Annotated in this window: 108 protein-coding genes and 7 tRNA genes (1 of these 115 only partly in view); 90 read left to right on the forward strand and 25 right to left on the reverse strand. The window is 71.3% G+C overall.

The window, feature by feature from the left end:
• From ACWEQO_RS15225 to ACWEQO_RS15235, 3 genes are all read left to right on the forward strand, one after another.
• Positions 1-496 (forward strand): DUF5753 domain-containing protein (locus ACWEQO_RS15225; protein WP_452983057.1); only part of this gene is annotated, 496 nt, incomplete at its 5' end.
• Positions 493-693 carry a DUF397 domain-containing protein gene (locus tag ACWEQO_RS15230; RefSeq protein WP_361459350.1) on the forward strand — a complete coding sequence of 67 codons (201 nt, stop codon included), beginning with the start codon at positions 493-495 and terminating at the stop codon, positions 691-693. The genes ACWEQO_RS15225 and ACWEQO_RS15230, both read left to right, overlap by 4 nt.
• Before the next feature lie 69 nt (positions 694-762).
• Positions 763-2,277: a hypothetical protein gene (locus ACWEQO_RS15235; RefSeq protein WP_452983061.1), complete on the forward strand. Its 1,515-nt coding sequence runs from the start codon at positions 763-765 to the stop codon at positions 2,275-2,277.
• A gap of 398 nt (positions 2,278-2,675) precedes the next feature.
• Here the strand turns inward: ACWEQO_RS15235 and ACWEQO_RS15240 are convergent, their stop codons facing one another.
• The gene (locus ACWEQO_RS15240; protein WP_452983064.1) at positions 2,676-3,542 is read right to left on the reverse strand and encodes an AraC family transcriptional regulator; all 867 of its coding nucleotides are present in this window, start codon (positions 3,540-3,542) and stop codon (positions 2,676-2,678) included.
• A gap of 158 nt (positions 3,543-3,700) precedes the next feature.
• On the opposite strand from ACWEQO_RS15240, the gene argC reads away from it, so the two are divergent.
• The 5 genes from argC to ACWEQO_RS15265 all read left to right on the forward strand — a co-directional run bounded on the left by argC (position 3,701) and on the right by ACWEQO_RS15265 (position 8,809).
• Entirely contained in the window at positions 3,701-4,729 is a 1,029-nt protein-coding gene (gene argC, locus ACWEQO_RS15245) for an N-acetyl-gamma-glutamyl-phosphate reductase (RefSeq protein ID WP_452983067.1), read from the forward strand.
• A gap of 112 nt (positions 4,730-4,841) precedes the next feature.
• Positions 4,842-5,993, forward strand: a complete 1,152-nt coding sequence (gene argJ, locus ACWEQO_RS15250) for a bifunctional glutamate N-acetyltransferase/amino-acid acetyltransferase ArgJ (RefSeq protein WP_361459358.1) — start codon at positions 4,842-4,844, stop codon at positions 5,991-5,993.
• Complete coding sequence (gene argB, locus ACWEQO_RS15255) at positions 5,990-6,964, forward strand: acetylglutamate kinase (protein WP_361459360.1); 975 nt, start codon at positions 5,990-5,992, stop codon at positions 6,962-6,964. Before argJ ends, argB begins: the two co-directional genes overlap by 4 nt.
• Complete coding sequence (locus tag ACWEQO_RS15260; RefSeq protein WP_452983071.1) at positions 6,961-8,169, forward strand: acetylornithine transaminase; 1,209 nt, start codon at positions 6,961-6,963, stop codon at positions 8,167-8,169. The genes argB and ACWEQO_RS15260 overlap by 4 nt, the downstream gene beginning before the upstream one ends.
• Before the next feature lie 100 nt (positions 8,170-8,269).
• The gene (locus tag ACWEQO_RS15265) at positions 8,270-8,809 is read left to right on the forward strand and encodes an arginine repressor (RefSeq protein WP_109379526.1); all 540 of its coding nucleotides are present in this window, start codon (positions 8,270-8,272) and stop codon (positions 8,807-8,809) included.
• Between the two features lie 57 nt (positions 8,810-8,866).
• On the opposite strand, the gene ACWEQO_RS15270 is transcribed toward ACWEQO_RS15265, so the two are convergent.
• The 5 genes from ACWEQO_RS15270 to ACWEQO_RS15290 all read right to left on the reverse strand — a co-directional run bounded on the left by ACWEQO_RS15270 (position 8,867) and on the right by ACWEQO_RS15290 (position 13,933).
• Positions 8,867-9,604, reverse strand: a complete 738-nt coding sequence (locus tag ACWEQO_RS15270; protein ID WP_361459428.1) for an FAD:protein FMN transferase — start codon at positions 9,602-9,604, stop codon at positions 8,867-8,869.
• Positions 9,605-9,659: 55 nt separating this feature from the next.
• Positions 9,660-10,820 (reverse strand): FMN-binding protein, encoded by a 1,161-nt coding sequence (locus tag ACWEQO_RS15275; protein ID WP_452983074.1) that lies wholly within the window; start codon positions 10,818-10,820, stop codon positions 9,660-9,662.
• Positions 10,821-10,859: 39 nt separating this feature from the next.
• Complete coding sequence (locus ACWEQO_RS15280; protein ID WP_361459366.1) at positions 10,860-12,242, reverse strand: ferredoxin reductase family protein; 1,383 nt, start codon at positions 12,240-12,242, stop codon at positions 10,860-10,862.
• Positions 12,243-12,378: 136 nt separating this feature from the next.
• Positions 12,379-12,966, reverse strand: coding sequence for a pyridoxamine 5'-phosphate oxidase family protein (locus ACWEQO_RS15285; protein ID WP_452983078.1), 588 nt, complete (start codon positions 12,964-12,966; stop codon positions 12,379-12,381).
• A 100-nt stretch (positions 12,967-13,066) separates the two neighbouring features.
• On the reverse strand, positions 13,067-13,933 hold the full coding sequence (locus ACWEQO_RS15290; protein WP_452983081.1) for a hypothetical protein: 867 nt from the start codon (positions 13,931-13,933) through the stop codon (positions 13,067-13,069).
• 284 nt (positions 13,934-14,217) lie between these two features.
• Here ACWEQO_RS15290 and ACWEQO_RS15295 point away from each other — a divergent pair, with 284 nt between their 5' ends.
• The 3 genes from ACWEQO_RS15295 to ACWEQO_RS15305 all read left to right on the forward strand — a co-directional run bounded on the left by ACWEQO_RS15295 (position 14,218) and on the right by ACWEQO_RS15305 (position 18,089).
• Complete coding sequence (locus ACWEQO_RS15295) at positions 14,218-15,411, forward strand: argininosuccinate synthase (RefSeq protein ID WP_361459372.1); 1,194 nt, start codon at positions 14,218-14,220, stop codon at positions 15,409-15,411.
• 154 nt (positions 15,412-15,565) lie between these two features.
• Positions 15,566-17,002, forward strand: a complete 1,437-nt coding sequence (gene argH / locus ACWEQO_RS15300; RefSeq protein WP_361459374.1) for an argininosuccinate lyase — start codon at positions 15,566-15,568, stop codon at positions 17,000-17,002.
• Between the two features lie 76 nt (positions 17,003-17,078).
• The gene (locus tag ACWEQO_RS15305; protein ID WP_452983085.1) at positions 17,079-18,089 is read left to right on the forward strand and encodes an aldo/keto reductase; all 1,011 of its coding nucleotides are present in this window, start codon (positions 17,079-17,081) and stop codon (positions 18,087-18,089) included.
• 69 nt (positions 18,090-18,158) lie between these two features.
• Here ACWEQO_RS15305 and ACWEQO_RS15310 read toward each other — a convergent pair whose 3' ends face one another.
• Entirely contained in the window at positions 18,159-18,830 is a 672-nt protein-coding gene (locus tag ACWEQO_RS15310; protein ID WP_361459378.1) for a lysophospholipid acyltransferase family protein, read from the reverse strand.
• A 484-nt stretch (positions 18,831-19,314) separates the two neighbouring features.
• Here ACWEQO_RS15310 and ACWEQO_RS15315 point away from each other — a divergent pair, with 484 nt between their 5' ends.
• From ACWEQO_RS15315 to ACWEQO_RS15325, 3 genes are all read left to right on the forward strand, one after another.
• A complete protein-coding gene (locus ACWEQO_RS15315; protein WP_452983088.1) occupies positions 19,315-20,529 on the forward strand; it encodes a glycerophosphodiester phosphodiesterase in 1,215 nt (404 codons plus the stop codon).
• A 76-nt stretch (positions 20,530-20,605) separates the two neighbouring features.
• Positions 20,606-21,109, forward strand: coding sequence for a sigma-70 RNA polymerase sigma factor region 4 domain-containing protein (locus ACWEQO_RS15320; RefSeq protein WP_361459382.1), 504 nt, complete (start codon positions 20,606-20,608; stop codon positions 21,107-21,109).
• Positions 21,110-21,166: 57 nt separating this feature from the next.
• The gene (locus tag ACWEQO_RS15325; RefSeq protein WP_361459384.1) at positions 21,167-21,664 is read left to right on the forward strand and encodes a GNAT family N-acetyltransferase; all 498 of its coding nucleotides are present in this window, start codon (positions 21,167-21,169) and stop codon (positions 21,662-21,664) included.
• A 36-nt stretch (positions 21,665-21,700) separates the two neighbouring features.
• Here ACWEQO_RS15325 and ACWEQO_RS15330 read toward each other — a convergent pair whose 3' ends face one another.
• Both ACWEQO_RS15330 and ACWEQO_RS15335 read right to left on the reverse strand, forming a co-directional pair.
• Positions 21,701-22,138 carry a hypothetical protein gene (locus ACWEQO_RS15330; protein ID WP_452983093.1) on the reverse strand — a complete coding sequence of 146 codons (438 nt, stop codon included), beginning with the start codon at positions 22,136-22,138 and terminating at the stop codon, positions 21,701-21,703.
• Positions 22,119-22,478: a hypothetical protein gene (locus ACWEQO_RS15335; RefSeq protein WP_452983096.1), complete on the reverse strand. Its 360-nt coding sequence runs from the start codon at positions 22,476-22,478 to the stop codon at positions 22,119-22,121. Before ACWEQO_RS15335 ends, ACWEQO_RS15330 begins: the two co-directional genes overlap by 20 nt.
• A gap of 69 nt (positions 22,479-22,547) precedes the next feature.
• Here ACWEQO_RS15335 and ACWEQO_RS15340 point away from each other — a divergent pair, with 69 nt between their 5' ends.
• From ACWEQO_RS15340 to ACWEQO_RS15380, 9 genes are all read left to right on the forward strand, one after another.
• On the forward strand, positions 22,548-23,198 hold the full coding sequence (locus tag ACWEQO_RS15340; protein WP_361459390.1) for an HAD-IA family hydrolase: 651 nt from the start codon (positions 22,548-22,550) through the stop codon (positions 23,196-23,198).
• A gap of 408 nt (positions 23,199-23,606) precedes the next feature.
• Positions 23,607-24,653, forward strand: coding sequence for a methionine ABC transporter ATP-binding protein (locus ACWEQO_RS15345; RefSeq protein ID WP_361459392.1), 1,047 nt, complete (start codon positions 23,607-23,609; stop codon positions 24,651-24,653).
• Positions 24,650-25,387, forward strand: coding sequence for a methionine ABC transporter permease (locus ACWEQO_RS15350; protein ID WP_452983100.1), 738 nt, complete (start codon positions 24,650-24,652; stop codon positions 25,385-25,387). The genes ACWEQO_RS15345 and ACWEQO_RS15350 overlap by 4 nt, the downstream gene beginning before the upstream one ends.
• Before the next feature lie 102 nt (positions 25,388-25,489).
• Complete coding sequence (locus tag ACWEQO_RS15355) at positions 25,490-26,320, forward strand: MetQ/NlpA family ABC transporter substrate-binding protein (RefSeq protein ID WP_452983103.1); 831 nt, start codon at positions 25,490-25,492, stop codon at positions 26,318-26,320.
• A gap of 182 nt (positions 26,321-26,502) precedes the next feature.
• The gene (locus ACWEQO_RS15360; RefSeq protein ID WP_361459398.1) at positions 26,503-27,144 is read left to right on the forward strand and encodes a GNAT family N-acetyltransferase; all 642 of its coding nucleotides are present in this window, start codon (positions 26,503-26,505) and stop codon (positions 27,142-27,144) included.
• 155 nt (positions 27,145-27,299) lie between these two features.
• Positions 27,300-28,511, forward strand: a complete 1,212-nt coding sequence (gene cbiE, locus ACWEQO_RS15365) for a precorrin-6y C5,15-methyltransferase (decarboxylating) subunit CbiE (protein ID WP_452983107.1) — start codon at positions 27,300-27,302, stop codon at positions 28,509-28,511.
• A 381-nt stretch (positions 28,512-28,892) separates the two neighbouring features.
• Complete coding sequence (gene cobT / locus ACWEQO_RS15370) at positions 28,893-32,669, forward strand: nicotinate-nucleotide--dimethylbenzimidazole phosphoribosyltransferase (RefSeq protein ID WP_452983110.1); 3,777 nt, start codon at positions 28,893-28,895, stop codon at positions 32,667-32,669.
• Between the two features lie 152 nt (positions 32,670-32,821).
• Positions 32,822-34,060, forward strand: a complete 1,239-nt coding sequence (gene cobA / locus ACWEQO_RS15375; RefSeq protein ID WP_452983113.1) for a uroporphyrinogen-III C-methyltransferase — start codon at positions 32,822-32,824, stop codon at positions 34,058-34,060.
• A gap of 53 nt (positions 34,061-34,113) precedes the next feature.
• Positions 34,114-34,932 (forward strand): TrmH family RNA methyltransferase, encoded by an 819-nt coding sequence (locus tag ACWEQO_RS15380; RefSeq protein ID WP_452983116.1) that lies wholly within the window; start codon positions 34,114-34,116, stop codon positions 34,930-34,932.
• Between the two features lie 63 nt (positions 34,933-34,995).
• Here ACWEQO_RS15380 and ACWEQO_RS15385 read toward each other — a convergent pair whose 3' ends face one another.
• On the reverse strand, positions 34,996-36,450 hold the full coding sequence (locus ACWEQO_RS15385) for a protein kinase domain-containing protein (protein ID WP_452983119.1): 1,455 nt from the start codon (positions 36,448-36,450) through the stop codon (positions 34,996-34,998).
• Between the two features lie 196 nt (positions 36,451-36,646).
• Here ACWEQO_RS15385 and ACWEQO_RS15390 point away from each other — a divergent pair, with 196 nt between their 5' ends.
• The 4 genes from ACWEQO_RS15390 (at position 36,647) to ACWEQO_RS15405 (ending at position 38,858) form a co-directional block, all read left to right on the forward strand.
• Positions 36,647-36,877 (forward strand): hypothetical protein, encoded by a 231-nt coding sequence (locus tag ACWEQO_RS15390; RefSeq protein ID WP_361459410.1) that lies wholly within the window; start codon positions 36,647-36,649, stop codon positions 36,875-36,877.
• A gap of 284 nt (positions 36,878-37,161) precedes the next feature.
• Positions 37,162-37,371: a hypothetical protein gene (locus ACWEQO_RS15395; protein ID WP_361459412.1), complete on the forward strand. Its 210-nt coding sequence runs from the start codon at positions 37,162-37,164 to the stop codon at positions 37,369-37,371.
• 190 nt (positions 37,372-37,561) lie between these two features.
• Entirely contained in the window at positions 37,562-38,494 is a 933-nt protein-coding gene (locus ACWEQO_RS15400) for a phosphotransferase enzyme family protein (protein WP_452983123.1), read from the forward strand.
• Between the two features lie 79 nt (positions 38,495-38,573).
• Positions 38,574-38,858 carry a TFIIB-type zinc ribbon-containing protein gene (locus ACWEQO_RS15405; protein WP_361459416.1) on the forward strand — a complete coding sequence of 95 codons (285 nt, stop codon included), beginning with the start codon at positions 38,574-38,576 and terminating at the stop codon, positions 38,856-38,858.
• Positions 38,859-38,916: 58 nt separating this feature from the next.
• Here ACWEQO_RS15405 and ACWEQO_RS15410 read toward each other — a convergent pair.
• The 5 genes from ACWEQO_RS15410 to ACWEQO_RS15430 form a co-directional block, all read right to left on the reverse strand.
• A tRNA-Val gene (locus ACWEQO_RS15410) sits at positions 38,917-38,988 on the reverse strand.
• A gap of 43 nt (positions 38,989-39,031) precedes the next feature.
• Positions 39,032-39,103: transfer RNA gene (locus ACWEQO_RS15415), tRNA-Val, on the reverse strand.
• A gap of 19 nt (positions 39,104-39,122) precedes the next feature.
• Positions 39,123-39,194: transfer RNA gene (locus ACWEQO_RS15420), tRNA-Val, on the reverse strand.
• Between the two features lies 1 nt (position 39,195).
• Positions 39,196-39,269 (reverse strand) — tRNA-Cys (locus ACWEQO_RS15425).
• Between the two features lie 36 nt (positions 39,270-39,305).
• Positions 39,306-39,378 (reverse strand) — tRNA-Gly (locus ACWEQO_RS15430).
• 155 nt (positions 39,379-39,533) lie between these two features.
• Between ACWEQO_RS15430 and ACWEQO_RS15435 the strand changes: the two genes are divergently transcribed.
• Genes ACWEQO_RS15435 through ACWEQO_RS15445 form a run of 3 tightly spaced genes read left to right on the forward strand, consistent with a single transcriptional unit; the run spans position 39,534 to position 42,287 of the window.
• Positions 39,534-40,586 carry a chorismate-binding protein gene (locus tag ACWEQO_RS15435; RefSeq protein WP_452983127.1) on the forward strand — a complete coding sequence of 351 codons (1,053 nt, stop codon included), beginning with the start codon at positions 39,534-39,536 and terminating at the stop codon, positions 40,584-40,586.
• Complete coding sequence (locus ACWEQO_RS15440; RefSeq protein WP_452983130.1) at positions 40,583-41,404, forward strand: aminotransferase class IV; 822 nt, start codon at positions 40,583-40,585, stop codon at positions 41,402-41,404. The genes ACWEQO_RS15435 and ACWEQO_RS15440 overlap by 4 nt, the downstream gene beginning before the upstream one ends.
• A 52-nt stretch (positions 41,405-41,456) precedes the next feature.
• Positions 41,457-42,287 (forward strand): GNAT family N-acetyltransferase, encoded by an 831-nt coding sequence (locus ACWEQO_RS15445; protein ID WP_452983133.1) that lies wholly within the window; start codon positions 41,457-41,459, stop codon positions 42,285-42,287.
• Positions 42,288-42,344: 57 nt separating this feature from the next.
• Here ACWEQO_RS15445 and ACWEQO_RS15450 read toward each other — a convergent pair whose 3' ends face one another.
• On the reverse strand, positions 42,345-42,863 hold the full coding sequence (locus ACWEQO_RS15450; protein WP_361461747.1) for a DsbA family protein: 519 nt from the start codon (positions 42,861-42,863) through the stop codon (positions 42,345-42,347).
• A gap of 267 nt (positions 42,864-43,130) precedes the next feature.
• On the opposite strand from ACWEQO_RS15450, the gene ACWEQO_RS15455 reads away from it, so the two are divergent.
• Together ACWEQO_RS15455 and ACWEQO_RS15460 are read left to right on the forward strand one after the other, a co-directional pair.
• Positions 43,131-43,580 carry a hypothetical protein gene (locus ACWEQO_RS15455; protein WP_452983137.1) on the forward strand — a complete coding sequence of 150 codons (450 nt, stop codon included), beginning with the start codon at positions 43,131-43,133 and terminating at the stop codon, positions 43,578-43,580.
• A gap of 191 nt (positions 43,581-43,771) precedes the next feature.
• The gene (locus ACWEQO_RS15460) at positions 43,772-43,924 is read left to right on the forward strand and encodes a hypothetical protein (RefSeq protein WP_361461751.1); all 153 of its coding nucleotides are present in this window, start codon (positions 43,772-43,774) and stop codon (positions 43,922-43,924) included.
• A 148-nt stretch (positions 43,925-44,072) separates the two neighbouring features.
• Here the strand turns inward: ACWEQO_RS15460 and ACWEQO_RS15465 are convergent, their stop codons facing one another.
• Positions 44,073-44,633 (reverse strand): CGNR zinc finger domain-containing protein, encoded by a 561-nt coding sequence (locus tag ACWEQO_RS15465; protein WP_361461754.1) that lies wholly within the window; start codon positions 44,631-44,633, stop codon positions 44,073-44,075.
• Between the two features lie 285 nt (positions 44,634-44,918).
• Entirely contained in the window at positions 44,919-45,332 is a 414-nt protein-coding gene (locus ACWEQO_RS15470; RefSeq protein WP_004002642.1) for an SsgA family sporulation/cell division regulator, read from the reverse strand.
• Between the two features lie 191 nt (positions 45,333-45,523).
• Between ACWEQO_RS15470 and ACWEQO_RS15475 the strand changes: the two genes are divergently transcribed.
• Complete coding sequence (locus ACWEQO_RS15475) at positions 45,524-45,985, forward strand: TIGR02611 family protein (protein WP_361461756.1); 462 nt, start codon at positions 45,524-45,526, stop codon at positions 45,983-45,985.
• A gap of 79 nt (positions 45,986-46,064) precedes the next feature.
• A tRNA-Val gene (locus tag ACWEQO_RS15480) sits at positions 46,065-46,136 on the forward strand.
• Here the strand turns inward: ACWEQO_RS15480 and ACWEQO_RS15485 are convergent.
• Positions 46,110-46,262: a hypothetical protein gene (locus ACWEQO_RS15485; protein ID WP_452983141.1), complete on the reverse strand. Its 153-nt coding sequence runs from the start codon at positions 46,260-46,262 to the stop codon at positions 46,110-46,112. The genes ACWEQO_RS15480 and ACWEQO_RS15485 overlap by 27 nt on opposite strands.
• A 257-nt stretch (positions 46,263-46,519) precedes the next feature.
• On the opposite strand from ACWEQO_RS15485, the gene ACWEQO_RS15490 reads away from it, so the two are divergent.
• The 7 genes from ACWEQO_RS15490 (at position 46,520) to ACWEQO_RS15520 (ending at position 53,879) form a co-directional block, all read left to right on the forward strand.
• Positions 46,520-47,842, forward strand: coding sequence for an ABC transporter substrate-binding protein (locus ACWEQO_RS15490; RefSeq protein WP_361461761.1), 1,323 nt, complete (start codon positions 46,520-46,522; stop codon positions 47,840-47,842).
• Positions 47,842-48,843 (forward strand): carbohydrate ABC transporter permease, encoded by a 1,002-nt coding sequence (locus ACWEQO_RS15495; protein ID WP_452983144.1) that lies wholly within the window; start codon positions 47,842-47,844, stop codon positions 48,841-48,843. The genes ACWEQO_RS15490 and ACWEQO_RS15495 overlap by 1 nt, the downstream gene beginning before the upstream one ends.
• Positions 48,840-49,772, forward strand: a complete 933-nt coding sequence (locus ACWEQO_RS15500) for a carbohydrate ABC transporter permease (RefSeq protein WP_452983147.1) — start codon at positions 48,840-48,842, stop codon at positions 49,770-49,772. Before ACWEQO_RS15495 ends, ACWEQO_RS15500 begins: the two co-directional genes overlap by 4 nt.
• 42 nt (positions 49,773-49,814) lie before the next feature.
• Entirely contained in the window at positions 49,815-50,429 is a 615-nt protein-coding gene (locus ACWEQO_RS15505; RefSeq protein ID WP_452983337.1) for a hypothetical protein, read from the forward strand.
• 101 nt (positions 50,430-50,530) lie between these two features.
• Positions 50,531-53,266 carry an exo-rhamnogalacturonan lyase family protein gene (locus ACWEQO_RS15510; protein ID WP_452983150.1) on the forward strand — a complete coding sequence of 912 codons (2,736 nt, stop codon included), beginning with the start codon at positions 50,531-50,533 and terminating at the stop codon, positions 53,264-53,266.
• A gap of 40 nt (positions 53,267-53,306) precedes the next feature.
• Entirely contained in the window at positions 53,307-53,768 is a 462-nt protein-coding gene (locus ACWEQO_RS15515; RefSeq protein ID WP_361461772.1) for an SRPBCC family protein, read from the forward strand.
• A gap of 39 nt (positions 53,769-53,807) precedes the next feature.
• Positions 53,808-53,879: transfer RNA gene (locus tag ACWEQO_RS15520), tRNA-Val, on the forward strand.
• Positions 53,880-53,955: 76 nt separating this feature from the next.
• Here ACWEQO_RS15520 and ACWEQO_RS15525 read toward each other — a convergent pair.
• Positions 53,956-54,681: an exonuclease domain-containing protein gene (locus ACWEQO_RS15525; RefSeq protein WP_452983153.1), complete on the reverse strand. Its 726-nt coding sequence runs from the start codon at positions 54,679-54,681 to the stop codon at positions 53,956-53,958.
• 283 nt (positions 54,682-54,964) lie between these two features.
• On the opposite strand from ACWEQO_RS15525, the gene thrS reads away from it, so the two are divergent.
• Both thrS and ACWEQO_RS15535 read left to right on the forward strand, forming a co-directional pair.
• The gene (gene thrS / locus ACWEQO_RS15530) at positions 54,965-56,941 is read left to right on the forward strand and encodes a threonine--tRNA ligase (protein WP_452983156.1); all 1,977 of its coding nucleotides are present in this window, start codon (positions 54,965-54,967) and stop codon (positions 56,939-56,941) included.
• A 148-nt stretch (positions 56,942-57,089) separates the two neighbouring features.
• Positions 57,090-57,638: an HIT family protein gene (locus tag ACWEQO_RS15535; protein ID WP_452983159.1), complete on the forward strand. Its 549-nt coding sequence runs from the start codon at positions 57,090-57,092 to the stop codon at positions 57,636-57,638.
• 1 nt (position 57,639) lies between these two features.
• Here ACWEQO_RS15535 and ACWEQO_RS15540 read toward each other — a convergent pair whose 3' ends face one another.
• Entirely contained in the window at positions 57,640-59,295 is a 1,656-nt protein-coding gene (locus ACWEQO_RS15540; RefSeq protein ID WP_361461783.1) for a hypothetical protein, read from the reverse strand.
• A 187-nt stretch (positions 59,296-59,482) separates the two neighbouring features.
• Complete coding sequence (locus tag ACWEQO_RS15545) at positions 59,483-61,678, reverse strand: elongation factor G-like protein EF-G2 (RefSeq protein ID WP_361461786.1); 2,196 nt, start codon at positions 61,676-61,678, stop codon at positions 59,483-59,485.
• Between the two features lie 308 nt (positions 61,679-61,986).
• Between ACWEQO_RS15545 and pgsA the strand changes: the two genes are divergently transcribed.
• The 15 genes from pgsA to ACWEQO_RS15620 all read left to right on the forward strand — a co-directional run bounded on the left by pgsA (position 61,987) and on the right by ACWEQO_RS15620 (position 77,407).
• The gene (gene pgsA / locus ACWEQO_RS15550; RefSeq protein WP_452983163.1) at positions 61,987-62,688 is read left to right on the forward strand and encodes a phosphatidylinositol phosphate synthase; all 702 of its coding nucleotides are present in this window, start codon (positions 61,987-61,989) and stop codon (positions 62,686-62,688) included.
• Entirely contained in the window at positions 62,685-63,596 is a 912-nt protein-coding gene (locus ACWEQO_RS15555; RefSeq protein WP_452983166.1) for a phosphatidylinositol mannoside acyltransferase, read from the forward strand. Before pgsA ends, ACWEQO_RS15555 begins: the two co-directional genes overlap by 4 nt.
• Positions 63,593-64,756, forward strand: coding sequence for a glycosyltransferase family 4 protein (locus ACWEQO_RS15560; RefSeq protein ID WP_452983169.1), 1,164 nt, complete (start codon positions 63,593-63,595; stop codon positions 64,754-64,756). The genes ACWEQO_RS15555 and ACWEQO_RS15560 overlap by 4 nt, the downstream gene beginning before the upstream one ends.
• 88 nt (positions 64,757-64,844) lie before the next feature.
• Positions 64,845-65,387, forward strand: a complete 543-nt coding sequence (locus tag ACWEQO_RS15565; RefSeq protein WP_109379486.1) for a LemA family protein — start codon at positions 64,845-64,847, stop codon at positions 65,385-65,387.
• A 137-nt stretch (positions 65,388-65,524) separates the two neighbouring features.
• The gene (gene pdxS / locus ACWEQO_RS15570) at positions 65,525-66,436 is read left to right on the forward strand and encodes a pyridoxal 5'-phosphate synthase lyase subunit PdxS (RefSeq protein WP_452983172.1); all 912 of its coding nucleotides are present in this window, start codon (positions 65,525-65,527) and stop codon (positions 66,434-66,436) included.
• Positions 66,437-66,438: 2 nt separating this feature from the next.
• Positions 66,439-67,044: a pyridoxal 5'-phosphate synthase glutaminase subunit PdxT gene (pdxT, locus tag ACWEQO_RS15575; protein WP_452983175.1), complete on the forward strand. Its 606-nt coding sequence runs from the start codon at positions 66,439-66,441 to the stop codon at positions 67,042-67,044.
• Between the two features lie 78 nt (positions 67,045-67,122).
• Entirely contained in the window at positions 67,123-67,875 is a 753-nt protein-coding gene (locus ACWEQO_RS15580) for a YebC/PmpR family DNA-binding transcriptional regulator (protein ID WP_361461805.1), read from the forward strand.
• A 204-nt stretch (positions 67,876-68,079) separates the two neighbouring features.
• The gene (gene ruvC / locus ACWEQO_RS15585) at positions 68,080-68,637 is read left to right on the forward strand and encodes a crossover junction endodeoxyribonuclease RuvC (RefSeq protein ID WP_452983340.1); all 558 of its coding nucleotides are present in this window, start codon (positions 68,080-68,082) and stop codon (positions 68,635-68,637) included.
• Positions 68,634-69,242, forward strand: coding sequence for a Holliday junction branch migration protein RuvA (gene ruvA / locus ACWEQO_RS15590; protein WP_452983178.1), 609 nt, complete (start codon positions 68,634-68,636; stop codon positions 69,240-69,242). The genes ruvC and ruvA overlap by 4 nt, the downstream gene beginning before the upstream one ends.
• Positions 69,243-69,312: 70 nt before the next feature.
• A complete protein-coding gene (ruvB, locus tag ACWEQO_RS15595) occupies positions 69,313-70,383 on the forward strand; it encodes a Holliday junction branch migration DNA helicase RuvB (protein WP_452983181.1) in 1,071 nt (356 codons plus the stop codon).
• A 164-nt stretch (positions 70,384-70,547) separates the two neighbouring features.
• Positions 70,548-71,063 (forward strand): preprotein translocase subunit YajC, encoded by a 516-nt coding sequence (gene yajC / locus ACWEQO_RS15600; protein ID WP_361461864.1) that lies wholly within the window; start codon positions 70,548-70,550, stop codon positions 71,061-71,063.
• A gap of 129 nt (positions 71,064-71,192) precedes the next feature.
• Positions 71,193-72,974, forward strand: coding sequence for a protein translocase subunit SecD (secD, locus tag ACWEQO_RS15605; RefSeq protein ID WP_452983184.1), 1,782 nt, complete (start codon positions 71,193-71,195; stop codon positions 72,972-72,974).
• A gap of 3 nt (positions 72,975-72,977) precedes the next feature.
• Complete coding sequence (gene secF, locus ACWEQO_RS15610; protein WP_361461869.1) at positions 72,978-74,093, forward strand: protein translocase subunit SecF; 1,116 nt, start codon at positions 72,978-72,980, stop codon at positions 74,091-74,093.
• The gene (locus ACWEQO_RS15615; RefSeq protein ID WP_361461872.1) at positions 74,090-74,641 is read left to right on the forward strand and encodes an adenine phosphoribosyltransferase; all 552 of its coding nucleotides are present in this window, start codon (positions 74,090-74,092) and stop codon (positions 74,639-74,641) included. The genes secF and ACWEQO_RS15615 overlap by 4 nt, the downstream gene beginning before the upstream one ends.
• 195 nt (positions 74,642-74,836) lie before the next feature.
• On the forward strand, positions 74,837-77,407 hold the full coding sequence (locus ACWEQO_RS15620; RefSeq protein ID WP_361461874.1) for a RelA/SpoT family protein: 2,571 nt from the start codon (positions 74,837-74,839) through the stop codon (positions 77,405-77,407).
• A 108-nt stretch (positions 77,408-77,515) separates the two neighbouring features.
• Here the strand turns inward: ACWEQO_RS15620 and ACWEQO_RS15625 are convergent, their stop codons facing one another.
• Positions 77,516-78,745: a DUF349 domain-containing protein gene (locus tag ACWEQO_RS15625; RefSeq protein ID WP_361461876.1), complete on the reverse strand. Its 1,230-nt coding sequence runs from the start codon at positions 78,743-78,745 to the stop codon at positions 77,516-77,518.
• Between the two features lie 137 nt (positions 78,746-78,882).
• Positions 78,883-79,704: a peptidylprolyl isomerase gene (locus ACWEQO_RS15630; RefSeq protein ID WP_361461879.1), complete on the reverse strand. Its 822-nt coding sequence runs from the start codon at positions 79,702-79,704 to the stop codon at positions 78,883-78,885.
• A 203-nt stretch (positions 79,705-79,907) separates the two neighbouring features.
• Between ACWEQO_RS15630 and ACWEQO_RS15635 the strand changes: the two genes are divergently transcribed.
• From ACWEQO_RS15635 to nusB, 18 genes are all read left to right on the forward strand, one after another.
• On the forward strand, positions 79,908-80,618 hold the full coding sequence (locus tag ACWEQO_RS15635) for an MBL fold metallo-hydrolase (RefSeq protein WP_361461881.1): 711 nt from the start codon (positions 79,908-79,910) through the stop codon (positions 80,616-80,618).
• An 11-nt stretch (positions 80,619-80,629) separates the two neighbouring features.
• Positions 80,630-81,892, forward strand: coding sequence for a histidine--tRNA ligase (hisS, locus tag ACWEQO_RS15640; protein ID WP_361461883.1), 1,263 nt, complete (start codon positions 80,630-80,632; stop codon positions 81,890-81,892).
• A 283-nt stretch (positions 81,893-82,175) separates the two neighbouring features.
• The gene (locus ACWEQO_RS15645; protein WP_452983191.1) at positions 82,176-82,835 is read left to right on the forward strand and encodes a vitamin K epoxide reductase family protein; all 660 of its coding nucleotides are present in this window, start codon (positions 82,176-82,178) and stop codon (positions 82,833-82,835) included.
• Positions 82,836-82,878: 43 nt separating this feature from the next.
• Positions 82,879-84,234: a replication-associated recombination protein A gene (locus ACWEQO_RS15650; protein ID WP_452983194.1), complete on the forward strand. Its 1,356-nt coding sequence runs from the start codon at positions 82,879-82,881 to the stop codon at positions 84,232-84,234.
• 329 nt (positions 84,235-84,563) lie between these two features.
• The gene (rpsD, locus tag ACWEQO_RS15655) at positions 84,564-85,178 is read left to right on the forward strand and encodes a 30S ribosomal protein S4 (protein ID WP_361461892.1); all 615 of its coding nucleotides are present in this window, start codon (positions 84,564-84,566) and stop codon (positions 85,176-85,178) included.
• A gap of 278 nt (positions 85,179-85,456) precedes the next feature.
• Positions 85,457-85,900 (forward strand): DUF948 domain-containing protein, encoded by a 444-nt coding sequence (locus tag ACWEQO_RS15660; protein WP_361461899.1) that lies wholly within the window; start codon positions 85,457-85,459, stop codon positions 85,898-85,900.
• A 7-nt stretch (positions 85,901-85,907) separates the two neighbouring features.
• Positions 85,908-86,279 (forward strand): hypothetical protein, encoded by a 372-nt coding sequence (locus ACWEQO_RS15665; RefSeq protein WP_361461901.1) that lies wholly within the window; start codon positions 85,908-85,910, stop codon positions 86,277-86,279.
• The gene (alaS, locus tag ACWEQO_RS15670; protein WP_361461904.1) at positions 86,279-88,948 is read left to right on the forward strand and encodes an alanine--tRNA ligase; all 2,670 of its coding nucleotides are present in this window, start codon (positions 86,279-86,281) and stop codon (positions 88,946-88,948) included. The genes ACWEQO_RS15665 and alaS overlap by 1 nt, the downstream gene beginning before the upstream one ends.
• Positions 88,949-88,992: 44 nt before the next feature.
• Positions 88,993-89,457, forward strand: coding sequence for a Holliday junction resolvase RuvX (ruvX, locus tag ACWEQO_RS15675; RefSeq protein ID WP_361461924.1), 465 nt, complete (start codon positions 88,993-88,995; stop codon positions 89,455-89,457).
• 124 nt (positions 89,458-89,581) lie between these two features.
• On the forward strand, positions 89,582-91,345 hold the full coding sequence (gene mltG / locus ACWEQO_RS15680) for an endolytic transglycosylase MltG (RefSeq protein ID WP_361461906.1): 1,764 nt from the start codon (positions 89,582-89,584) through the stop codon (positions 91,343-91,345).
• Positions 91,335-92,174 (forward strand): shikimate dehydrogenase, encoded by an 840-nt coding sequence (locus tag ACWEQO_RS15685; RefSeq protein WP_361461908.1) that lies wholly within the window; start codon positions 91,335-91,337, stop codon positions 92,172-92,174. The genes mltG and ACWEQO_RS15685 overlap by 11 nt, the downstream gene beginning before the upstream one ends.
• Before the next feature lie 217 nt (positions 92,175-92,391).
• The gene (aroC, locus tag ACWEQO_RS15690; protein ID WP_361461910.1) at positions 92,392-93,576 is read left to right on the forward strand and encodes a chorismate synthase; all 1,185 of its coding nucleotides are present in this window, start codon (positions 92,392-92,394) and stop codon (positions 93,574-93,576) included.
• Positions 93,577-93,602: 26 nt separating this feature from the next.
• Positions 93,603-94,085 (forward strand): shikimate kinase, encoded by a 483-nt coding sequence (locus ACWEQO_RS15695; RefSeq protein ID WP_452983343.1) that lies wholly within the window; start codon positions 93,603-93,605, stop codon positions 94,083-94,085.
• Positions 94,082-95,176, forward strand: a complete 1,095-nt coding sequence (aroB, locus tag ACWEQO_RS15700; RefSeq protein WP_361461911.1) for a 3-dehydroquinate synthase — start codon at positions 94,082-94,084, stop codon at positions 95,174-95,176. The genes ACWEQO_RS15695 and aroB overlap by 4 nt, the downstream gene beginning before the upstream one ends.
• 212 nt (positions 95,177-95,388) lie before the next feature.
• Positions 95,389-96,258 carry a Pro-rich N-terminal domain-containing protein gene (locus ACWEQO_RS15705; RefSeq protein ID WP_452983202.1) on the forward strand — a complete coding sequence of 290 codons (870 nt, stop codon included), beginning with the start codon at positions 95,389-95,391 and terminating at the stop codon, positions 96,256-96,258.
• A gap of 91 nt (positions 96,259-96,349) precedes the next feature.
• Positions 96,350-97,456, forward strand: a complete 1,107-nt coding sequence (locus tag ACWEQO_RS15710) for an aminopeptidase P family protein (protein WP_361461916.1) — start codon at positions 96,350-96,352, stop codon at positions 97,454-97,456.
• A gap of 57 nt (positions 97,457-97,513) precedes the next feature.
• Positions 97,514-98,080: an elongation factor P gene (gene efp, locus ACWEQO_RS15715; RefSeq protein WP_361461918.1), complete on the forward strand. Its 567-nt coding sequence runs from the start codon at positions 97,514-97,516 to the stop codon at positions 98,078-98,080.
• Positions 98,081-98,082: 2 nt separating this feature from the next.
• On the forward strand, positions 98,083-98,517 hold the full coding sequence (gene nusB, locus ACWEQO_RS15720; RefSeq protein ID WP_452983206.1) for a transcription antitermination factor NusB: 435 nt from the start codon (positions 98,083-98,085) through the stop codon (positions 98,515-98,517).
• Between the two features lie 244 nt (positions 98,518-98,761).
• Here the strand turns inward: nusB and bldD are convergent, their stop codons facing one another.
• Entirely contained in the window at positions 98,762-99,265 is a 504-nt protein-coding gene (gene bldD, locus ACWEQO_RS15725; protein WP_279337061.1) for a transcriptional regulator BldD, read from the reverse strand.
• A gap of 284 nt (positions 99,266-99,549) precedes the next feature.
• Between bldD and pyrR the strand changes: the two genes are divergently transcribed.
• The 14 genes from pyrR to ACWEQO_RS15795 all read left to right on the forward strand — a co-directional run.
• On the forward strand, positions 99,550-100,107 hold the full coding sequence (pyrR, locus tag ACWEQO_RS15730; RefSeq protein WP_361458076.1) for a bifunctional pyr operon transcriptional regulator/uracil phosphoribosyltransferase PyrR: 558 nt from the start codon (positions 99,550-99,552) through the stop codon (positions 100,105-100,107).
• 108 nt (positions 100,108-100,215) lie between these two features.
• Positions 100,216-101,190, forward strand: coding sequence for an aspartate carbamoyltransferase catalytic subunit (locus ACWEQO_RS15735; protein ID WP_361457873.1), 975 nt, complete (start codon positions 100,216-100,218; stop codon positions 101,188-101,190).
• Between the two features lie 4 nt (positions 101,191-101,194).
• Entirely contained in the window at positions 101,195-102,490 is a 1,296-nt protein-coding gene (locus tag ACWEQO_RS15740; RefSeq protein WP_452983210.1) for a dihydroorotase, read from the forward strand.
• Positions 102,487-103,059, forward strand: a complete 573-nt coding sequence (locus ACWEQO_RS15745; protein ID WP_452983213.1) for a PH-like domain-containing protein — start codon at positions 102,487-102,489, stop codon at positions 103,057-103,059. The genes ACWEQO_RS15740 and ACWEQO_RS15745 overlap by 4 nt, the downstream gene beginning before the upstream one ends.
• Positions 103,056-104,237 (forward strand): glutamine-hydrolyzing carbamoyl-phosphate synthase small subunit, encoded by a 1,182-nt coding sequence (carA, locus tag ACWEQO_RS15750; protein ID WP_361457882.1) that lies wholly within the window; start codon positions 103,056-103,058, stop codon positions 104,235-104,237. The genes ACWEQO_RS15745 and carA overlap by 4 nt, the downstream gene beginning before the upstream one ends.
• Entirely contained in the window at positions 104,230-107,538 is a 3,309-nt protein-coding gene (gene carB / locus ACWEQO_RS15755) for a carbamoyl-phosphate synthase large subunit (protein WP_452983217.1), read from the forward strand. The genes carA and carB overlap by 8 nt, the downstream gene beginning before the upstream one ends.
• Before the next feature lie 92 nt (positions 107,539-107,630).
• Positions 107,631-108,737, forward strand: coding sequence for a quinone-dependent dihydroorotate dehydrogenase (locus ACWEQO_RS15760; protein ID WP_361457888.1), 1,107 nt, complete (start codon positions 107,631-107,633; stop codon positions 108,735-108,737).
• Positions 108,734-109,579 (forward strand): orotidine-5'-phosphate decarboxylase, encoded by an 846-nt coding sequence (gene pyrF / locus ACWEQO_RS15765; protein ID WP_361457891.1) that lies wholly within the window; start codon positions 108,734-108,736, stop codon positions 109,577-109,579. The genes ACWEQO_RS15760 and pyrF overlap by 4 nt, the downstream gene beginning before the upstream one ends.
• A gap of 289 nt (positions 109,580-109,868) precedes the next feature.
• Positions 109,869-110,192 carry an integration host factor gene (locus ACWEQO_RS15770; protein ID WP_003977346.1) on the forward strand — a complete coding sequence of 108 codons (324 nt, stop codon included), beginning with the start codon at positions 109,869-109,871 and terminating at the stop codon, positions 110,190-110,192.
• Positions 110,193-110,252: 60 nt separating this feature from the next.
• Positions 110,253-110,846: a guanylate kinase gene (gmk, locus tag ACWEQO_RS15775; RefSeq protein ID WP_361457894.1), complete on the forward strand. Its 594-nt coding sequence runs from the start codon at positions 110,253-110,255 to the stop codon at positions 110,844-110,846.
• 93 nt (positions 110,847-110,939) lie between these two features.
• Positions 110,940-111,212, forward strand: a complete 273-nt coding sequence (gene rpoZ, locus ACWEQO_RS15780) for a DNA-directed RNA polymerase subunit omega (protein WP_006382157.1) — start codon at positions 110,940-110,942, stop codon at positions 111,210-111,212.
• Positions 111,213-111,439: 227 nt separating this feature from the next.
• Positions 111,440-112,642: a bifunctional phosphopantothenoylcysteine decarboxylase/phosphopantothenate--cysteine ligase CoaBC gene (gene coaBC / locus ACWEQO_RS15785; RefSeq protein ID WP_452983222.1), complete on the forward strand. Its 1,203-nt coding sequence runs from the start codon at positions 111,440-111,442 to the stop codon at positions 112,640-112,642.
• A 236-nt stretch (positions 112,643-112,878) separates the two neighbouring features.
• Positions 112,879-114,102, forward strand: coding sequence for a methionine adenosyltransferase (gene metK, locus ACWEQO_RS15790; protein ID WP_452983225.1), 1,224 nt, complete (start codon positions 112,879-112,881; stop codon positions 114,100-114,102).
• Between the two features lie 126 nt (positions 114,103-114,228).
• Positions 114,229-114,312, forward strand: partial view of a primosomal protein N' gene (locus ACWEQO_RS15795; RefSeq protein WP_452983228.1) — the 5' end (the start) only. Its footprint extends 2,064 nt past the window's final position; only the first 84 of its 2,148 coding nucleotides appear in the window; the start codon lies at positions 114,229-114,231; its stop codon lies beyond the right edge, outside the window.

Below are 114,312 nucleotides of genomic sequence, written 5' to 3' on the forward strand. Positions count from 1 at the left end.
ACGCCATCGCCCTCGACCTCACCATCTGGTTGGCCGCCCGCCGTCACCCCGGGCGGCCAACCAGGCAGGCTACCGACTTCTAAAACAGGCCCTAGTCGCTGCACGCCTGGCGCGTCAAGAGGTCTACGGCAAGAGCCCTCAGCCGCTGATGAGCTTCGTCATCGACGAGTCCGTGCTGCGAAGGCCGATCGGCGGCCGGGAGGTGTTGCACGGCCAGTTGGAACACCTTCTGCTGGCCGGGCAGAAGCCGACGGTCGAGATCCCGGTCATGCCGCTGGGGAGCGAGGAGAATGCTGGAATGGCCGGTCCCTTCACCTTGATCGAGACGGCCGAAGGGCGCAGGATCGCTTATGCCGAGGTTCAGAACGTCAGCCATGTGCACACTGAGCGACGGCCCGTGAAGGGCCTTGAGGTCAAGTACGGCATTCTGCGGGCACAGGCGCTCACGCCTCGGGCGTCGCTCAGCCACGTCGAGAAACTGCTGGGGGAGCTATGAAAGCCAGGGCACGGGAGCACACGTCTGGGCTTCTGTGGGTCAAGAGCAGCTACAGCAGTGAGGAAGGCGGCGAGTGCGTCGAGGTGACGTACTGCCAGCACGCAATCCATGTACGCGACTCCAAGGACATACGCCGCCCCGGTGTCTCGGTACACCCCGCAGCCTGGTCGGCGTTCGTCGGTTTCACGTCCCTGTAGGGCCTGCCTCTGCGGTCTGTCGACCCCTGCCCCTGGCACGGTGTCAGGGGCAGATGCAGGATGACCTCCGTGGATCACCTCCTGTGCGGGCTGGCCGCCAATCCGGCCCTGTCGGCCGGGCTGGTCGACCGACTGATCGCGGTTGCGGACGACGACATCGCCGAGAGCCTGGCGGTTCGGAAGGATCTCAGCCGTGCGCAGGTGGCCGCGGTGGTTGCGCGCGTTCCGGAGAGCGGTGTGCGGCTTGCCTACGAAGGCCTGCTGACCGCCGCCGACATCGATCCGGTGACGCAGCCGCGCGCCGCCCTCGCACTGCTCGACAAGCGAGCCGGTAACCCGGAATGGGCACGCCGCTTCGCAGCCGATCCGGTTCTGGAGCACCGGGAGAAACTGGCCGTCTGCCCCGGCCTTCCGGCGGATGTGAGGGAGAACCTCGCCGCGGACCCGGATGTCCGCGTCGTCACGGAGCTGGCGTTGTGGACCACGCCCGACATGGCCACCAGACTTGCCGGCCATCCGCACGCCGAGGTCCGCCGTGCGGTGGCCGCCAACGAGGCGACGCCCCCGGACGTACTTGCAGCGCTCATCGGCGAGGAGCTGCCTCCGCCGCGCCGCTGCCTGGTCTGCGACCGTGCAGCGCCGCCCTTCGTGCAGGAGCCGCAGTGTCCGCGGTCCGACTGCGATCTGCCGCCGGGCGCCTCCTGCGACGGGTCCCACGAGTCCACGACGCATGAGATCCAGGAGGCCGCGTTGCGGAATCCGGGGACACCCACCGAAGCAGTGGTCGGTTTCGTGGACCATCCTTCGATGCTGCTGCGCTGGACGCTTGCCGCGCGCCCCGGTCTGCCCCCGGAGGTGTACCGGCGGCTGGCAGCAGACCCTGTTCCCGGCGTCCGGGCCGATCTCGCCGGGAACCCCGCGATCGACGCCGCCCTGATGCGCATCCTGGCCGACGACCGCGACCACGAGGTGCGGCGCAGGCTCGCAGGCAACCCGAATGTGCCGCTCGACGTACTCGTTCACCTGGCCGACGGCACCAGGATCGGCGCCACCCTGCTGCCGCGGATCGCTGCCGCGTCGCCCGGTGAGGTGCGGCAGCTGGGCCAGTCACCGAACCCGGCCGTGCGCATGCTCGTGGGGCAACGACGCGACCTGCCGCCCGAGATCCGCGACGTGCTGGCCGACGACCCCGACGCGAAAGTGGCCAAATCCGTCGCTCCGCACCCGGGCCTCACCGAAGCGCGGTTGCGCGCCATGGTCGACCGGCACGGAGTCCGGGTCCTGGCCAAGGTGGCGACCAACCCGGACGCGAGTCCGGCACTGCTGGAGTACCTGACCCGGCACGAACCACCGGCACAGAAGGCATTCCGTGAGATCGCCCGGCACCGGAACGCGACAGCCCGAGCGCTGCTCGACTGCTTGGCGGACAGGCGAGCGAGGCCCATAGCAGCCGGCCATCCGGCCCTCCTGCCGTCGGCCGTCGTGGACCTGCTCACCGATGCCGACTCGCAGGTGGTGGAAGCGGCGGCAGCCAACCCGGCGCTGCCGCTTGCCGTGATGTCAGACCTCGTTCCTCAGCTGTGAACGTCCTGCCCGCCCTGCCGACTGCTCGGCCCCACCAGCTCGAGGGCTGCCCACCTGCTGGAGTGCTCAGCCGTGAACCACGGCAGCCCGCTGTGACGAACACGACTTCGTAGGCAAAGCCCGGTGCGGGCATGACTCCCCAAGTGCATGGAGGACGCGACCACCGAAAGCGTGAGCGGTACGCGCTCACGAACACCCACCATGGCCACGTCTGGGGTGTGCGAGGCAGTGGACGGGCTGTTCGCCGAGGTCCTCGACGTCCTGGCCGAGGGCGGCATGCAGGTCAGCCTGGTGTGAGCTGTGGCCGGCCGTCCATCTCCGAACCGAGCGCCTCAGCCGGCCCGTGCTGTCGGCTGAGGCGCTCGTACCGTTCGGCGGTCACGGGCCCGGTGCCGTGTTCAATCCTGCTCCCGCTCCACCGGGAGCCACAGTTCGGCGTCGGCTTCGGTCTTGTCCGGGGACAGGCGGGTACGCAGGATCTCCGGGCCGGGGCGGCTGCGGTACGGGTTGGACGGGAACCACTGGGTGAACACGTCCCGCCACAGCTCCTGGATGGCCTGCGGGGCAGGCCCGGAGGTGGTGAAGACCGCCCAGGCGCCGGTCGGGACGGCCAGTGACGTCGTTCCCTCGGGGGCGGTCGCCGACGTGATCACCCCGTGGTAGTAGTCGAGTTCGGTCCCCTCGGCGCGGCTGGGGTCCAGGTCGTCGCAGACCGCGACGATGCCCTGCGGCTCCTGGTCCGACAGCTGCTCCAGGCGCTCCACGGTCCGCGGTTCGATGCCGCGGACGAAGTCGATGATCGCCTGGTTCGGCCCCAAGTGCACCAGTGGCACCCGGGCCTTGAGCCCGACGACGGTGAAGGCCGGACGGTCGACCACGCGATAACGCATGCTGCTGTTCCCTTCGACGGTGAGGCGGAAGGTCAACCGGGGCTGGGAGACGAGCGCGCAGCTGGTGCGCCGGGCCTCGCCCGGCCCGACACCGTGCAGGGCGCGGAACGCCCGCGCGAACGCCTCCCCCGAGCCGTAGCCGTAGCGCACCGCGATCTCCAGCAGCGACTCACGGCCGGCGAGCACCTCGGCCCCCGCGACGGTCAGCCGCCGACGCCGGACGTACTCCGACAACGGCATGCCCGCCAGCGCGGAGAACATCCGGCGCAGGTGGTACTCCGAGGTCATCGCGGTGCGTGCCAGCCCCGCCACGTCGACGGGTCCGTCGAGATGACGCTCGATGTGCTCCATGACCTGGTTGAGTCGCTCCAGCACGCCCGGTTTCCTTTCTGCCTGCTTGTGATCACCACGTTAGGCAGCACGCATTCAGCCGGACCCGACATCCTGTGCCCGATCGAGTCGGGTGCCCCTTGCGCGGCATTGCATAAAGCTGCGGATATCCGTATAGTCATGCCATCGAGGAGGAGGTTTCCGTGAGCGTACGAGTAGCTGTGGCCGGGGCCAGTGGATATGCGGGTGGGGAGCTTCTGCGCCTGCTGCTCGCGCACCCGGGAGTGGAGATCGGCGCGCTGACCGGGAACTCCAACGCCGGGCAGCGGCTCGGGAGCCTGCAGCCGCATCTGGCGCCGCTCGCCGAGCGGGTGCTGGAGGCGACCACGGCCGACGTGCTCGCCGGGCACGACGTCGTCTTCCTCGCCCTGCCGCACGGGCAGTCCGCCGCCGTCGCCGAGCAGCTCGGGCCGGAGGTGCTCGTGGTCGACATGGGCGCCGACCACCGGCTCGCCGACGCCGCCGACTGGGAACGGTTCTACGACTCCCCGCACGCCGGCACCTGGCCCTACGGCCTGCCCGAACTGCCGGGTGGCCGCGCCGCGCTGGAGGGGTCCAAGCGCATCGCGGTGCCCGGCTGCTATCCGACCGCCGTCTCGCTGGCCCTCGTCCCGGCCTACGCGGCGGGCCTCGCCGAGGCCGAGGCGGTGATCGTCGCCGCCTCCGGCACCTCCGGCGCGGGCAAGGCGGCCAAGCCGCACCTGCTGGGCAGCGAGGTCATGGGGTCCATGTCGCCCTACGGCGTCGGCGGCATCCACCGGCACACCCCCGAGATGATCCAGAACCTCAGCGCGGCGGCGGGGGAGCGGGTCTCCGTCTCCTTCACGCCGACCCTCGCGCCGATGTCCCGCGGCATCCTCGCCACGTGCAGCGCCAAGGCCAGGCCCGGGGTGACCGCCGAGTCCGTCCGGGCCGCCTACCAGAAGGCGTTCGCCGACGAGCCCTTCGTCCGTCTCCTCCCCGAGGGCCAGTGGCCGGCGACGGCGTCCGTCCACGGTTCCAACGCCGTTCAGATCCAGGTCGCGTACGACGAGGCCGCGGGGCGGATCATCGCGATCAGCGCCATCGACAACCTCACCAAGGGCACCGCGGGCGGCGCTCTGCAGAGCATGAACATCGCCCTCGGGCTCGACGAGTCCACCGGACTGACGACGATCGGAGTCGCTCCGTGAGTGACGCACGTGCAGCCGCCGGGCCGCAGACGAGCACGATGCCCGCACCTCTGAGCTGCACGGGCGGCAGTGACATCAGCCGCTACCGCGGCAGGGCGAACAAGGAGACGCAGTGAGTGTGACGGCAGCAAAGGGATTCACGGCGGCCGGTATCGCCGCCGGGATCAAGGAGAACGGCAATCCGGACCTGGCCCTCGTGGTCAACAACGGGCCGCGCCGCGCCGCAGCGGGCGTCTTCACCGCCAACCGCGTCAAGGCCGCACCCGTGCTCTGGTCCGAGCAGGTGCTCAAGGGCGGCCAGGTCTCCGCCGTCGTCCTCAACTCCGGTGGCGCCAACGCCTGTACGGGCCCCAAGGGCTTCCAGGACACCCACGCCACCGCCGAGAAGGCCGCCGAGGTGCTCGGGACCGGTGCGGGCGAGGTGGCCGTCTGCTCCACCGGGCTCATCGGCGTCACCCTCCCCATGGACAAGCTGCTGCCGGGGGTCGAGGAGGCCGCCGGCCGGCTGTCCGAGCACGGCGGTGAGAAGGCCGCCATCGCCATCAAGACCACGGACAGTGTGCACAAGACGGCCGTCGTGACCAAGGAGGGCTGGACCGTCGGCGGGATGGCCAAGGGCGCCGGCATGCTCGCCCCCGGCCTCGCCACCATGCTGGTCGTCCTCACCACCGACGCCGACGTCGACGCCGGGACGCTGGACCGGGCCCTGCGCGCCGCCACCCGGGTCACCTTCGACCGCGTCGACTCCGACGGCTGCATGTCCACCAACGACACCGTGCTGCTGCTCGCCTCCGGAGCCACCGGCGTCACCCCCGCCTACGAGGAGTTCGCCGAGGCGGTACGCGCCGTCTGCGACGACCTCGGGCGGCAGCTCATCGGCGACGCCGAGGGCGCCAGCAAGGACATCAAGGTCGAGGTGGTGGGCGCCGCGACCGAGGACGACGCCGTCGAGGTGGGCCGCTCCATCGCCCGCAACAACCTCCTCAAGTGCGCCATCCACGGCGAGGACCCCAACTGGGGCCGGGTGCTGTCCGCGATCGGCACCACCAAGGCCGCCTTCGAACCCGACGAACTCGACGTCGCCATCAACGGCGTCTGGGTGTGCAAGAACGGCGGCGTCGGCGAGGACCGCGACAAGGTCGACATGCGCTACCGCGAGGTCCACATCGTCGCCGACCTGGGCGCCGGTGACGCGACCGCCACCATCTGGACCAACGACCTCACCGCCGACTACGTCCACGAGAACAGCGCTTATTCCTCATGACCACCACCCGCAAGCACACCGCCCTGCCCAAGGCGCAGATCCTCATCGAGGCGCTGCCCTGGCTGACCCGGCACCACGGCAAGACCGTCGTCATCAAGTTCGGCGGCAACGCCATGGTGAACGAGGAACTGAAGAACGCCTTCGCCCAGGACGTCGTCTTCCTGCGGCACGCCGGCCTCAGGCCGGTCGTCGTGCACGGCGGCGGCCCGCAGATCAGCGCCGCGCTCGACCGGCACGGCATCGTCAGCGAGTTCAAGGCCGGCCTCAGGGTCACCACCGAGGACGCCATGGACGTCGTGCGGATGGTGCTGGCCGGACAGGTGCAGCGTGAGCTGGTCGGGCTGCTCAACCGGCACGGCCCGTTCGCCGTCGGCCTCACCGGCGAGGACGCGCACACCCTCACCGCGACCAAGCACCGGCCCGAGATCGACGGAGAGCCGGTCGACATCGGACGGGTCGGGGAAATCACAGAGATCGACACCGGCGCCATCGAGGCGCTGCTCGCCGACGGCCGTATCCCGGTCGTCTCGTCCATCGCCCGGAGCCAGGACGACCACCATGTCTACAACGTCAATGCTGATACGGCGGCTGCGGCACTCGCTGCTGCTCTGGACGCCGAGACCCTCATGGTCCTCACCGACGTCGAGGGGCTCTACGAGGACTGGCCGAACTCCGACGAGGTGATCAGCCGCCTCACCGCCTCGCAGCTGGAGAAGCTGCTGCCGGAGCTGTCCTCGGGCATGGTGCCGAAGATGGAGGGCTGCCTGCACGCGGTGCGCAACGGCGTGACCACGGCCCGCGTCATCGACGGAAGGGTCCAGCACTCGATCCTGCTGGAGATCTTCACCGACGAGGGCATCGGCACCATGGTCGTGCCCGACGATCCCGACGACGCCACCGGGGCCGTATCCGACGGAACACCGCACACACAGGACGTACGGGACGTAGAGCCCGGACAGGGGGAGTCGTGAGCAACGAGGAGCTGAGCGCGCGCTGGCAGGGCGCGCTCATGAACAACTACGGCACACCGAAGCTGTCCCTGGTCAGCGGCGCGGGCACCACCGTCCGCGACGCCGACGGCAAGGAGTACACCGACTTCGTCGGCGGCATCGCCGTCAACGCGCTCGGCCACGCCCACCCGGCCGTCGTGGAGGCCGTCAGCCGGCAGATCTCCTCCCTGGGCCACGTCTCCAACCTGTACGTCGCCGAACCGCCCGTCGCACTCGCCGAACGGCTCCTGCGGCTCTTCGGCCGTGAGGGCCGGGTGTACTTCTGCAACTCGGGCGCCGAGGCCAACGAGGCCGCGTTCAAGATCGGTCGGCTGACCGGGCGGACCCACATGGTCGCCACCGACGGCGGCTTCCACGGCCGCACCATGGGCGCCCTCGCGCTGACCGGCCAGCCGGGCAAGCGGGAGCCGTTCGCACCGCTGCCCGGGGACGTCACCCATGTCCCCTACGGCGACGCACAGGCCCTGGCCGCCGCGGTCACCGAGGACACGGCGCTGGTCGTCATCGAGCCGATCCAGGGCGAGAACGGGGTCGTGGTGCCCCCGCCCGGCTATCTGAAGGCCGCCCGCGCCATCACGGCCGCCACGGGCGCGCTGCTCGTCCTGGACGAGGTGCAGACCGGCATCGGCCGCACCGGCAACTGGTTCGAGTACCAGGCCCACGAAGGCGTCCTGCCCGACGTCGTCACCCTCGCCAAGGGACTCGGCGGCGGGCTCCCGATCGGCGCGGCCGTCGCCTTCGGACGCGCCGCCGAACTGCTGCACCCCGGCCACCACGGCACGACCTTCGGGGGCAACCCGGTCGCCTGCGCCGCCGGCCTCGCCGTCCTCGACACCATCGAGAACGAGGGGCTGCTCGAGAACGTCAAGCGGCAGGGCGAGCGGCTCCGCGACGGAATCGAGGCGCTCGGCGACCCGTTGATCAGCCATGTCCGGGGTGCGGGCCTCCTCCTGGGTATCGTGCTCACCGAACCGCTCGCGCCCCAGGTGCAACAGGCGGCTCAGGACGCCGGTTTCCTGGTGAACGCGCCCGCCCCCGATGTCGTACGGCTGATGCCGCCGCTGATCCTCGGGGACGACGCGGTGGACGCCTTCCTCGGGGCGCTGCCCGGCGTCCTGGACGCCGCCGGCCGGGCGGCGGACGGGGAAGGGCGAGCCGGACGGTGAGCCGTACCACGAGCCGGGCGAGACCCGGACGACGAACAGGGCGATGAACCGGACCACGAGCCGGGGAACGCCCCGAGGACGACCGGAGAATGAGACGACGATGAGCCACGATCAGGACCACGGACAGCCTGTCGGGCCTGCCGTACCGCAGACCCGCACCGCCCGCCACCGCCGGATCGTGGACATCCTCAACCGGCAACCGGTGCGTTCCCAGAGCCAGTTGGCGAAGCTGCTCGCCGACCACGGACTGACCGTCACCCAGGCGACGCTCTCCCGGGACCTGGACGAGCTGAACGCGGTGAAGATCCGCGACACCGACGGCGACCTCATCTACGCGGTGCCGAGCGAGGGCGGCTTCCGCACCCCGCGCGCACCGCTGGGGGAGTCGGCGAAGGAGGAGCGGATGCGGCGGCTCTCCCAGGAGCTGCTGATCTCCGCGGAGGCGTCCGCCAACCTCGTGGTGCTGCGCACCCCTCCGGGCGCCGCGCAGTTCCTGGCCTCGGCCATCGACCAGGCCGAACTGCACGACATCCTGGGGACCATCGCCGGCGACGACACGCTGATGTTGATCAGCCGTGACCCGGTGGGCGGTCCTGCCCTGGCCGAGCACATGCTGCGGCTGGCCCAGAACGGGCACTGAGCGCGGACCGGACCGGCCGGGGCACGTGGGCGCCCGAGCGCGGCCCGATCGGCCCGATCACCCCAGCCGGTCCGCCAGCCCCCCCGTGCAGCGCACCTCGTCGCCCGCCGTGATCAGCAGCGCCTCCACGTCGGGCAGCGTCTCCAGCCAGGCGAGCCCCTCCCGCGACCCCATCGCGAAGGCGGCGGTGGCCCAGCAGTCGGCCCAGACCAGCCGGGGGGCCACCACCGTCACCGAGACCAGGTCGGTGACCGCGGAACGGCCGGTGCGCGGATCGACGATGTGGTCACCGCGTTCGGCGGTGCCCGAGGTGGCGACGGCCAGTTCGTCCACGCCGGCCGCGGAGACCACGGCTGCGAGACCGCCCGGCCGGAGCGGATCCGCCACGCCCACCCGCCACGGCCGCCCGGCCCCCGGGGAGCCCAGCAACTGGACGTCACCGCCGCCGTTGAGGCTCACGCCGACCGCCCCGGCCTCCGCGAGCCGCCGCGCGGCCCGCTCGGTGGCCCAGCCCTTGACGATGCCGGTCGGGTCGAGCCGGCCCCGGTAGCGCGGGCTGAACCAGCCGTCGCTCACCCGTTCCGCCTCCGCGGCCAGCTCCAGCACCTCGGCGACCTCGGGGTCGCACTCCTCGACCGTGAGGTCGCCGCGGGCCAGCCGCGAGATCTGGGAGTCGTCGCGGTAGGTGCTGAACACCTCGTCGACGCGGCGCAGCCCGGCGACCGCCTCCTCCAGCGCCGCGTGTACGGCGGCGGGTTCCCCGCCGCGGACGTCGAAGGAGAAAACGGTCCCCATCGTCTCCTCCGTACGACGCACCGCGGCGGGAGCCTGTGCGGACTCGGCCACGGCGTCAGCCACCGGCCTGATCCAGTGCGGACTGCAGCGACTTCTTGTACCCGGCGCTGGTGTAGGTGGCGCCGGACACCGCGTCGATGTCCGCGTTGCCGGCCTCCACGACGGCCTTGTTGAGCCGGGGCACGGAAGAGAAGGTGACCTGGTCGCTCTGGCCGCCCTTGGGCGCCTGCACCGCCTCGGCCTTGGTGATCTTCCCGCCCTGGACGGTGATCCGTACCTGTACCGCCCCGTAATCGGTCTGCACCGCGTCACCGGTGACGGTGCCGTCCTTGAGGGTCCGTGCGCCCCCCGCGTCCTGCCCGCTCCCGGCGGGCTCCTTTTCGGCGGGCTTCTCCTCGGCGGGTTCCTCCTGCCCGGCGGCCCCCTTGTCGTTCCCGGCCGGTGCGGCGGCCTTGGCCTTGTCGAGCGCGGACTGCAGCGACTTCTTGTATCCGGCGCTGGTGTAGGTGGCGCCGGAGACGGCGTCGATCTCGCCGCTCTGCGCGGTGAGCACGGCCTGGTTGAGCTTGGGCACGGCATTGGCGTTGATCTGGTCGCTCTGGCCGCCCTTGGGGGACTGGACGGCCTCGGCCTTGGTGATCTTCCCGCCGCTGACCGTCAGGCGCACCTGCACCGGCCCGTAGTCGGTCTGCGCCGCGTCACCGGTGACGGTGCCGTCGCCGAGCGCCTGGGCGTTGCCCGCGTCCTGTCCGTTCCCGGCCGGTGCGGCGGCCTTGGCCTTGTCGAGCGCGGACTGCAGCGACTTCTTGTATCCGGCGCTGGTGTAGGTGGCGCCGGAGACGGCGTCGATCTCGCCGCTCTGCGCGGTGAGCACGGCCTGGTTGAGCTTGGGCACGGCATTGGCGTTGATCTGGTCGCTCTGGCCGCCCTTGGGGGACTGGACGGCCTCGGCCTTGGTGATCTTCCCGCCGCTGACCGTCAGGCGCACCTGCACCGGCCCGTAGTCGGTCTGCGCCGCGTCACCGGTGACGGTGCCGTTGGCGATGGCCTGGGCGCCGCCCTGCGGGGCCTGCGCGGCCGAGGGCGGGACCGTGCCGCCGGCCGCGTCCGCCGCGCCCGGGTCGGAATCCGGCTTCAGCGTCAGCAGCAGCACGATCCCGGAGACGGTGGCGGCGGTGGCCAGCACAGCACGCCGGACGGGGTGACTCTTCCTCATCGCTTCTCAAGCTCCTGATGGGTGTGGATGACCCGTCGCTCACATCTCGAACGACTCGTGGTGGATACGGCGGGCGGGGACCCCGGCGCCGCGCAGTGCGTCGTACACCGACTGGGCGAACCCGGGCGGGCCGCACATGAAGACATCGTGGTCGTCGATGTCGGGGATCTTCCGCCGCAGGCTGTCCGCCGAGATGTCGGGGCGTTCCCCCTCGGGGCTGTTCACCGCGTACATCAGGCGCGCACCGCGCTCTTCGGCGATCTTGGCCAGCTCGCCCCACAGGGCCAAGTCCTGGGTGGTGTTGGCCCGGTACAGCAGGGTGATGTCACCGGAGGCGCCGGGCAGCGTCTCGAACAGGGCCCGCATCGGGGTGATCCCCACCCCGCCCGCGACCAGCAGCACCTTGCCGCGGCTGCGGCGCTGGGCGGTCATCGCCCCGTAGGGTCCCTCCGCCCACACCCGGGTGCCGGGCTCCAGCTCGCGCAGCCGGGAGGTGTGGTCGCCGATCGCCTTCACGGTGATCCGCAGCATGTCGGGGCGGGGGGCCGCCGACAGCGAGTACGGGTGGGAGCTGAACCGCATCCCCGGCGCCAGGAACCGCCAGCGGAAGAACTGACCGGCCTCCGCGCCCATCCGGTGCAGCTTGCGCCCGCTGATCAGCACCGAGGTGATGCCCGGCGTCTCCTCGATGACCGCCTCGACGCGCATCCGGTGACGCAGGTTCAGCCGGATCGGGGTGAACACCCGGTACCAGAGGACCAGCGCGGTCACGGCGCCGTAGAGCCCGTACCAGAAGGTCTTCGCGGCCGGTTCGACGGCGAACTCGTTGCCGGTGGTGATCTGGTGCCAGAACGTCAGGTACATCGCCGCGTACGTCAGCAGGTGCACGTGGTACCAGCTGTCGTACGGCAGCCGGCGGCGGATCGGGCCGATCGAGATGAGCGCGATCACGAACAGCAGGCCCGTGCCGATGGCGGCCTTGCCCATGTCCGGCAGCTGCTCGACGGAGGTGATCGTCTGCTGGACGATGTCGCCGAGGCCCTTGCCGGCCTGGAGGGCGTAGCCCCACATGATGAGGAAGACGTGGGCGACGACCAGACTGACGGTGTAGCGCCCGCTCATCGCGTGCCAGCGGGCCACCCGGTCCGAGCCCACCCGGCGTTCGAGCGCGGGGACCCGGGCCATCTGCAGCACCACGAGGGCCATCAGATAGCCGGCCAGCAGACCGGTGATGCGGCCCGCGGCGACGATCCTTCCGGTGGTGTCCGAGATGGACGGTGTGTTGTCCCACCACAACCACAGCACGGCCGCCGCACCCGCCCCCACGGCGAGCAGCAGAGGCACGGCGGGGGAGCGGCGCGGACGGATGCGGCGCATCGTCTGACGGCGGGCGGCACGTCCGCCTGCGAGCGTGGTGGTCACGGGTTCCTCCGTGGGACTTGACCCTTGGCCCACACATACGTGCCGTGACGCGGGAGCGTTCAGCGAAAAGGAGGGGCGTGCGGAGGAAAAACGCCCCGGGACGTCCCCGGGAGACCGAGGCGTGCGGACGGACCGCTCAAGCCGGGGACGGGGGCAGCGGCAGGGGCAGCCCGGGCAGGCCGTCCAGGCTCGTCGCGACGTGTTCCTTCTTGGTGAAGTACGCGTCCAGGGAGGCGTCGTCCTCCCGCGCGAACCGCTTTGCGTGCAGGTCGCGCTCCGACTCGTAGGCCATGAACGGGACGCCGTAGCCGCAGGTGTCACGGATGAGTTCGGCGCTCACGACGACGATCGCGCGCAGGCCGTGGACCGCCGGATCGATGTCGGGGAAGTGGGCGAGCAGTTCGGGAAAGCGCGGGTCGTCCCGGAAGACGGGCTCACCGCGGCCGTGCACGCGCACGATGTTGGGCGGCCCCTGGAAGGCGCACCACATCAGGGTGATGCGGCCGTTCTCCCGCAGATGGGCGATGGTCTCGGCGGTGGACCCGGCGAAGTCGAGGTAGGCCACGGTGAGTTCGTCGAGGACGACGAAGGAGCCCTTGAGCCCTTTGGGCGAGAGGTTGACCGTGCCGTCGGCGGACAGGGGGGCGGTGGCGGTGAAGAAGACCGGCTGCGCCTCGATGAAAGTGCGGAGGCGGCCCTCTATGCGCTCATAGGTCTTTCCCATGGGAACCGATTATGGGCGCATTTCTTTCGACTGTCTAAGCATTATCGTCCGTGGCCGCCCCGGCCGGCGTGCATACGGGGCGGCCACGGCGCCTGTCACGTCACTTGGTGAGCGTGCAGGCGGCCAGCGTGTCCAGTCCGGCGGGGCGGTCTGCGGTGCGGCCGATGGCGGTGGCGATGCGGTTGATGGCGGCGACGCGCTTGTCCTTGAGGGGGCCGAGGATGGCGTTCTGGACGAAGTTGGGTCCGCCCTGTCCGACGGTGTCGGCGAGTCGCTTGTTGGCCTCGGCGATCTGGGTGTCGAGGTCGCCGAGGTTGCGGTCGACCTCGGCCCGGGCGGAGGCGGGGACGGCGGGGAGTCGCGGGGCGACGTCGGGGCAGCTGATCGTGCCGGCGCCGGTGTTCCCGGTCTCGCCGGCGCCCGCACCGGCTCCCTGGCCCGCGCCGTCGGCCGGCGGCGCGGTGGCCTCCTCGCTGCCCGCCCCTCCACCGCCGGCGTTCCCGCCCGCCTCCGCCGCGCCCCCGGCGTCGAGCGTGCAGGGGGCGAGCGCGTCGAGTCCGGCGGGGCGGTCGGCGGTGCGGCCGATGGCGGTGGCGATGCGGTTGATGGCGGCGACGCGCTTGTCCTTGAGGGGGCCGAGGATGGCGTTCTGGACGAAGTTGGGTCCGCCTTGTCCGACGGTGTCGGCGAGTCGCTTGTTGGCCTCGGCGATCTGGGTGTCGAGGTCGCCGAGGTTGCGGTCGACCTCGGCCCGGGCGGAGGCGGGGACGGCGGGGAGTCGCGGGGCGACGTCGGGGCAGCTGATCGTGCCGGGTCCCGCGAGCGTCCGGGCGTTCGCGGCGCTGTCCTCGGAGGACTCGCCGGCGAGGGCGGATCCGGCGATCACCGCGCCGGACAGTGCCACGGCGGCGGCGCCGCCGATGAGGCCGACGCGACGCTTGTTGTACTTCGGAAAAGCCCTGGACATGCGGATGCCTCACTCGGGTCGAGGGGTGGGATCGGGTTTCGTCGGTGTCTCGGGGTGTCGAGAGGGGTTTCGGGTGTCTCGGTCGTGTCGACGCGGCGCCTGCGTCCTGCGGAGATACGGGAAAGCGGTTTCCCGCGTTCAGTCACCCCTGGAACCGTCCTGGAACCGCCCCGGAGCCGCACCGAATCGCCCCGGAATCACCCTCCGTGCGGAGGTGGATTGACGAATCATGCGTCCTCCTGCATACTCATGCATGTCAGCGAATGCACTGTAAGGAGAATCCCGTGACCGAGCGCGTCGTACTCGCCTACTCGGGCGGTCTGGACACCTCCGTCGCCATCGGCTGGATCGCCGAGGAGACGGGCGCCGAGGTCATCGCCGTTGCGGTCGACGTCGGCCAGGGCGGCGAGGACCTGGACGTCATCCGCAAGCGCGCGCTCGCCTGCGGTGCCGTCGAGGCCGAGGTCGCCGACGCCAAGGACGAGTTCGCCGACGAGTACTGCCTCCCGGCGATCAAGGCCAACGCCCTCTACATGGACCGCTACCCGCTGGTCTCCGCGCTGTCCCGGCCGACGATCGTCAAGCACCTCGTCGCCGCCGCCGAGAAGCACGGCGCCACCACCGTCGCCCACGGCTGCACCGGCAAGGGCAACGACCAGGTCCGCTTCGAGGCCGGCATCGTCGCCCTCGCCCCCGACCTGAAGTGCATCGCCCCGGTCCGCGACTACGCCATGACCCGCGACAAGGCCATCGCCTTCTGCGAGGCCAAGGGCCTGCCGATCGCGACCACGAAGAAGTCGCCGTACTCCATCGACCAGAACGTCTTCGGGCGCGCCGTCGAGACCGGCTTCCTCGAGGACATCTGGAACGCGCCGATCGAGGACGTCTACGAGTACACGCAGAACCCCGCCGTGGCGCGCGAGCCCGACGAGGTCGTCATCACCTTCAAGGAGGGCGTGCCGGTCGCCATCGACGGCAAGCCCGTCACCGTCCTCCAGGCCATCCAGCAGCTCAACGAGCGCGCGGGCGCCCAGGGCGTCGGCCGGATCGACATGGTCGAGGACCGCCTCGTCGGCATCAAGTCCCGCGAGGTGTACGAGGCCCCCGGCGCCATCGCGCTGATCACGGCCCACCAGGAGCTGGAGAACGTCACCGTCGAGCGCGAACTCGCCCGCTACAAGCGGCAGGTCGAGCAGCGCTGGGGCGAACTGGTCTACGACGGCCAGTGGTTCTCCCCGCTCAAGCGCGCCCTGGACGGCTTCATCGCCGAGGCCAACCAGCACGTCAACGGAGACATCCGGATGACCCTGCACGGCGGCCGGGCCGTCGTCACCGGCCGGCGCTCCGAGTCGTCGCTGTACGACTTCAACCTCGCCACCTACGACACCGGCGACACCTTCGACCAGGCGGCGGCCAAGGGCTTCATCGACATCTACAGCCTGTCGTCGAAGATCGCCGCCAGGCGCGACCTCGGCTGACCGCCGGACGGGCTCTGCCGGCCTGACTGCCTGACGGCCCGTCACGCACTACTCTGACACCGCCTCCTCACTCCCATGCGCCTGAGTGAGGAGGCGGTGTCACATCAACGACGTGGCCCATCCACGACCCGCCTGTCTTCGAGGAGCAACGCAAGTGAGCAGCAACAGCGGTGACGTACGGCTCTGGGGCGGCCGTTTCGCCGACGGTCCCGCCGAGGCCCTGGCCAAGCTGTCCGCGTCCGTCCACTTCGACTGGCGGCTCGCGCCCTACGACATCGCCGGATCGCGTGCCCACGCGCGCGTGCTGCACGGGGCGGGCCTGCTCACCGAGGACGAACTCACCCGCATGATCGAGGGCCTCGACCGGCTCGAGGCGGACGTCGCCGACGGCTCGTTCACCGGCACCATCGCCGACGAGGACGTGCACACCGCCCTGGAACGCGGCCTGCTGGAGCGCCTCGGCCCCGACCTCGGCGGCAAACTGCGTGCGGGCCGCTCCAGGAACGACCAGGTCGCGACCCTGTTCCGGATGTACCTGCGGGACCACGCCCGGACGCTCGGCGGCCTGATCGCCGAGCTCCAGGACGCCCTCGTCGGCCTCGCCGAGGCCCACCCGGACGTGGCCATGCCCGGCCGCACCCACCTCCAGCACGCCCAGCCGGTGCTCTTCGCCCACCACGTCCTCGCCCACGTCCAGTCGCTGTCCCGGGACGCCGAGCGGCTGCGCCAGTGGGACGAGCGCACCGCGGTGTCGCCGTACGGCTCGGGCGCGCTGGCCGGCAGCAGCCTGGGCCTGGACCCGGAGGCGGTCGCCCGCGACCTCGGCTTCGAGCACGGCAGCGCCGCCAACTCCATCGACGGCACGGCCTCGAGGGACTTCGTCGCCGAATTCGCCTTCATCACCGCGATGATCGGCGTGAACCTCTCCCGGATCGCCGAGGAGGTCATCATCTGGAACACGAAGGAGTTCTCCTTCGTGACCCTGCACGACGCCTTCTCCACCGGCTCGTCGATCATGCCGCAGAAGAAGAACCCGGACATCGCGGAGCTGGCGCGCGGCAAGTCGGGCCGCCTCATCGGCAACCTGACCGGCCTGATGGCCACCCTCAAGGCGCTCCCGCTCGCGTACAACCGCGACCTCCAGGAGGACAAGGAGCCGGTCTTCGACTCCATCGACCAGCTGGAGATCCTGCTCCCGGCCTTCACCGGCATGATGGCCACCCTCACCGTGCACCGCGAGCGCATGGAGGAACTGGCCCCGGCCGGGTTCTCGCTGGCCACCGACATCGCCGAGTGGCTGGTCAAGCAGGGCGTGCCGTTCCGGGTCGCGCACGAGGTGGCAGGGGAGTGCGTCAAGGCCGCCGAAGCGGAGGGCAAGGAGCTCGACGAGCTGACCGACGAACAGTTCGCGAAGATCTCCACCCACCTCACCCCCGAGGTGCGCACCGTCCTCAACGTCCCCGGCGCCCTCGCCTCCCGCAGCGGCCGCGGCGGCACGGCACCGAGCGCGGTCGCCACGCAGCTCGCCGAGGTCAAGGCGGACCTGGCCGCCCAGCACGCGTGGGCGAACGCCAAGAAGGACAAGAAGTAAGGGAGCAGGTGCCGCAGGGGCATCGCGGGTTACGTTGGTCAGGCAGCCGCAAGGAGCCGACCGGACGGAGCCCCCGATGCCCTTCGCACTTCCCCAAGCTCTCGGCTTCGCTCGAGCAGGGGAGACCCCTACCGCCTCCGCGACGACCCCCACCTGCCACATCGGTCTGGGACTCGCCGCCGTCGGCCGGCCCGGTTACATCAACCTGGACCGCGACGCCGACCTCGGCGGCGACCGCAGCGTCGAGGCCCTGCGCACCCGTACCCACGACCTCCTCGACGCCGCCTACGCCCAGGGCGTCCGCTACTTCGACGCGGCCCGCTCCTACGGCCGGTCCGAGGAGTTCCTCGCCGACTGGCTGAGCGGCCGGCCCGACGCCGACGACGTCGTCATCGGCAGCAAATGGGGCTACACGTACACCGCGGACTGGTCCACCGACGCCGAGCGGCACGAGGTCAAGGAGCACTCCCTCGCCGCGTACGAGCGCCAGCGCGCCGAGTCGGACGCACTGCTCGGGGACCGGCTCGACCTCTACCAGATCCACTCGGTGACCCCGGACAGCCCCGCCCTCACCGACAAGGACCTCCACGCCCGGCTGGCCGAGGCGGCGGCCCAGGGCCTCACGGTCGGGTTCTCCACCAGCGGCCCCGCCCAGGCGGACGCCATCCGCGCGGCGCTCGCCGTCACCGTCGGGGGCGAACCCCTCTTCCGCACCGTCCAGTCCACCTACAACGCGCTGGAGACGTCCGCCGAGCCCGCGCTGGCCGAGGCCCACGAGGCCGGGCTCACCGTGATCGTCAAGGAGGGCATGGCCAACGGGCGGCTGGCCGCGGCCCACGCCCCCGACGCGCTCAGGGCCGTCGCCGCGGAGACCGGACTGGACTGCGACGCCGTCGCCCTCGCGCTCGTGCTGCGCCGGCCCTGGGCCGGTGTCGTCCTCTCCGGTGCCGCCACCGTCGCCCAGCTCGCCTCCAACCTGCGCGCGCCCGCCGTCGACCTCGACGACGACCAGCTCTCCCGCCTCGCCGCGCTGCCCGAGGACCCGCACGCGTACTGGGAACGACGCGGACAGCTGCCCTGGCACTGACACGCCGAGGGCGGACCGCTTCGGAAAGCGGTCCGCCCTCGGCGTACGCGGTCCTCGCGGCGGGCGAGGTCAGGCGGCCTTCGCCTTGCTGGCGTACATGTCCACGTACTCCTGCCCGGACAGGCGCATGACCTCGGCCATCACCGAGTCGGTCACGGCCCGCAGGACGTAGCGGTCGCGGTCCATGCCCTCGTAGCGGGAGAACTCCATCGCCTCCCCGAAGCGGACCGTGACCCTGCCCGGCCGGGGCAGGCCAGCGCCGCCCGGCTGCAGCTTGTCGGTGCCGACCATGGCGAACGGGACGACGGGCGCGCCCGTCATCAGGGTGAGCCGCGCGATACCGGTGCGGCCCCGGTAGAGGCGGCCGTCGGGGGAGCGGGTGCCCTCGGGGTAGATGCCGAAGATCCTGCCCTCCTCCAGTACCCGACGGCCCGTCATCAGCGCCGCGACCCCGCCCCGGCCGCCGTCCCGGTCGACCGGGATCATGCCGACGCCCGTGAAGAACCACGCCATCAGCCGGCCCTTGAGCCCCTTGCCGGTGACGTACTCGTCCTTGCCGATGAAGAAGACCTGGCGGTCGCAGACGATCGGCAGGACGATCGAGTCGATGAACGTGAGGTGGTTGCCCGCCAGGATGACCGGACCGTCGCCTGGGATGTTCTCCGCGCCCTCCACCCGTGGGCGGAACATCAGGCGCATGATCGGGCCGAGCACTGCCTTGATGAGCGCGAAGCGGGACAACGGGTCCTCCGGTGTCGGGAATGCGGTATGAGTCTGTGCGGGTAAGGACATTACTCGCGGGCGAGGGGGACGCGCACGTCGGGTCCGCCGAGATGTCACGCGGCGCAGACGCGTGTTCACCTGTGGTGACGTGGCGTCGTACGGTCGTGACGCGCACGACGTGATGTGAGGCACGTCGCGTCCGCGGAGGGCGATCCGCGGCCCCGTCGGTCCGGGGTGCGGACACGGCCGGATCGAAGCACGCGCGACCCGTGGGCCGCGGGAGGCGCGCCGTCGGGGCATGTCTACAAGTACCCGGTAGGACGCCTCCGAAGCCGGCGGATCGTCAGAGCCCCGCCTCGTGCGCCTGTCCGGAGCCCGACGCGCCGGGTCCGGGCCGTACGCCATCCGGTGGACCCCGCGTGTTCCGGTCGCGGTCTCCCGTTCGCCATGTACGCACCCCTACGATCACCCCGCACTGGCGGTCGACGGCAGGAGGCACCTCATGGGAACGCAGGAGTCGGACGAGCGGACGGGCGGGGCAGCGGACGGCGGAACCGGACGGCGGGCCCTCCTGGGCGCGGCGGTGCTCGGCGCGGGCGGCACCGTTCTCGGGCTGGGCGGCACGGCGAGAGCGGCCGAGGCCCGGCACGCCGAGGGCCACGGCGGCGGCGGACGGGGCGGCGGCGGACGGGGCCTCAAGAGCCTGCCCGTCCCGACCGTCATCGGCCACCGGGGGGCCAGCGGCTACCGGCCCGAGCACACGTTCGGCGCCTACGAACTGGCCCTCGACATGGGCGCCGACATCGTCGAGGCCGGCGACCTGGTGCCCACCAGGGACGGTCACCTCGTCTGCCGGCACGAGCCGGAGATCGGCGGCACCACGGACGTCGCGAGCCACCCGGAGTTCGCCGACCGCAAGCGCACCAAGCGACTCGACGGCGTCTCCGTCACCGGCTGGTTCACCGAGGACTTCACCCTCGCCGAGCTCAAGACGCTCCGCGCCGTCGAGCGCATCCCCGCCAACCGCCCGCACAACACCCTCTACGACGGCCGCTGGGAGATCCCCACCTTCGAAGAGGTGCTGCGCTGGCAGAACGAGCAGACCCGCAAGCGCGGCAAGCAGGTCTGGATCTACCCCGAGCTCAAGCACCCCACCTACTTCCGCGGGTCGGGCCTGGGCACCGAGGAACTCCTCGCCCGGCTGCTGCGCAAGCACGGCAAGGACAAGAAGAACTCGCCCGTCATCGTCCAGTCCTTCGAACCCACCAGCATCCAGCGGATGAGCAGGCTCGTCGGCAACCCGCTCGCCGTGCTGCTCTCCGGCGCGAACAGCCGCCCCTGGGACTTCGTCGAGAACGGCGACCCGCGCACGGTGGCCGACCTCATCACGCCGAAGGGCCTGCGGGAGATCGCCTCCTACGCCCAGGGCATCGGCCCCACCCTGGACCTGGTCGTCCCCCGGGACGCGGCCGGAAACCTCACCGAGCCCACCGGCCTCGTCCGCGACGCGCACCGGGCCGGACTGATCCTGCACCCGTACACGATGCGCAACGAGAACCCCTTCCTGCCGGCGGACTTCCGCAAGGGCGGCGACCCCGACGCCTACGGCGACGTCTTCGCCGCCTTCCGCACCTACTTCGCCACCGGCATCGACGGCGTCTTCACCGACCATCCGGACACCGCTCTGCTCGCCCGCGAGGACTTCGTCAACGACTGAGCCGTTCTGTCCCCGTCAGGGGTGATCTTCGGCCGCTCCGGGCAACCGGGCCCGGGGCGGCCGTGTCATCGCGGGTATGCCCCATGACCTGGTCGCCGCCCTCCGCCCGCTGCTCACCGCGGAGGCCTCCGCCGAGGCGTATGCGTCCGGGGCCGAACCCGCCGACCTGGAACAGGCGGTCTGGCTGCGCCTCCTGGAACGCCTCGCCGCCCACGGCCCGCCGCACGCCCCCCAGGACTGGCTCCGCAGGGCCGTCCGCGCGGAGACCCGTCGCCGCCGTCGCGCCGTCCGGAACGAGAGGCCGTGGGCCGGTGACCCCGTGGACCCCGGCGACCCCCGCGACCGTGACCCCGAACTCCTCGCCGTCGCCGCCGCCGACCGCCGTGCCCTGCGGGACGCGGTGCGTCGGCTGCCCGGCCGCTGCCCCCGGCTGCTGGAGGCGCTGCTGGCCCCGCATGACCCGACATACCGGGACATCGCAGGGGAGTTGGGCATCTCGCAGGGCAGCCTGGGTCCGGAACGTTCCAGATGCCTGGGATGTCTTCGTCGATTGCTCGCGCCGGAGGTTGCGTCGCGTTGAGGACGGGGATAGGAGTGAGGGACCACAGGTGATCAGGTGAGCGGGAGGCGTGCGCACATGGGCATGAGCGTGACCATCTCTGCGGCGGCCGAGCAGGATGCCGAGCAGATCTTCAGGTTGCAGTACCTGTGCTTCCAGAGCGAAGCGGCGCTGTACGGCAATTACCGCATCGACCCGCTCGTCCAGAGTCTGGACTCGGTCCGCGAGGAGGTCGCCGCCGACCTGGTCTTCGTCGCCCGCCTCGGTGACGAGATCGTCGGTTCGGTGCACGGCAGGAGCACCGAGGACGCCGCCGCGGCCATCGGCAAGCTCTGTGTCCACCCCCGCCTCCAGGGGCACGGCATCGGCGCCCGGCTCCTGCGGGTCGCCGAAGCCGCCCTCGCCGACGAGCGGGGCGCCAGGACCTTCCGTCTGCACGCCGGGCACCGCAGCGAGAGCAACCTCCAGCTGTACAGCCGGGTCGGCTACCAGCGGGTCGGGACGTCCCGGGGAGCGGACGGCGTACCGCAGATCGTCCTGGAGAAGTCGGCCGAGACGTACGCGACCACGGTCTGACCGGGCGGGGCGCTCCACCGTCTGACCGGCGGGGCGCTACGCCGTGCGCGCCCTGCGCAGCCAGTACATGGCCGTGAGGGGCAGCAGCACGGGGATGAACAGGTACCCCATCCCGTAGTCCGACCACACCGTCGCGTCGGGGAAGGCGGCCGGGTCGACCAGGGTCCAGGTGCCGACCGTCAGGACGCCCACCAGCTCGGCGGCGCAGCACACCAGCGCCGCCCTGCGGGCCGTCTCCCCGCCGCGCACCAGGGTGTACGTGATGAATCCGTAGACCACCCCGGCGATCGCCGAGAGCGAGTAGGCGAGCGGCGCCCGGTCGAACTCGGTGGCGATCTGGTACGCGGAGCGCGACACGGCGCCGACCACCATCACCCCGTACAGCCACACCAGCAGCAGTCCGGGCCCGCCGATCAGCCGGGTCCCGGCCGGCCTCTGTTCCGTCGCGGGCACCTCAGCCTCCCCAGATGTCATAGAGCCGGACCTCGAGCACGGCCAGGACGACACCGCTCGCGGCCACCGTGACCGAGCCCCACCGGGTGCGCTCGGCCAGCGACATGAAGCCCGCCGCCGGGACGCACGCGAACGAGCCCAGCAGATACGCGAGGAAGATGGTCGTGCCCTGCTCCGGCTTCTCGCCCCGGGCCAGCTGCACGATCCCGACGATCAGCTGGACCAGTGTCAGCAGCGTGACCACGGCCATACCGATGAAATGCCAGTCCTTCGTCGGCTGATCACGGTAGGCGGCCCAGCCGCACCAGGCGGCGAGCAGCAGCGCGGCGACACCGATCGTCAGCGTCAGGACATCAAGCATGTCAACGACCTTATTACGCCGGAACGGACCCACCGTGCCCGGCCCCGTCCGCCCCGTATGGTCGATGGCATGACCATCCATGCGCAAGCCCTCCTGTTCGACAACGACGGGACCCTCGTCTCCTCCCTCGAATCCGTACGGCGCTGCTGGACGCGGTGGGCCGTGGAGTACGGGATCACGGCCGAGGAGTTCGGGCGGGTCGAGCTGCACGGCCGGCCGGCCGTCGAGATAGCCGCCGACCTGCTGCCCGCCCGCGTCGTGCCGGAGGCCGTCGCGCGGATCGAGGAGTTGGAGGTCGAGGACGTGCCGAACGGCGGGGCCGTCCTGCTGCCGGGCACCCGGGACCTCCTCGGCGCGCTGCCTGCCGAGCGCTGGGCCGTCGTCACCTCCGCCACCCGGCGACTGGCCGAGGCCCGCCTCGCCGCCGCCGGCATCCTGCCCAAGACCCTGGTGGCCGCCGACGACATCACCCGGGGCAAGCCCGACCCCGAGCCCTACCTGCTCGCCGCCCGGACCCTCGGCGTGGACCCCGCGCACTGCGTCGTTTTCGAAGACGCCCCCGCCGGGCTCCAGGCGGGCCGGGCCGCCGGCATGACCACCGTGGCGTTGGCCACAACCCACCAGGCCCACGAGCTGACCGCCGACCTGGTGGTGAAGGATCTGTCGGCCCTGTCCGCACTGGTCACGGACGCGGGGGTGGAGATCGCCGTACGCCCCTGACGTGCGGTCACCCGTGTCCACGGCTGTCCAGAATGTGGACATGGGTGTCCGGTCAGCAGTAAAGGTCTGCTTTACTGGCCGCATGACCACGATGAGCGACCGCAGCCCCGCGACCGAGGTGCACATGCAGCCCGGTACCGGTTGTATGTGTCCGCTCCGAATGCGCGCCTTCTAGAGGGCCCCCGCAGCACTTGAGCCTCGCGCCCCGAAGCGAGAGCCGGTTCCCGTCCGTCCGCGTGTCCCCCCGGTCCCGGATGCGTGACGGAACCACGCCCCCGCGCATGCCTCTCCACGGTTCACCTCCGCCGAGCTCGGGAGAGGCCGTGCCGCGTGCGGGCTGCTTTCGACCCTGAATGCCTCGTGCCGGCGCCACGACGTGTCGCGCACTCGACAGTGACGGATGTTCACGTGATCACCACCTCGGGCCTGAGCAAGGTCTACCGTTCTCGCGGACGCGAGGTCACCGCCCTGGACGGCGTCGACCTGCACGTCCGCGAAGGCGAGGTCTACGGCGTCATCGGCCAGTCCGGCGCCGGCAAGTCCTCGCTCATCCGCTGTGTCAACCTGCTCGAGCGCCCCACCTCGGGCACCGTGACCGTGGCCGGGCAGGACCTCACCGCCCTGGCCGGGCGCGGCCCGCGCGCCGGACGGGAACTGCGGCAGGCGCGCAGCCGGATCGGCATGGTCTTCCAGCACTTCAACCTGCTCTCCTCGCGCACCGTGCAGGACAACGTCGAACTGCCGCTGGAGATCCTCGGACGGTCGGGGAAGGAACGTTCCCGCAAGGCGCTGGAACTGCTCGACCTGGTGGGCCTCGCCGACAAGGCCAAGGTCTACCCCGCCCAGCTCTCCGGCGGCCAGAAGCAGCGCGTCGGCATCGCCCGCGCGCTGGCCGGCGACCCGAAGGTGCTGCTGTCCGACGAGGCCACCAGCGCGCTCGACCCGGAGACCACCCGCTCGATCCTGGCGCTGCTGCGCGACCTGAACCGCCAGCTCGGCCTGACCGTCCTGCTCATCACGCACGAGATGGACGTCGTGAAGACGATCTGCGACTCGGCCGCGCTGATGGAGAAGGGCCGGATCGTCGAGTCCGGCACGGTCGCCGAACTCCTCGCCACCCCCGGCTCCGAACTGGCCTCCGCGCTGTTCCCGGTCGCCGGTGAGGCCTCGGGCGACGACCGCACCGTCCTGGACGTCACCTTCCAGGGCGAGAGCGCGACCCAGCCGGTCATCTCCCAGCTGGCCCGCACCTACAACATCGACATCTCGATCCTCGGTGCCGCCATCGACACCGTCGGAGGTCTCCAGGTGGGCAGGATGCGCATCGAACTCCCGGGCCGCTACGAGGACAACGTCGTGCCGATCGGCTTCCTGCGGGAGCAGGGACTGCAGATCGACCTCGTCGAGCGGGCGGCGCAGGCCGCGCGGACCCTCGTGAAGGAGGCAGCCAAGTGACGTGGTCCCAGATGCAGCCGCTGCTGGAACAGGCGTGCTGGGAAACGCTGGTCATGGTGGGCTGGTCCACCTTGATCTCCGTCGTCGTCGGGCTCCCGATCGGCGTGCTGCTCGTCCTCACCGACAGGGGCGGACTGCTGCAGAACAGCCTGGTGAACAAGGTCGTCGGGCAGATCGTGAACGTCGGCCGCTCGATGCCGTTCATCATCCTCATGGTCGCCCTGATGAGCTTCACCCGCTGGATCACCGGGACGACCATCGGCAGCGAGGCCGCGATCGTGCCGCTCGCCATCGGCGGCATCCCCTTCTTCGCCCGGCTCGTCGAGACGGCCGTGCGCGAAGTGGACCACGGACTCGTCGAGGCCGTGCAGGCCATGGGCGGCAACACCTGGACGATCGTCCGCAGGGTCCTCGTGCCCGAGGCGCTGCCCTCGCTGATCGCCAGCACCACCACCACGATCATCGCCCTCATCGGCTACTCCGCCATGGCCGGCACCGTGGGCGGCGGCGGTCTCGGCGACCTCGCCGTCCGCTACGGCTACCAGCGCTTCGAGACCGGGCTGATGTGGATCACCGTCGCGATCCTCGCCGTGGTCATCTCCCTCATCCAGTTCGCCGGCGACTACGCGGCCCGCTCCCTGCACCACCGCGGCGGACGCCCGGGCGCCGGGCCGAAGCTGCGGCTGCTCAAGGCCAAGGAACCGGCGACGGCCGACGCCGGCAAGGCCGGGTGACCCCGGCCCGCCCTCAGCCCCCGCCCCCTGACCCCTACTTCCCCGAAGGCCCCGCACCACCCCGAGCCGGGGCCGCACCACCCTGAAGGAAAGGCACTTTTCGTGCGTAACACCATCAAGATCACCACCGCTGTCCTCGCCGCCGGAGCCCTCAGCCTCGGCCTCACCGCCTGCGGCGGCTCGGAGAAGGAATCCGGGTCCGGCGCCTCCGGGACGCTGACCGTCGCCGCGAGCCCCGTGCCGCACGCCGAGATCCTCAACTTCGTCAAGGACAACCTGGCCGAGAAGGCCGGGCTCGACCTGGAGGTCAAGGAGGTCACCGACTACGTCACGCCGAACACCTCCACGGAGGACGGCTCGGTGGACGCCAACTACTTCCAGACCCAGGCGTACCTCGACGACTTCAACAAGAAGAACGGCACGCACATCGTGCCCGCCGGCGACGTGCACCTGGAGCCGCTCGGCCTCTACTCCGAGAAGGTCAAGGAAGCCGACCAGCTGAAGAGCGGCGCGACCATCGCCATCCCCAACGACACCATCAACGAGGGACGCGCGCTGCAGCTGCTCGCCGCCAACAAGATCATCACGCTCAAGGACGGCGTCGGCTTCGAGGCGACCCCCGCGGACATCACCGGGAACCCGAAGAAGCTCAAGTTCAAGGAGCTGGAGGCGGCCCAGACGCCGCGCGCCCTGGCCGACGTGGACGCCGCGGTCGTCAACGGCAACTACGCGATCGGGGCCGACCTCAAGCCGGCCGAGGACGCCCTCGTCCTCGAGTCCGCCGAGGGCAACCCGAACGCCAACTTCCTCGCCGTCAAGGAAGGCAACGAGGACGACCCGCGTGTGAAGAAGCTCGCCGAGCTCCTCACCTCCGACGAGGTCAAGAAGTTCATCGACGACAAGTACGACGGCTCGGTCGTCGCCGCCTTCTGATCCGGGGGCGCGCGCACCGCGAGCACCACGCGCACGACCCGTCCGGCACCCACGGGGGCCACTCCGGTACACGGAGTGGCCCCCGTGGTGCGGTTCGGTGCTTTCATGCTGCATGCTGGGCAGTTCAGCAGGACCTGATGGTCTCGAAGTTCTCGAAGGTCTCGAAGGTTACGGAGCGGCGCATGACGAGCAGCACCTTCCCCAACATCTCCATCAGCACGGAGCGGTTGGTGCTGCGTCCCCTCGACGAGGACGACGTCCCCGCCCTGGCCGAGATGATGAACGACGAACAGGTCGCCGCCTGGACCGACGTCCCGCGGCCCTTCACCGAACCGGCCGTCCGCACCTGGATCACCGAGGAGTCCCCCGCCGAACGGATGGCCGGACGCGGACTCGACCTCGCCGTCACCGAGTTCCTCACCCAGCGCCTGGTCGGCGTCATCCGGCTCACCGGCACCGACTGGCACATCCGGTCCACCGAACTGTCGTACATCGTCGCCCCCTGGGCGCGGGGCGAGGGATACGCCTCCGAGGCCGCGCTCGCCACCGCCCAGTGGCTCTTCGGCGACCAGAAGCTGGAACGCGTCGAGCTGCGCACCGCCGCCGACAACACCGCCTCGCAGCAGGTCGCCCAGAAGATCGGCTGCATCAGTGAGGGCGTCCTGCGCAACGCCTGCATAGCCCACGTCCGCACCGAGGACGGCGGCTGGACGGACGTACGCACCGACTTCATCGTCTGGAGCCTGCTGCCGGAGGACCTCGAGGGCGCGTCCGGATCCCTGGCCGACACCGGCGAGTTCACCACCCTCACCGACTGGAGCTGACCCTCCGTGAACCCGCGGCCGACGGTACCGTCCACCCACCGCACGGCCGTACCGGGTACTCTCACCGAGCCCGCCCGCCCGCGGGCGCAGCGGCCGACGACGGACCCGCGCACACCCCCCAGACGACCCGCGCACAACCCAGGAGACTGACGACGATGGCCGACCGGGTCACGGTGATCGGCTGGGACGGTTCGCCGCTGACCGCAGCGGCCCGCGCCGCACTGGGCGCCGCCACCCTGGTGGCGGGCGCCCCGCACCACCTGGAACTCCCCGAGGTGCCCGCGGGCGCCGAACGCGTCCGGCTCGGCAGCGCCGCCCTGGCCGCCCGCAGGGTCGCCGGCCACCGAGGCACGGCGGTGGTCCTCGCCGACGGCGACCCCGGCTTCTTCGGCGTCGTACGGACCCTGCGCGCACCCGAGTTCGGCCTGGAGGTCGAGGTCGTCCCCGCCGTCTCCTCGGTCGCCGCCGCCTTCGCCAGGGCCGGAATGCCCTGGGACGACGCACAGGTGGTCGTCGCGCACCGCCGAACCCTGCGACGCGCGGTGAACGTGTGCCGGGCCCACCCCAAAGTGGCGGTTCTCACCTCTCCCGGCGCGGGCCCCGCCGAACTGGGCCTGCTCATGGAGGGCGTCCACCGCACCTTCGTCATCTGCGAGGAACTCGGCACCGCTCGCGAACAGGTCAGCGTCGTCACCTCCGACAAGGCCGCCGATCACACCTGGCGCGACCCCAACGTCGTCATCGTGATCGGTGGCCCGGCCGTCGCCGGCGAGTCGGGCGGCTGGATCGCCGGGCGCGACCCCGCCGCCGGGCCGCGCGGCTGGGCGCTGCCGGACGAGGCCTACGGCGGTCGGCTCGGCGAGGGCGAGCGGGAACCGCTGCGCGTCTCCCAGCTCGCCCGGCTCGGACCGCGACCGGGCGACCTCCTGTGGGACATCGGCTGCGGCAGCGGCGCCTTCGCCACCGAGGCGGCACGGGCCGGCGCCGCGGTCATCGCCGTCGACAGCGACCCGACGGCCTGCGCGCGCACCGAGTCCACCGCCCGCCGGTACGGCGTCCAGCTCCAGATCGTGCACGGCACCGCCCCGCACGTCCTGGAGGACCTCCCGGAACCGGACGTCGTCCGGGTCGGCGGCGGGGGAGCGGCCGTGGTCACGGCGGTCGCCGACCGCCGCCCGCAGCGCATCGTCACGCACGCCGCCACCCGCGACGCGGCCGAACGCATCGGCCGGGAACTGACGGAACACGGCTACGCCGTCGAGTGCGCCCTCCTGCAGTCCGTCGAACTCGACACCAGGGTCTGGACGGAGACGGAGCGGAGCGTCGCGTTCCTGCTCAGCGGCGTACTGCCCGCGCGCACCCCCTGATCGCGTCGCCCGGTTCGGATCCCGTCCCCGTGATCGGGTTGTCGTACCGCTCGCGGTAGGCTGGCCGATCGTTGTACCGCAACTCGGACGCTCGCCGACTCCTCGGCCGATGTCCCGAAAACGCGTCCCTTACGGGGTGTGTGTGGTACGGCGGAACCCAAGGACGCGCAACGTGGCGCAGTCCACAGCGGAACCGTCGCCGATCAAGCTGACGCGACGGCAGTACGGCAGCGACAATGCCAGTGAATGGCTTTGTCGCCTTTTCTCGGCAGGCCGTTCGTGCCGCTGGGGACGCACGCTCGTTCTTCAGTGTGGGGCGGTCGGTGCGCCGTTCCGGGTGAGCTGGTCGTAGGAGCACTAACCGATGGGCGAGGGGTACGCATGACCGACACCGGCCAGGTCCCGGGCGAAGGACTGCCGGAGAACACAGGCATGGTGGAGCAGCCGGGCGTCCCCGCGCCCGACCCGTACACCTACCTCTCCGAGAGTTCCGTCGAGGACGAAGAACTGCTGCTGCCCGGCGCCCAGGGGGCCTGGGGCAACGAGGTCGCCCCGCCCGCGCCCGAGCCGGTCGTGGAGACCGTGCACGAGCCGGGACCGCACGAGACGGCCGGCCGGGACACCGGCTCGGTCGACCTCGGCGGTGTCCGCCTCCCCGAACCGGAGCGGGCGCAGGAACCCCGCCGCGCGTTCACGCACGAGCCGGCGGCGCCGCGCCGTCCGCTGCACCTCGGCCCGCCCATCCCCAGCGCCACCACCGGCCCGGTCCGCTCGCTCGCCGACCGCGGCCCGGCCGACGTGCCGGTGCGTCAGGTCGGCCCGCCGGCCGTCGGCCCCGAGTACCTCGACGTGCCGCGGCCCCGGGAGACGGCCCCGCGGGCGGCGGAGCCCCGGGTCGCCCCGGCGCCGGTGGGCGCGGGCGCGGCGGCCCAGGCGGAAACGGTCGCTCCGTCGCCGGGGCCGGGGGGCGCCGCCCAGGCGCTCGTCGCCCGCGTCTCGACGGAGGCGGGCGCAACCGCCGGAGCCCAGGGCGCGCCGCAGGACGCCGTGCCGACGGCGGCCTCGCAGATCCCGACGGCGCCGCAGGGGACCCCTGCGGTGCCGGAGACCCCTGCGCCGGTGGCGGCGGCCGCGGAGGCGTGGCAGGGCGAGGCGGGGGCCGCCGGCACGGACACCGGTTCCGGGCAGGGGGCACAGGTCCCCGAAGGTGCCGTGGGTACCGGGGGTCCTGAGGGCGCTGAAGGTGCTGTGGGCTCCGAGGGCGCGCCCGTTCCGACGGTGGCCGAGGCGAACGGGTCCGGCGCGGGTCCTGCCGCGGACGCCGTACCTCCCGTCGTTCCGGAGGCCGCTCAGGCCACCGGGACCGTTCCGGAGCCGACTGCCGACGGGGCGGCCGCCGAGGCGGCCGACGCCGCGGTCACCGGAGCCGATGCCGCGGGGCAGGAGGCGTTCACTCCTGCCGCCGCCGTGCTGCCGGAAGCTTCGGACCAGGAGCCCGTGCCCGCCGGGACGCCGGAGAGCGTCGCCCCCGACGCCGGCCGACCCGACGCGGGCGCGGTGGACGCCGCTGCCCCCGCGGTGACCGACGAGGCGGGCGCCGGGGCCCACGAGCCCCACGGCCCGGTCGCCGACCTGACCGCCCCGCATGCGGCCGTCCCTGCCGTGAGCGCTGTCGGGAACGACGAGGCGTCAGCCTCCGTACCCCCGACCGCGGCTGACGGTGTTCCGGCACCCGGGCACCTCTCCGCAACGGAAACGGAGCAGCCGGCACCCGCCCCCGCTCCCGGCCCGGTGGAGACCGTCGAAGCCCCCGAGCCCGCCGCACCCGCTCCCGACACGGCACCCGCTTCCGTCGCGGCAGCCGAACCGCTCCTCGAGCGGACGGAGGCCGAGCCGGCCGGCGAGAACCCGAACAGCGGGCACCACCCGGTCGTGCCCCCGGTCCAGGGACCGCAGGCCCAGCCCCAGGCTTCGACCGCCCCCGTCGCCCCGCCCGTCCAGGAGGCGTGGGCCCCGCTCCCCGGATCCCCGGCCCCCTCGGGCGCCGAGGCCCCCGCACCGGACGCGGCCCCTCCCGCCGGACCCGCGGCGGCCCCCGACGGCACCGCTCTCCCGGAGACCCGGCCGGAGCAGACGCCGGAGGAGCCCGTCTCCGTGGAGGGGAACATTCCGGTCGCCCCGCACCTCGCACCGACGCCGCCGCAGCCCCTGACCCTCCCCACCGAGGAACAGCCCGCGCCGGAAACCGCCGCCCCGGTGCCCGCACCCCACCCGGCCGACACCGATGCCGCAGACGCGGTGCCCACCACGCCGGTCCAGAACGAACCGGCCCAGAACGAACCTGCCCAGAACCCGGACGACCTGGACACCCAGGGCGCCGGAGTGCCCGACGCCGCACCGCCCGCCGGCCCCGTCCGTCCCACAGGCCCCCCCGCCCCCGGCTACGACGTCGCCGAGCGCGAGGCCGTGCTGAAGGTCATGCGGGAGCGCCGGGACATCCGTAACGGCTTCCGCGACGACCCCATCCCGCACGAGGTCCTGCTCCGCGTCCTGGAGGCCGCCCACACCGCGCCCTCCGTCGGCCACTCGCAGCCCTGGGACTTCGTCGTCATCCGCTCCGCCGAGACCCGGCGCAGCATGCACGAACTGGCCACGCGCCAGCGCGACGCCTACGCCAAGACCCTTCCCAAGGGCCGGGCGAAGCAGTTCAAGGAACTGAAGATCGAGGCCATCCTCGACACCCCGGTGAACATCGTCGTCACCGCCGACCCCACCCGCGGCGGCCGGCACACCCTGGGGCGGCACACCCAGCCCCAGATGGCGCCGTACTCCTCCGCGCTGGCCGTCGAGAACCTGTGGCTCGCCGCGCGCGCCGAGGGACTCGGGGTCGGCTGGGTCAGCTTCTTCGACGAGCGCGAGATGGTCCGCGCGCTGGGCCTGCCCGAGCACCTCGAGGTCGTCGCCTACCTCTGCGTGGGCTACGTCGACGAGTTCCCGGACGAGCCCGAGCTGATGCAGGCGGGCTGGTCCAAGCGCCGCCCGCTGTCCTGGGTCGTGCACGAGGAGACCTACGGCAGGCGTGCGCTGCCCGGCGAGGACCCGCACGACCTGCTCGCGGAGACCGTCGCGCAGATCCGCCCGCTGGACGCCAAGGCGCTCGGCGAGGCGTGGGAGCGGCAGAAGCGCATGACCAAGCCGGCCGGCGCGCTCGGCATGCTGGAGATCATCTCCGCCCAGCTGGCCGGGTTGTCCCGCCAGTGCCCGCCGCCCGTCCCGGAGCCCGCGGCCGTCGCGGTCTTCGCGGGCGACCACGGCGTGCACGCCCAGGGCGTCACCCCGTGGCCGCAGGAGGTCACCGCCCAGATGGTGGCCAACTTCCTCGGCGGGGGAGCGGTCTGCAACGCCTTCGCCACCCAGGTGGGCGCCGAGGTCTGCGTCGTCGACGTGGGTGTGGCCTCCGACCTTCCGGCCACCCCCGGACTGCTGCCGCGCAAGGTCCGGGCCGGAACCTCCGACATGACCACCGGTCCCGCGATGACCCGCGAGGAGGCCAAGCAGGCCGTCGAGGTGGGCATCGAGACCGCCCGCGACCTGGTCGCGGCCGGCAACAAGGCCCTGCTCACCGGTGAGATGGGCATCGCCAACACCACCGCGTCCGCCGCCCTGATCTCGGTCTTCACCGGCGCGGACCCGGCGGAGGTCACCGGCCGGGGCACCGGCATCAACGACGAGACCCTGGCCCGCAAGACCGAGGTCGTGCGCCGCGCACTCGAGCTGCACCGGCCGGACCCGGCCGACCCCCTCGGCGTCCTCGCCGCCGTCGGCGGCTTCGAGCACGCCGCCATGGTCGGCCTGCTCCTCGGCGGCGCGTCGCTGCGTACGCCGGTGATCCTGGACGGCGTCAGCGCCGGGGCCGCGGCCCTGGTGGCCCGGGCCATCGCCCCCGAGGTGCTGGCCGCCTGCATCGCCGGGCACCGCAGCGCCGAGCCCGGCCATGTGGCCGCCCTCAACAAGCTGGGGCTGCGCCCGCTGGTCGACCTCGACCTGCGCCTCGGCGAGGGCACGGGCGCGCTGCTCGCCCTGCCGATGGTGCAGAGCACGGCGCGTGCCATGCACGAGGTGGCGACGTTCGACTCGGCGGGCGTCACCGAGAAGTAGCAGGCACCCGGCGGGGGCGGAGCAGCGACCGCCGCCCCGCCCCCGCCGTACGCTGAAGTCCCCGTCCGCACACCGCATCCGCACACCGCACGTCAGGGCCGCTCCAGTGCCGTAGCGCCCACGCACGCCGCCTGTACGAGGAGCCGCACCTCATGGCCGAACACCCCGCCTACCCCGTGGGCCTCCGCCTCACCGGCCGTCGAGTGGTCGTGCTCGGCGGCGGCCAGGTCGCCCAGCGCCGCCTGCCCGCCCTCATCGCGGCCGGCGGCGACATCCTCCTGATCTCCCCCGAGGCGACGCCGTCGGTGGAGGCGATGGCGGACGCCGGCGAGATCACCTGGCAGCGGCGCCGGTACACCGAGGGCGACCTCGCGGACGCCTGGTACGCCCTGATCGCCACCGGCGACGACGAGGCCAACACCAGGGCCTCCGCCGAGGCGGAACGCCACCGCGTCTGGTGCGTCCGTTCCGACGACGCGGACCGGGCCACCGCCTGGACCCCGGCCACCGGGCACAGCGAGGGCGTCACGGTCGCCGTCCTCACCACGGACGCCAAGGGCCGCGACCCCCGCCGCACCGCCGCCATCCGTGACGCCGTGGTCGAGGGTCTGCGCGACGGCACCCTCGTCGCCCCGCACCACCGCACCCGCACCCCGGGCGTCGCCCTGGTCGGCGGCGGTCCCGGCGACCCGGACCTGATCACCGTGCGCGGCCGCAGGCTGCTCGCCGAGGCGGACGTCGTCATCGCCGACCGGCTCGGCCCGCGCGACCTGCTGGCCGAACTCCCGCCGCACGTCGAGGTGATCGACGCGGCGAAGATACCGTACGGCCGGTTCATGGCGCAGGAGGCCATCAACAACGCGCTGATCGAACACGCCCGGCAGGGCAGGTCGGTGGTCCGGCTCAAGGGCGGCGACCCGTACGTCTTCGGCCGCGGCATGGAGGAGCTCCAGGCGCTCGCCGAGGCGGGCATCCCGTGCACGGTCGTCCCCGGCATCTCCAGCTCCATCTCGGTGCCGGGCGCTGCCGGGATCCCGGTCACCCACCGCGGTGTGGCCCATGAGTTCACCGTGGTCAGCGGCCATGTGGCGCCCGACGACGAGCGTTCCCTGGTCGACTGGCCTTCCCTGGCGAAGCTGACCGGCACCCTGGTGGTCCTCATGGGCGTCGACAAGATCGGCCGGATCGCCGAGACCCTCATGGCGCACGGCAGGTCCCCGGACACCCCGGTCGCCCTGGTCCAGGAGGGCACCACGGCCGCGCAGCGCCGCGTCGGCGCCACCCTCGCCACGGTCGCCGAGACCGTCCGCGCCGAGGAGGTCAGACCGCCTGCGGTGATCGTCATCGGGGAGGTCGTGAACGTCGGCCCCTCCGAGAACAACCATCGGTGACACGGCCGGCCCCGGCCGTCGGCACCCCGTCCAGGACAAGGCAGTATCACCCCGTGGCCGATCTCATCACCCTCGAGGACCCCGACGACCCGCGTCTGCACGACTACACGGGCCTGACCGACGTGGAGTTGCGCCGTACCCGCGAACCCGCCGAGGGCCTGTTCATCGCCGAGGGCGAGAAGGTCATCAGACGCGCCAAGGACGCGGGCTACCGGATGCGCTCCATGCTGCTCTCGGCCAAGTGGGTCGACGTGATGCGCGACGTCATCGACGAACTCCCCGCACCGGTCTACGCCGTGAGCCCGGAACTCGCCGAACGGGTCACCGGCTACCACGTGCACCGCGGCGCGCTCGCCTCCATGCAGCGCAAGCCGCTGCCCACGGCGGCCGAACTCCTGCGCACAGCACGCCGGGTGGCGGTCATGGAGTCGGTCAACGACCACACCAACATCGGGGCCGTCTTCCGTTCGGCGGCGGCCCTCGGCATGGACGCCGTCCTGCTCTCCCCGGACTGCGCCGACCCGCTCTACCGACGCAGCGTCAAGGTCTCCATGGGCGCGGTCTTCTCCGTGCCGTACGCCCGGCTGGACAACTGGCCCAAGGGCCTGGAAACGGTCCGCGAGGAGGGCTTCACGCTCCTCGCCCTGACACCCGACGAGAAGGCCCGGAGCCTCGACGAGGTCGCCCCGCACCGGATGGACCGGGTCGCCCTCATGCTGGGCGCGGAGGGCGAGGGGCTGTCCACCCGGGCCCTGGCCGCGGCCGACGAACGGGTCCGCATCCCGATGTCCCACGGCGTCGACTCCCTCAACGTGGGCGCCGCGGCCGCGGTCGCCTTCTACGCGGTGGCGACGGGCCGGCCGACCTCCTGAGGGGCGGCGAAGCACGAGTCGAAGACGGGGGCCTGCCGAGCTCGGGCCCGGAGCCCGGCCGGGTCAGCCGTCCCGGTCCGGCGTCGACGCGTACCGCTCGGCCGTGAGGTCGTCCGGGGCCTGCGGCCCGTAGCCACCCTGGTCGCCTTGCTCCTGCTGGGTCCGCGCACCGGTGCCGCCGTCGCCGTCGTCACCGAGTCCGTGTGCCGGGCCCTGGCAGCCCTGGACCAGGGCGATGCCGACCGCGACGACCAGCGTCACCACGACGAACACGAACAGCCGCTGCCGGAGCAGCCGCGGATTGGCCGGCCGCAGCCCGCCACCCGCCGTCCGGGGCCCGGGACGGCGGGAACCGGTGCCCGACCGGGACGGGTTCCGCGCCCCCGACGTGGACCGCGGGCCGGACCGGGACGGCGTACCACCGCGCGAGGCGCCCCCGCGTGACGCACCGCCCCCGCGCGCCGCGGGCACCCGCCGGTCGCCGCGCCGCGGCGACTGCCCGCTCCCGGCCGGAGCGGCGCCGCGTCCGGCGGACGACCCGGACGGCGGGGGAGTGACCCGGCCCCCGGACGTGCCCTGTGGGCCCGGGGCCCGGCGCCGCACCCGGTCCGGAGGGGTGCCGGACTGCCGTCCGGTCACCCGCTCCGGCTCCGGGCCACGGGGCGCGGGCGGACGCACGTCGGCGAATCCCTGGCTCTCCCGCGCGGCGATCTCCTTGAGCCGCAGCGACAACTGGAGGGTGCTGGGCCGCTCCTCGGGATCCTTCGCCAGACAGGCACGGACGAGCGGCGCCAACGCGTCCGGGACGTCGTCCAGGTGGGCCTCCTCGTGCACGACGCGGTACAGCATCACCTCGGAACTGCCGTGCCCGAAGGGCGAGTCGCCCATCGACGCGTACGCGAGCGTGGCACCCAGCGAGAACACGTCCGTGGCCGGGGTGACGGCCGCGCCGCGCACCTGTTCCGGGGCGAGGAAACCGGGGGAGCCGACGGCCGTGCCGACGTGGGTGAGCGTCGAGGCGCCGGTGGCCCAGGCGATGCCGAAGTCGATGATCCGCGGCCCCTTCGGGGACAGCAGGATGTTGGACGGCTTCAGGTCCCGGTGCACCACCCCGGCCTCGTGCACGGCGACCAGCCCCTCCGACAGGGCCGCGCCGACCGCGGCGACCTCGGCCGCGCCGAGCGGCCCCCCGTCGGCGACCCGGTCGTGCAGCGACGGGCCGGGCACGTACTGCGTGGCGAACCACGGCCGGTCCGCGTCCAGGTCGGCGGCGACCAGGCGGGCCGTGCACCCGCCGCGGATCCGGCGCGCGGCGGAGACCTCGCGGGCGAACCGCGAACGGAACTCCTGGTCCTCCGCCAGATCGGGCCGGATCACCTTCAGGGCCACCCGCTGCCCCTTCTTGTCGGAGCCCAGGTAGACGACGCCCATCCCGCCCGCGCCGAGTCGTCGGTGAAGTCGGAAAGAGCCGACGACGCGCGGGTCCTCGCGCCTCAGGCGCATCATCGCCATGTTCATCCCCGCTGCCCGGTCCTGTGACGTTCCTCAGCTTACGTTTCCCCGGGCGTCCGTGCGCAGAGGCCGCGCCCTCTCGCGACGACGGATTGTCAGTGGCGGGTGGGAAACTCGAAGAGTGGTCGGGGAAGGCGCGAGCAGGCCGGGCCCGCGCCCGAGCATGATCCCAACCGCTCGACACCGAAGGGGGATTGATCAAGTGAAGGGCGATCGTGTGGAGATAGTCGTGGACGCGGGGGACACGACGCGGACGTACGAGGTGATAGCGAGCCGGGCGGGCCGCAGGGTGGAGACGGCGGTGCGCCGGGGCGTGGTGGAAGTGAGTGAAGTCACGCGTACGGGCTCGGTGGTGCGGACCGCCCGTTTCATGGCGAACCGCGTGCTCGCACTGGTCGAGCAGCCGGTGCCGAGGGCGGACGACTCCGAGTAGGCGGGGGCGGGCGGGGCGGCCCGGTGCGGCCGCCCCCTCGGGGATGTCCCTGACATGGAGGAGACCGTCTCCACCCAGGGGAGTACACCGCGGGGCACGGCTCATCCTCCGGGAGGCCCGGTAATCGGTACGAGGGCATGACGTCCGGGCGGCGCCCTGCCCCTAGATTTGAGATCGAACGGCGGGTACGGCACTCGTCCCCCGAGGCCGGACGCCCGCCGCCGTTCGAGGCGCACAACGGCGCCTGAAGCAGCATGACAACAGAAACGGTCAGGAGAGGGGTCATGGCCCACACGGCACCGCGGACGCTCGTCCGCACGCGGATACAGCAGGCGGGCACCGCCGCGTTCCGCCCACGCCGCGAGGGCCGTCGCCACCCCGTGGTGGCGACGCTCATGGCCCTCCCCCTGGCGGCCCTGCTCCTCCTCGTCTTCGACGGGTGGGAGACGGTGGCCACACAGGCGTCGTCCGTGGGAGAGATGCTGGGGCGCTGAGCGGCGACCCCAGGCCCGGAAGAGCGGTCCGGGCGGGGACATCCACCCATGAAACCCCGTGGGGACGGGGGTGCGGCGGACGGCACAAATGCCGGCGCAGCTGGGGAGCTGCGCCGGCACTTTTCTGTGCCCGAGCCGGCTCGCGCGGCCCCCCGCGTACCCTCTCCCCAGGCCGCATCCAGGGAGCCCCGTGACAGCCACCACCCTCCTGCCCGAACTCACCGCCCGGGCCGAGGCCATCGCCCACACCCGCACCCCCGCCTGCTCCTGCGGGGAGACCGGCACCCTGGCCGACCGCCCGGACGGCACCGTCGTCCGGCACGCGGACACCGTCGTGAAGGCCCACGCCCCGGACACCGACACCGATGAGCTGGCCCGGCGCCTCACCCTCTCCGCCGGGCTCCCGGACGTGTTCCTGCCCCCGCTCGGACCGGAACCGGTCGACCTGCACGGACGCCTCGTGACCTGCTGGCCGTACGGCAGCCCGGTCGACCCGGACGATCCCGACGCCGCCCCCTGGGAGGCCGTCGGCACGCTGCTCGCCCTGCTGCACCGCACACCCGTGCCCGGGTCGGCGCCGAGGATGCGCGGTCCCCTCAAGGCGGCCCGTGCCGTCGCAGGGCTCCGTGCCGTCGGCGATCACCCGGCCGCGGCTCCCGTGCTGCGGGCCTGGGCCGCCCTGCCCGCCTGGGCCCGGGCCGAGGCGCCCATGCCGCAGCCGGCCGCCCTGTGCCACGGCGACCTCCACCTGGGCCAGCTGGTGCGCCTGCCCGAGGGGCCCTGGCGGCTGATAGACATCGACGATCTCGGCACGGGCGCCCCCGCCTGGGACCTCGCACGCCCCGCGTCCTGGTTCGCCTGCGGGCTGCTGCCGGATGAGGAGTGGACACGGTTCCTCGACGCCTACCGGACCGCGGGCGGAAACGCGCTCGGCCCGGGGGACGACCCCTGGACCGCCCTGGACGTCCCGGCCCGCGCCCTCACCGTGCAGACCGCCGCGCGGACGGTCACCAAGGCCGTGGGGGAGGGGCGGGACCTGGACGAGCTGGACCGTGCCGTGGTCGACGCCTGCCGGCGCATGGCCGCGGTCCCGGGCCGGTCGACGCACCCGTCGACGAAGTAGGGTGCAACCGACCGCAGCCGGACGGAGTCTGTCCAGGCGAAACACGAAGCAGGGCCGACCGGCGAGGAGTTGACCGAACATGCAGTGTCCGAAGTGTCGTGCGCCGATGCACACCTACAACCGCAACGGTGTCCAGATCGAGCAGTGCAGCGGCTGTCGGGGCATCTTCCTCGACTACGGCGAACTCGAGTCGCTGACCCGGCTGGAGGCCCAGTGGTCCCAGCCCGCGCCGCCGCCCGCGCCGCCCGCCGCCCCGCAGGCGTACCCGGCGGCGCCGCAGCCCGCCTGGGGAGCCCCGCACGGCGGCCACCACTACGGCCACCACCGGAACAAGGGCTTCGGCCGCATGCTGTTCTCGTCCTGACCGCACCCCGGGGACGACGGAACCCCCGGCCGCTGGGCGGCCGGGGGTTCCGGGGCGGTGGACGATACTGGGATTGAACCAGTGACCTCTTCCGTGTCAGGGAAGCGCTCTCCCGCTGAGCTAATCGTCCTCGGGACCGCGATCGCTCCGAGGAGCGGATCACGGACGGTGCGTGCGCGATACTGGGATTGAACCAGTGACCTCTTCCGTGTCAGGGAAGCGCTCTCCCGCTGAGCTAATCGCGCGGAGGATCCGAAGATCCAGTGGACGATACTGGGATTGAACCAGTGACCTCTTCCGTGTCAGGGAAGCGCTCTCCCGCTGAGCTAATCGTCCATGGAGGTGGAGACGGGATTTGAACCCGTGTAGACGGCTTTGCAGGCCGTTGCCTCGCCTCTCGGCCACTCCACCAGGAGCGTGGGGGCCCGGGAGGCCCCCGTTCCTTCGAGCGGACGACGAGGTTCGAACTCGCGACCTCAACCTTGGCAAGGTTGCGCTCTACCAACTGAGCTACGTCCGCCTGTCGGTCCGGTCCGCTTCCGCGTCCCGGCGACGTGGTGAACTCTAGCGGATTCCGGGGCCAGTACAAAAACCCGTTTGTGCAGCGTGCTGCGCTGCGCCCGCTCACGGACACGGCCAGGTCACCTCGGCGTCCCCCGCCATAGACTCGACGACGTGCTCGATCTCCCGCCCCTCGCCCGTTTCGGCAGCCGCGTGGCCACCGGACTCCTCGACGTCACCGACGATCCCGCGGCACTGGATTCCCGTGGCTTCTGGGCCGTCTGCGCGGACTTCGAAGGCCGTCTGACCTGCGCGCGCTTCCGGGACGTCCGCGAGCAGCCGGTGCCCGCGCCGGTGCCCGGCGGCTGGCGGGGGCCCGCCGTCGACGACTGGACGTCCTCCCTCGACCACGAGGCGTACGTGGCCGGCGTCCGGCGCATCCGCGAGCACATAGCCGCCGGCGAGGTGTACCAGGCCAACCTCTGCCGGGTGCTCTCCGCCCCCGTCCCGGCCGACGCCGACGTGGACGCCCTCACCGCCCTGCTGGCACGCGGCAACCCGGCCCCGTACGCGGGAACGATCCGCCTGCCCGGACACGGTGTGGAGATCGCCACCGCGTCACCCGAACTCTTCCTGAGCCGCGCGGGGCGCACCGTCGAGTCCGGGCCGATCAAGGGCACCGGCCGCACCGAGGCCGACCTCCTGGACAAGGACCACGCCGAGAACGTGATGATCGTGGACCTCGTCCGCAACGACCTCGGACAGGTCTGCGCCACCGGCAGCGTCACGGTGCCCGACCTGTGCGCCGTCGAGAAGCATCCGGGGCTGGTGCACCTGGTCTCCACGGTGCGGGGCGAACTGCGGCCCGGGGCCGGCTGGCCCGAGCTGTTCGCGGCCGCGTTCCCGCCCGGCTCCGTCACCGGCGCACCCAAGTCGAGCGCCCTGCGGATCATCGGCGCCCTGGAACGGACGCCCCGCGGTCCGTACTGCGGCGGCATCGGCTGGGTCGACGCCGACCGGGGCACCGCCGAGCTGGCGGTGGGCATCCGTACCTTCTGGATCGACCGGCGGGTGGACGGCGCCGCCGTGCTCCGGTTCGGCACCGGCGCCGGCATCACCTGGGGATCGGACCCGGAGCGGGAGTGGCGGGAGACCGAACTGAAGGCGTCCCGGCTGCTCGCGGTAGCGTCGGGCGGGCACGAGGTGAACGAAGGGACCCAAAGGTGAAGATCTGGCTCGACGGCGGGCTGCAGGACACCGAGTCCGCCCGCGTTTCCGTCTTCGACCACGGACTGACCGTGGGCGACGGCATCTTCGAGACGGTGAAGGCCGTGAACGGCAGGCCGTTCGCGCTGACCCGGCATCTGGACCGGCTGGCCCGCTCGGCCCGCGGCCTCGGTCTGCCCGAACCCGACGCCGACGAGGTCCGCCGCGCCTGCGCGGCCGTCCTCGAGGCCAACCCGATGCCGTTCGGCCGACTGCGCATCACCTACACCGGCGGTCACGGCCCGCTCGGCTCCGACCGCGGCGAACACGGCCCGACGCTCCTCGTCGCCCTGGGCGAGACCGCTCGCCGTCCCGACTCCACCGCCGTGATCACCGTCCCCTGGACCCGCAACGAGCGCGGCGCGCTCACCGGCCTGAAGACCACCTCCTACGCCGAGAACGTGGTCGCCCTCGCCCGCGCCCGCGAACAGGGCGCCTCCGAGGCCCTGTTCGGCAACACGGTCGGCTGGCTCTGCGAGGGCACGGGCTCGAACGTCTTCGTCGTCCTGGACGGCGAGATCCACACCCCGCCGGTCGCCTCCGGCTGCCTCGCGGGCATCACCCGGGCGCTGGCCGTCGAGTGGACCGGCGCCGCCGAGACCGATCTGCCGATGGACGTCCTCCAGCGGGCCGACGAGATCTTCCTCACCTCCACCCTGCGGGACGTACAGGCCGTGCACCGCGTCGACGACCGTGAACTGCCGGGCGCGCCGGGCCCGGTGACCGCCAAGGCCATGCGGATCTTCGACGAGCACGCCACGGCCGACCTGGATCCGTGAACGTGCGGAAATTCGGCTGACCCGACGGGCCGCAGTGGGTAGAACACCGGTCATGACCACGACCCTGCGGCCGGTCGAGCCGCTCCAGGAGAATCCCGACGGCACGCGTTCCCGCCGCTACCAGGTGTGCGTGAACAGTCGTCCCGTCGGACGCGTGCGGCTCGGCACCGAGCCCGCCTCCGGCGCCGCCGTGGCCCGGATCATGAGTCTGCGGATCGAGGAGCCGGACCGCCGGCGCGGCCGGGGCACGGTGGCCGCGCTCGCCGCCGAGGAGATCGCGCGGAGCTGGGGCTGCCGCCGCATCGAGGCGAGCGTCCCCGCCGACCCCGGTGCCGACGCCGCCTTCCGCCTGGCCACGGCGCTCGGCTACGTCGTACGCAACTACGCCATGGAGAAGGTGCTGGGCGACGCCCCGCCCGCCCTGCCGGAGGGCAGCCGCGCACGGCCGATGACCGAGGCCGAGTACGGCCCGTGGTCCGCCAAGAGCGAGGCGGACTACGCGCGGAGCTGGGCCGAGCGCGGCGTGCCGGAGGCCGAGGCGCGGGCCAAGGCAGCCGGGGACCATGCCGCGCTGCTGCCCGACGGACTCAGGACCGAGGGCATGCTCCTCAGCGTCCTCGAACACCGGGGCACACCCGTGGGCACCCTGTGGCTCGCGGTGCACGGGGAGCGGGCATACGTGTTCGACGTCGAGACCACCGCCGCGCACCGCGGCCAGGGGCACGGACGCTCCCTCATGCGGCTCGCCGAGGCCCAGGCGGTCGCCGCCGGGAAACGGGCCGTCGGACTCAACGTCTTCACGGGCAACACCCCGGCGGAGCGGCTCTACGCCTCGCTCGGCTACCGGACGACGCGGTACGCGATGTACAAGCCCCTGCTGTGACGGGGACACGGGGCAGGTGGGGCCGCCTCGTGGAGGCCGGACGACCCCGGTCCGTCCCTACTGCTCGGCCAGCAGCCGGTCCGTGATCTCCTCGATGCGCTCGCGCAGACCCTCCTGGCTCTTGCCGCCGTCGAGGCGCTCGCCACCGATGACATAGGTCGGAGTTCCGGTCACCCCGATCGCCTTGCCCTCGGCCTGGTCCGCGTCCACGATCAGGATGTGCCGGCCGTCGATCAGCGCGGTGTCGAACTCCTCGGCGTCCAGTCCGAGTTCCCGGGCGACCTGGACCAGGAAGGGTTCTCCCCCACGGGCCAGTTCCTCGACCCGCCCCAGCACGGCCTCGACGTACGCCCAGCCCCGCCCCTGCTCGACCGCCTCCTCGACGGCCTGCGCGGCGGCGAAGGCGTGCTTGTGCTTCTCCAGCGGGAAATGCCGCAGCCGCACCTCCAGACGGTCGCCGTAACGGGCCCGCAGGGCGCGCAGATCGTCGAGGGCGCCGCGGCAGTCGGGGCACTGCAGCTCGCACCACACGTCGAGAACGGGGGCGGCGGCACGGTCGGGGGAGGAGTCACTCATGGCGGACAGTCTCCCAGCCCCGCCCCGCGGCACCCAACCGGACCTCGGGCGATCGTCCCTGCCGGGCCCGACATGGGGGTACGGCACACCGGCACCTGGGGAGGAGCCGACCCGGAGATGTCCCTGATCCGCGATCGGAGCATGGCCCGACAAGGTCCGAAAGGTGCAGGATGGAAGGGCACGCGGCGCTTGCTGTCACGCGCTCGTCGGCACGTGCTGGTTGTCACGTGCCCGTCGCCACCGAACCGACCCTGCCTGGAGGACCGGATGATTGCCGAGACCGTCTGTGCCGCCGTCTCCGCGGCCGGCCTGGGCATCGCGCTGATCACGGCGTGGCGCAAGCGTTTCCTCGCCGCGACCCGCATCGCCGCCTACTCCCTCATTCCCATCGGCCTGGTGATGACCGGCGTCGTCAAGTGGCTGGCCGGCACCGCCTTCAGTCCCACGGCCTGGGCCGGCTTCGGACTGCTGGGCCTGGCCTGGGTGCTGTTCATGACCACGCGAGCGGTGGAGCGCCGTCGCGGCGGCACACGCGAGGAGCGGAAGGGACGCAAGGAGCGCCGCTCGGCCGGGGCGGCCGCTCAGCCCGGAGCGGTGGCCCCGAACGCCTCGGCGCCCTCACTGGGCCAGGGCTCCCGCCCGGCGTCCCGGCCCGCGGCCGGAGGCGAGGACGACTTCAGCGACATCGAGGCGATCCTCAAGAAGCACGGCATATGAAGGTGCCGCTCCGCAGGTGACGGGCGCGACGCCGGGCTGCACCGGGGGAACGGCTGAAACGTCACAGTCGGTCCCGGAGCACCCGTAAACGATCGTGATTCGGGCCGTATGTCACGGAATCAGTGAACTCGCGTTCACTCTCTGAGTGGTGATCGCGTCGGGCGCTTTCGATGCGCCATGATCGCCGCGAGATGCTGGACACGACACAGAGCGAGGCCGCGCCGCCGCAGGAAGAGCCGCGCGGATGCCTCTTCGCCCTTTCCCAGCCACCGCTGATGATCTTCCTTGCGGTGATCGGGTGTCTGCTGCTCATGGCTGCCCTGCACGACCTGCTGTGGCTGTGAGCCGTACCCGCGGTACCCGGCGCCACCCGTCGGGACCGCGTCGGCACGGCATCGAATCCCTTCCCGTTCCCACGCCGGGACCGCCGGGGCCATCAGGCCCGCCCGTAACCGGTCCCGCCGGGTACGACGGCTGGAGAGACCCCGGCGGTCAGCCCGCCGCCTCCTTGCGCCGCGCCCGGTACGCGGCGACGTGCAGGCGGTTCCCGCAGGTGCGGCTGTCGCAGTAGCGGCGCGAGCGGTTGCGGGAGAGGTCGACGAAGGCGTGCCGGCAGTCCGGGGCCTCACAGCGCCGCAGCCGCTCCCGCTCACCGGCGACCACGAAGAAGGCCAGCGCCATTCCGCAGTCCGCGGCCAGGTGGTCGGTGATCGAGGCGCCGGGGGCGAAGTAGTGCACATGCCAGTCGTAGCCGTCGTGATCGGTGAGCCGGGGCGTGGTGCCCGCGGCCGCGACCAGTTCGTTGATCAGTTTGGCGGCGGTGTGGGCGTCGGGGGCGGCGAAGACCGCCGCGAACCGTCCACGGAGCCTGCGCACCGCCGACAGGTCGAACTCCGTGAGGACCCCGACCTCACTGACCTGGTGCGAGTGCACGAAGCTCTCGAGCGCCGCGACGTCCGGCAGTCCGTCCGGTGCCGAGTCGTCCTCCGGTGCGGTGTTCACCAGATCCACCACGGTGTCCAGCGCGCACCGGGTGTCGTGGGTGATCAGCACGATTCGCTCCCTGGCCTGAGGGTCGGGCGGGCGCCCGCCGATGCTGGCCGATGGTAGTGGCTCCCGCAACCCCGACCCCTGTCCGGCCCGCACGCGGCTTCGGAACGCCACACGGGGAAGTCGGTCAGGGCCCTCGATCACCCCGCTCGGCCGGGACATGGGCACAACACAACGGCGCCGGCCGCGGTGCCCGCGGTGTCGGCGCCGGTGCGTGCCGTCGCACGGCTGTCAGGGCCCGCGCCGTCTCCCCGAGTCGACGGCGCCGGGCGGTCCGGTGAACCCTCCCTAGCTTTCCGCCAGGATGTGTGAGAGTTCCTGGTCGAGATCGAAGTGCCGGTGTTCCGTGCCGGGAGGCACGGCGGCATCCGTGCGCTTCAGGAAGGACTCCAGAGCCCGTGCCGGGGCCTCGAGCAGGGCCTCCCCCTCCGGGGAGCTCAGGGCGATGCAGACGACGCCCTGACCATGACTGCGCGATGGCCAGACGCGGACGTCGCCGGTGCCCGTGGGGCGGTGAAGTCCCTCGGCGAGGAGGTCGCGGGCGAACACCCACTCGACGGTTTCCTCGGCTCCGGTGTGAAAAGTGGCGTGCACGGCGTAGGGGTCGGCCGTGTCGTACCGCAGGCCTGCGGGGACAGGCAGGGAGGACTCGCTCGACACAACGAGGCGCAGGTGCAGCTCGCAGCTGACCGTGGTGTTCATAAGCGCCAGGGCCTTTCGCTCAGTGTGCGCTCGGGGATTCGCACGTCGGCGAAATCGACATGCCACCTACGGTGCCGTTGTAAACCCCTCTGGGTGTTTTGCGTCGGTATACGTAACTCAACCGGCCGAGGGATCATTCGCCCGGTGCGCTCGTTCCGGTGACCGGACCGGCTCCGGTAGTGTTCGGCGGTATGAACACGGGGAGTGACTCACCCGGCGAGGCGGCCATGACGGCGGATCGGGCGGGGACGGACGGGGCGGACCAGGCGAAGGACGAGCGTGCGCTGGGCTCGCGGGCGCCGGCGTTCGTCCAGGCGCGGCGCGCCCTGCACATGAGCTGGCAGGTCGGCGTCTTCATCGTGGGGCTCGCGGTGGTGGCGGCCGGTGCCGCCATGCTGGTGCTGCCCGGGCCGGGATGGGTGGTGATCTTCGCCGGCATGGCGATCTGGGCGACGGAGTTCGTCTGGGCCCAGCTGGTGCTCCGGTGGACCAAGCGCAAGGTCACCGAGGCGGCGCAGCGCGCCCTCGACCCGCGGGTGCGGCGCCGGAACATCATCCTGACCTCGATCGGTCTGGTCATCGCGGCCGCGTTGAGCGTGGCCTATCTGTGGAAGTTCGGCCTGGTGATGCCCTGGGAGATCAAGAACCAGTGAGCCGGGGCGGGGGCGCGGCGACCGGCCACCCGCCCGTCACGGGCACTGGCTGACATGGGGTAATGTTCTTCCTGCGTCCGGGCGATTAGCTCAGTGGGAGAGCGCTTCGTTCACACCGAAGAGGTCACTGGTTCGAACCCAGTATCGCCCACCGGATCGCGGTACGGCCCGGCTCACCGACGGTGAGCCGGGCCGTACCGCGTTTGCGGACGGGGGCGGCACGGCCGTCCCCGTCCGCGTCCCCTGTCTCGTCCGCGCCGCCTGCGTCGGCCTTCATTCAACCGTGACCTTCCCGAGCCCGTGTCCCGGCGGGCCCTCCGGCGTTCGGCCCGTCGGACACACCTGCGCAGACCTGCCCCTTTCCGTCCCCGTCCACGGGGGGAGCGGCGGGCCGTCGCCGGTCGCGCCCGATCACCGCGCCCGGTGATTCCTGTCCGAATCATTGACGCGCCCGTGGGCCCTCCGTACCTTGTGCCAGCAAGCGCTTACTTGAAACGATTCACGAGACGGACGCGACGGCGCGGGGAGGCTCGTATGCGGCAGGGCGGGAGCGGCGGGACCACGGAGGGGCGGGCCGAGGGGCGGGTCGGGAGGCGGACGGTCCTCAAGGCGGCGGGCGTCTCGCTGGCCGTCGCTGGAGTGGGGGCCACCGCCACCGCCTGTGGTGGCGGCAGCGGCTCGGGGGACGGGACGGTGACGCTCCGTTACTCGTGGTGGGGTGCCGAGGACCGGGCCGAGCGCATCAACAAGACCATCGCGCTTTTCGAGAAGAAGTACCCGAAGATCAAGATCAAGACCGACTTCCAGCCATACAGCGACTTCTGGAAGAAGTTCAACACACAGGCCTCCGGGGGGAATCCACCGGATGTATTCCAGAACGCCATCGGATTTCTGCGCAAATACGATGCGAAGAACGTTCTGCTCGACCTCAGCGGGCAGGTCGAGGCCGGCAACCTCTCCATGGACGGGTTCCGGGCGGGCCTGGAGAAGTTCGGTGAGATCGACGGCAAGCTCCTCGGCGTGCCCGTGGGGTCGAACTCGATGGCCCTGGTCATCGACAAGCCCGTCTTCACCCGGGCCGGTGTCACACCCGAACAGGGCTGGACCTGGGACGACTTCGACGAGGCGATGGCGAGGATCCGGGACAGGACCGGGCGGGCCGGGGACAGCGGCATGTACGGGGTCATGTACCTCTACGACCTGTACCTGCGGCAGAACGGCAAGGCGTTCTTCACCGAGGACGGTCTGGGATTCACCGAGGCGGATCTCACCCGGTGGTGGACCAAGGCCGAGAAGGGCGTCAAGTCCGGCCTGTTCGCCGACCCGAGGAAGGCCGCCCAGATCAAGCCCAAGTCGGCGCTCTCCGGTGAACTCGCCGGATCCGAGTTCACCTGGGACAACTTCACCGTCCGCTACACCTCCGAGGGCAAGAGCGAGTACGGTCTCGCGCCCGTCCCGACCACGGACGGCAGGAGGACCGGCCAGTACCTCGGCTCCCTGATGCTGAGCGCCTCCAGGCGCACCCGGCACCCCGAGGAGGTCGCCCGGTTCATCGACTTCATGGTGCACGACCCCGAGGTCGCCGAGATCATGGGATACGACCGCGGTGTGCCCACCACGCAGGCACAGTACGACGCGTACCGGCCGACCGACCCGGTCGACAAGGCGATCGCCGCCTACGAGGAGTCCCTCGTCGACGCGGGTGTCCTGGAGCCCATCACCCCGCATCCGAACGGCGCCGACATCTGCGAGGCCGCGTTCCTGCGCATCGCGGAGGAACTGGGGCTGGGCAAGCGCTCCGTGGCGGACGCCGTCAAGCAGTTCTTCACCGAGTCGAAGACGGCTCTCGCCGGCTGATGGGAACCGCCGTGACACACGCCCCTGCGACGGAGGCCCCGCCCCGGGGCCCCGAGCCGCGGCACGGTCCGGTGAAGTCCCCGCGCTCCGCCGCCCTGAAGCGGCGGGGCCGCCGGGAGAACCTGGCCGGCTACCTCTTCATGTCCCCCTGGATCGCCGGGTTCCTGCTGCTGACGGCAGGCCCGATGATCGCCTCCCTGTACTTCGCGTTCACCGACTACAACCTGTTCGACGCTCCCCGATGGATCGGCCTGGACAACTTCTCCGAGATGTTCGCCGACCCGCGCTGGCGCCATTCGGTGCGGGTCACGCTCTGGTACGTGGCCGTCGGTACGCCGATCAAGCTGATCGCCGCGCTCGGGGTGGCGTTGCTGCTGGCCCAGAAGCGGCGCGGGCAGGCCTTCTACCGGGCCGCCTTCTACGCGCCGTCGCTGATCGGGGCGAGTGTCTCCGTCGCCATCGTGTGGAAGGCGATCTTCTCCGACGACGCGATCGTCGACCGTACGCAGAAACTCTTCGGCATCGGGGTCGGCGGCTGGACCGGCGACCCGGACCTGATCATCTACAGCCTGGTGGCGCTCACCGTCTGGCAGTTCGGCGCCCCCATGGTCATCTTCCTGGCCGGCCTGAAGCAGGTGCCGCGCGAGCTGTACGAGGCGGCCGACGTCGACGGGGCGGGCAGGCTGCGGCAGTTCTGGAACATCACCCTGCCGATGATCTCCCCGGTGCTCTTCTTCAACGTCCTGCTGGAGACCATCCACTCCTTCCAGATCTTCAGCTCGGCCTACATCGTCGGCGGCGGCGCCGGAGGCAACGCCTGCGGCCCCGCGGACGGCACGATGGTCTACACCTGTTATCTGTACGTCCAGGGTTTCGAGAACAGCCGGATGGGCCTGGCCTCCGCCATGGCGTGGGTGCTGCTGGTCGGGGTCGCCCTGGTCACCGCGGTGTTGTTCCGGTCCCAGAAACGCTGGGTGCACTACGAGGAGGGCGGCCGATGAGCTCCCCCGATCTCTCGGCTCCGTCCGGCCGGGGGGCGCCCCCGCCGGCCACCGGCGTCACACCGGCCCGCTCCCCGCTGACGACGGCCTCGCGGCGCAGACTCCGCGGCTCGCTGGCCTGGCACCTCGGGGCGCTGGCGATTCTCGCGGTGATCCTCTACCCGGTGATCTGGGTCATCGGCGGGTCGTTCAAGAAGAGCGAGGACATCGTCGGCAGCCTGGACCTCTTCCCGGGTGACCCGGTCACCTCGAACTACACCAGCCTCGCCGACGGCATCGCGGACATCCCGATCTCCACGTTCTTCTTCAACTCGCTCTTCCTCTCGGTGGGTTCGGTGATCGGGATCGTGGTGTCCTGTTCGCTGACCGCCTACGCCTTCGCGAAGATCAGGTTCGCCGGCCGCAATCTGCTCTTCACGCTGATGATCGGCACGCTGCTGCTGCCGTACCACGTGCTGCTCATCCCGCAGTACGTGCTCTTCCGCAACATGGACATGATCAATACGTACACCCCGCTCCTGCTGGGGAAGTACCTGGCCACGGAGGCGTTCTTCGTCTTCCTGATGGTGCAGTTCATGCGCAACCTGCCCAGGGAACTCGACGAGGCGGCACGCCTCGACGGCTGCGGGCACTTCCGCGTCTACTGGTCGATCGTGCTCCCGCTGTGCCGTCCCGCGTTGATCACCAGTGCCATCTTCACCTTCATCAACGCCTGGAACGACTTCATGGGCCCGCTGATCTACCTCAACGAGCCCGGCAAGTACACGGTCTCCCTCGGCCTGAAGATGTTCGTCGACCAGGAGGCGCTGGCGAACTACGGCGGCATGATCGCCATGTCCCTCGTCGCGCTCCTGCCGGTGCTGGCCTTCTTCCTGGCCTTCCAGCGCTACCTCATCGACGGCATGGCCACGTCCGGCCTGAAGGGCTGAGGTGAACCGCGCATGGCTGAACCGAGCATGACCGAACCGCGCATGACCGAACCGATCAGGGCCACGGCGCGGGCCGAGGCCCTCCGGGAACGCGGCGAGTCGCTGTTCACCGGCCGGTTCGCCCTGTTCGCCGAGTGCCTGCTCACCGGAGTGTGGATCGCGCTGGCCTCGCTGCCGCTCGTGACCTACCCCGCCGCGTTCGCGGCCGGTGCGCGGCACCTCGGGCGCCGGCTCGCTCACGAGCGCGGCGGGCTGCGGGAGTTCGCGGCCGACTTCCGGTCGGCGCTGCGCGGCGGGTGGCTCGTCGGACTCGCCGGATGGGCCGTCCTCGCCGTGGTGTGGGTGGACGTACGGGCCGTACGGGCCGGGCTGCCCGGTGGCGCCCTCGTGGCCGCCGTCGGGGTGTTCGCCCTGATCACGGCGGTCGTCGCCGGACTGCGCGCGGCGACCGAGTGGCGGCCCGGCGCCTCCTGGCGGTCGCTGCTCGCGCGGGCCGGCCGCCGCACCGTGCTCGACCCGGCCGGATCCTTCCTGATCGTCGGCGGGCTGGCCGTGGTGGTCTGCTCCGCCTGGTTCAGCGCACCGCTCGCGCTCCCCGTCCTGGGAGCCGTCGCGGCGGCGGCCGTCGCCGTGGAAGAGCGCTACCGGCACCGCTGACGCGCGCGGTGCCTCGCGTACCAGGGCCGACGCCCCGGCGTCGCGCCCCTTCCTGTCATGCCCTTGGCATCACGATGCGTCCCGCACGGAAAGGAAAGGCCATGTCCCCCGTCCCCCGCAGGTCCCTCCTGAAGGCAGCCGCCGTGGCAGGCGCCGCCGCCCAGTTCGGCTGGGCGCTCGGCGCACGCGATGCCACCGCCGCACCGAGAGCCGAAACCTCCGCCGACGACCCCGTGACCCTGGACTGGCTCGAGGACGGCGGCCTCGGCGCGGCACCCGGCTCCACCGTCGGCGTGCCCTGGCCCAGGGGCCTCCACCGGGAGGACCAGACCTTCGCCCTGGCCGACGCCGACGGCAAGGCCGTACCCGTCCAGTCCTGGCCGATCGCCCACTGGCCCGACGGCTCCCTCAAGTGGACCGCACACGCCGTGAGTTCGGGCTCCGGCACACTCACCCTCACCACCGGCACCCCCGCGGCACCGAAGAAGAAGGTCACCGTCGGCAAACGCGGCGGCACCATCGACGTGTCGACCGGCGTCATCACCGCGAGAATCGGAAAATCCGGCACCACGATCGTCAAGTCCGTCACCCGCGGCTCGACCGAGATCGCCAGGAACGGACGCCTCGTCCTGCTGCGCCAGCCCGAGTTCGAGGACGGCGACCAGACCACCGTCAGGACCGAGCGCTTCGACGGCGCCATCACCGACGTCACCGTCGAACAGGAAGGACCGGTCCGCGCCGTCGTCCGCATCGAGGGCAAGCACCGCAAGGGGCAGCGCAGTTGGCTCCCCTTCTCCCTCCGCCTCTACTTCTACGCGGGCTCCGACTCCTTCCGCATGGTGCACACCATCACCTACGACGGACAGCAGGAACCCGGCAGGGCGAGCGGCGACTTCATCCGCGGCATCGGCGTCCGCTTCTCCGTGCCGATGCGCGACGAGACCTACGACCGGCACATCCGCATCGGCGGCGAGGGCACCGGCCTGCTGCGCGAAGCCGTCAAGGGAATCACCGGACTGCGCCGCGACCCGGGAGAGGCCGTGCAGGCGGCCCAGTACGCGGGGGAGAAGCTGCCCGACCCCGCCACCTGGGACCAACGCGTCACCACCCGCCTGCAGTACATCCCCGAATGGGGCGACTACACCCTCGCCCAGCTCTCCGCCGACGGCTTCGCCCTGCGCAAGCGCACCGAGAAGGGCTACGGCTGGATCGGCGCCGGCGGCGGCAGACGCGCCTCCGGCTTCGGCTACGTCGGCGGGGCCGGCGGCGGACTCTCCTTCGGCCTGCGCGACTTCTGGCAGAAACACCCCGCCCAGCTCGACATCCGCGACGCCCACACCGACGAGGCCGAGGTCACCCTCTGGCTCTGGTCACCCGAAGCGCAGCCCATGGACCTGCGCTTCTACCACGACGGCATGGGCCAGGACACCTTCCCCGAACAGCTCGAAGGCCTCAACATCACCTACGAGGACTACGAGCCCGGATTCGGCACCCCCTACGGCATCGCCCGCACCTCCGAACTCCTCTTCTGGGCCAACGAGTCGACCCCGAACGCCGACCGCCTCGCCGAGCAGGTCGAAGCCGTCCGCGTCCTCCCGCAACTCGCCGCACCGCCCCGGCAGCTCATCGGCGCCAAGGTGTTCGGCCCCGGCCTGTACGCCGAACCCGACCGCTCCACCCCGGCCAAGGCGAAGATCGAGGACCACCTCGACTTCCTCTTCACCTACTACAAGAACCAGGTGGAGATGCGCCGTTGGTACGGCTTCTGGGACTACGGCGACATCATGCACACCTACGACACCGTCCGCCACCAGTGGCGCTACGACGTCGGCGGCTACGCCTGGGACAACTCCGAACTCTCGCCCGACCTCTGGCTCTGGTACGCCTACCTGCGCTCCGGCCGCGCCGACATCTTCCGCTTCGCCGAGGCCATGACCCGGCACACCGGCGAGGTCGACGTCTACCACCTGGGCAAGTGGGCCGGCCTCGGCACCCGGCACGGCGTCCAGCACTTCGCCGACAGCGCCAAACAGCAGCGCATCGCCAACACCACCTACCGGCGGTACTACTACTTCCTCACCGCCGACGAACGCGTCGGCGACCTGATGCACGCCAACGTCGACTCCGACGAGACCTTCCTCGCCCTGGACCCCCTGCGCAAGATCCGCACCGAGCCGTACACCCCCGACCGCCACGCCCTGTCGATCGGCTTCGGCACCGACTGGAGCGGCCTGGTCTCCGCCTGGCTCACCGAGTGGGAACGCCGGGGCCCCCAGTGGAAGAAGGCCAGGGCACGCGTCCTGTCCACCATGGAGACCATCGCCGCCCAGCCCAACGGCTTCGTCCAGGGCAGCGGCCTGTACGACCTGGACACCGGCAGATTCGCGGTCGCCAACACCCCGAAGGTCGAGGTCTCCCACCTGTCGGCCGTCTTCGGCCTGAACGAACTGTGCGCCGAACTCATCGACCTCGTCGACATGCCGGAGTTCAACGAGGCGTACTACGACTACTGCCGCTACTTCAACGCGAGCAAGGCGGAACAGGCGGCACGCTACGGCAGCGACTTCGGCAACCTGATCCTCTTCCAGGGCCACTCCCGCCTGGACGCCTACGCCGCCGTGCAGACCGGCGACGCCGAACTCGCCGACCGGGCCTGGGAGAAGTTCTACAACTCCGACGGCTACCGGGAGTCCGCCCCCTGGAGGACCGAGAGGGTCACCGGCCCGACCGCCCTGGTGGCCGGCGGCGAGGCGACCTGGGTGTCCACCAACGACACCGCGCTCTACGGCCTCGCCGCCATCGAGAACCTGGCCCTGCTCGGCGACCGGATGCCGTAGCGGACCGCACGACGCGGGCGCGGGCGGGCACACTCCGTCCATGGACCGGAACCATTACCGCTTCCGCAGTCTGTGGACCCTGCCCGCGCCCGTGCCCGCCGTGTACCGCGCCCTGGAACGCGTCGAGGACTACCCCCGCTGGTGGCCGCAGGTGAAGGAGGTCACCCGACTCGCCGACACCGCCGGCGGGAGCGCGGGGATTCTCCGGATCCGCTCCGTGCTGCCGCTCTCCCTGGTGACGACCGTGCGGGAGACGAGGCGCGACCCCGCGGCCGGAATCCTGGAAGTCGCCCTGTCCGGGGACATCGACGGCTGGGCCCGCTGGACCGTCGTCCCCCGGGGCCCCGGCACCACCCTCGCCCGCTACGCCCAGGAGGTCGACGTCCGCACACCCCTGCTGCGCCGCCTCGCCCGGCCGGGACGGCCCGTCTTCCGCGCGAACCACGCACTCATGATGCGGGCCGGGCGGCGCGGCCTGGCAGCCCATCTGCAAGCGGTTTGAACCAAGCGCGCCCGGACCTGTATTGTTCAGTCCGTTCCCGGGCGATTAGCTCAGTGGGAGAGCGCTTCGTTCACACCGAAGAGGTCACTGGTTCGAACCCAGTATCGCCCACCGGGAAAGCCGGTCCGCCCCAGGCGGACCGGCTTTTTGCATGCCCCGACCGGCTCCACGCACCCCCGACCGGGCCTCACGCGGCCCTCGGCAGGTCCGGGCGCAGCGGCCAGGCCGGGTCCACCGCCTCCTGCGTGCCGTTCCGGGCGAACCAGGACGTCAGCCCCCGGGCCTGGCCCGCGTGCCACACCGCCTGCAACGTGTGGAGCTCGCCGGGGGACAGGCGCTCCAGCCGGGACGCGAAGCGGCGGCCCACCGCACGAGTGACCTCCAGCGCCGCCGCCGCGCCCTCGGCCGCGCCGGGCGCGCCCTCCGACGGGACGCCGTAGAGCGCACACAGGTCGGTGAGCGTGCGGCCGCCCTTGCGGTAGCGGTCCAGATGCCCATCGAGGACCCGCGGGTCCAGCACCCACAGCGGTGTCCGCTCGAACCAGCGGCTCAGCGGCGCGGCCCGATGACGGCGCAACTCCCGGTCCAGCAGGGTGAGACCGAACGGGGCGTTCAGCACCACCAGCGGCCGGCCCACCCTCGCCTGCTCGGCCAGCGCCTCCACCACCTCGTACATCACCGGTGCCGGCCAGCGGCCGTTGTGCTGCAGATGCTCGTCCGTCAGCCCGTGCGCCTCGGTCGCCGCGGCCGGCACCGGCACCCCCGGGTTGACCAGCCAGCGGCTGACCCGCGGCCGGGTGCCCGGCGCGTCCTGGACGACGACGGCGGCCGACACGATCCGGTCGGCTTCGACGTCCATCCCCGTCGTCTCCGTGTCGAAGGCGGCCAGCGGCCCCTCGTACCAGCACCTCATACCCACCAACCCCTCGCGCGCCGTCGGCAGTTGACCTCCAGTCCGCTGCCCGCTCCGGTGATACCCGGTCGGCGCGCGCCGTACGCGGGCGCCGGCCGCGGGTGCTCGCGGGAACCGGGCCGGACGCATGCCGGTCACGCTCGGTGACGATCCGTTTCGCACCCGGTACGGGCCGGTCGCGGGGGAATGATTTCGCGCCCGACCGGTTCGGGTCGGTACGATCGCACCCGTGCGTGCGCTCAGGTATGGCGTCGCAGCCAAAGCCTTCAGTCAGGAGAGACCGGTGTCAGACGTCCGTGTGATCATCCAACGCGATTCCGAGCGGGACGAGCGCGTGGTGACGACGGGCACCACGGCCGCCGAGCTCTTCGCAGGCGAGCGCTCGATCATCGCGGCGCGGGTGGCCGGTGAGCTCAAGGACCTCGCCTACGAGGTCAAGGACGGCGAGACCGTCGAGGGCGTGGAGATCTCCTCCGAGGACGGCCTGAACATCCTGCGCCACTCCACCGCGCACGTCATGGCACAGGCCGTGCAGGAACTGTTCCCCGAGGCCAAGCTGGGCATCGGCCCGCCGGTCAAGGACGGCTTCTACTACGACTTCGACGTCGACGAGCCCTTCCACCCCGATGACCTCAAGGCCATCGAGAAGCGCATGCAGGAGATCCAGAAGCGCGGTCAGCGCTTCTCCCGCCGCGTGGTCACCGACGACGAGGCCCGCGAGGAGCTCGCCGACGAGCCGTACAAGCTGGAACTGATCGGCATCAAGGGTTCCGCGTCGCACGACGACGGCGCGGACGTCGAGGTCGGCGCCGGCGAGCTGACGATCTACGACAACCTGGACGCCAAGACCGGCGAGCTGTGCTGGCGGGACCTCTGCCGTGGCCCGCACCTGCCGACGACCCGGAACATCCCGGCGTTCAAGCTCATGCGCAACGCCTCGGCGTACTGGCGCGGCAGCGAGAAGAACAAGCAGCTCCAGCGCATCTACGGCACCGCTTGGCCGACCAAGGACGAACTGAAGGCGCACCTGGAGTTCCTCGCCGAGGCCGAGAAGCGCGACCACCGCAAGCTCGGCAGCGAGCTCGACCTGTTCTCCATCCCCGAGCAGATCGGCTCCGGCCTCGCCGTCTTCCACCCCAAGGGCGGCGTCATCCGTCGGGTCATGGAGGACTACTCGCGGCGCAGGCACGAGGAGGAGGGCTACGAGTTCGTCTACACCCCGCACGCGACGAAGGGGAAGCTCTTCGAGACCTCGGGCCACCTGGACTGGTACGCCGACGGCATGTACCCGCCCATGCAGCTCGACGAGGGCGTGGACTACTACCTCAAGCCCATGAACTGCCCGATGCACAACCTGATCTTCGATGCGCGCGGCCGGTCGTACCGTGAACTGCCGCTGCGCCTGTTCGAGTTCGGGACCGTGTACCGCTACGAGAAGTCGGGCGTCGTGCACGGTCTGACCCGCGCCCGCGGCTTCACCCAGGACGACGCGCACATCTACTGCACCCGCGAGCAGATGTCCGAGGAGCTCGACAAGACCCTCACCTTCGTCCTGAACCTGCTGCGCGACTACGGTCTGACCGACTTCTACCTGGAGCTGTCCACCAAGGACCCGGAGAAGTTCGTCGGCAGCGACGAGGCGTGGGAGGAGGCCACCGAGACCCTTCGCCAGGTCGCCGAGAAGCAGGGCCTGCCGCTGGTCCCGGACCCGGGCGGCGCCGCCTTCTACGGACCGAAGATCTCCGTGCAGGCCCGCGACGCCATCGGCCGTACCTGGCAGATGTCCACGATCCAGCTCGACTTCAACCTGCCGGAGCGCTTCGACCTGGAGTACACCGCCGCGGACGGCTCCAAGACCCGCCCGGTCATGATCCACCGCGCGCTGTTCGGCTCCATCGAGCGGTTCTTCGCGGTGCTCCTCGAGCACTACGCGGGCGCCTTCCCGGCATGGCTGGCACCGGTGCAGGCGGTGGGCATCCCGGTGGGCGACGCCCACGTGGAGTACCTGGAGAAGTTCGCCGCGGACGCGAGGAAGCAGGGCCTGCGGGTCGAGGTGGACTCCTCCTCGGACCGCATGCAGAAGAAGATCCGCACGCAGCAGAAGCTCAAGGTCCCGTTCATGATCATCGTCGGTGACGACGACATGAACGCGGGCACGGTGTCGTTCCGCTACCGCGACGGTTCGCAGGAGAACGGCATTCCGCGTGACGAAGCGCTGGCGAAGCTCGTTGATGTGGTGGAGCGTCGCGTTCAGGTCTGATGTGGTCCCCGCCTGAGCGGGGGTGGTCCCGACCTCTGCCGTGGTCTGCACCTGCCGACTACCTGCTCCCCGCCCGTGCGGGGATCGGCCCCCGGGGGTTCCCGGGGGCCTTTGCCGTTCCCCCGTAACGACGCCATATGCTGCACGCATGACGAGTGAGCCGGAGCAGCAGTCGGGAGTGGGTACGCAGGACGCGTTCCAGCGTCTGTGGACGCCCCACCGGATGGCCTACATCCAGGGCGAGAACAAGCCGAGCGGCCCGGGCGCCGACGACGGCTGTCCCTTCTGCTCCATTCCGGCCAAGTCCGACGAGGACGGGCTGATCATCAAGCGCGGCGAGCTGGTCTACGCCGTGCTCAACCTCTATCCCTACACGGGCGGCCACCTGATGACGGTGCCGTACCGCCACGTCGCCGACTACACGGAGCTCACGACGGGGGAGACGGCGGAGCTCGCCGAGTTCACCAAGCACGCGATGAGCGCCCTGCGCACCGCCTCCGGCGCGCACGGCTTCAACATCGGCATGAACCAGGGCACGGTCGCGGGCGCAGGCATCGCCGCGCACCTGCACCAGCACGTCGTGCCCCGCTGGGGCGGCGACACCAACTTCATGCCCGTGATCGGCCACACGAAGGTGCTGCCGCAGCTGCTGGGCGACACCCGCAAGATGCTGGCGGAGGCCTGGCCGACGGACTGACCTAGGCGTCGTACACGTCGGCCTTCCTGGGTGCCGCTTCCTGGACGGCTCCGCTCAGGCCCGCCGAGCGGGCGCCGAACTTCTCCGTGTCCACACCGTTCTCCTGCAGCACCTTGATCGCCGCCGAGTGCACCGCCCGCAGGACCGGTGTGGCGGCGCGCAGCGCGTCGTCGGCCATGAAACGGTGTCGCCACGGCTTGTCGGCCCAGGCGTGCCGCAGGCCGAAGGGCTCGGGCAGCGAGAGCTTGCCGCCCAGCCAGTACAGCAGCGGCGGGTACCAGGTCAGCGGCGCCCGGGCGGCCAGGCGCACCACCTCGTCCGCGTCGACCAGGGGGAGCTTCACCGTCCGGGTCTCCCAGAACCTGACGGACTTCTGGACCGTCTTCTCCTTGGCCGCCGGCTTGCTGGTGAACAGGGAGTGCACCGGTCCCAGGGCGTGCCCGGTGACCTCGATGCGCAGCGTCTCGTGCAGTACCGTCACCGTGATCAGCATGGTGAGGACCAGTTGGCCGTCCCAGAGCGTCCACTGCACGCCCAGGTAGTGCCGGTCGCCCGCGCCGAACTGCTGGTTGTTGCAGATCTCCTGTATGGCGTGCTGCTTGACCTGGTACGCCTCGACGTCGGTGCCCTCGGGCCGGGACACCCCGTCCGCGTTCTCCCCGATGGGGGTGACGATCCAGTGCCGTACCGAGGGCTTGGTGAAGCCGCCGGTGTGCAGCGGACCGCGCTCCAGCATGCGCAGCCGGTCGTGGATGGCCTTGATCACGTCCCAGCTGCGGAACGGGTTGATCTCCCGGTCCGGATCGGCCGGTACGAGCTCCTCGGCGAGCTGCCAGCTGCCCCAGCGCGTGCCCATGCCCAGTATCCCCTTGGGGCCGGCGTAGAACACGGAGTTGGACTGCTGTTCGGCGCTGAGCCGGGCCAGCGACTGGCGCAACTGCTCGGCGGCCGTCTCACCGGGGCTGCTCGGCACCGCTTCGGGCACCTTGGCGCCCACGCTGCCGCCGGAGAGCAGGCTGCTCCAGCGCTCCCTGAGGTCTTGCGCCGTGCGCTCGCAGATCCGCTTGGCCCAGAACCAGCCCACCACCGGGGCGACGACCGACGCGCGCGCGTACCAGCCCCAGAACCCGTCGAAGGGCATCCGGACCAGGAAGATCACCGCGAGGACGCCCACCGCGACCAGGAGCGTGGTGGCGAGTGCGCCGGCCCGCTTGTCCTCGCGCCTGGCGATGGTGGTGCGGATCTGGAAGACCAGCAGCCACACCAGCAGTCCGGGCAGGAACAGCAGGCCGCACAGCACCATCACGGCACTCAGCCAGTTGTCCCGGTCCCGCCGGATGCGGTGCGCCGCGAGGCTGTGCTCCACCACCACCTGGGGGTGGGCGCCGAAGGACTGGATGAGCGGTGCCCGCCCGGAGCCCAGCATCCGGTCGATGATCGCCCGGGAGAACGCCTCGCCCAGGTTCGGCCGGAACAGCGCGATCCTGGGCTTGTCGACGGACGACTTGTGCCACTCGTTGTCGGCCTTGAGTATCTCCTCGACCTCGTTGTCCCGGTAGGCCGCCGAGGCCAGGGCGAACGTCGGGGTCTGTCCCTCGTCGCCGGTGCGTGGCACCTGCGGACCGAAGAACTCCGCGTAACCGCCCTCAACGGTCATTCCCGCCCCCGATCGCCGCGACTGTCGTCTTGCGGCCTTCCCGACTTCCTTGCCACGCACACCTGTTGATCTGGATTTCAGGGTATCGGCAGCCACCGGTGTCCGTCGGTGGACGGCCGAAAGCCGCCTGTCGGCGCCGGCGGGCGGGGCGCCGCCGGCGCCGGTACGTGCGGCCCGCCCGGCGCCGTCAGGCGCTGCGGGCCTCCTCCCGTACCCGCTCCGCGACCTGCGGCGGCATCGGCTCGTGCCGCACGTACCGGCGGCTGAAGCGCGCGGTGCCGTGCGAGAGCGACCGCAGGTCGACGCTGTACCGGCCGATCTCGATCTCCGGCACCTCGGCCCGGACGAGGGTGCGGCCACCGGCCGACTGTTCGGTGCCGAGCACCCGGCCGCGCCGGCCGGACAGATCGCTCATCACCGGTCCCACGTAGTCGTCGCCGACCAGGACGCTCACCTCGGCCACCGGTTCCAGGAGGTGGATCCGCGCGTCCGCGGCGGCTTCCCGCAGCGCCAGCGCGCCCGCCGTCTGGAACGCCGCGTCGGAGGAGTCCACCGAGTGCGCCTTGCCGTCCCGCAGCGTCACCCGTACGTCGATCAGCGGGTGGCCGGCCGCGATGCCCTTGGCGGCCTGGGCCCGTACGCCCTTCTCGACGGACGGGATGAACTGCCGCGGCACCGAGCCGCCGACCACCTTGTCCACGAACTCGATGCCCGAGCCGCCCGGCAGCGGCTCCACCTCGATCTCGCAGATGGCGAACTGCCCGTGGCCACCGGACTGTTTGACGTGCCGCCCGCGTCCGGCTGCCCGGTCGCCGAACGTCTCCCGCAACGGCACCCGGTGGGGTACGACGTCCACCTGGACGCCGTACCGGCTGCGCAGCCGCTCCAGGGCCACGTCCGCGTGTGCCTCGCCCAGACACCACAGGACCACCTGGTGGGTCTCCTGGTTCTGCTCCAGGCGCATCGTCGGGTCCTCCGCCACGAGGCGGGAGAGCCCCTGCGAGAGTTTGTCCTCGTCGGGTTTGCTGTGCGCCTCGATGGCCAGCGGCAGCAGCGGGTCGGGCATCTCCCAGGCTTCCATGAGCAGCGGGTCGTCCTTGGCGGACAGGGTGTCCCCGGTCTCGGCGCGGCCCAGTTTCGCCACGCACGCCAGATCGCCCGCGATGACGTGCGACACCGGCCGCTGCTGTTTGCCGAACGGCGTGGACAGCGCGCCGATCCGCTCGTCGACGTCGTGGTCCTCGTGGCCCCGGTCGGCCAGCCCGTGCCCGGAGACGTGCACCGTCTGGTCGGCGCGCAGGGTGCCGGAGAAGAGGCGGATCAGCGAGAGCCGGCCGACGTACGGGTCGGACGACGTCTTGACCACCTCCGCGACCAGCGGGGCGTCGGGATCGCACGGCTTCAGCTCGCGCGGGGTGCCGTCGACCGTGGTCACCCGCGGTGTGACGTGCTCCAGCGGGGTCGGGAAGCCGCCGGTGATCAGCCCCAGCAGCTCGACGGTGCCGAGGCCCTGGCGGGCGCCCTCGGCCGCGGGGGCGGCGGCCAGGACGGGGAAGAACGCACCGCGTGCGACGGCGCGTTCCAGGTCCTCGATCAGCGTCTCGACGTCGCACTGCTCGCCGCCGAGGTAGCGGTCCATGAGGGTCTCGTCCTCGCTCTCCGCGATGATCCCCTCGATCAGCCGGTCGCGTGCCTCCTCGATCAGCGGCAGCCGGTCCGGGCCGGGCTCGGACTCCTCGCGTTCCCCGGAGGAGTAGTCGAACAGCTTCTGCGTCAGCAGGCCGATCAGCCCCGTCACGGGCGCGTGCCCGTCGGGCCCCGCAGGGCCGTGCAGGGGCAGGTACAGCGGCAGTACGGCGTCGGGGTCGTCCCCGCCGAACGCCTCCGCGCAGACGCGCGTCATCTCCTGGAAGTCCGCGCGCGCCGCTTCCAGGTGCGTGACGACGATGGCCCGGGGCATGCCGACGGCCGCGCACTCGTCCCACACCATCCGGGTCGAGCCGTCCACGCCGTCGGAGGCCGAGACGACGAAGAGGGCCGCGTCCGCCGCTCGCAGACCGGCCCTGAGTTCGCCGACGAAATCGGCGTATCCGGGGGTGTCCAGCAGGTTGATCTTGATGCCGTCCCATTCGACGGGCACCAGGGAGAGCTGTACCGAGCGTTGCTGCCGGTGCTCGATGTCGTCGTAGTCGGAGACGGTGCCGCCGTCCTCCACCCGGCCCGCCCGGTTCACCGCCCCCGCGGTCAGCGCGAGAGCCTCCACCAAGGTGGTCTTGCCCGATCCGGAGTGGCCGACCAGCACCACATTCCGTACGGACGTGGGACGGTCGGCCGCCTGCGCCCTTCCGGCGGCTCCGGGGTGTGTGTGCGCCTTGTCGCCCATGGTCCTGCCTCCCGTGCACGGTGAGGTCGCTGTGGGCGCGGACACGCGGAATCCTCCCCCGGGTGTCCGCCCGGGGGCACCCCGAGCGGTGACGGCTCCGGCGACGCCCGCGGTCCTTCGAGCTTTGCACTCCCGTCACGGTGCGTCCATACGAGGGACGTGATCCCCTCTCCCGGTCCGCCGCCGTGTGCGCCGCGGCCAGCGCCGGACGTTCGGGTGCCCGGCCGACGGCGGTGCGTACGCGTGACTACGATGGGCCAGCCGGTGGCCAGCAGGGCCACACGGCCACACCGACCGTCGGGAAGGCCATGCTGAACAAGTACGCGCGTGCATTCTTCACGCGTGTCCTCACGCCGTTCGCCGCGTTTCTCATCCGGCGGGGGGTCAGCCCGGACACGGTCACGCTCATCGGCACCGCGGGTGTGGTCGCGGGCGCGCTGGTCTTCTACCCCAGGGGCGAGTTCTTCTGGGGCACGGTCGTCATCACGTTGTTCGTCTTCTCCGACCTCGTCGACGGCAACATGGCCCGCCAGCTGGGCCGCTCCAGCCGCTGGGGGGCCTTCCTCGACTCCACCCTCGACCGGGTCGCCGACGGGGCCGTCTTCGCCGGCCTCGCCCTGTGGTACGCGGGCGGCGGCGACGACCTCGTGCTGTGCGCCGTCTCGATCTTCTGCCTGGCCAGCGGCCAGGTGGTGTCGTACACCAAGGCGCGCGGCGAGTCGATCGGGCTGCCGGTCGCCGTGAACGGGCTGATCGAGCGGGCCGAGCGGCTGGTGATCTCGCTGGTCGCGGCGGGTCTGGCGGGCCTGCACGCATTCGGTGTGCCCGGCGTCCGGTACCTGCTGCCGATCGCCCTGTGGATCGTCGCCGTCGGCAGCCTGGTCACGTTGGTCCAGCGGGTCGTCACCGTACGCCGCGAGTCCGCCGAGGCCGAGGTCGCGGAACGGGAGTCCGGGGCGCGGGAGTCAGCCGAGGAGCAGCAGACCCGGGGGAGCGAGACCGCGAAGTGAGCGTCCAGGAGCGGCTGACCGACGCCCTGTACGGCGCGGGCTGGGCCACCGTCAGGAAACTTCCCGAACCCGTCGCCGTACGGCTCGGCCGGAGCATCGCCGACCTGGCGTGGAAGCGCCGGGGCAAGGGCGTGCTGCGGCTGGAGGCCAACTACGCGCGCGTGGTGCCGGGCGCGAGCCCCGAGCAGCTCGCCGAACTGTCCCGTGCGGGCATGCGCTCGTACCTGCGGTACTGGATGGAGTCCTTCCGGCTGCCGGCCTGGAGCCGGGAGCGCATAGCGGGCGGGGTGGACATCAAGGACATCCACCGGCTGACCGACGGCATGGCGGCCGGCAAGGGCGTCGTCCTGGCGCTGCCGCACCTGGCCAACTGGGACCTCGCGGGCGCCTGGGCCACCGCCGGGCTCGGTATCCCCTTCACCACCGTCGCCGAGCGCCTGAAGCCGGAGACCCTGTACGACCGGTTCGTCGCCTACCGTGAGGGCCTCGGCATGGAGGTGCTCCCGCACAACGGCGGCAGCGCGTTCGGCACGCTGGCCCGGCGACTGCGCGACGGGGGACTGGTCTGTCTGGTCGCCGACCGCGACCTGTCGGCCTCCGGGGTGGAGGTCGACTTCTTCGGCGAGACCGCGCGGATGCCGGCCGGCCCCGCCCTGCTCGCCCAGCAGACCGGCGCGCTGCTGCTGCCGGCGACGCTCTGGTACGACGACTCGCCCGTGATGCGGGGGCAGGTCCATCCACCGGTCGCGATCCCCGAATCGGGCACCCGCGCCGAGAAGACGTCCGTGATGACACAGGCGCTGGCCGACGCCTTCGCCGCGGGGATCGCCGAACATCCGGAGGACTGGCACATGCTGCAGCGCCTGTGGCTCGAGGACCTCGACCCCGCGCGGGAGGCGACCGCGTGAGAATCGGCATCGTCTGCCCGTACTCCTGGGACGTACCGGGCGGCGTCCAGTTCCACATCCGTGACCTGGCCGAGTACTTCATCCGGCTCGGCCACGAGGTGTCCGTCCTCGCCCCGGCCGACGACGACACCCCGCTGCCGCCGTACGTCGTCTCGGCCGGCCGCGCGGTGCCGGTGCCGTACAACGGCTCGGTGGCCCGGCTCAACTTCGGTTTCCTCTCGGCGGCCCGGGTGCGGCGCTGGCTGCACGAGGGCGCCTTCGACGTGATCCACATCCATGAGCCGACCTCGCCCTCGCTCGGCCTGCTGGCCTGCTGGGCCGCCGAGGGACCCATCGTGGCCACCTTCCACACGTCCAACCCGCGCTCCAGGGCCATGATCGCCGCCTACTCCATCCTGCAGGCGGCCCTGGAGAAGATCAGCGCGCGGATCGCGGTGAGCGAGTACGCCCGCCGTACGCTCGTCGAACACCTCGGCGGGGACGCCGTGGTGATCCCGAACGGTGTGGACGTCGACTTCTTCGCCCGCGCCGAGGCCGATCCGCGGTGGCAGGGGGAGACGATCGGCTTCATCGGCCGTATCGACGAGCCCCGCAAGGGCCTCCCGGTGCTGATGCGGGCCCTGCCGAAGATCCTCGCCGCCCGCCCGCGGGCGCGGCTGCTGGTCGCGGGACGCGGCGACGAGGAGGAGGCGGTCGAGAGCCTGCCCGCCGAACTCCGCTCCCGGGTCGAGTTCCTCGGCATGGTCAGCGACGAGGACAAGGCCCGGCTCCTGCGCAGCGTCGACCTGTACGTGGCGCCCAACACCGGCGGCGAGAGCTTCGGCATCATCCTGGTCGAGGCGATGTCCGCGGGGGCGCCGGTGCTCGCCTCCGACCTGGACGCCTTCGCCCAGGTCCTCGACCGGGGCGCGGCGGGCGAACTGTTCCCCAACGAGGACGCCGACGCGCTCGCCGACGCCGCGATAGGCCTCCTGGAGGACCCCGAGCGCCGCGCCAAGCTGCGCGAACGGGGCAGCGCCCACGTCCGCCGCTTCGACTGGTCGACCGTCGGCGCGGACATCATGTCCGTCTACGAGACGGTGACCGCCGGCGCGGCCGCGGTGGCGGCGGACGACCGGACGACGAAGCGGTGGACCCGCTTCGGTCTGACGCGGGACTGAGGGTTCCGAAGGGAACGGGAGCCCGGCCCCGCCGGCCGGGCTCCGGTCCGTTCGGGTCCGGATGCGGCTCCCGGTAGCCTTGCCGCCCGTGACCGCAACCCTCATCTGGATCCTCGTCGTCCTCGCTGCGATCGGCCTCTACCTGAGCTGGACGGCGGGGCGGCTGGACCGGCTGCACGCCCGGATCGACGCCGCCCGTGCCGCGCTGGACGCGCAGTTGCTGCGTCGCGCCTCGGTGGCGCAGGAACTGGCCACGTCGGGGGTGCTCGACCCGGCCGCCTCGATCGTGCTCTACGAGGCCGCGCACGCCGCGCGGCAGACGGTGGAGGAACAGCGGGAGGTCGCCGAGAGCGAACTGAGCCAGGCGCTGCGTGCCGTCTTCGCCGAGGCGCAGCAGGTGGACGCGGTCAGGGACGCGCCCGGGGGAGAGGAGGCGGCCCTGGAACTCGCCGAGGCGGTCCGCAGGGTGCCCATGGCACGGCGTTTCCACAACGACGCCGTACGGGCCGCGCGTGCTCTGCGCAGGCACCGCAAGGTGCGCTGGTTCCGGCTGGCGGGACACGCGCCGTTCCCGATGGCCTTCGAGATGGACGACGAACCACCGGCCTCCCTGATGGAGCGGGCCGCATAGCGTCGCCCCGCCCGGGAGGACACAGGAGTCCGCCCAGAAGGATCCACCGCCTCGTCATTGGCTCTTGCCGCGGACCGGTCCGTTCACGTTTCCTCGGTGCTGCAGAAACCCCCCTCTTCGTAACAGTGAGGTCATACGTGTCCAGCACGCTCTCCGAAAACCAGGCTCCCGAGACCGGCACCGCCCGCGTGAAGCGCGGCATGGCCGAGCAGCTCAAGGGCGGCGTGATCATGGACGTCGTCACACCGGAGCAGGCGAAGATCGCCGAGGACGCGGGCGCCGTCGCCGTCATGGCACTGGAGCGCGTGCCCGCCGACATCCGCAAGGACGGCGGAGTGGCCCGCATGTCCGACCCGGACATGATCGACGGCATCATCGGGGCCGTCTCCATCCCGGTCATGGCCAAGTCCCGCATCGGCCACTTCGTCGAGGCCCAGGTCCTGCAGTCCCTCGGCGTCGACTACATCGACGAGTCCGAGGTCCTCACCCCGGCCGACGAGGTCAACCACTCCGACAAGTGGTCGTTCACCACCCCCTTCGTCTGCGGCGCCACCAATCTCGGCGAGGCCCTGCGCCGCATCGCCGAGGGCGCCGCGATGATCCGCTCCAAGGGCGAGGCCGGCACCGGCAACGTCGTCGAGGCCGTCCGTCACCTGCGCCAGATCAAGAACGAGATCGCCCGGCTGCGCGGCTTCGACAACCACGAGCTGTACGCCGCCGCCAAGGAGCTGCGCGCCCCGTACGAGCTGGTCAAGGAGGTCGCCGAGCTGGGCAGGCTGCCCGTCGTGCTGTTCTCCGCCGGCGGCGTCGCCACCCCCGCCGACGCCGCGCTGATGCGCCAGCTCGGCGCCGAGGGCGTCTTCGTCGGCTCCGGCATCTTCAAGTCCGGCGACCCGGCCAAGCGCGCCGCCGCCATCGTCAAGGCCACCACCTTCTACGACGACCCGAAGGTGATCGCCGAGGCGTCCCGCAACCTCGGTGAGGCCATGGTCGGCATCAACTGCGACACCCTCCCCGCGGCCGAGCGCTACGCCAACCGCGGCTGGTAGGCATGAGCGACGTCGTGGCAGGCGTCCTGGCCCTCCAGGGCGACGTACGGGAGCACCTCGTCGCCCTGGCCGCGGCCGGCGCCGTGGCCAGGCCGGTGCGCCTGCCCGACGAACTCGCCGAGGTCGACGGCCTGGTCCTGCCCGGAGGGGAATCCACCACCATCTCCAGACTGGCCCTCCTGTTCGGCCTGATGGAGCCCCTGCGCGCACGCGTGCGGGACGGCATGCCCGTCTACGGCACCTGTGCCGGGATGATCCTGCTCGCGGACAAGATCCTCGACCCGCGCTCGGGCCAGGAGACCGTGGGCGGGGTCGACATGATCGTGCGCCGCAACGCCTTCGGGCGGCAGAACGACTCCTTCGAGGCCGCGGTCGACGTCAGGGGAGTGCCGGGCGGCCCCGTGCACGGTGTCTTCATCCGCGCCCCCTGGGTCGAGTCCGTCGGCGCCGGAGCCGAGGTGATCGCCGAGCACGACGGTCACATCGTCGCGGTCCGTCAGGGCAACGCCCTGGCCACGTCGTTCCACCCGGAACTGACCGGCGATCACCGTGTGCACGGCTTGTTCGTCGCCATGACACGCGAGTGCCGGGCGGCCGACGCCTTGTAGGATTCCTGGGTACCTCCCGGGCTTCCGAGCCCTGGGGGAGTTTGTTGCAGGGATGGGTTACGCGAAGGAGAGAGTCAGATGGCCGGCCACTCCAAATGGGCCACGACGAAGCACAAGAAGGCCGTCCTCGATGCCAGGCGTGGCAAACTCTTCGCGAAGCTGATCAAGAACATCGAGGTCGCCGCGCGCATGGGCGGTGTCGATCTGGACGGCAACCCCACGCTCTACGACGCCGTCCAGAAGGCCAAGAAGCAGTCGGTGCCGAACAAGAACATCGACTCCGCCATCAAGCGAGGCGGCGGTCTCGAGGCCGGCGGCGCCGACTACGAGACGATCATGTACGAGGGCTACGGCCCGAACGGTGTCGCGGTGCTCATCGAGTGCCTCACCGACAACCGCAACCGCGCCGCCTCGGACGTGCGGGTCGCGATGACCCGCAACGGCGGCTCGATGGCCGACCCCGGCTCGGTGTCGTACCTGTTCAACCGCAAGGGCGTCGTGATCGTGCCCAAGGGCGAGCTGGCCGAGGACGACGTCCTCGCCGCCGTCCTGGACGCGGGCGCCGAGGAGGTCAACGACCTCGGTGAGTCCTTCGAGGTGCTCAGCGAGGCCACCGACCTCGTCGAGGTCCGCACCGCGCTGCAGAGCGCGGGGATCGACTACGACTCCGCCGAGGCCAACTTCGTCCCGACCATGCAGGTCGAACTGGACGAGGAGGGCGCCAAGAAGATCTTCAAGCTGATCGACGCGCTGGAGGACAGCGACGACGTGCAGAACGTCTTCGCCAACTTCGACGTGAGCGACGAGATCATGGAGAAGGTCGACGTGTGACGCGGCCGCGTGCGCGACGGTTCCGGCGGGCCGGTGGGGGCATGTCCTCACCGGCCCGCGCTCCTGTCAGTGGCAGCCGATAGCCTGGCGTACGCCAAAGATCACCGCACGCGGACCGTGACCCTCGACCGAGGGACCCCGGCGGCGATCAGCCGGGTCCGCGAGAGCGGCGGCGGACGAGCCGCAGAGAGAGGGGAGGCCGGGGTGCGGGTGCTGGGGGTCGACCCGGGGTTGACGCGGTGCGGTGTCGGGGTCGTCGAGGGGGTCGCCGGACGACCGCTCACCATGCTCGGCGTCGGTGTCGTGCGCACGCCCGCCGACGCCGATCTCGGGCACCGCCTCGTCGCCGTCGAGCAGGGCCTCGAACAGTGGCTGGACGAGTACCGGCCGGAGTGCGTCGCCGTCGAGCGGGTCTTCAGCCAGCACAACGTCCGGACGGTGATGGGGACCGCCCAGGCGAGCGCCGTCGCCCTGCTGTGCGCCTCGCGCCGCGGCATCCCCGTCGCCCTGCACACGCCCAGCGAGGTCAAGGCCGCCGTGACCGGATCCGGGCGGGCGGACAAGGCCCAGGTCGGCGCGATGGTCACCCGCCTGCTGCGGCTCGACGCGCCTCCGAAGCCCGCCGACGCCGCCGACGCCCTGGCGCTCGCCATCTGCCACATCTGGCGTGCCCCGGCCCAGAACCGGCTGCGTCAGGCGGCCGCCCTGCACGCCTCGCGCACACCCACAGCACCGAACTCACCGAAGGGGCGCTCCGCATGATCGCCTTCGTCAGCGGCACGGTCGCCGCGCTCGCCCCCGACGCCGCGGTCGTCGAGGTCGGCGGCGTCGGCATGGCCGTGCAGTGCACGCCCAACACCCTGTCCGGGCTGCGCGTCGGCGCGCCCGCCAGGCTCGCGACGTCCCTGGTGGTGCGCGAGGACTCGCTCACCCTCTACGGCTTCGCGGACGACGACGAGCGGCAGGTCTTCGAGCTGCTGCAGACCGCCAGCGGGGTGGGCCCGCGCCTGGCCCAGGCCATGCTCGCCGTGCACACCCCGGACGCACTGCGCCGGGCCGTGGCGACCACCGACGAGAAGGCGCTCACCGCCGTGCCCGGCATCGGCAAGAAGGGCGCCCAGAAGCTGTTCCTGGAACTGAAGGACCGCCTCGGCGCACCGGTGGGCGCGGCGGCGGCCGCGGCCGGCCCCGGCAGCGCGGGCTGGCGCGACCAGCTGCACGCCGCGCTGATCGGTCTCGGGTACGCGCCGCGCGAGGCCGACGACGCGGTCGCCGCCGTCACCCCGCAGGCCGAGGCGGCCGAGGGCACGCCCCAGGTGGGCCCGCTGCTGAAGGCGGCCCTGCAGACCCTGAACCGCGCCCGGTAGCCCCGTACCGCCGTCCCCGGCAGCCCGCATCCCCCGTACCGCCCCGCCCCACCCGGCTAGGAGACTTTCAGTGAACTGGGACGACACGACCGCCCCCGCCGCCGCGGAGCGGTTGGTGGGATCTGTCGCCGACGGGGAGGACCAGGCCGTCGAGGCCGCCCTGCGGCCCAAGGACCTGGACGAGTTCATCGGCCAGGAGAAGGTCCGCGAACAGCTCGACCTGGTGCTGCGCGCCGCCCGCGCGCGGGGCGCCACCGCCGACCACGTGCTGCTCTCCGGCGCCCCCGGCCTCGGCAAGACCACCCTCTCCATGATCATCGCGGCCGAGATGGAAGCCCCCATCCGCATCACCTCCGGGCCCGCCATCCAACACGCCGGCGACCTCGCGGCGATCCTGTCCTCCCTCCAGGAGGGCGAGGTGCTCTTCCTCGACGAGATCCACCGGATGTCCCGGCCCGCCGAGGAGATGCTGTACATGGCGATGGAGGACTTCCGCGTCGACATCATCGTCGGCAAGGGCCCCGGAGCGACCGCCATCCCCCTCGAGCTGCCCCCGTTCACCCTGGTCGGCGCCACCACCCGGGCGGGGCTGCTGCCGCCCCCGCTGCGCGACCGCTTCGGCTTCACCGCGCACATGGAGTTCTACGAGCCCACCGAGCTGGAGCGGGTCATCCACCGCTCGGCAGGCCTCCTGGAGGTCGGGATAGAGACCGACGGCGCCGCCGAGATCGCCGGCCGGTCCCGCGGCACGCCCCGCATCGCCAACCGCCTCCTGCGCCGGGTCCGCGACTACGCCCAGGTCAGGGCCGACGGGAGGATCACCCGCGAGATCGCCACGGCGGCCCTCGCGGTCTACGAGGTCGACGGCCGGGGCCTGGACCGGCTCGACCGGGCGGTGCTGGAGGCCCTGCTCAAGCTGTTCGGCGGCGGACCGGTCGGCCTGTCCACCCTCGCCGTCGCGGTGGGCGAGGAACGGGAGACGGTGGAAGAGGTCGCCGAGCCGTTCCTGGTCCGGGAGGGGCTGCTCGCCCGCACCCCGCGCGGCCGGGTCGCGACCCCGGCGGCATGGGCGCACCTCGGTCTCACCCCACCCGGCTCCTCCGGGCCCGGAAACGGACAAGGGAACCTGTTCGGGGCATGAGGGGGCCGGCACCGGCCGGGACAGGAACCCCGGTGCCACGCTGAGCGTTGTTCCCTGTGCGGGGACTCGCCTAGACTCCGCCGGTGCCACCCTTGTAGGCGGCATCACACACCCCCAACCAACAGGCCGTTCACCATCGCGGTCATGTGAAGGAAGTCCGACCCGTGAGTCTCCTGACCCTCCTCCCGTTCATTGTGCTCATCGGGGCCATGTTCCTGATGACCCGGTCGGCCAAGAAGAAGCAGCAGCAGGCCATCGATATGCGGAACCAGATGCAGCCGGGTTCCGGTGTCCGCACGATCGGGGGCATGTACGCCACGGTCAAGGAGGTCAGTGAGGACACGGTCCTCCTCGACGCCGGCCCCGGCGTGGAACTGCTGTTCGCGAAGAACGCCATCGGTGCCGTCCTGAGTGACGACGAGTACAACCAGATCGTCCACGGCGTCGAGCACGACCTGAAGTCCGACACCGACATCGTCCCCGACGACGCCTCCTCCCTCACCGAGACCGACGACTCCCCGGGCGCCGCCGCCTCCGAGGACACGCCGGTCGATTTCGGTAAGAAGGACGAGAAGGAGACGGCTGACACGGCCGACGCACCGGCCGACGCCGATGCCGCCGACAAGGCGAAGGCGGACGAGCAGCCGAAGAAGTCCGAGGGCGGTTCCGGGACGAAGTAGTCGAGCCACGGGATGCGCGGGCCCGCCCGCGCATCCCGGGACTTACCCCCCTTCGCACGGACTCCCAGGACCAGTCATGGCCGCCTGCCCGTCGACCGGGCCCGAGGCGGCCCGAGAGGGAGTACGAAGGTGGCTGCACTCAAAAAGGGAAACAAGGCGAGCGCCACAAGCAAGCCGTGGCGCTCGCTCACCCTGATCCTGATCGCCCTCGTGGCGCTCACCGGGGGCATGATCGCCTCCGGGCACAAAACCCCGCGTCTGGGCATCGATCTGGCCGGCGGCACCAGCATCACGCTGGCGGCGGTCCCCGAGGCCGGCCAGGAATCCGCGGTCAACCCGGCCGACATGGCGACCGCGGTCTCCATCATGGAACGCCGCGTCAACGGCCTCGGCGTCTCCGAGGCAGAGGTCCAGACACAGGGCGACCGCAACATCATCGTCAACATCCCCAAGGGCACCAACTCCGAGCAGGCCCGGAAGCAGGTCGGCACCACCGCCAAGCTCTACTTCCGGCCGGTCCTCGCGACCGAGCCCGCCACCGGCGGGGTCGCCCCCACGCCCAGCACCACGGATGACGCCTCGAGCCGGGGCGCCGGAGCGGGCAAGGCCACCGACCGGGCGAGCGAGAAGGCCACGGACAGGACCACCGACGAGGGGTCCCCGTCCGCCTCCACCAGCCCTTCGGCGAACCCCACCACCCGGGGCCGCGCGGTCACCGACGCCCTGAAGGCCGACGCCACGCCGTCGGCGACCCCCAGCGGCCCGGCCGAGGACGGGGCCACCCCCTCCCCGGGCGGGACGGACAGCAGGATCCAGGCCCAGTACGCCGCGCTCGACTGCACCAGGGCGAGCGCCCGCGCCACCGCCGGAGACAGCGCCAAGTCCACCGACTCGACCGTGGCCTGCGGCCAGAACTCCCAGGGGCAGTGGCAGAAGTACCTCCTCGGCCCCGCCGCCGTCGACGGCACGGACGTCGACCAGGCCAAGGCCGTCCTCGACACGCAGTCCGGCGCCGGCTGGATCGTCACCATGGGCTTCACGGACAAGGGCAGCAGCAAGTTCGCCGACATCACCGGCAAGCTGGCCCAGAACCCGTCCCCGCAGAACCAGTTCGCCATCGTCCTGGACGGCGAGGTCGTCTCCGCCCCCTACGTCAGGCAGGCCCTCACCGGCGGCAACGCGGAGATCTCCGGCAACTTCACGCAGAAGTCGGCCGAGGAACTCGCCAACATGCTGTCCTACGGTGCGCTGCCGCTGACGTTCCGCGAGGACAGCGTCACCACCGTCACCGCCGCGCTCGGCGGTGACCAGCTGCGCGCCGGTCTCATCGCCGGTGCGATCGGCCTCGCCCTGGTCGCCCTGTACCTGCTGGTCTACTACCGGGCTCTGTCCTTCATCGCCGTCGCCTCGCTGCTGGTGTCCGCGTCCCTCACCTACGTGCTCATGGCCCTGCTCGGCCCGACCATCGGCTTCGCGCTGAACCTGCCGGCCGTCTGCGGTGCCATCGTCGCGATCGGCATCACGGCGGACTCGTTCATCGTCTACTTCGAACGCGTGCGGGACGAGATCCGCGAGGGCCACACCCTGCGCCCCGCGGTGGAGCGGGCCTGGCCGCGCGCCCGGCGCACCATCCTGGTCTCCGACTTCGTCTCGTTCCTCGCCGCCGCGGTGCTCTTCGCCGTCACCGTCGGCAAGGTCCAGGGCTTCGCGTTCACGCTCGGCCTGACCACGGTGCTCGACGTCGTGGTGGTGTTCCTGTTCACCAAGCCGCTGCTGACGCTGATGGCCCGCCGGAAGTTCTTCGCGAGTGGTCACAAGTGGTCCGGTCTCGATCCGAAGGCCCTGGGAGCGAAGCCGCCGCTGCGCCGCACCCGTCACCACTCCGCCCCCTCCCACCCGAAGGAGGCGTGAGAGATGTCGAAGCTCGGTGGTCTCGGCGCCCGACTGCACCACGGTGAGGTCGGCTACGACTTCATCAAGAGCCGCAAGATCTGGTACGGCATCTCCCTCCTGATCACCGTCCTGGCCGTCGTCGGCCTGGCAGTGCGCGGCCTCCACATGGGCATCGAGTTCCAGGGCGGTGCGGTCTTCACCACCCCGAAGAACATGAGCGCCTCGGTCGCCCAGGCCGAGACCTACGCGGAAGAGGCATCCGGCCACGACGTCATCGTCCAGAAGCTCGGTGACGGCAGTCTGCGCATCCAGATCACGGCCATCGACACCGGCGCCTCGGACAAGATCAAGAGGGAGCTCTCCCAGGACCTGAAGGTCGACCCCGAGCAGATCAACGCGGACCTGGTCGGTCCCAGCTGGGGCGAGCAGATCGCCGCCAAGGCCTGGCTGGGCCTCGGCATCTTCCTGTTCCTGGTCGTGATCTACCTGGCCGTCGCCTTCGAGTGGCGCATGGCGGTCGCCGCGTTCATCGCGCTGATCCACGACATCACCATCACCGTCGGCATCTACGCCCTCGTGGGCTTCGAGGTCACCCCGGGTACGGTGATCGGTCTGCTGACCATCCTCGGCTACTCTCTCTACGACACGGTCGTGGTGTTCGACAGCCTCAAGGAACAGACCCGCGACATCACCCAGCAGACCCGCTGGACCTACAGCGAGATCGCCAACCGCTCCATCAACAGCACGCTGGTCCGCTCCGTCAACACCACGGTGGTCGCGCTGCTGCCGGTGGGCGCCCTGCTGTTCATCGGCGGCGGAGTCCTCGGCGCCGGCATGCTGAACGACATCTCGCTGTCGCTGTTCGTCGGTCTCGCCGCCGGGGCGTACTCCTCGATCTTCATCGCCACGCCGCTCGTCGCCGACCTCAAGGAGCGCGAGCCGTCGATGCGGACGCTGAGGAAGCGTGTCCTGGCCAAGCGGGCCCAGGACACGGACACGGGCGAGCCGTCCGAGATCCGAGTGCCCGACGACGGGCAGGCGGGGGCTGTTCCCGCGGCCCCCGCCGCCGTGGGGCCACGCCATCAACCCGCGTCCCGCAACCGCGGGCGCGGCCGACCCTCAGGAAAACACAGATGACCGAAACAACCGCCGCCGCTGCCGCACTGCTGCTGAGCCGTATCCGGGACGTCGAGGACCACCCGGAGCCGGGGGTGATGTTCAAGGACATCACCCCGCTCCTGGCCGACCCCAGGGCGTTCGCCGTGCTCAGCGACGCCCTCGCCGGGATCGCCGGAGCCACCGGGGCCACCAAGATCGTCGGCCTGGAGGCCCGGGGCTTCATCCTCGGCGCCCCGGTCGCCGTCCAGGCCGGCCTCGGGTTCATCCCCGTGCGCAAGGCGGGCAAGCTCCCCGGAGCCACCCTCAGCCAGGCGTACGACCTGGAGTACGGCTCCGCCGAGATCGAGGTGCACGCCGAGGACCTGACCGCCGCCGACCGCGTCCTGGTGATCGACGACGTGCTCGCCACCGGCGGCACCGCCGAGGCGTCGGTGCAGCTCATCCGCAGGGCCGGCGCCGAGGTCGTGGGCCTCGCCGTGCTGATGGAACTCGGCTTCCTCGGCGGCCGGGCCAGAGTGGAGTCGGTCCTGGCCGGTGCCCCGTTGGAGGCACTGCTCAGGCTCTGAGCGGCGACGCGGGACGTGCGTGCGGTGCGGTGAACACCGTGCGGGGCGGGCACCGGGGGAATCCGGCGCCCGCCCCGCACGTTCCACGGATGTACGGTCCTCACACCGGTCCACAGGACAGCCACCGGCCGGGGGTGGCTACCATGGGGGCTCCGGAGCCTGCCGGGGGACCCGGAAAGCGCACGAGGAGTCCTCTTGCCAGACGAGGCCCAGCACCTGACGGCAGACAAGCCCGAGTCCGACTCGGCTGCCGCGGCCAAGCCTGTGCCCAGCACGCCCTACGCGAAGAACGACACGCGCGGGCCGGTCCAGCACGCCCAGGCCGCCGCCGCGGACAAGCCCGAGCAGCCGCGTTCCAAGCCCGCCCCTCCTCTCGACTCCGCTCGAGCGGGCGGAGCATCGTCGTCCGGGCGGTCCGCACCCATGGTCCGCCCGAACACCGGACAGCCCGCCCGGGCCGGCTCCTCCAACCGCGTCCGCGCCCGGCTGGCCCGACTCGGCGTGCAGCGTGCCAACCCGTACAACCCGGTGCTGGAACCGCTGCTGCGGATAGTGCGCAGCAACGATCCCAAGATCGAGAACTCCACGCTCCGCCAGATCGAGAGCGCCTACCAGGTCGCCGAGCGCTGGCACCGCGGCCAGAAGCGCAAGAGCGGCGACCCGTACATCACGCATCCGCTCGCCGTGACCACGATCCTCGCCGAACTGGGCATGGACCCGGCCACCCTGATGGCCGGCCTGCTGCACGACACGGTGGAGGACACCGAGTACGGCCTGGAGCAGCTCCGCCGCGACTTCGGCGACACCGTCGCCCTGCTGGTCGACGGCGTCACCAAGCTGGACAAGGTCAAGTTCGGCGAGGCCGCGCAGGCCGAGACCGTGCGCAAGATGGTCGTCGCCATGGCCAAGGACCCCCGCGTCCTGGTCATCAAGCTCGCCGACCGCCTGCACAACATGCGCACCATGCGCTACCTCAAGCGCGAGAAGCAGGAGAAGAAGGCGCGCGAGACCCTGGAGATCTACGCGCCGCTCGCCCACCGGCTGGGCATGAACACCATCAAGTGGGAGCTGGAGGACCTCGCCTTCGCGATCCTCTACCCCAAGATGTACGACGAGATCGTCCGGCTGGTCGCCGAGCGCGCCCCCAAGCGCGACGAGTACCTCGCCGTCGTCACCGACGAGGTGCAGCAGGACCTGCGGGCCGCGCGCATCAAGGCCACCGTCACCGGCCGCCCCAAGCACTACTACAGCGTCTACCAGAAGATGATCGTCCGCGGCCGGGACTTCGCGGAGATCTACGACCTGGTGGGCATCCGTGTCCTGGTGGACACCGTCCGCGACTGCTACGCGGCCCTCGGCACGGTGCACGCGCGATGGAACCCGGTCCCCGGCCGGTTCAAGGACTACATCGCGATGCCCAAGTTCAACATGTACCAGTCGCTGCACACGACGGTCATCGGTCCCGGCGGCAAGCCCGTCGAGCTCCAGATCCGCACCTTCGACATGCACCGCCGTGCCGAGTACGGCATCGCCGCGCACTGGAAGTACAAGCAGGAGGCCGTCGCCGGCGCCTCCAAGGTCCGCACGGACGTGCCCAAGGCAGGGGGCAAGGCCGGCAAGGACTCCGCCGCCGTCAACGACATGGCGTGGCTGCGGCAGCTCCTCGACTGGCAGAAGGAGACCGAGGACCCCGGGGAGTTCCTGGAGTCGCTGCGCTTCGACCTGTCCCGCAACGAGGTCTTCGTCTTCACGCCCAAGGGCGACGTCATAGCGCTCCCCGCGGGCGCCACCCCGGTGGACTTCGCCTACGCGGTCCACACCGAGGTCGGCCACCGCACCATCGGGGCGCGGGTCAACGGCCGTCTGGTACCGCTCGAGTCGACCCTGGACAACGGCGACCTGGTGGAGGTCTTCACCTCCAAGGCGGCCGGCGCGGGCCCCTCCCGGGACTGGCTCGGCTTCGTGAAGTCGCCGCGCGCCCGCAACAAGATCCGGGCCTGGTTCTCCAAGGAGCGCCGCGACGAGGCCATCGAGCAGGGCAAGGACTCCATCGTCCGCGCGATGCGCAAGCAGAACCTGCCGATCCAGCGCATCCTCACCGGCGACTCGCTGGTGACGCTGGCGCACGAGATGCGCTACTCGGACATCTCCGCGCTCTACGCGGCGATCGGCGAGGGACATGTCGCCGCGCAGAACATCGTCCAGAAGCTGGTGCAGGCCCTCGGCGGGGAGGAGGCGGCCACCGAGGAGATCGACGAGTCGGTGCCGCCGGTCCGCGGCCGCGGTCGCAAGCGCCGCGCCAGCGCCGATCCCGGCGTCGTCGTCAAGGGCGTCGACGACGTCTGGGTCAAGCTGGCCCGCTGCTGCACGCCGGTCCCCGGTGACCCGATCATCGGTTTCGTGACCCGCGGCAGCGGTGTCTCGGTCCACCGCAGCGACTGCGTGAACGTCGACTCGCTGTCCCGGGAGCCCGAACGCATCCTCGAGGTGGAGTGGGCGCCCACCCAGTCCTCGGTCTTCCTGGTCGCCATCCAGGTCGAGGCGCTGGACCGCTCCAGGCTGCTGTCGGACGTCACACGCGTGCTGTCCGACCAGCACGTCAACATCCTCTCCGCGGCCGTCCAGACCTCCCGCGACAGGGTCGCCACCTCCCGCTTCACCTTCGAGATGGGCGACCCGAAGCACCTCGGGCACGTCCTGAAGGCGGTACGGGGCGTGGAGGGCGTCTACGACGTGTACCGGGTGACCTCGGCCCGCAACCGGTAGACCCGCCGGGCAGGGCCCGGGGCGCGAAGCGCGAAGGACACGCAGAAGGGGCTCCCGTACACCCGGTACGGGAGCCCCTCTCGGCGCGCGGCGACCGTCGGGCCGTCGTCAGCCGCCGAACTCCTGCAGTCCCTTCAGCGCCTGGTCCAGCAGCGCCTGGCGGCCCTCCAGCTCCCGCTCGAGCTTCTGGGCCCTGGCCTCGTTGCCCTGGGCCCGCGCCTGCTCGACCTGGCCCCTGAGCTTGTCCACGGCGGCCTGGAGCTGACCGGTCAGACCCTCGGCACGCGCGCGTGCCTCCGGGTTGGTCCGGCGCCACTCGGCCTCCTCGGCCTCCTGCATGGCCCGCTCCACGGACTGCATCCGGCCCTCGACCTTCGGCCGGGCGTCCCGCGGCACGTGGCCGATGGCCTCCCAGCGCTCATTGAGCGCACGGAAAGCGGCCCGGGCGGCCTTCAGGTCCGTGATCGGCAGGAGCTTCTCGGCCTCCCCGGCCAGCTCCTCCTTGAGCTTGAGGTTCTCCGCCTGCTCCGCGTCACGCTCGGCGAAGACCGAGCCGCGGGCGGCGAAGAAGACGTCCTGGGCGCCGCGGAAGCGGTTCCACAGGTCCTCCTCGTGCTCGCGCTGGGCGCGGCCCGCGGCCTTCCACTCCGCCATCAGGTCCCGGTAGCGTGCCGCCGTCGCACCCCAGTCCGTGGAGTTCGACAGCGCCTCCGCCTCGGCGACCAGGCGCTCCTTGGTCTTGCGGGCCTCCTCGCGCTGTGCGTCCAGGTGCGCGAAGTGCTGCTTGCGCCGCTTGGAGAACGCCGACCGGGCGTGCGAGAAGCGGTGCCACAGCTCGTCGTCGGACTTGCGGTCCAGCCGGGGCAGCCCCTTCCAGGTGTCCACCAGCGCCCGCAGCCGCTCACCGGCCGCCCGCCACTGGTCCGAGCCCGCCAGCTCCTCCGCCTCGGCGACCAGCGCCTCCTTGGCCTGACGGGCCTCGTCGGACTGCTTCGCCCGCTGCGCCCTGCGCTCCTCGCGCCGCTTGTCCACCAGCTCCACGAGCTTGTCCAGACGCACGCGGAGGGCGGCCAGATCACCGACCGCGTGATGGGCGTCGACCTGCTCCCGCAGGTGCTCGACCGCCGTCATGGCGTCCTTCGAGGACAGGTCGGTGGTCTTCACTCGCTTCTCGAGGAGGCCGATCTCGACAACCAGGCCCTCGTACTTGCGCTCGAAGTAGGCCAGTGCCTCCTCGGGGGAGCCCGCCTGCCAGGAACCGACGACCTGCTCTCCGTCGGCCGTACGCACGTACACGGTGCCCGTCTCGTCGACGCGGCCCCACGGGTCGCTGCTCACAGCGCCTCCTCCACATGATGCCTGCGGGGGGCTCTGCTGCCCCCGGGCATCGTCCACAGTTTTCGTCACGGCCAACATAGGCGACCGACGGGACACCTGTCCGCATCCCGCGCGACCGAAATTCCGCAGTTGGGCGGTCAGGATTCCGTGACGGTCGCCTTGTCGATCACGACCGTCGCGTTGGGCGCGCCGTCACCCGCTCCGGTGCTGTCACCGGCGCCGGCGATCTTCTTCAGGACCTTCATGCCGGCCTCCGAGACGGTGCCGAACGGCGTGTAGCTCGGCGGGAGCGGGCTGTCCTCGTACACCAGGAAGAACTGGCTGCCGCCGCTGTCCTTCTGCCCGGTGTTCGCCATCGCGACGGTGCCCGCCGGGTACGTGTTGTCCTTCAGGCTCTCGTCCTTCAGGTTCTCGTCCGGGATCGTGTAGCCGGGACCGCCGGTGCCGGTGCCCGTCGGGTCACCGCACTGCAGCACGTAGATGCCGTTGGTGGTGAGCCGGTGGCACTTGCTGTGGTCGAAGTAGCCCTTGTCGGCGAGGAAGTGGAACGAGTTGACGGTGTGCGGGGCCGCCGACGCCTTGAGCGCCATGTCGATCGTCCCGCAGGTCGTCTCGAGCGTCATCGTGTACTTCGCCGACTTGTCGATGGAGATCGCCGGCTCCTTCTTCCAGGTCTTCGACGCGACCTCGCCCTCGGCCGGCTTCTCACACGGGTCGGGCGCCTTGCTGGTCGCCTCGGCGCTCGGTGTGACCTCCGCGCTCGCGTTCGCCTTGTCCCCGTCCGATTCGAACGCCCCGGTCGTGTACAGCGCGAGGCTGCCGATCAGGACCACGCCGAGCGCGGAAGCGATCACCGAGTTGCGGATCCGCGCCTTGCGTCGTGCCTGGGTGCGCCGCTGCTGCTGCCGCAAGAACTTCTCCCGCGCGAGCTGACGCCGCCGCTGTTCCTGGCTGACCACCGGGTTTACTCCTCATGCGTCTCGTGTGCCGACCGGTACGCGTGCCTGCGGCGGACCGACCGTCTGCGTGTGCCCCGTACCGTATATGGGTTCGCTGTGGAATCGGCAGCGCCGGTAGGCTCTGACGACGGGCGCGAGCCCGTCGCAAGCCTCCCGTATCGACACAACCGTCGACACGACCCTCGACACAACGAAGGACGATCGTGCTCATTGCCGGGTTCCCCGCCGGGGCCTGGGGGACGAACTGTTATCTCGTCGCCCCCGCCGCCGGTGAGGAGTGCGTGATCATCGACCCCGGCCATCAGGCCGCCCCGGGAGTGGAGGAGGCGGTCCGCAAGCATCGGCTCAAGCCCGTCGCCGTCGTCCTCACCCACGGCCACATCGACCACGTGGCCTCCGTCGTCCCCGTGTGCGGGGCGCACGACGTACCGGCCTGGATCCACCCCGACGACCGGTACATGATGAGCGACCCCGAGAAGGCCCTGGGCCGCTCCATCGGGATGCCGCTGATGGGCGAGCTGACCGTGGGGGAGCCGGACGACGTCAAGGAGCTGTCCGACGGCGCCAGACTCGAACTGGCCGGGCTGGAGCTGACGGTCGCGCACGCCCCGGGGCATACCAAGGGGTCGGTGACCTTCGGTCTGCCCGAGACGGCGGACATCCCGCCGGTCTTCTTCTCGGGCGACCTGCTGTTCGCCGGCTCCATCGGACGCACCGACCTGCCCGGCGGTGACATGGCCGACCTGCTCGACTCGCTGGCGCGCGTGTGCCTGCCGCTCGACGACTCGACCGTGGTGCTGTCCGGACACGGACCCCAGACGACCATCGGCCAGGAGCGCGCCACCAACCCGTATCTGCGGCAGGTGGCGGCCGGCCAGGGAGCGGATGTGGACGCTCCCCGACGAGGAATGTGACAAGACCTTCCGTGAGCACCTTCAAGGCCCCCAAGGGCACCTACGACCTGATCCCGCCGGACAGCGCCAAGTACCTCGCCGTCCGTGAGGCCATCGCCGCCCCGCTGCGCGACTCCGGGTACGGCTACATCGAGACGCCCGGCTTCGAGAACGTCGAGCTGTTCGCGCGCGGTGTCGGCGAGTCCACCGACATCGTCACCAAGGAGATGTACGCCTTCGAGACCAAGGGCGGCGACCGCCTCGCCCTGCGGCCCGAGGGCACGGCCTCCGTGCTGCGTGCGGCCCTGGAGGCCAACCTGCACAAGGCCGGCAACCTCCCGGTCAAGCTCTGGTACTCCGGCTCGTACTACCGCTACGAGCGCCCCCAGAAGGGCCGGTACCGCCACTTCTCCCAGGTGGGCGCGGAGGCGATCGGCGCCGAGGACCCGGCGCTGGACGCCGAACTGATCATCCTTGCGGACCAGGCGTACCGCTCCCTGGGGCTCAGCGACTTCCGCATCCTGCTGAACTCCCTGGGGGACAAGGAGTGCCGCCCCGTCTACCGGTCCGCGCTGCAGGACTTCCTGCGCGGCCTGGACCTGGACGAGGACACCCTGCGCCGCGCGGAGATCAACCCGCTGCGCGTCCTGGACGACAAGCGCGAGTCGGTCCAGAAGCAGCTGACCGGCGCCCCCCTGCTGCGCGACTACCTGTGCGACGCCTGCAAGACGTACCACGAGGAGGTCCGCGAGCTGATCACGGCCGCGGGCGTCGCGTTCGAGGACGACCCGAGGCTGGTACGCGGCCTGGACTACTACACGCGCACCACCTTCGAGTTCGTCCACGACGGTCTGGGCTCCCAGTCCGCGGTGGGCGGCGGGGGCCGCTACGACGGTCTCTCCGAGATGATCGGCGGCCCCGCGCTGCCGTCCGTCGGCTGGGCGCTCGGTGTCGACCGCACCGTGCTGGCCCTGGAGGCGGAGGGCGTCGAACTCGAACTCCCCGCCACCACCAGCGTGTTCGCCGTCCCGCTCGGCGAGGAGGCCCGCCGGGTGCTGTTCGCCAAGGTCACCGAACTGCGCAAGAACGGCGTCGCCGCCGACTTCTCCTACGGCGGCAAGGGTCTGAAGGCGGCGATGAAGGCGGCCCACCGCTCGGGCGCGCGCTACGCCCTGGTGCTCGGCGAGCGCGACCTGGCCGAGGGCGTCGTCCAGCTCAAGGACATGGAGTCCGGCGAGCAGAGCGCGGTCGGCGTGAACGAGATCGTGGCCGAGCTGGAGGCACGGCTCGGCTGACCCCCGTACGCGGCCACGCGCGGACCACGCGCCACGGAGGCGCCGGTGTGCCCTTGCGGCACCCGGCGCCTTCGGCGTCAACGCGGAGCCGCACAGGTTCGCTCGCACGGGGAACCAGGATGGGGCGTATGTGCGGGCATGGCACAGACGGTGGCCGAAACCGGGCACCCATGGGGATGGCTCGTGTGTTCTTGTGACTGGTGGGCGGTGGGTTCACAGGTAAGTGCGGCACAATGGCCCTGCCCGAAGCAGGTCCACATTTCCCCGTGACGGAATCGGTGTGATGAGCAAGACGACTGTGAAGGACGTGTCCACCGTGCCCGAGCCTTCGCCGGGACCCGCCGGCGGACCGCCCCGCGAGGGCGCCGGCCGTGCGCTCGCCCTGCTCCTGGTCATCACCGGCGCGGCCGGTCTGTTCGCCGCGTGGATCATCACGCTGGACAAGTTCAAGCTGCTCGAGGCCAAGGCCAAGGGCGAGACGTTCGTCCCCGGATGCAGTCTCAACCCGGTGGTCTCCTGCGGCAGCATCATGGAGAGCGACCAGGCGTCCGTCTTCGGGTTCCCCAACCCGATGCTGGGCCTGGTCACCTACGGTATCGTCGTCTGCGTCGGCATGAGCCTGCTCGCCGGGGCACGCTTCCCCCGCTGGTACTGGCTCACCCTCAACGCGGGCACCCTGTTCGGCGCCGGCTTCTGCGCCTGGCTGATGTACCAGTCCCTGTACCGGATCAACGCCCTGTGCCTGTGGTGCTGCCTGGCCTGGGTCGCCACGATCATCATGTTCTGGTACGTGACGTCGTTCAACGTCCGCAAGGGCTTCCTGCCCGCCCCCGGCTGGCTGAAGAGCTTCTTCGGCGAGTTCACCTGGGTCATGCCGGTGCTGCACATCGGCGTCATCGGCATGCTGATCCTGACCCGCTGGTGGGATTTCTGGACCGGCTGACGGGCCCGCCGCGTCGTCGGCGCGGTCCTTTAGGGTTGCCGACGTGGAGCCCGACCTGTTCACCGCCGCAGCAGAAGAACGCCAGCAGAAGGACCCGACCGGCAGCCCCCTCGCCGTGCGGATGCGTCCGCGCACCCTCGACGAGGTGGCGGGCCAGCAGCATCTGCTGAAGCCGGGCTCGCCCCTGCGCCGACTGGTCGGCGAGGGCGCCTCGGGCCCCGCGGGCCCGTCCTCGGTGTTCCTGTGGGGACCTCCCGGCACCGGCAAGACGACCCTGGCCTACGTGGTCTCCAAGGCCACCAACAAGCGTTTCGTGGAACTGTCGGCGATCACCGCGGGCGTCAAGGAGGTCCGCGCGGTCATCGACGGCGCCCGCCGGGCCTCCGGCGGGTACGGCACGGAGACCGTCCTCTTCCTCGACGAGATCCACCGTTTCAGCAAGGCCCAGCAGGACTCCCTGCTCCCCGCGGTCGAGAACCGCTGGGTCACGCTGATCGCCGCGACCACCGAGAACCCCTACTTCTCGGTCATCTCCCCCCTGCTCTCCCGCTCCCTCCTGCTCACCCTCGAACCCCTCACCGACGACGACGTCCGCGGCCTGCTGCACCGCGCGCTCGCCGACGAACGGGGCCTGAAGGGCGCCGTCACCCTCCCCGAGGACACCGGGGACCATCTGGTGCGCATCGCCGGCGGGGACGCCCGCCGCGCCCTGACCGCCCTGGAGGCCGCCGCGGGGGCCGCGCTGGACAAGGGCGAGACGGCGATCTCCCTGGCCACCCTGGAGGAGACGGTCGACCGGGCCGCCGTGAAGTACGACCGCTCCGGCGACCAGCACTACGACGTCGCCAGCGCCCTGATCAAGTCCATCCGCGGTTCCGACGTCGACGCCGCCCTGCACTACCTGGCCCGCATGATCGAGGCCGGCGAGGACCCCCGCTTCATCGCCCGCCGCCTGATGATCTCCGCCAGCGAGGACATCGGCCTCGCCGACCCGAACGCGCTGCCGATCGCGGTCGCCGCCGCCCAGGCCGTCGCCATGATCGGCTTCCCCGAGGCCGCCCTCACCCTGAGCCACGCCACCATCGCCCTCGCCCTGGCCCCCAAGTCCAACGCGGCCACCACCGCGATCGGCGCCGCCCTGGACGACGTGCGCAAGGGACTGGCCGGGCCCGTGCCGACGCACCTGCGCGACGGGCACTACAAGGGCGCGGCCAAACTGGGCCACGCACAGGGGTACGTGTACCCGCACGACCTGCCCGAGGGCATCGCGCGCCAGCAGTACGCCCCGGACGCCCTGAAGGACCGCGCGTACTACGAGCCCACCCGGCACGGAGCCGAGGCGCGGTACGCCGACGCGGTGGAATGGACCAGGAAGCACCTCGGTCGGAAGCAGCCGTGAGCACCCTGTAGAATTCCCCGAAGCTGCGTCCCGTGTCCGGCCCCGCAAGGGAAACCGGCATCACCAGAGCGGGACATCCAGCCGGAGGCCTGCCCCCGGGCAGAGATCTCCAGGAGCGTCGCGCACCGTCGAACGGTGTCGCGGGCAGCCTGCCACCGTCCGGAATCCCGGGAGCGGTCGGTGGGCCACTCGCGTGCTGCACGTATGTGCCCAGACCAGGGGAGCGGCTGCCCGGCGGGTCCGACACGGACCCGCGGGGTTTCCCCGGCTGCGGATGCGACCTCCCTTAACCCTGGTGAGCCGGAAACTTTGGAAAAGAGACAGAAACAGTGGCGAACCAGTCCCGCCCCAAGGTCAAGAAGTCGCGTGCCCTGGGTATCGCGCTGACCCCGAAGGCCGTCAAGTACTTCGAGGCCCGCCCCTACCCGCCGGGTGAGCACGGCCGCGGTCGCAAGCAGAACTCGGACTACAAGGTCCGTCTGCTGGAGAAGCAGCGCCTGCGCGCCCAGTACGACATCAGCGAGCGCCAGCTCGTCCGCGCGTACGAGCGTGCCGCCAAGACGACGATCAAGACCGGTGACGCCCTCGTCATCGAGCTCGAGCGCCGTCTCGACGCCCTGGTCCTGCGTTCGGGCATCGCCCGCACGATCTACCAGGCCCGTCAGATGGTCACCCACGGCCACATCCAGGTCAACGGCAAGAAGGTCGACAAGCCCTCCTTCCTCCTGCGCCCGGACGACGTCGTGCAGGTCCGTGAGCGCAGCAAGGACAAGACGCTCTTCACGATCGCCCGCGAGGGTGGCTTCGCCCCCGAGGGCGAGACCCCGCGCTACCTCCAGGTGAACCTCAAGGCCCTGGCGTTCCGCCTGGACCGTGAGCCGAACCGCAAGGAGATCCCGGTGATCTGCGACGAGCAGCTCGTCGTCGAGTTCTACGCCCGCTGACCCCAGCAGGCAGGCGGTACCCCAGCCCGCCGTCCCCCCGCCCTCCAGGGCGGGCGGGGCGGCGGGCTGCTGCATGGGCGCCCCGGCCGCGACGTACCGACCCCGCCGGACGGTAATCAGGTACGGAGCCCCGCCGTCGGCGCGATAGGCTCGGTGCACGAATTTCTTGACGTTCTCGGTGTTTCTCGAAGCTCTCAGGGTTCCTTCAGGGTTCTTTCAAGGAGTCTCCGAGGGTCTTCGAGGTGGCAGGCACGTTTCTCAGGGAGCAGGTGCGCACAGTGTCCGGTGGAGAGGTGGCCGGAATCCTGGTGGCCGTGTTCTGGGCGATCCTGGTCTCCTTCCTCGCCGTCGCACTGGCGAGGCTGGCCCAGACGCTCCGGGCGACCACCAAGCTCGTGGCGGACGTGACCGACCAGGCCGTCCCGCTGCTGGCGGACGCCTCCTCGGCGGTGCGCTCCGCACAGACCCAGATCGAACGGGTCGACGCGATCGCCTCCGACGTCCAGGAGGTCACCTCCAACGCCTCCGCGCTGTCGACCACCGTCGCCTCCACCTTCGGCGGCCCGCTGGTCAAGGTCGCCGCCTTCGGCTACGGCGTGCGCCGGGCCGTCAGCGGCCGCAAGGAGGACACGTCCGCCAGGACACCGGGACGCACCGTGATCGTGGGCCGCGCCGTCCCGGGGATGCGGCGGACGGGGCGCACCCGGGGAAAGAAGGACTGACGCAGCGATGTTCCGCCGTACCTTCTGGTTCAGCACCGGCGTCGCCGCCGGGGTGTGGGCCACCACCAAGGTCAACCGCAAGCTGAAGCAGCTGACCCCCGAGAACCTCGCCGTGACCGCGGCGAACAAGGCGCTCGAGGCGGGCGGCCGGCTCAGGGACCGGGCAGTGGACTTCGCGTTCGAGGTCCGCGACAACATGGCCCGGCGCGAGGCCGAACTGACCGACGCCCTCGGCATCGACGCCCCCGCCGACCGGGAACTCCCGGCGGCCCGCCGCTACGCCGCCATCGAGAACCGAAACAGCCCGAAGAGCAATCCCCGGCACGTCGAGGGCTCGACGTACCTGACGTACCCGTACAACCGGAATGAGGACCACTGATGGAGTCGGCCGAGATCCGCCGCCGCTGGCTGAGCTTCTTCGAGGAGCGCGGGCACACCGTCGTCCCTTCGGCGTCGCTCATCGCGGACGACCCGACTCTGCTGCTCGTCCCGGCCGGCATGGTGCCTTTCAAGCCCTACTTCCTGGGCGAGGTCAAGCCGCCCTTCGCGCGCGCCACCAGCGTGCAGAAGTGCGTCCGCACGCCGGACATCGAAGAGGTCGGCAAGACCACCCGGCACGGCACGTTCTTCCAGATGTGCGGCAACTTCTCCTTCGGCGACTACTTCAAGGAAGGCGCCGCCGAGCTCGCCTGGGAACTGCTCACCAGCCCCCAGGACAAGGGCGGCTACGGCCTCGACCCCGAGCGCCTGTGGATCACCGTCTACGAGGAGGACGACGAGGCCGAGCGCATCTGGCGCGACGTCGTCGGCGTGCCCGCCGAGCGCATCCAGCGCCTGGGGAAGAAGGACAACTACTGGGACATGGGCGTTCCCGGCCCCTGCGGTCCCTGCTCCGAGATCAACTACGACCGCGGTCCCGAGTTCGGTGCCGAGGGCGGCCCGGCCGTCAACGACGAGCGGTACGTGGAGATCTGGAACCTGGTCTTCATGCAGTACGAGCGGGGCGAGGGTCCGGGCAAGGACTACCCGATCCTCGGCGACCTGCCGAGCAAGAACATCGACACGGGCCTCGGCCTCGAGCGGCTCGCCATGATCCTGCAGGGCGTGCAGAACCTGTACGAGATCGACACCTCCATGGCCGTCATCAAGAAGGCCACCGAGCTGACGGGCGTGGCCTACGGCGACGCCCAGGCCTCCGACGTCTCGCTGCGCGTGGTCACCGACCACATGCGCACCTCCGTGATGCTCATCGGCGACGGCGTCACCCCGGGCAACGAGGGCCGCGGCTACGTGCTGCGCCGCATCATGCGCCGTGCCATCCGCAACATGCGCCTCCTCGGTGCCACCGGCCCGGTCGTCAAGGACCTGGTCGACGTCGTGATCGAGATGATGGGGCAGCAGTACCCCGAACTGGTCACCGATCGCGAGCGCATCGAGAAGGTCGCCGTCGCCGAGGAGAACGCCTTCCTCAAGACGCTGAAGGCCGGCACCAACATCCTCGACACCGCCGTCACCGAGACCAAGCAGTCCGGCGGCACGGTCCTGGCCGGCGACAAGGCCTTCCTGCTCCACGACACCTGGGGCTTCCCGATCGACCTCACCCTGGAGATGGCCGCCGAGCAGGGGCTGTCCGTGGACGAGGACGGCTTCCGGCGGCTGATGAAGGAGCAGCGGGAGCGGGCCAAGGCCGACGCCCGGGCCAAGAAGACCGGCCACGCCGACCTCGGCGCCTACCGCGAGATCGCCGACCGGGCCGGCGCCACCGACTTCACCGGCTACACCGAGACCGAGGGCGAGTCCACCGTCGTGGGCATCCTGGTCGACGGAGTCTCCTCACCGGCCGCCACCGAGGGCGACGAGGTGGAGATCGTCCTCGACCGCACCCCGTTCTACGCCGAGGGCGGCGGCCAGATCGGCGACACCGGCCGGATCAGGGCCGACTCCGGTGCGGTCATCGAGATCCGCGACTGCCAGAAGCCGGTGCCGGGCGTGTACGTCCACAAGGGCGTCGTCCAGGTCGGTGAGGTGACCGTCGGCGCCAAGGCCCACGCCTCCATCGACGACCGCCGCCGCAAGGCCATCGCCCGCGCCCACTCCGCCACCCACCTCACCCACCAGGCCCTGCGCGACGCCCTCGGCCCGACGGCCGCCCAGGCGGGTTCCGAGAACCAGCCCGGCCGCTTCCGCTTCGACTTCGGCTCGCCGTCCGCCGTTCCGACGGCCGTGATGACCGACGTCGAGCAGAAGATCAACGAGGTGCTCGCCCGCGACCTCGACGTGCGTGCCGACGTCATGGGGATCGACGAGGCCAAGAAGCAGGGAGCCATCGCCGAGTTCGGCGAGAAGTACGGCGAGCGCGTGCGCGTGGTGACCATCGGCGACTTCTCCAAGGAGCTGTGCGGCGGCACCCACGTGCACAACACCGCCCAGCTCGGCCTGGTCAAGCTGCTCGGCGAGTCCTCCATCGGCTCCGGCGTGCGCCGCATCGAGGCCCTGGTCGGCGTGGACGCCTACAACTTCCTCGCCCGCGAGCACACGGTCGTCGCCCAGCTCCAGGAGCTGATCAAGGGCCGTCCGGAGGAGCTCCCGGAGAAGGTCTCCGCCATGCTCGGCAAGCTCAAGGACGCCGAGAAGGAGATCGAGAAGTTCCGCGCCGAGAAGGTGCTCCAGGCCGCCGGAGGCCTCGCCGAGTCCGCCAAGGACGTCCACGGGGTCGCCCTGGTGACCGGTCAGGTCCCGGACGGCACCGGGGCCGACGACCTGCGCAAGCTGGTGCTGGACGTACGCGGCCGCATCCAGGGGGGTCGGGCCGCCGTCGTCGCCCTGTTCACGGTCAACAACGGCAGGCCCCTCACCGTGATCGCCACCAACGAGGCCGCCCGTGAGCGCGGTCTCAAGGCCGGCGACCTGGTCCGCACGGCCGCCAAGACCCTCGGCGGCGGTGGCGGCGGCAAGCCGGACGTCGCCCAGGGCGGCGGCCAGAACCCGGCCGCCGTCGGTGAAGCCGTCGACGCCGTCGAGCGGCTCGTGGCGGACACGGCCAAGTGAGCGAGCCCGTGGCCGGCCCCGTGCCGGGCGGAGAAGGCCCCGCGATGCGCAGGGGGCGCCGGCTCGCGATCGACGTCGGGGACGCCCGTATCGGGGTCGCCTCGTGCGACCCCGACGGGATCCTCGCCACCCCGGTCGAGACCGTCCCCGGCCGGGACGTCCCGGCGGCTCACCGGCGCCTTGGGCAGCTCGTCGAGGAGTACGAGCCGATCGAGGTCGTGGTCGGCCTCCCTCGCTCCCTCAAGGGGAGCGAGGGTCCCGCCGCGGCCAAGGTCCGCGGCTTCACCCAGGAGCTGGCCCGCCGGATCGCACCGGTGCCGGTGCGGCTCGTGGACGAGCGGATGACCACGGTGACGGCGAGCCAGGGGCTGCGCGCCTCGGGTGTGAAGTCCAAGAAGGGACGCTCCGTCATCGACCAGGCCGCCGCGGTGATCATCCTCCAGCAGGCACTCGAATCCGAACGGGTGTCAGGCAACCCACCTGGTGAGGGCGTCGAAGTGGCGGGGTGATCCCGGTACGGTAACGTTCCGCGCGATGCGGTGGCGTTCGAACAGCCACCGCACGGAGAGAGGCGGGACGGGTCCCGGCGCCCCCACAGCCGCGTGACCGCCGCCTCGCGGCTCTAGGGGATCGATGACTGAGTATGGCCGGGGCCGAGGCTCCGAACCGTGGCACCCGGACGACCCGCTCTACGGCGACGGCGGGTGGACCGGGCAGCAGGCCCAGCAGGCCCAGCCGGGTCAACAGTCCCCCTACGAGGGCCAGGCGCAGCATTACCCGCAGCAGCAGGCGCAGCAGCAGTACGGCGACTGGGGCGGTGCCGAGCAGGGCGGATACGGCCAGCAGCAGTACCCGCAGCAGCACGACCAGCAGCAGTACGGTCAGCAGCAGTACGACCAGCAGTACGCCCCCCAGCAGATGCAGCAGCCCGGACAGCAGCCGTACGACACCGGCGGCTGGCACACCGGCGCCCAGCAGCCTCAGGACCCGTACGGGCAGCAGGGCGGTGCGTACGGCGCCCAGCAGTCCGACCACTACGGCACACCGGAGGCCTATCCGCCGCCGGAGCCCCCGGCCCACCGCACCACCGAGCCCGAGCGGCGGCCGGAGCGGGAGGCGGACCCGGAGCCGGACACCGACTGGGACCCCGGTCCCGACCAGGGCGAACACGCCTTCTTCTCGGACACCGGCGATGACGGTGACGACACCGATGACGCCGGCGACGCCGACGACGCCGACGACGATCCGGGCGCTCGCCGCGGCCGCGGCGAGCGCCGGGGCAAGAGCGCCAAGGGCAGCAAGGGCGCCAAGGGCGACAAGGGCAAGAAGCGGCGCAACGGAACCGCCTGCCTCGTGGTGGTGCTGGCCCTCGGCGGCGGTCTGGTCGGTGTGAGCTACTTCGGCTGGCAGTTCTTCCAGGATCGTTTCGGCAGCGCCCCGGACTTCGCGGGCGACGGGAACGGCGAACAGGTCACCGTCACGATTCCCAAGGGGGCCCTGGGCAACCAGATCGGGAAGGTGCTCAAGGACGCCGGTGTGGTGAAGAGCGTCGACGCCTTCATCGCGGCACAGGCCGACAACCCGCAGGGCGGGAGCCTTCAGGACGGCGTCTACACGCTCGAGAAGGAGATGTCGGCCGACGCCGCCATCGAGCTCATGCTCAGCCCGAAGAGCCGCAACAACCTGATCATCGCCGAGGGCTTGCGCAACGCCAAGATCTACGAACTCATCGACGAACGCCTCAAGCTCGACGTCGGCACCACCGAGAAGATCGCCGAGAAGGACTGGGAGAAGCTCGGCCTGCCGGACTGGGCGGTGAACGGCGGGGACGTCAAGGACCCGTTGGAGGGTTTCCTCTACCCCTCCAGCTACGGAGTGGGCAAGGACGCGAAGCCCGCGGACGTGCTGAAGGAGATGGTGGGCCGGGCCACCGACAAGTACGAGGCACTGCAGTTCCCGGAGAAGGCCGAGAGCCTCGGTCTCGAAGGACCGTGGGAACTGGTCACGGTCGCGAGCCTGGTGCAGGCCGAGGGCAAGACCCACGACGACTTCCGCAAGATGTCCGAGGTCATCTACAACCGCCTCAAGCCCACCAACACCGAGACCAACCAACTGCTCCAGTTCGACTCGACCTTCAACTATCTGAAGGGCGTGAGCAACATCCGTATCAGCGAGTCCGAGATCAACAGCAACAAGGACCCGTACAACACCTACACCCGTAAGGGCCTGCCGCCCGGCCCCATCGGCAACCCCGGGGACGACGCGCTGACCGCGGCCCTGAAGCCGACCGGGGACGGCTGGATCTACTTCGTGGCCACCGACGGAATAAGCAAGACCGAGTTCGCCAAGACGCACGACGATTTCCTGAAGTTGAAGGACAAGTTCAATGCCAGTTAGGGCGGCCGGGGCGCGACGGGCGGCAGTCCTCGGCTCGCCGATCGCCCACTCCCTCTCCCCGGTGCTGCACCGCGCCGCGTACGCGGAGCTGGGGCTGCGGGAGTGGACGTACGACCGGTTCGAGATCGACGAGCAGGCCCTGCCGGGCTTCTTCGGGACGCTCGGACCCGAATGGGCGGGACTGTCGCTGACCATGCCGCTGAAGCGGGCCGTGATCCCGCTGCTGGACGGCATCAGCGAGACCGCCGCGTCCGTCGACGCGGTCAACACCGTCGTGTTCGCCGAGGACGGCCGTCGGACCGGCGACAACACCGACATCCCCGGCATGGTCGCCGCCCTGCGCGAGCACGGCATCGAGAAGGTGGACACCGCGGCCGTCCTCGGCGCCGGAGCCACCGCCTCGTCCGCGTTGGCCGCGCTGGCGCGGATCTGCACGGGCGAGGTCTCCGTCCACGTCCGCAGCGCGGCCCGCGCCGCCGAGATGCGGCAGTGGGCCGAGCGGCTCGGCGTCGCGGTGCGCATCGCCGACTGGGACGACGCCGAGCAGGCCCTGCACGCCCCGCTGGTGATCGCCACCACCCCGGCGGGCGTCACCGACACCCTCGCCCACGCCGTACCGGAACGCCCCGCGGCCCTCTTCGACGTGCTCTACGACCCCTGGCCGACCGCCCTCGCGGCCCGCTGGTCGGCGTCCGGCGGCGCCGTGGTCGGCGGGCTGGACCTGCTGGTGCACCAGGCGGTGCTCCAGGTCGAGCAGATGACGGGGCGTTCCCCGGCCCCGGCGTCCGTCATGCGAGAAGCAGGCGAACGCGCTCTCGCGGCCCGATAGGATCCCGTCCCGGTCTGCAGGGGGGCGGGTCCGGCTTCCTCGGTGTCCGCGCTCCGCCGCAGCCCGTCCGTCTGATGGACCGGCGGCCGGACGCACCGCCCGGACGTGGGAGGATCGGACGTGGCGGGCCGGGGCCGCGCACCCCGTCGTGCCGTAGCCGTGCGCGAGGACGCGCGTGCGCAGAGCAGTACCAGGGCGCGAGTACCGAGGAGCACCGTTGAGCAGGTTGCGCTGGCTGACCGCGGGGGAGTCCCACGGCCCCGCACTCGTCGCGACGCTGGAGGGTCTTCCCGCCGGCGTCCCGATCACCACGGACATGGTGGCGGACCATCTGGCGAGGCGGCGGCTGGGCTACGGGCGCGGTGCCCGGATGAAGTTCGAGCGGGACGAGGTCACCTTCCTCGGCGGCGTCCGGCACGGCCGCACCCTCGGGTCCCCGGTCGCGATCATGGTGGGCAACACCGAGTGGCCCAAGTGGGAGCAGGTCATGGCGGCCGACCCGGTCGACCCCGAGGTGCTGGCCGGCCTTGCCCGCAACGCCCCGCTGACCCGCCCGCGCCCCGGCCACGCCGACCTCGCCGGCATGCAGAAGTACGGCTTCGACGAGGCCCGCCCGATCCTGGAGCGCGCCTCCGCCCGCGAGACCGCTGCCCGCGTGGCGCTGGGCGCGGTGGCCCGCTCCTACCTGAAGGAGACGGCCGGCATCGAGATCGTCTCCCACGTGGTGGAGCTGGCCGCCGCCAAGGCGCCCTACGGGGTGTACCCGACCCCGGCCGACGTGGAGAAGCTGGACGCGGACCCGGTGCGCTGCCTGGACGCGGACGCCTCGCAGGCGATGGTCGCCGAGATCGACCAGGCCCACAAGGACGGCGACACCCTCGGCGGCGTGGTCGAGGTGCTCGCCTACGGCGTGCCGGTGGGACTGGGCTCGCACGTGCACTGGGACCGGCGCCTGGACGCCCGGCTGGCCGCCGCCCTCATGGGCATCCAGGCGATCAAGGGTGTCGAGGTCGGCGACGGCTTCGAGCTGGCCCGGGTGCCCGGCTCCCGGGCGCACGACGAGATCGTCCCCACCGGCGAGGGCATCAAGCGCGCCTCGGGCCGCTCCGGCGGCACCGAGGGCGGCCTGACCACCGGTGAGCTGCTGCGGGTGCGGGCCGCGATGAAGCCCATCGCGACCGTGCCGCGGGCGCTGAGGACGGTGGACGTGGCCACCGGCGAGGAGGCCGCCGCCCACCACCAGCGCTCCGACGTGTGCGCCGTGCCGGCGGCCGGCATCGTCGCCGAGGCCATGGTGGCGCTGGTCCTGGCGGACGCGGTCGCGGAGAAGTTCGGCGGCGACAGCGTCACCGAGACCCATCGCAACGTGGCGTCCTACCTCGAGCACCTGGCCGTGCGGTGACCCGGCGGATCGTGCTGGTCGGCCCGATGGGCGTGGGCAAGTCCACCGTCGGGCGGCTGCTGGCCGAGCGCCTCGGCGTCGGCTACCGGGACACCGACGACGACATCGTCGCCGCGCAGGGCCGCACCATCGCGGAGATCTTCGTGGACGAGGGCGAGGCCGCCTTCCGCGCGATCGAGAAGCAGGCGGTGCGCGCCGCGCTCGCCGGGCACGAGGGGGTCCTGGCCCTGGGCGGCGGCGCCGTCCTGGACGCGGACACCCGGGCGCTGCTCGCCGGGGAGCGGGTGGTGTACCTCTCGATGGACGTCGAGGAGGCGGTCAGGCGCACCGGACTCAACGCCGCCCGCCCGCTGCTCGCGGTCAACCCGCGCAAGCAGTGGCGCGAGCTGATGGAGGCCCGGCGCCATCTGTACGAGGAGGTGGCCACGGCGGTCGTGGCCACCGACGGCCGCACGCCCGAAGAAGTCACCCGCTCCGCCCTGGACGCACTGGAGATGAAGCAAGCATGAGCAGCGAGGCAGTGACGCGGATCTCCGTCGGCGGCACCGCGGGCACCGACCCGTACGAGGTCCTGGTGGGCCGTCAGCTCCTGGGCGAGCTCGGCGGGTTGATCGGGGACAGGGCCAAGCGGGTCGCGATCGTGCACCCCGAGGCGCTCGCCGAGACCGGCGAGGTGCTCCGCGCCGACCTCGCCGAGCAGGGCTACGAGGCCATCGCCATCCAGGTGCCCAACGCGGAGGAGGCCAAGACGGCCGAGGTCGCCGCGTACTGCTGGAAGGCGCTCGGACAGTCCGGGTTCACCCGCACCGACGTCATCGTCGGCGTGGGCGGCGGCGCCACCACCGACCTGGCCGGTTTCGTGGCCGCGACCTGGCTGCGCGGGGTGCGCTGGATCGCGGTCCCGACCACGGTGCTGGCCATGGTGGACGCGGCCGTCGGGGGCAAGACCGGCATCAACACCGCCGAGGGAAAGAACCTGGTGGGCGCCTTCCACCCGCCCGCCGGCGTGCTGTGCGACCTGGCCGCCCTGGACTCCCTCCAGGTCAACGACTACGTCTCCGGACTGGCGGAGGTCATCAAGGCCGGTTTCATCGCCGACCCGGTGATCCTGGACCTCATCGAGGCCGACCCCCGGGCCGCCCGCACACCGGCGGGCCCGCACACCGCCGAGCTCATCGAGCGCTCGATCCGGGTCAAGGCCGAGGTCGTCTCCTCCGATCTGAAGGAGGCGGGCCGCCGGGAGATCCTCAACTACGGACACACCCTCGGCCACGCCATCGAGAAGAACGAGCGCTACAAGTGGCGCCACGGCGCGGCGGTGTCGGTGGGCATGCACTTCGCCGCCGAGCTCGGCCGGCTCGCCGGCCGTCTGGACGACGCCACCGCCGACCGGCACCGCGCCGTCCTCGAGTCGGTCGGGCTGCCCCTGCACTACCGCTACGACCAGTGGCCCAAGCTGCTGGAGACCATGAAGGTCGACAAGAAGTCCCGCGGCGACCTGCTGCGCTTCATCGTCCTGGACGGTCTGGCCCGGCCCACCGTGCTGGAGGGCCCGGACCCGGCGGTGCTGCTCGCCGCCTACGGAGAAGTGGGGGAGTAGCCCCGGACCCGATCGCCGGACCGAACGGTCCGGCGATCGGGCACTCGGCGACGTCCCCGGCCGTTCACCCGGCAACGGCAGTGGACCGTACCGTTCGAACAGCCGCCCCGACGCTCTAGGGTGGGGGGAGAGCGGGGACCCACCCTGCCTTCAGTGCTAGTCGCCTGTGGCGAGTGAACCGAGCCCAGCAGACCGAGACGGAGTGGCACCGGATGCAGCACGCAGTGGGTTCTCCGCTGCCGCCGCCCCACCGACCGGGGCACGGACCGGCCGACGGCTGGTCACCGGCCGCGCACCACCCGGGAGCGCACCAGGGGCCCGCCCCGGTGTCCCCACCGCCTCCACCACCTGCACCGCCCCCACCACCTCCGGTCCCTCCGGCTCCGGGGTACCCCGCGGGCGTTCCGCAGGCCGGGCACCCCCCGATCCCGCCGCCGGAGACCACCGGTCATGTGCCGCTGCCGCCCGGCGGCCCCGTGGCCGTGCCCAGCGCCCCGCAGGCCCCCGCGGCCCCCGACCCGGCCGGTACGACCCTCGCGGTGCTGCTCATAGGTCCGGCGGGAGCGGGCAAGACCAGCGTCGCCAAGTACTGGGCGGACCACCGCCGGGTGCCGACCGCGCACATCAGCCTGGACGACGTACGGGAGTGGGTGCGCTCGGGCTTCGCCGACCCGCAAGCCGGGTGGAACGACCACTCGGAGGCGCAGTACCGGCTGGCCCGCCGCACCTGTGGCTTCGCCGCGCGCAACTTCCTCGCCAACGGCATCTCCTGCATCCTCGACGACGCCGTCTTCCCCGACCGCCCCGTCGTCGGCCTCGGTGGCTGGAAACGGCACGTGGGACCGGGCCTGCTGCCCGTCGTCCTGCTGCCGGGCCTGGACGTCGTCCTGGAACGCAACGCGGAGCGGTCCGGCAACCGCCGCCTCGGCGACGAGGAGGTCGCCCGCATCCACGGCCGCATGGCCGGCTGGTACGGCTCGGGCCTCCCTATCATCGACAACTCCCAGCTCGGCATACCGGAAACGGCCGCGGTCCTGGACGACGTCCTGGCCCGGTCCATCGCCAGCCCTCCGGCCTGGTGAACCCGCTCCACGGCGCCGCCAGCCCCTGGCCGGCCCGCCCACTCGGCCCTCTCGACCGGCGGTATCCGGCCATCGCTCATAGGCTCGGGTCATGTCTGAGGTGTACGCGGTCCGCCGGACGCGGCTGAGGGAGTGCTGCAACGCGGGCGGCAGCGCGGCGGCGCTGGTGTCCCGGCCCGCCAACGTGCGCTACCTCGCGGGCGCCGTCCCCGAGGACACCGTGCTGCTGCTGGGCCCGGCCGAGGACCTGCTGGTGTGCGCCGCGCCCCTCGACGACCGCTTCCCGCAGACCCGGCCCGACGAGACGCTGCGTGTTCACGTCGTACCGGCGGCCGGAGGCGATCCGGCCGCTCTGGCCGCCGATCTCGCCATCGCCCAGGGCGCCGACTCCCTGGCCGTCGAGGAGCACCACCTCACCGTGACCCGGCACCGAGCCCTCGGCTCGGCCGCCCCCCGACTGCGGCTGGCCGACGTAGGAACAGCGGTCGAGCAGCTCCGGGTGGTCAAGGACGAGGAGGAGATCTCCTGCCTGCGCATCGGCGCGGAGATCGCCGACCAGGCCCTGGGCGAGCTGCTGGAGTCGATCCTCGTCGGCCGCACCGAGCGGCATCTCGCGCTGGAGCTGGAGCGCCGGCTGGTCGACCACGGCGCCGACGGTCCCGCCTTCGCCACCTCCGTCGCCACCGGCCCGAACTCCGGGCGGCCCGGCCACCGGCCCACGGACCGGCGGGTGGAGGAGGGCGACTTCCTCTCCGTCTGTCTCGGCGCCGCCTACCGCGGGTACCGCTGCGCGATCGGCCGTACGTTCGTCATCGGCACCGCCCCCGCGGACTGGCAGATCGAGCTGTACGACCTCGTCTTCACCGCTCAGCGGGCCGGACGGGAGTCCCTCGTACCCGGCGCGGCCTGCCGTGACGTGGACCGTGCGACCCGTCAGGTGCTGGACGGGGCCGGCTACGCCGAGGCCCTTCCGGCCGTCACCGGACACGGGGTCGGGCTCGAAATCGACGAGGACCCGCGAATGACCCCGGCGGCCATGGGTAAACTGGACGCTTGTGTGCCGGTCACCGTCGAACCAGGGGTTCACCTCCCGGGCCGGGGCGGTGTCCGGATCGATGACACGCTCGTCGTACGCCCCGAGGCGGACGGCGGACCCGAGCTACTCACCATCACGACCAAGGAACTGCTGGCGCTCTAGCTTCGCGCCGAGCGCCGGCCCCGGGTCGTCTCACGTCAGTCCAGGAGATTCCGCAACGTGGCTTCCACGAACGACCTCAAGAACGGCATGGTGCTCAAGCTCGAAGGCGGCCAGCTCTGGTCCGTAGTCGAGTTCCAGCACGTCAAGCCCGGTAAGGGCCCGGCCTTTGTACGTACCAAGCTCAAGAACGTACTCTCCGGCAAGACCGTCGACAAGACCTTCAACGCCGGTGTGAAGGTCGACACGGCCACCGTCGACAAGCGGGACATGCAGTTCTCCTACATGGACGGCGACTACTTCGTCTTCATGGACATGGAGACCTACGACCAGATGCACATCGACCGCAAGGTCGTCGGCGACGCCGCCCACTTCCTCGTCGAGGGCTTCGAGGCCACCGTCGCCCAGCACGAGGGCGAGGTGCTCTTCGTCGAGCTGCCGGCCGCCGTCGAGCTGACCGTCGCCGAGACCGAGCCGGGCGTCCAGGGTGACCGCTCCACCGGCGGCAACAAGCCGGCCACGCTGGAGACCGGCCACCAGATCCAGGTCCCCCTCTTCATCACCACCGGTGAGAAGATCAAGGTCGACACGCGCACCAGCGACTACCTCGGCCGGGTGAACAGCTAACCGTGGCTGCCCGCAACACGGCCCGCAAGCGCGCCTTCCAGATCCTCTTCGAAGGCGACCAGCGCGGTGCCGACGTTCTGACGGTCCTCGCGGACTGGGTCCGGCACTCCCGGTCCGACACCCGGCAGCCGCCGGTGAGCGAGTACACGATGCAGCTGGTCGAGGGCTACGCGGAGCACGCGAAGCGCATCGACGAGCTGATCGCCCAGTACTCGGTCGGCTGGACGCTGGACCGGATGCCGGTCGTCGACCGCAACCTCCTGCGTCTCGGCGCGTACGAGCTGATCTGGGTCGACGGGACCCCGGACGCCGTCGTCCTCGACGAGATGGTGCAGCTGGCGAAGGAGTTCTCCACCGACGAGTCGCCCTCGTTCATCAACGGCCTCCTCGGCCGGCTCAAGGAACTCAAGCCCTCGCTGCGCCGCGACGAGAGCTGAGCGGGCACCGCCACCGGGACCACAGGAACCGGTACAGGCGCCCGGCGGGTTCCCGAGCCGGCACGGACACGCCGGAGGGCCCGCAGCGATCGCGCTGCGGGCCCTCCGGCGTACTCACCCGGTGCGCCCGGCACCTTGGTGAGGGGCGGGCCGGCCGGACGAAGACCGCCGGGGTGGCCCGGACCCCGCAGGTCCGGGCCACCCCGGCGGTACGTTTCTGCTCAACCCGCAGAGCGCTCCGGGCTCAGCTCTCCTCGTGCGAGGCGACCGCACGGCGCGCGTCCGCGTCCAGGACGCCCCAGCTGATCAGCTGCTCGGTGAGGACCGAGGGGGACTGGTCGTAGATCACGGAGAGGGTGCGCAGGTCGTCCTGGCGGATCGAGAGCACCTTGCCGTTGTAGTCGCCGCGCTGGGACTGGATCGTCGCCGCGTACCGCTGCAGCGGACCCGCCTTCTCCGGCGGCACCGTGGCCAGCCGCTCCAGGTCGAGGACCAGCTTGGGCGGCGGCTCGGCGGCTCCGCCCGGGGTGGTGCCGGGAAGGAGTTCCTGCACCGGAACGCCGTAGAAGTCCGCCAGTTCGGCAAGACGCTGCACGGTCACGGCGCGGTCGCCGCGCTCGTACGAACCGACCACGACCGCCTTCCAGCGGCCCTGGGACTTCTCCTCGACACCGTGGAGGGAAAGGCCCTGCTGGGTGCGGATCGCTCGGAGTTTGGCCCCGAGCTGTTTGGCGTATTCGCTGGACATATAGCTCCCCGGCACTGTGTCGACGCGGCTGGCATGTTTCCAGGCCGCGCGGCTGGTAACTCACTGTGAGGTTACGCAGAGTTACTCTCGCCCGTCAAGCCGAATGGTCCACACCGACTCTTCCGTGCTACGCCGGACCGGTTGCGCCCGGGGGGTGACGGGCGCCGGGCGAAGGGGTGAAACAGGAGTGTCGCTGCCGACCTGATAGCGTGGGCGACGCAATTCCGACGTCCTTTAAGGTCCGTCCCGTGAGGCGGAGAAGGAGGTCCGTTCACATGGATCACATGGACGCGCACACCGATGCGCGGCCCGTTCTCGAAGGCCCCGACATCGCGCGGGTGCTGACCCGCATCGCCCACGAGATCGTCGAGCGCGCCAAGGGCGCCGACGACGTGGTGCTCCTCGGCATCCCGACCCGGGGCGTCTTCCTCGCCCAGCGGCTCGCCGCCAAGCTCGAACAGGTCACCGAACGCAAAGTCCCGGTCGGCTCGCTCGACATCACCATGTACCGCGACGACCTGCGCATGCAGCCGCCGCGTGCGCTGGCCCGCACCGAGATCCCCGGTGACGGCATCGACGGCCGGCTGGTCGTCCTCGTCGACGACGTGCTCTTCTCCGGGCGCACCATCCGCGCCGCCCTCGACGCGCTGAACGACATCGGGCGCCCCCGCGCGGTGCAGCTCGCCGTCCTCGTCGACCGCGGCCACCGCGAACTGCCCATCCGTGCCGACTACGTCGGCAAGAACCTCCCCACGTCGTTGCGGGAGACGGTCAAGGTCCTGCTCGCCGAGGAGGACGGTCGCGACACCGTCCTGCTCGGTGCCAAGCGGCCCTCTCCGTAGCGATCCGGGCGCACGTCGTCGGCGTGCGCCGGTCCGGGGCGCCCCCGTGCCTCCGGATGCCCGGATTCTCCCGTTCTTCCGATTGAACCGTCCTACGGAGCCTGACAGATGCACCGTCATCTCATCTCGGCCGCCGACCTCACCCGCGACGACGCCGTCCTGATCCTCGACACCGCCGAGGAGATGGCCCGGGTCGCCGACCGGCCGATCAAGAAACTGCCGACCCTGCGCGGCCGGACCGTCGTCAACCTCTTCTTCGAGGACTCCACCCGGACCCGGATCTCCTTCGAGGCCGCCGAGAAGCGGCTGTCCGCGGACGTCATCAACTTCACCGCCAAGGGGTCCAGCGTCTCCAAGGGGGAGTCCCTCAAGGACACCGCGCAGACCCTGGAGGCCATGGGGGTCGACGCCGTCGTCATACGGCACGGCGCCTCGGGGGCCCCGTATCGGCTGGCCACCTCCGGCTGGATCGACGCGCACGTCATCAACGCCGGCGACGGCACCCACCAGCACCCCACCCAGGCCCTGCTCGACGCCTTCACCATGCGGCGCCGGCTCGTCGGCCCGGACGCCGGGATCGGCCAGGACCTCGCCGGCCGGCGCATCACGATCGTCGGCGACGTCCTGCACAGCCGGGTCGCCCGCTCCAACGTCGACCTGCTGCACACCCTCGGCGCCGAGGTCACCCTCGTCGCCCCGCCGACCCTGCTGCCGGTCGGCATCGGGTCCTGGCCCTGCGAGGTCTCCTACGACCTCGACCGCACCCTGCCCAAGTCCGACGCCGTGATGATGCTGCGCGTGCAGCGCGAGCGCATGAAGGCCGCCTTCTTCCCGACCGAGCGCGAGTACTCACGGCGCTACGGTCTCGACGGCGAGCGCATGCGGCGGATGCCCGAGCACGCGATCGTGATGCACCCCGGCCCCATGGTCCGCGGGATGGAGATCACCGCCGAGGTGGCCGACTCCGGCCGCTGCACCGTCGTCGAACAGGTCACCAACGGGGTCTCCATCCGGATGGCCGTCCTGTACCTGCTGCTCGGGGGCAACGAACCCGCCCTCGCCCGCACCACGGAGGAGAAGTAACACCATGAGCAAGACCCTGATCCGCGGTGCGAAGGTGCTCGGCGGCGACCCGCAGGACGTGCTGATCGACGGCGGGACCGTCGCGGCCGTCGGCACCGGACTGAGCGCCGGGGCCGTCGAGGGCGCAGAGGTCGTCGAGGCCGCCGGCAAGGTGCTGCTGCCCGGCCTGGTCGACCTGCACACCCATCTGCGCGAGCCGGGCCGCGAGGACTCCGAGACCGTGCTGACCGGCACCCGCGCGGCGGCGAGCGGCGGCTACACCGCCGTGTTCGCCATGGCCAACACCTTTCCGGTCGCCGACACCGCCGGCGTCGTCGAGCAGGTCTGGCGGCTCGGCAAGGAGCACGGCTACTGCGACGTACGGCCCATCGGCGCCGTCACCGTCGGCCTGGAGGGCAGCACGCTCGCCGAACTGGGCGCCATGCACGAGTCCGCGGCCGGCGTCACCGTCTTCTCCGACGACGGCAAGTGCGTCCACGACGCCGTGATCATGCGGCGCGCCCTGGAGTACGTGAAGGCCTTCGACGGCGTCGTCGCCCAGCACGCGCAGGAACCCCGGCTGACCGAGGGCGCCCAGATGAACGAGGGCGTCGTCTCCGCCGAACTGGGCCTGGGCGGCTGGCCGGCCGTCGCCGAGGAGGCGATCATCGCCCGGGACGTCCTGCTCGCCGAGCACGTCGGCTCCCGCGTCCACATCTGCCACCTGTCGACGGCGGGCAGCGTCGAGATCGTGCGCTGGGCCAAGGCCCGCGGCATCCGCGTCACCGCCGAGGTCACCCCGCACCACCTGCTCCTCACCGACGAACTGGTGCGCACCTACAACCCGGTCTACAAGGTCAACCCGCCGCTGCGCACCGAGCGGGACGTCCTGGCGCTGCGCGAGGCGCTCGCCGACGGCACGATCGACATCGTCGCCACCGACCACGCCCCGCACCCGCACGAGGACAAGGACTGCGAGTGGGCGGCCGCGGCCATGGGCATGGTCGGCCTGGAGACCGCGCTGTCGGTGGTCCAGGAGACGATGGTCGACACGGGCCTGCTGGACTGGGCCGGCGTGGCCGACCGGATGTCCTTCGCCCCCGCGCGCATCGGACGGGCCGAGGGCCACGGCCGTCCCGTCTCGGTGGGTGAGCCCGCGAACCTCACCCTCGTCGACACGGCATACCGTGGTTCCGTGGACCCCGCGGGCTTCGCCTCGCGCAGCCGCAACACCCCGTACGAGGGCCGTGAGCTGCCGGGCCGTGTCACGCACACCTGGCTCCGGGGCACGGCCACGCTCGTCGACGGGAAGCTCACGTGACACCTGTAATCCTGCTGGCCGCCGAGAAACGATCGGCGGAAGTGACCGACTGGGCGGCCAGGATCGGCTGGGTCGTCGGACTCGCCCTCTTCGTCGCGCTCGTCTACTGGTTGATGCGCGAGGGCTGGAAGTGGCGCGGCACCCTCCAGGGCGACCTCCCCGAACTGCCCACGGCCCCGGACGACCTCGGCCCGGCGAAACTGGGCGCGAGCGGCCGCTACCACGGCTCCACCACCGCCGGCCAGTGGCTCGACCGCATCGTCGCGCACGGCCTGGGCACCCGCAGCCGGGTGGAACTCACCCTCACCGACGCGGGCCTGGACGTCGTGCGCCCCGGAGCCGGCGACTTCTTCGTCCCGGCCGACGCGCTGCGCGGGGCCCGGCTCGACAAGGGCATCGCCGGCAAAGTGCTCACCGAGGGCGGCCTGCTCGTCGTCACCTGGGCACACGGCGAGCGGCTGATCGACTCCGGCTTCCGCTTCGACCAAGCGGCCGACCACAACGAGTGGGTCCCGGCCATCGACTCCATGAGCAAGACGAACGTCACAACGGAAGGCGCCGAACGATGACAACCTCCACCCCGGGAACCACCTCTCGCAAGAAGGTGCTTCCCGCCGTACTCGTCCTGGAGGACGGCCGGGTCTTCCGCGGCCGTGCCTACGGGGCGGTGGGGGAGACCTTCGGCGAAGCGGTGTTCTCCACCGGGATGACCGGCTACCAGGAGACCCTCACCGACCCCTCCTACCACCGCCAGGTCGTCGTGATGACCACGCCGCACGTCGGCAACACCGGCGTCAACGACGACGACCCCGAGTCCCAGCGGATCTGGGTCGCCGGCTACGTCGTGCGCGACCCCGCGCGCGTGCCGTCCAACTGGCGCTCCCGCCGGGCCCTGGACGAGGAGCTCGCCGCCCAGGGCGTCGTCGGCATCAGCGGCATCGACACCCGCGCGCTCACCCGGCACCTGCGCGAACGGGGCGCCATGCGCGTCGGCATCTTCAGCGGCGACGCCGTACGGGACGACGCCGCGCTCCTGGCCGAGGTGCGGGAAACCCCCGAGATGAAGGGCGCCGACCTCGCCGCCGAGGTCGCCACCACCGAGCCGTACGTCGTCCCCGCCGTCGGCCCCGACGGCGCGCCCCTCCCGCTCGGCACCGCGAAGTTCACCGTCGCCGCGATCGACCTCGGCATCAAGGGCATGACCGCCCAGCGCATGACCCAGCGCGGCATCGAGGTGCACGTCCTGCCCGCGAACGCCACCCTCGACGACGTCTACGCCGTCAACCCCGACGGGGTGTTCTTCTCCAACGGACCCGGCGACCCCGCCACCGCCGACCACCCCGTCTCCGTGATGAGGGGAGTCCTGGAGCGCGGCACCCCGCTCTTCGGGATCTGCTTCGGCAACCAGATCCTCGGCCGCGCCCTCGGCTTCGGCACCTACAAGCTGAAGTACGGCCACCGCGGTATCAACCAGCCGGTGCAGGACCGCAGGACCGGCAAGGTCGAGGTCACCTCGCACAACCACGGCTTCGCCGTCGACGCCCCGCTCGACAAGGTCTCCGAGACCCCGTTCGGCCGGGTCGAGGTCTCCCACGTCTGCCTCAACGACAACGTGGTGGAGGGGCTCCGCCTGCTCGACCGGCCGGCCTTCAGCGTCCAGTACCACCCGGAGGCGGCGGCGGGCCCGCACGACGCCGCCTACCTGTTCGACCACTTCGTATCCCTGATGGAGGGCCAGCGTGCCTAAGCGCACCGATATCCAGTCCGTCCTGGTCATCGGCTCCGGCCCGATCGTCATCGGCCAGGCCGCCGAGTTCGACTACTCCGGCACCCAGGCGTGCCGGGTGCTGAAGGCCGAGGGCCTGCGCGTCATCCTGGTCAACTCCAACCCGGCGACGATCATGACCGACCCGGAGATCGCCGACGCCACCTACGTCGAACCGATCACCCCGGAGTTCGTCGAGAAGATCATCGCCAAGGAGCAGCCGGACGCCCTGCTGCCCACCCTGGGCGGCCAGACGGCCCTGAACACCGCGATCTCCCTGCACGAGAACGGCGTCCTGGAGAAGTACGGCGTCGAGCTGATCGGCGCCAACGTGGAGGCCATCCACAAGGGTGAGGACCGCGACCTGTTCAAGGAGGTCGTGGAGGAGGTCCGCAGGAAGATCGGCCACGGCGAGTCCGCCCGGTCCTACATCTGCCACTCCATGGACGACGTCCTCAAGGGCGTCGAGGAGCTCGGCGGCTACCCCGTCGTCGTCCGCCCGTCCTTCACCATGGGCGGCGCCGGCTCCGGCTTCGCCCACGACGAGGACGAGCTGCGCCGCATCGCCGGCCAGGGCCTCACCCTGTCGCCGACCACCGAGGTGCTCCTGGAGGAGTCCATCCTCGGCTGGAAGGAGTACGAGCTGGAGCTGATGCGCGACAAGAACGACAACGTCGTGGTCGTCTGCTCCATCGAGAACTTCGACCCCATGGGCGTGCACACCGGCGACTCGATCACCGTCGCGCCCGCGATGACGCTGACCGACCGCGAGTACCAGACCCTGCGGGACATCGGCATCGCCGTCATCCGCGAGGTCGGCGTCGACACCGGAGGCTGCAACATCCAGTTCGCGGTGAACCCCGAGGACGGGCGCGTCATCGTCATCGAGATGAACCCGCGTGTCTCGCGTTCCTCGGCCCTGGCCTCCAAGGCGACCGGGTTCCCGATCGCCAAGATCGCCGCGAAGCTCGCCGTGGGCTACACCCTCGACGAGATCCCCAACGACATCACGAAGGAGACCCCGGCCTCCTTCGAGCCGGCCCTCGACTACGTCGTCGTCAAGGCTCCCCGGTTCGCCTTCGAGAAGTTCCCGAGTGCCGACTCCACCCTCACCACCACCATGAAGTCGGTCGGCGAGGCCATGGCGATCGGCCGCAACTTCACCGAGGCCCTGCAGAAGGCGCTGCGCTCGCTGGAGAAGAAGGGCAGCCGGTTCACCTTCGTCGGCGACCCCGGGGACAAGGCGCTCCGCCTCGACGAGGCGATCCGCCCGACCGACGGCCGCATCAACGCGGTCATGCAGGCCATCCGCGCGGGGGCCACCCCCCAGGAGGTCTTCGACGCCACCAAGATCGACCCCTGGTTCGTCGACCAGCTCTTCCTCCTCAAGGAGATCGCCGACGAGCTCGCCGAGGCGCCCGAGCTGACCCGGGACCTGCTCGCCGAGGCCAAGCGGCACGGCTTCTCCGACGAGCAGATCAGCGAGATCCGCGGCCTGCGCGCGGACGTCGTCCGCGAGGTCCGGCACGCCCTGGGCATCCGCCCGGTCTACAAGACGGTCGACACCTGCGCCGCCGAGTTCGCCGCGGACACGCCGTACTTCTACTCCTCCTACGACGAGGAGACCGAGGTCGCCCCGCGCGAGAAGCCCGCGGTGATCATCCTGGGCTCCGGCCCGAACCGCATCGGCCAGGGCATCGAGTTCGACTACTCCTGCGTCCACGCCTCCTTCGCGCTGAGCGAGGCCGGGTACGAGACCGTGATGGTCAACTGCAACCCGGAGACCGTCTCCACCGACTACGACACCTCCGACCGGCTCTACTTCGAGCCGCTCACCCTGGAGGACGTCCTGGAGATCGTCCACGCGGAGGAGCAGGCCGGACCGGTCGCGGGCGTGATCGTCCAGCTCGGCGGCCAGACCCCGCTGGGCCTGGCCCAGGCGCTGAAGGACAACGGCGTGCCGATCGTCGGCACGCCCCCCGAGGCCATCCACGCCGCCGAGGACCGGGGAGCCTTCGGCCGCGTCCTGGCGGAGGCCGGCCTGCCGGCCCCCAAGCACGGCACCGCCACCACCTTCGCCGAGGCCAAGGCCATCGCCGACGAGATCGGCTACCCGGTCCTCGTCCGCCCGTCCTACGTGCTCGGCGGACGCGGCATGGAGATCGTCTACGACGAGAACCGGCTGGAGTCCTACATCGCCGAGTCGACCGAGATCAGCCCCTCCCGGCCGGTGCTGGTCGACCGGTTCCTCGACGACGCGGTCGAGATCGACGTCGACGCGCTGTACGACGGCGAGGAGCTCTACCTCGGCGGTGTCATGGAGCACATCGAGGAGGCAGGCATCCACTCCGGCGACTCGGCGTGCGCCCTGCCCCCGATCACGCTCGGCGGTTACGACATCAAGAGGCTGCGCACCTCCACCGAGGGCATCGCCCGCGGGGTCGGGGTGCGCGGCCTGATCAACATCCAGTTCGCGCTCTCCGGCGACATCCTCTACGTCCTGGAGGCCAACCCGCGCGCCTCCCGCACCGTCCCCTTCACCTCGAAGGCGACCGCGGTGCCGCTGGCCAAGGCGGCCGCCCGGATCTCCCTCGGCGCGACCGTCGCCGAACTCCGCGCGGAGGGCCTGCTCCCCGCCCAGGGGGACGGCGGCACGCTGCCCCTGGACGCGCCGATCTCCGTCAAGGAGGCGGTCCTGCCGTGGTCGCGCTTCCGCGACATCCACGGCCGCGGCGTCGACACGGTCCTCGGCCCGGAGATGCGCTCCACCGGCGAGGTCATGGGCATCGACTCCGTCTTCGGCACGGCCTACGCCAAGTCGCAGGCCGGCGCCTACGGGCCGCTGCCCACCCGGGGCCGCGCCTTCATCTCGGTCGCCAACCGGGACAAGCGCCTGATGATCTCCCCCGCGCGTGAGCTGGTCGCCCACGGCTTCGAACTGCTCGCCACCTCCGGCACCGCCGAGGTCCTCAAGCGCAACGGCATCAACGCCACCGTGGTGCGCAAGCAGTCCGAGGGCACCGGCCCGAACGGGGAGAAGACCATCGTCCAGCTGATCCACGACGGCGAGGTCGACCTCATCGTCAACACGCCGTACGGCACCGGCGGCCGTCTCGACGGCTACGACATCCGCACGGCCGCGGTGGCGCGGTCCGTGCCGTGCCTGACGACGGTCCAGGCGCTCGCCGCGGCGGTCCAGGGCATCGACGCCCTCAACCGCGGAGAGGTGGGCGTCCGCTCGCTCCAGGAACACGCGCACCATCTGACAGCCGCCCGCGACTAGGGCCGAGCCGCCGGAGGGGGACACCGATGACGGTGTCCCCCTCTTCATGAGGACCCCCCTCTTCCTGAGGACCCCCTGGGACAGGACACTCGATGTACACGTACTTCTTCCGTCTGATCTTCCGGCGCATGGACCCGGAGCGGGCCCACCGGCTGGCCTTCCGCTGGATCCGCCGCGTCGCCGGCGTCCCCGTGCTGCGCACCTTCGTCGCCGCCGTGCTCGCCCCCCGCATGAAGGAGCTGCGCACCGAGGCGCTCGGGCTGCGGCTGCACAGCCCCTTCGGACTCGCCGCCGGCTTCGACAAGAACGCCGTCGGCATCGACGGGATGGCGATGCTCGGCTTCGACCACGTCGAGATCGGCACGGTGACCGGGGAACCGCAGCCCGGGAACCCCGGCAAGCGGCTGTTCCGGCTGATGCCGGACCGGGCGCTGATCAACCGCATGGGATTCAACAACGAGGGCTCGCTGGCCGTCGCCGCCCGCCTGGCCTCCCGTACCCCCGTCTTCCGGACCGTGGTGGGCGTCAACATCGGCAAGACCAAGGCGGTACCGGAGGAGGAGGCCGTCGCGGACTACGTGAAGTCCGCCGAGCGGCTGGCACCGTACGCCGACTACCTGGTGGTCAACGTCTCCTCCCCGAACACCCCGGGACTGCGCGACCTCCAGGCCGCGGAACGGCTGCGCCCGCTGCTGGGCGCCGTCCGCGAGGCCGCCGACCGCAGCGCCCCCGGCCGCCGGGTGCCGCTGCTGGTCAAGATCGCCCCCGATCTCGCCGACGAGGACATCGACGCGGTCGCCGACCTCGCCGTGGACCTCGGCCTGGACGGGATCATCGCCACCAACACCACCATCGCGCGCGCGGAGCTCTCCCTGGCCTCCGAGCCCGCCCTGGTCGCGGAGACCGGAGGCCTGTCCGGCGCTCCGCTGAAGGCACGCTCCCTGGAGGTGCTGCGCCGCCTGTACGCCCGCGTGGGGGACCGGATCACCCTGATCGGGGTCGGCGGCATCGAGAACGCCGAGGACGCCTGGCAGCGCATCCTGGCCGGCGCCACGCTGGTCCAGGGATACAGCGCCCTCATCTACCAGGGCCCCTTCTGGAGCCGTGCCGTCCACAAGGGACTCGCCGCGCGGCTGCGCACCAGCCCGTACAGCACGCTCGCCGACGCGGTGGGCGCCGACGTGAGGAAGACGGCATGAACGGACCCGACCCCTTCGGTGCGCGCCTGCGCCGCGCCATGGACGCGCGCGGCCCGCTGTGCGTCGGCATCGACCCGCACGCCTCCCTGCTCGCCGAGTGGGGCCTGAACGACGACGTGGCCGGCCTGGAGCGGTTCAGCCGCACGGTCGTCGAGGCGGTCGCGGACCGGGTCGCCGTGCTCAAGCCGCAGAGCGCGTTCTTCGAGCGCTTCGGCTCACGCGGCGTCGCGGTGCTGGAGAGGTCGGTCGCCGAGGCGCGGGAGGCCGGCGCGCTGGTCGTCATGGACGCCAAGCGCGGCGACATCGGCTCGACCATGGCGGCCTACGCCGAGACCTTCCTGCACCGGGACTCCCCGCTGTTCTCGGACGCGCTGACCGTCTCCCCGTACCTCGGCTACGGCTCGCTGAGCCCGGCGGTGGAGAAGGCCCGGGAGAACGGCGCGGGACTGTTCGTCCTGGCGCTGACCTCCAACCCGGAGGGCGGCGAGGTGCAGCACGCGGTGCGCCCCGACGGGCGCAACGTCGCGGCGACCGTGCTCGGCCACCTGGCCGCCGAGAACGCGGGGGAGGCACCCCTGGGGTCCTTCGGCGCGGTGGTCGGCGCGACGCTCGGCGATCTGTCGTCGTACGACCTGGAGATCAACGGTCCGCTCCTAGCGCCCGGCATCGGCGCCCAGGGGGCCACGGCGGCGGATCTCCCGGCGGTCTTCGGGAAGGCGGTGCACAACGTCGTGCCGAACGTGAGCCGGGGCGTGCTGCGCCACGGTGCCGACGTGGTCGCGCTGCGTGACGCCGCGGAACGGTACGCGGAGGAGATCAGGGCGGCCGTGACGCCGACCTGAGCCTCCGACGAGGGACGCAGGAGCCCGCCGAGGCCTGGACACGGCAACAAATCCGGGGCTATTTGCCCCAAATGTTCGCACTGATCGAGGCTGACCTGGACTTTTCCGCTGTTCTCGCTGACTCTGGCGCAGTTGGACGCTAGTCTCCGACGGGTGAGGGTACCTCCCACGCCGTTAAGGCAGTGAGGGAGAACGGGCAGGAGTATGTTGCCCGTGGCTCCCAGGTGTGGGGAGACCAGGTTCCTCACCGGTCCGTATCCGACAGTTCGACATCCGAGGTGACGTAGGCGTGGCTCTTCCGCCCCTTACCCCTGAACAGCGCGCAGCCGCGCTCGAAAAGGCCGCCGCGGCTCGCCGGGAGCGGGCCGAGGTCAAGAATCGACTCAAGCACTCCGGTGCCTCCCTCCACGAGGTCATCAAGCAGGGCCAGGAGAACGACGTCATCGGCAAGATGAAGGTCTCCGCGCTGCTCGAGTCCCTGCCGGGCGTGGGCAAAGTCCGCGCCAAGCAGATCATGGAGCGGCTGGGCATCTCCGAGAGCCGCCGGGTACGTGGCCTCGGCTCCAACCAGATCGCCTCCCTGGAGCGCGAGTTCGGCAGCACCGGCTCCTGAGTGCCGGGGTGCCCGGGACCGGAGTCCCGGGCACCCCGGAATTGCTGGAATAATCGCCGCATGGCTGCAACACCCCGGGGGACGACCCCCGTACCCCCGGACGCTCGTCCGCGGCTGACCGTGCTCTCCGGCCCCTCGGGGGTCGGCAAGAGCACGGTCGTCGCCCATATGCGCAAGGCGCACCCCGAGGTCTGGCTCTCGGTGTCGGCGACGACCCGCAAGCCGCGCCCCGGGGAACAGCACGGGGTCCACTACTTCTTCGTCACCGACGACGAGATGGACAAGCTGATCGCCAACGGCGAGCTGCTGGAGTGGGCCGAGTTCGCGGGCAACCGCTACGGTACCCCCCGCGCGGCGGTGCTGGAGCACCTGGAGTCGGGCCTGCCCGTCCTCCTGGAGATCGACCTCCAGGGCGCCCGGCAGGTCCGTACGTCCATGTCCGAGGCGCAGCTGGTGTTCCTGGCCCCGCCCTCCTGGGAGGAGCTGGTGCGCCGGCTCACGGGCAGGGGCACCGAGTCGCCCGAGGTGGTCGAGCGCCGGCTGGAGGCCGCGAAGATCGAACTGGCCGCCGAGCCGGAGTTCGACACCACCCTGGTCAACACCTCCGTCGAGGACGTGGCCCGCGAGCTGCTAGCCTTGATGAACGTCGTGTGACCGTCAGCGTTTCCTCAGCGGCCGTCCCGCGATCACGCAGACCTCGTCTGCGCTCATCTTTACCCGTCTTTTCCACCCATCGGAAGGTAGAGCGTGTCCTCTTCCATCTCCACGCCCGAGGGCATCATCAACCCGCCGATCGACGAGCTCCTCGAGGCCACGGACTCGAAGTACAGCCTCGTGATCTACGCGGCCAAGCGGGCTCGCCAGATCAACGCGTACTACTCGCAGCTCGGTGAAGGGCTCCTCGAGTACGTCGGTCCCCTCGTCGACACCCACGTCCACGAGAAGCCGCTCTCGATCGCCCTGCGTGAGATCAACGCGGGACTGCTGACCTCCGAGGCCGTCGAAGGCCCCGCTCAGTAAGTCGCACCGTCGTATCGGCGACTCTCGACCGACTTTTCCACAGGCCCGGCAGCACGGCTGCCGGGCCTGTGGTTTTGTCGGGGGCGGGGGGAGTGAGGGCCGTTCCCCGCGGTGGTGCAGCATGAAGGGTGCGCGCCCGCCCGAGGCGCGCACGGGAGCCGGGTAGCCGAAAGAACCGGGAAGAACCGGGAAGCCACCTGGAAAGAGCCGGAAAGAGACGGAGAGGCATGGACAAGCCGAAGGTCGTTCTGGGCGTCACCGGCGGCATCGCCGCGTACAAGGCCTGCGAGCTGCTCAGGCGGCTGACGGAGTCGGGGCACGACGTGCGCGTGGTCCCCACCGCCTCCGCGCTGCACTTCGTCGGCGCCGCCACCTGGTCCGCGCTCTCCGGGAACCCGGTCACCACCGAGGTCTGGGACGACGTCCACGAGGTGCCGCACGTCCGCATCGGGCAGCACGCCGACCTGGTGGTCGTCGCTCCGGCCACCGCGGACATCCTGGCGAAGGCGGCGCACGGCCTGGCCGACGACCTCCTCACCAACACCCTGCTCACCGCCCGATGTCCGGTGGTCTTCGCCCCCGCCATGCACACCGAGATGTGGGAGCACCCGGCCACCCGGGAGAACGTGGCGACCCTGCGCCGACGCGGTGCCGTCGTCATCGAACCGGCGGTCGGCCGGCTCACCGGCGTGGACACCGGAAAGGGCCGGCTGCCCGATCCCGGCGAGATATTCGAGGTCTGCCGGCGGGTGCTGGCCCGGGGCGTGGCCGAGCCCGACCTCGAGGGACGGCACGTCGTGATCAGCGCCGGCGGCACCCGCGAGCCCCTCGACCCGGTCCGCTTCCTCGGCAACCGCTCCTCCGGCAAGCAGGGCTACGCCCTCGCCCGTACCGCCGCCGCGCGGGGCGCGCGCGTCACGCTGATCGCCGCCAACTCGTTCCTGCCCGACCCCGCGGGGGTCGACGTCGTCCCCGTGGGGACCGCCGTGGAACTGCGTGCGGAAGTACTGCGCGCCGCCGCCGACGCCGACGCGGTGGTGATGGCCGCCGCCGTCGCCGACTTCCGGCCCGCGGTCTACGCGACCGGCAAGATCAAGAAGAAGGACGGGCAGGAGCCCGAGCCCGTCGCCCTGGTGCGCAACCCGGACGTCCTCGCAGAGATCGCCGCCGACCGGGCCCGCCCCGGACAGGTGATCGTGGGTTTCGCCGCGGAGACGGACGACGTCCTCGCCAACGGCCGGGCCAAGTTGAAGCGCAAGGGCTGCGATCTGCTCGTGGTCAACGAGGTCGGTGAGCACCGGACGTTCGGCTCGGAGGAGAACGAGGCGGTGGTGCTGGGGGCCGACGGCAGCGAGACGCCCGTGGCCCACGGCCCCAAGGAGGCCCTGGCCGACACGGTCTGGGACCTGGTCGCCGAACGCCTGGGCTGAACGGGAACAGCCGGTGCGCGGGCCGGAAAAGCCCTCCGCCGGGGTGTGGCGCCTCTGGTCAACCCGCCTCGGCATGGGCAGAATGCCCGTGCCGCAGGTCACGGCGCTCCCGAGAGGCGAGACAGGGGGCCCCGTGGCGAGGCGCGACAGATAAGCTGTTCCACGGACGGCGTGAGGTGCAGCCCCCGCCGTCCGTCAATGATCAGCCAGCAGCCGCTGCAACCCCAGGGAGCGTTGTGTCCCGTCGTCTCTTCACCTCGGAGTCCGTGACCGAGGGTCACCCCGACAAGATCGCTGACCAGATCAGCGACACCATCCTCGACGCACTGCTGCGCGAGGACCCGGCCTCGCGCGTCGCCGTCGAGACCCTGATCACCACCGGTCTGGTGCACGTGGCCGGAGAGGTCACGACCAAGGCGTACGCGCCGATCCCGCAGCTGGTGCGGGAGAAGATCCTGGAGATCGGCTACGACTCCTCGAAGAAGGGCTTCGACGGTGCCTCCTGCGGCGTGTCGGTGTCGATCGGGGCCCAGTCCCCGGACATCGCGCAGGGCGTCGACACCGCTTACGAGAGCCGGGTCGAGGGTGCCGCCGCAGGTGGGGAAACGGACGAGTTGGACCGGCAGGGCGCCGGGGACCAGGGTCTGATGTTCGGCTACGCGTCGGACGAGACGCCGACGCTGATGCCGCTGCCGATCTTCCTCGCGCACCGCCTGTCCAAGCGCCTGTCCGACGTGCGCAAGAACGGCACGATCCCCTACCTGCGTCCGGACGGCAAGACCCAGGTCACCATCGAGTACGACGGCGACAAGGCGGTCCGCCTCGACACCGTGGTCGTCTCCTCCCAGCACGCCTCCGACATCGACCTCGAGTCGCTGCTCGCCCCGGACATCCGCGAGTTCGTCGTGGAGCCGGAGCTGAAGGCGCTGCTGGACGAGGGCATCAAGCTGGACACCGAGAACTACCGTCTGCTGGTCAACCCCACCGGCCGCTTCGAGATCGGCGGGCCGATGGGCGACGCGGGCCTCACCGGCCGCAAGATCATCATCGACACCTACGGCGGTATGGCCCGCCACGGCGGCGGCGCCTTCTCGGGCAAGGACCCCTCCAAGGTGGACCGCTCGGCGGCGTACGCGATGCGCTGGGTCGCCAAGAACGTGGTCGCGGCCGGTCTGGCCGCCCGCTGCGAGGTCCAGGTGGCGTACGCCATCGGCAAGGCCGAGCCGGTCGGGCTGTTCGTGGAGACCTTCGGCACCGCCAAGGTCGGCCCCGAGCTGATCGAGAAGGCGATCGACGAGGTGTTCGACCTGCGTCCGGCCGCCATCATCCGCGACCTGGACCTGCTCCGCCCGATCTACTCGCAGACCGCCGCCTACGGCCACTTCGGCCGCGAGCTGCCCGACTTCACCTGGGAGCGCACCGACCGCGTGGACGCGCTGCGCAAGGCGGCGGGCCTGTAGCCCGCACGCCCGCACCCACGGCACGTCAGCCGAGGCCCGGCGCTCCTTCGGGGGTGGCGGGCCTCGGCGCGTCCCCGGGGGCGGGAGCGCAGCCGGTTGTCAGTCGCGTTTGGTAAGAATGCAAGCGTGAGCAGTGAGAACGGGCAGGTGGACGGTGGTGCGCGGGGCGCCCCGCCGGAGCAGCTCGCGCTCATCCGCGAGACCGTGCGC

This window comes from Streptomyces sp. NPDC004051, assembly GCF_053604275.1.

Excerpts from the sequence above, each read along its gene's own strand:
- ACWEQO_RS15760 (WP_361457888.1), top strand. The coding sequence starts at position 107,631 with ATGTACACGTACTTCTTCCGTCTGATCTTCCGGCGCATGGACCCGGAG.
- ACWEQO_RS15490 (WP_361461761.1), top strand. The coding sequence starts at position 46,520 with ATGCGGCAGGGCGGGAGCGGCGGGACCACGGAGGGGCGGGCCGAGGGG.
- ACWEQO_RS15685 (WP_361461908.1), top strand. The coding sequence starts at position 91,335 with ATGCCAGTTAGGGCGGCCGGGGCGCGACGGGCGGCAGTCCTCGGCTCG.
- ACWEQO_RS15545 (WP_361461786.1), bottom strand. The coding sequence starts at position 61,678 with ATGGGCGACAAGGCGCACACACACCCCGGAGCCGCCGGAAGGGCGCAG.
- ruvX (WP_361461924.1), top strand. The coding sequence starts at position 88,993 with ATGCGCAGGGGGCGCCGGCTCGCGATCGACGTCGGGGACGCCCGTATC.
- mltG (WP_361461906.1), top strand. The coding sequence starts at position 89,582 with ATGACTGAGTATGGCCGGGGCCGAGGCTCCGAACCGTGGCACCCGGAC.
- ACWEQO_RS15270 (WP_361459428.1), bottom strand. The coding sequence starts at position 9,604 with ATGGGGACCGTTTTCTCCTTCGACGTCCGCGGCGGGGAACCCGCCGCC.
- ACWEQO_RS15360 (WP_361459398.1), top strand. The coding sequence starts at position 26,503 with ATGACGAGCAGCACCTTCCCCAACATCTCCATCAGCACGGAGCGGTTG.
- pyrF (WP_361457891.1), top strand. The coding sequence starts at position 108,734 with ATGAACGGACCCGACCCCTTCGGTGCGCGCCTGCGCCGCGCCATGGAC.
- ACWEQO_RS15485 (WP_452983141.1), bottom strand. The coding sequence starts at position 46,262 with ATGAAGGCCGACGCAGGCGGCGCGGACGAGACAGGGGACGCGGACGGG.
- ACWEQO_RS15705 (WP_452983202.1), top strand. The coding sequence starts at position 95,389 with ATGCAGCACGCAGTGGGTTCTCCGCTGCCGCCGCCCCACCGACCGGGG.
- ACWEQO_RS15445 (WP_452983133.1), top strand. The coding sequence starts at position 41,457 with ATGACCACGACCCTGCGGCCGGTCGAGCCGCTCCAGGAGAATCCCGAC.
- ACWEQO_RS15665 (WP_361461901.1), top strand. The coding sequence starts at position 85,908 with ATGTTCCGCCGTACCTTCTGGTTCAGCACCGGCGTCGCCGCCGGGGTG.
- ACWEQO_RS15275 (WP_452983074.1), bottom strand. The coding sequence starts at position 10,820 with ATGAGGAAGAGTCACCCCGTCCGGCGTGCTGTGCTGGCCACCGCCGCC.
- ACWEQO_RS15315 (WP_452983088.1), top strand. The coding sequence starts at position 19,315 with ATGGGAACGCAGGAGTCGGACGAGCGGACGGGCGGGGCAGCGGACGGC.
- ACWEQO_RS15395 (WP_361459412.1), top strand. The coding sequence starts at position 37,162 with ATGGCCCACACGGCACCGCGGACGCTCGTCCGCACGCGGATACAGCAG.
- ruvA (WP_452983178.1), top strand. The coding sequence starts at position 68,634 with ATGATCGCCTTCGTCAGCGGCACGGTCGCCGCGCTCGCCCCCGACGCC.
- ACWEQO_RS15615 (WP_361461872.1), top strand. The coding sequence starts at position 74,090 with ATGACCGAAACAACCGCCGCCGCTGCCGCACTGCTGCTGAGCCGTATC.
- ACWEQO_RS15305 (WP_452983085.1), top strand. The coding sequence starts at position 17,079 with ATGCCCTTCGCACTTCCCCAAGCTCTCGGCTTCGCTCGAGCAGGGGAG.
- ACWEQO_RS15230 (WP_361459350.1), top strand. The coding sequence starts at position 493 with ATGAAAGCCAGGGCACGGGAGCACACGTCTGGGCTTCTGTGGGTCAAG.
- ACWEQO_RS15335 (WP_452983096.1), bottom strand. The coding sequence starts at position 22,478 with ATGCTTGATGTCCTGACGCTGACGATCGGTGTCGCCGCGCTGCTGCTC.
- cobT (WP_452983110.1), top strand. The coding sequence starts at position 28,893 with ATGACCGACACCGGCCAGGTCCCGGGCGAAGGACTGCCGGAGAACACA.
- coaBC (WP_452983222.1), top strand. The coding sequence starts at position 111,440 with ATGGACAAGCCGAAGGTCGTTCTGGGCGTCACCGGCGGCATCGCCGCG.
- ACWEQO_RS15405 (WP_361459416.1), top strand. The coding sequence starts at position 38,574 with ATGCAGTGTCCGAAGTGTCGTGCGCCGATGCACACCTACAACCGCAAC.
- pgsA (WP_452983163.1), top strand. The coding sequence starts at position 61,987 with ATGCTGAACAAGTACGCGCGTGCATTCTTCACGCGTGTCCTCACGCCG.
- ACWEQO_RS15535 (WP_452983159.1), top strand. The coding sequence starts at position 57,090 with ATGACGAGTGAGCCGGAGCAGCAGTCGGGAGTGGGTACGCAGGACGCG.
- secF (WP_361461869.1), top strand. The coding sequence starts at position 72,978 with ATGTCGAAGCTCGGTGGTCTCGGCGCCCGACTGCACCACGGTGAGGTC.
- pyrR (WP_361458076.1), top strand. The coding sequence starts at position 99,550 with ATGGACGCGCACACCGATGCGCGGCCCGTTCTCGAAGGCCCCGACATC.
- ACWEQO_RS15320 (WP_361459382.1), top strand. The coding sequence starts at position 20,606 with ATGCCCCATGACCTGGTCGCCGCCCTCCGCCCGCTGCTCACCGCGGAG.
- gmk (WP_361457894.1), top strand. The coding sequence starts at position 110,253 with ATGGCTGCAACACCCCGGGGGACGACCCCCGTACCCCCGGACGCTCGT.
- ACWEQO_RS15710 (WP_361461916.1), top strand. The coding sequence starts at position 96,350 with ATGTCTGAGGTGTACGCGGTCCGCCGGACGCGGCTGAGGGAGTGCTGC.
- ACWEQO_RS15645 (WP_452983191.1), top strand. The coding sequence starts at position 82,176 with ATGAGCAAGACGACTGTGAAGGACGTGTCCACCGTGCCCGAGCCTTCG.
- ACWEQO_RS15265 (WP_109379526.1), top strand. The coding sequence starts at position 8,270 with ATGAGCCACGATCAGGACCACGGACAGCCTGTCGGGCCTGCCGTACCG.
- carA (WP_361457882.1), top strand. The coding sequence starts at position 103,056 with ATGACAACCTCCACCCCGGGAACCACCTCTCGCAAGAAGGTGCTTCCC.
- cbiE (WP_452983107.1), top strand. The coding sequence starts at position 27,300 with ATGGCCGACCGGGTCACGGTGATCGGCTGGGACGGTTCGCCGCTGACC.
- ACWEQO_RS15525 (WP_452983153.1), bottom strand. The coding sequence starts at position 54,681 with ATGAGGTGCTGGTACGAGGGGCCGCTGGCCGCCTTCGACACGGAGACG.
- ACWEQO_RS15735 (WP_361457873.1), top strand. The coding sequence starts at position 100,216 with ATGCACCGTCATCTCATCTCGGCCGCCGACCTCACCCGCGACGACGCC.
- cobA (WP_452983113.1), top strand. The coding sequence starts at position 32,822 with ATGGCCGAACACCCCGCCTACCCCGTGGGCCTCCGCCTCACCGGCCGT.
- ACWEQO_RS15500 (WP_452983147.1), top strand. The coding sequence starts at position 48,840 with ATGAGCTCCCCCGATCTCTCGGCTCCGTCCGGCCGGGGGGCGCCCCCG.
- ACWEQO_RS15540 (WP_361461783.1), bottom strand. The coding sequence starts at position 59,295 with ATGACCGTTGAGGGCGGTTACGCGGAGTTCTTCGGTCCGCAGGTGCCA.
- ACWEQO_RS15510 (WP_452983150.1), top strand. The coding sequence starts at position 50,531 with ATGTCCCCCGTCCCCCGCAGGTCCCTCCTGAAGGCAGCCGCCGTGGCA.
- ACWEQO_RS15325 (WP_361459384.1), top strand. The coding sequence starts at position 21,167 with ATGGGCATGAGCGTGACCATCTCTGCGGCGGCCGAGCAGGATGCCGAG.
- ACWEQO_RS15470 (WP_004002642.1), bottom strand. The coding sequence starts at position 45,332 with ATGAACACCACGGTCAGCTGCGAGCTGCACCTGCGCCTCGTTGTGTCG.
- ACWEQO_RS15580 (WP_361461805.1), top strand. The coding sequence starts at position 67,123 with ATGGCCGGCCACTCCAAATGGGCCACGACGAAGCACAAGAAGGCCGTC.
- bldD (WP_279337061.1), bottom strand. The coding sequence starts at position 99,265 with ATGTCCAGCGAATACGCCAAACAGCTCGGGGCCAAACTCCGAGCGATC.
- ACWEQO_RS15340 (WP_361459390.1), top strand. The coding sequence starts at position 22,548 with ATGACCATCCATGCGCAAGCCCTCCTGTTCGACAACGACGGGACCCTC.
- ACWEQO_RS15515 (WP_361461772.1), top strand. The coding sequence starts at position 53,307 with ATGGACCGGAACCATTACCGCTTCCGCAGTCTGTGGACCCTGCCCGCG.
- argB (WP_361459360.1), top strand. The coding sequence starts at position 5,990 with ATGACCACCACCCGCAAGCACACCGCCCTGCCCAAGGCGCAGATCCTC.
- ACWEQO_RS15495 (WP_452983144.1), top strand. The coding sequence starts at position 47,842 with ATGGGAACCGCCGTGACACACGCCCCTGCGACGGAGGCCCCGCCCCGG.
- pdxT (WP_452983175.1), top strand. The coding sequence starts at position 66,439 with ATGAGCGACGTCGTGGCAGGCGTCCTGGCCCTCCAGGGCGACGTACGG.
- ACWEQO_RS15450 (WP_361461747.1), bottom strand. The coding sequence starts at position 42,863 with ATGAGTGACTCCTCCCCCGACCGTGCCGCCGCCCCCGTTCTCGACGTG.
- ACWEQO_RS15460 (WP_361461751.1), top strand. The coding sequence starts at position 43,772 with ATGCTGGACACGACACAGAGCGAGGCCGCGCCGCCGCAGGAAGAGCCG.
- ACWEQO_RS15455 (WP_452983137.1), top strand. The coding sequence starts at position 43,131 with ATGATTGCCGAGACCGTCTGTGCCGCCGTCTCCGCGGCCGGCCTGGGC.
- ACWEQO_RS15290 (WP_452983081.1), bottom strand. The coding sequence starts at position 13,933 with ATGTCCAGGGCTTTTCCGAAGTACAACAAGCGTCGCGTCGGCCTCATC.
- ACWEQO_RS15475 (WP_361461756.1), top strand. The coding sequence starts at position 45,524 with ATGAACACGGGGAGTGACTCACCCGGCGAGGCGGCCATGACGGCGGAT.
- ACWEQO_RS15695 (WP_452983343.1), top strand. The coding sequence starts at position 93,603 with ATGGGCGTGGGCAAGTCCACCGTCGGGCGGCTGCTGGCCGAGCGCCTC.
- ACWEQO_RS15285 (WP_452983078.1), bottom strand. The coding sequence starts at position 12,966 with ATGGGAAAGACCTATGAGCGCATAGAGGGCCGCCTCCGCACTTTCATC.
- ACWEQO_RS15505 (WP_452983337.1), top strand. The coding sequence starts at position 49,815 with ATGACCGAACCGATCAGGGCCACGGCGCGGGCCGAGGCCCTCCGGGAA.
- ACWEQO_RS15740 (WP_452983210.1), top strand. The coding sequence starts at position 101,195 with ATGAGCAAGACCCTGATCCGCGGTGCGAAGGTGCTCGGCGGCGACCCG.
- ACWEQO_RS15330 (WP_452983093.1), bottom strand. The coding sequence starts at position 22,138 with ATGACATCTGGGGAGGCTGAGGTGCCCGCGACGGAACAGAGGCCGGCC.
- alaS (WP_361461904.1), top strand. The coding sequence starts at position 86,279 with ATGGAGTCGGCCGAGATCCGCCGCCGCTGGCTGAGCTTCTTCGAGGAG.
- aroB (WP_361461911.1), top strand. The coding sequence starts at position 94,082 with ATGAGCAGCGAGGCAGTGACGCGGATCTCCGTCGGCGGCACCGCGGGC.
- ACWEQO_RS15385 (WP_452983119.1), bottom strand. The coding sequence starts at position 36,450 with ATGAACATGGCGATGATGCGCCTGAGGCGCGAGGACCCGCGCGTCGTC.